This window comes from Methyloglobulus sp. (assembly GCF_964779595.1).
Genome location: NZ_CBAROL010000008.1, coordinates 1 through 82021 on the forward strand (window position 1 = coordinate 1; position 82021 = coordinate 82021).

77 protein-coding genes, 1 tRNA gene and 2 pseudogenes are annotated in these 82021 nt (G+C 44.8%); 38 read left to right on the top strand and 42 right to left on the bottom strand.

The window, feature by feature from the left end; translation table 11 throughout:
• Window positions 1-472, bottom strand: a pseudogene (locus tag AC1YY3_RS04715) (formate dehydrogenase); the annotation flags it as partial.
• Between the two features lie 2 nt (window positions 473-474).
• Window positions 475-957: a formate dehydrogenase subunit gamma gene (locus AC1YY3_RS04720; RefSeq protein WP_481823576.1), complete on the bottom strand. Its 483-nt coding sequence runs from the start codon at window positions 955-957 to the stop codon at window positions 475-477.
• Between the two features lie 323 nt (window positions 958-1280).
• Between AC1YY3_RS04720 and AC1YY3_RS04725 the strand changes: the two genes are divergently transcribed.
• The 4 genes from AC1YY3_RS04725 (at window position 1281) to AC1YY3_RS04740 (ending at window position 3869) form a co-directional block, all read left to right on the top strand.
• Window positions 1281-2159: a substrate-binding domain-containing protein gene (locus AC1YY3_RS04725; RefSeq protein ID WP_481823584.1), complete on the top strand. Its 879-nt coding sequence runs from the start codon at window positions 1281-1283 to the stop codon at window positions 2157-2159.
• A 65-nt stretch (window positions 2160-2224) separates the two neighbouring features.
• Window positions 2225-2698 (top strand): nuclear transport factor 2 family protein, encoded by a 474-nt coding sequence (locus AC1YY3_RS04730; protein WP_481823575.1) that lies wholly within the window; start codon window positions 2225-2227, stop codon window positions 2696-2698.
• A gap of 332 nt (window positions 2699-3030) precedes the next feature.
• Entirely contained in the window at window positions 3031-3420 is a 390-nt protein-coding gene (locus AC1YY3_RS04735) for a hypothetical protein (RefSeq protein WP_481823574.1), read from the top strand.
• Between the two features lie 17 nt (window positions 3421-3437).
• Window positions 3438-3869: a hypothetical protein gene (locus tag AC1YY3_RS04740; protein ID WP_481823573.1), complete on the top strand. Its 432-nt coding sequence runs from the start codon at window positions 3438-3440 to the stop codon at window positions 3867-3869.
• Window positions 3870-3951: 82 nt separating this feature from the next.
• Here the strand turns inward: AC1YY3_RS04740 and AC1YY3_RS04745 are convergent, their stop codons facing one another.
• Window positions 3952-4143, bottom strand: coding sequence for a DUF2970 domain-containing protein (locus tag AC1YY3_RS04745; RefSeq protein ID WP_481823572.1), 192 nt, complete (start codon window positions 4141-4143; stop codon window positions 3952-3954).
• 93 nt (window positions 4144-4236) lie between these two features.
• Here AC1YY3_RS04745 and metH point away from each other — a divergent pair, with 93 nt between their 5' ends.
• Both metH and AC1YY3_RS04755 read left to right on the top strand, forming a co-directional pair.
• Window positions 4237-7917, top strand: a complete 3681-nt coding sequence (gene metH / locus AC1YY3_RS04750) for a methionine synthase (RefSeq protein ID WP_481823571.1) — start codon at window positions 4237-4239, stop codon at window positions 7915-7917.
• 41 nt (window positions 7918-7958) lie between these two features.
• Window positions 7959-8996: a phosphotransferase enzyme family protein gene (locus AC1YY3_RS04755; protein ID WP_481823570.1), complete on the top strand. Its 1038-nt coding sequence runs from the start codon at window positions 7959-7961 to the stop codon at window positions 8994-8996.
• Between the two features lie 129 nt (window positions 8997-9125).
• Here the strand turns inward: AC1YY3_RS04755 and AC1YY3_RS04760 are convergent, their stop codons facing one another.
• From AC1YY3_RS04760 to gnd, 8 genes are all read right to left on the bottom strand, one after another.
• A complete protein-coding gene (locus AC1YY3_RS04760) occupies window positions 9126-9602 on the bottom strand; it encodes a response regulator (RefSeq protein ID WP_481823569.1) in 477 nt (158 codons plus the stop codon).
• Between the two features lie 473 nt (window positions 9603-10075).
• On the bottom strand, window positions 10076-10846 hold the full coding sequence (locus AC1YY3_RS04765; protein WP_481823568.1) for a DUF5765 domain-containing protein: 771 nt from the start codon (window positions 10844-10846) through the stop codon (window positions 10076-10078).
• A gap of 290 nt (window positions 10847-11136) precedes the next feature.
• Window positions 11137-11820, bottom strand: coding sequence for a 6-phosphogluconolactonase (gene pgl / locus AC1YY3_RS04770; protein ID WP_481823567.1), 684 nt, complete (start codon window positions 11818-11820; stop codon window positions 11137-11139).
• Window positions 11810-13312 carry a glucose-6-phosphate dehydrogenase gene (gene zwf, locus AC1YY3_RS04775; RefSeq protein ID WP_481823566.1) on the bottom strand — a complete coding sequence of 501 codons (1503 nt, stop codon included), beginning with the start codon at window positions 13310-13312 and terminating at the stop codon, window positions 11810-11812. Before zwf ends, pgl begins: the two co-directional genes overlap by 11 nt.
• 210 nt (window positions 13313-13522) lie before the next feature.
• The gene (locus AC1YY3_RS04780; RefSeq protein WP_481823565.1) at window positions 13523-13816 is read right to left on the bottom strand and encodes a hypothetical protein; all 294 of its coding nucleotides are present in this window, start codon (window positions 13814-13816) and stop codon (window positions 13523-13525) included.
• 743 nt (window positions 13817-14559) lie between these two features.
• Window positions 14560-14802, bottom strand: coding sequence for a DUF2442 domain-containing protein (locus tag AC1YY3_RS04785; RefSeq protein WP_481823564.1), 243 nt, complete (start codon window positions 14800-14802; stop codon window positions 14560-14562).
• A gap of 11 nt (window positions 14803-14813) precedes the next feature.
• Window positions 14814-15080, bottom strand: coding sequence for a DUF4160 domain-containing protein (locus tag AC1YY3_RS04790; RefSeq protein WP_481823563.1), 267 nt, complete (start codon window positions 15078-15080; stop codon window positions 14814-14816).
• 29 nt (window positions 15081-15109) lie between these two features.
• Complete coding sequence (gnd, locus tag AC1YY3_RS04795) at window positions 15110-16555, bottom strand: decarboxylating NADP(+)-dependent phosphogluconate dehydrogenase (RefSeq protein WP_481823562.1); 1446 nt, start codon at window positions 16553-16555, stop codon at window positions 15110-15112.
• Between the two features lie 372 nt (window positions 16556-16927).
• Here gnd and AC1YY3_RS04800 point away from each other — a divergent pair, with 372 nt between their 5' ends.
• Window positions 16928-17236, top strand: coding sequence for a hypothetical protein (locus AC1YY3_RS04800; protein ID WP_481823561.1), 309 nt, complete (start codon window positions 16928-16930; stop codon window positions 17234-17236).
• Window positions 17237-17398: 162 nt separating this feature from the next.
• On the opposite strand, the gene AC1YY3_RS04805 is transcribed toward AC1YY3_RS04800, so the two are convergent.
• The 3 genes from AC1YY3_RS04805 to speA all read right to left on the bottom strand — a co-directional run bounded on the left by AC1YY3_RS04805 (window position 17399) and on the right by speA (window position 19865).
• Window positions 17399-17638, bottom strand: a complete 240-nt coding sequence (locus AC1YY3_RS04805) for a hypothetical protein (protein WP_482194342.1) — start codon at window positions 17636-17638, stop codon at window positions 17399-17401.
• 25 nt (window positions 17639-17663) lie between these two features.
• Window positions 17664-17909, bottom strand: coding sequence for a hypothetical protein (locus tag AC1YY3_RS04810; protein WP_481823559.1), 246 nt, complete (start codon window positions 17907-17909; stop codon window positions 17664-17666).
• 114 nt (window positions 17910-18023) lie between these two features.
• Entirely contained in the window at window positions 18024-19865 is a 1842-nt protein-coding gene (gene speA, locus AC1YY3_RS04815) for a biosynthetic arginine decarboxylase (RefSeq protein ID WP_482194343.1), read from the bottom strand.
• A 201-nt stretch (window positions 19866-20066) separates the two neighbouring features.
• Here speA and speE point away from each other — a divergent pair, with 201 nt between their 5' ends.
• From speE to AC1YY3_RS04850, 7 genes are all read left to right on the top strand, one after another.
• Window positions 20067-20915: a polyamine aminopropyltransferase gene (gene speE, locus AC1YY3_RS04820; protein WP_481823557.1), complete on the top strand. Its 849-nt coding sequence runs from the start codon at window positions 20067-20069 to the stop codon at window positions 20913-20915.
• A 27-nt stretch (window positions 20916-20942) separates the two neighbouring features.
• Window positions 20943-22406, top strand: coding sequence for a flavin-containing monooxygenase (locus AC1YY3_RS04825; protein WP_481823556.1), 1464 nt, complete (start codon window positions 20943-20945; stop codon window positions 22404-22406).
• Window positions 22407-22580: 174 nt separating this feature from the next.
• The gene (locus AC1YY3_RS04830) at window positions 22581-22772 is read left to right on the top strand and encodes a type II toxin-antitoxin system VapB family antitoxin (protein ID WP_481823555.1); all 192 of its coding nucleotides are present in this window, start codon (window positions 22581-22583) and stop codon (window positions 22770-22772) included.
• Complete coding sequence (gene vapC, locus AC1YY3_RS04835) at window positions 22772-23167, top strand: type II toxin-antitoxin system VapC family toxin (RefSeq protein ID WP_481823554.1); 396 nt, start codon at window positions 22772-22774, stop codon at window positions 23165-23167. The genes AC1YY3_RS04830 and vapC overlap by 1 nt, the downstream gene beginning before the upstream one ends.
• A gap of 45 nt (window positions 23168-23212) precedes the next feature.
• The gene (gene ubiK / locus AC1YY3_RS04840; protein ID WP_481823553.1) at window positions 23213-23473 is read left to right on the top strand and encodes a ubiquinone biosynthesis accessory factor UbiK; all 261 of its coding nucleotides are present in this window, start codon (window positions 23213-23215) and stop codon (window positions 23471-23473) included.
• Between the two features lie 20 nt (window positions 23474-23493).
• A complete protein-coding gene (locus tag AC1YY3_RS04845) occupies window positions 23494-23991 on the top strand; it encodes a DUF6714 family protein (protein WP_481823552.1) in 498 nt (165 codons plus the stop codon).
• 77 nt (window positions 23992-24068) lie between these two features.
• The gene (locus AC1YY3_RS04850; protein ID WP_481823551.1) at window positions 24069-25577 is read left to right on the top strand and encodes a YifB family Mg chelatase-like AAA ATPase; all 1509 of its coding nucleotides are present in this window, start codon (window positions 24069-24071) and stop codon (window positions 25575-25577) included.
• A 26-nt stretch (window positions 25578-25603) separates the two neighbouring features.
• Here the strand turns inward: AC1YY3_RS04850 and AC1YY3_RS04855 are convergent, their stop codons facing one another.
• On the bottom strand, window positions 25604-26002 hold the full coding sequence (locus AC1YY3_RS04855; RefSeq protein ID WP_481823550.1) for a hypothetical protein: 399 nt from the start codon (window positions 26000-26002) through the stop codon (window positions 25604-25606).
• 222 nt (window positions 26003-26224) lie between these two features.
• On the opposite strand from AC1YY3_RS04855, the gene rep reads away from it, so the two are divergent.
• Window positions 26225-28246, top strand: a complete 2022-nt coding sequence (gene rep, locus AC1YY3_RS04860) for a DNA helicase Rep (RefSeq protein WP_481823549.1) — start codon at window positions 26225-26227, stop codon at window positions 28244-28246.
• A 48-nt stretch (window positions 28247-28294) separates the two neighbouring features.
• Window positions 28295-28371: transfer RNA gene (locus AC1YY3_RS04865), tRNA-Arg, on the top strand.
• Window positions 28372-28543: 172 nt separating this feature from the next.
• Here AC1YY3_RS04865 and AC1YY3_RS04870 read toward each other — a convergent pair.
• Window positions 28544-32173: an AAA domain-containing protein gene (locus AC1YY3_RS04870; protein ID WP_482194344.1), complete on the bottom strand. Its 3630-nt coding sequence runs from the start codon at window positions 32171-32173 to the stop codon at window positions 28544-28546.
• Between the two features lie 2 nt (window positions 32174-32175).
• Window positions 32176-32694: a hypothetical protein gene (locus AC1YY3_RS04875; protein ID WP_482194345.1), complete on the bottom strand. Its 519-nt coding sequence runs from the start codon at window positions 32692-32694 to the stop codon at window positions 32176-32178.
• Between the two features lie 253 nt (window positions 32695-32947).
• On the opposite strand from AC1YY3_RS04875, the gene AC1YY3_RS04880 reads away from it, so the two are divergent.
• Both AC1YY3_RS04880 and AC1YY3_RS04885 read left to right on the top strand, forming a co-directional pair.
• Window positions 32948-33178: a DUF433 domain-containing protein gene (locus AC1YY3_RS04880; protein WP_481823546.1), complete on the top strand. Its 231-nt coding sequence runs from the start codon at window positions 32948-32950 to the stop codon at window positions 33176-33178.
• Window positions 33175-33507 carry a DUF5615 family PIN-like protein gene (locus tag AC1YY3_RS04885; RefSeq protein ID WP_481823545.1) on the top strand — a complete coding sequence of 111 codons (333 nt, stop codon included), beginning with the start codon at window positions 33175-33177 and terminating at the stop codon, window positions 33505-33507. Before AC1YY3_RS04880 ends, AC1YY3_RS04885 begins: the two co-directional genes overlap by 4 nt.
• Window positions 33508-33733: 226 nt before the next feature.
• On the opposite strand, the gene AC1YY3_RS04890 is transcribed toward AC1YY3_RS04885, so the two are convergent.
• Window positions 33734-36277, bottom strand: coding sequence for a hypothetical protein (locus AC1YY3_RS04890; protein ID WP_481823544.1), 2544 nt, complete (start codon window positions 36275-36277; stop codon window positions 33734-33736).
• A gap of 289 nt (window positions 36278-36566) precedes the next feature.
• Here AC1YY3_RS04890 and hrpA point away from each other — a divergent pair, with 289 nt between their 5' ends.
• The 3 genes from hrpA to AC1YY3_RS04905 all read left to right on the top strand — a co-directional run bounded on the left by hrpA (window position 36567) and on the right by AC1YY3_RS04905 (window position 42431).
• Window positions 36567-40475 carry an ATP-dependent RNA helicase HrpA gene (gene hrpA / locus AC1YY3_RS04895; RefSeq protein ID WP_481823543.1) on the top strand — a complete coding sequence of 1303 codons (3909 nt, stop codon included), beginning with the start codon at window positions 36567-36569 and terminating at the stop codon, window positions 40473-40475.
• 587 nt (window positions 40476-41062) lie between these two features.
• Window positions 41063-41335, top strand: coding sequence for a SemiSWEET transporter (locus AC1YY3_RS04900; protein WP_481823542.1), 273 nt, complete (start codon window positions 41063-41065; stop codon window positions 41333-41335).
• A 91-nt stretch (window positions 41336-41426) separates the two neighbouring features.
• A complete protein-coding gene (locus AC1YY3_RS04905) occupies window positions 41427-42431 on the top strand; it encodes a class 1 fructose-bisphosphatase (RefSeq protein ID WP_481823541.1) in 1005 nt (334 codons plus the stop codon).
• Between the two features lie 130 nt (window positions 42432-42561).
• Here the strand turns inward: AC1YY3_RS04905 and AC1YY3_RS04910 are convergent, their stop codons facing one another.
• The gene (locus AC1YY3_RS04910) at window positions 42562-43269 is read right to left on the bottom strand and encodes a ComF family protein (protein WP_481823540.1); all 708 of its coding nucleotides are present in this window, start codon (window positions 43267-43269) and stop codon (window positions 42562-42564) included.
• 70 nt (window positions 43270-43339) lie between these two features.
• Here AC1YY3_RS04910 and bioB point away from each other — a divergent pair, with 70 nt between their 5' ends.
• From bioB to AC1YY3_RS04960, 10 genes are all read left to right on the top strand, one after another.
• The gene (bioB, locus tag AC1YY3_RS04915; RefSeq protein ID WP_481823539.1) at window positions 43340-44296 is read left to right on the top strand and encodes a biotin synthase BioB; all 957 of its coding nucleotides are present in this window, start codon (window positions 43340-43342) and stop codon (window positions 44294-44296) included.
• 71 nt (window positions 44297-44367) lie between these two features.
• The gene (locus tag AC1YY3_RS04920; RefSeq protein WP_482194346.1) at window positions 44368-45339 is read left to right on the top strand and encodes a DUF3644 domain-containing protein; all 972 of its coding nucleotides are present in this window, start codon (window positions 44368-44370) and stop codon (window positions 45337-45339) included.
• A 71-nt stretch (window positions 45340-45410) separates the two neighbouring features.
• On the top strand, window positions 45411-46622 hold the full coding sequence (gene bioF, locus AC1YY3_RS04925) for an 8-amino-7-oxononanoate synthase (RefSeq protein WP_481823583.1): 1212 nt from the start codon (window positions 45411-45413) through the stop codon (window positions 46620-46622).
• On the top strand, window positions 46619-47386 hold the full coding sequence (gene bioH / locus AC1YY3_RS04930) for a pimeloyl-ACP methyl ester esterase BioH (protein WP_481823537.1): 768 nt from the start codon (window positions 46619-46621) through the stop codon (window positions 47384-47386). The genes bioF and bioH overlap by 4 nt, the downstream gene beginning before the upstream one ends.
• Before the next feature lie 78 nt (window positions 47387-47464).
• Entirely contained in the window at window positions 47465-48250 is a 786-nt protein-coding gene (gene bioC, locus AC1YY3_RS04935) for a malonyl-ACP O-methyltransferase BioC (RefSeq protein ID WP_481823536.1), read from the top strand.
• A 6-nt stretch (window positions 48251-48256) separates the two neighbouring features.
• Window positions 48257-48931, top strand: coding sequence for a dethiobiotin synthase (gene bioD, locus AC1YY3_RS04940; RefSeq protein ID WP_481823535.1), 675 nt, complete (start codon window positions 48257-48259; stop codon window positions 48929-48931).
• 304 nt (window positions 48932-49235) lie between these two features.
• A complete protein-coding gene (gene coxB / locus AC1YY3_RS04945) occupies window positions 49236-51548 on the top strand; it encodes a cytochrome c oxidase subunit II (protein ID WP_481823534.1) in 2313 nt (770 codons plus the stop codon).
• 84 nt (window positions 51549-51632) lie between these two features.
• Window positions 51633-53282: a cytochrome c oxidase subunit I gene (gene ctaD, locus AC1YY3_RS04950; RefSeq protein WP_481823533.1), complete on the top strand. Its 1650-nt coding sequence runs from the start codon at window positions 51633-51635 to the stop codon at window positions 53280-53282.
• Window positions 53283-53438: 156 nt separating this feature from the next.
• Entirely contained in the window at window positions 53439-53990 is a 552-nt protein-coding gene (locus AC1YY3_RS04955) for a cytochrome c oxidase assembly protein (protein ID WP_481823532.1), read from the top strand.
• 11 nt (window positions 53991-54001) lie between these two features.
• Window positions 54002-54892, top strand: a complete 891-nt coding sequence (locus AC1YY3_RS04960; protein WP_481823531.1) for a cytochrome c oxidase subunit 3 — start codon at window positions 54002-54004, stop codon at window positions 54890-54892.
• 291 nt (window positions 54893-55183) lie between these two features.
• On the opposite strand, the gene AC1YY3_RS04965 is transcribed toward AC1YY3_RS04960, so the two are convergent.
• The 4 genes from AC1YY3_RS04965 to AC1YY3_RS04980 are packed head-to-tail and all read right to left on the bottom strand — an operon-like array spanning window position 55184 to window position 57276.
• Entirely contained in the window at window positions 55184-56161 is a 978-nt protein-coding gene (locus AC1YY3_RS04965) for a peptidylprolyl isomerase (protein WP_481823530.1), read from the bottom strand.
• Window positions 56161-56439 (bottom strand): BolA family protein, encoded by a 279-nt coding sequence (locus tag AC1YY3_RS04970; RefSeq protein WP_481823529.1) that lies wholly within the window; start codon window positions 56437-56439, stop codon window positions 56161-56163. Before AC1YY3_RS04970 ends, AC1YY3_RS04965 begins: the two co-directional genes overlap by 1 nt.
• Entirely contained in the window at window positions 56436-56738 is a 303-nt protein-coding gene (locus AC1YY3_RS04975; RefSeq protein WP_481823528.1) for a YciI family protein, read from the bottom strand. The genes AC1YY3_RS04970 and AC1YY3_RS04975 overlap by 4 nt, the downstream gene beginning before the upstream one ends.
• 1 nt (window position 56739) lies before the next feature.
• Window positions 56740-57276, bottom strand: a complete 537-nt coding sequence (locus AC1YY3_RS04980; RefSeq protein ID WP_481823527.1) for a septation protein A — start codon at window positions 57274-57276, stop codon at window positions 56740-56742.
• A gap of 344 nt (window positions 57277-57620) precedes the next feature.
• On the opposite strand from AC1YY3_RS04980, the gene AC1YY3_RS04985 reads away from it, so the two are divergent.
• Window positions 57621-57920: a DUF1244 domain-containing protein gene (locus AC1YY3_RS04985; RefSeq protein WP_481823526.1), complete on the top strand. Its 300-nt coding sequence runs from the start codon at window positions 57621-57623 to the stop codon at window positions 57918-57920.
• 102 nt (window positions 57921-58022) lie between these two features.
• On the opposite strand, the gene AC1YY3_RS04990 is transcribed toward AC1YY3_RS04985, so the two are convergent.
• Together AC1YY3_RS04990 and AC1YY3_RS04995 are read right to left on the bottom strand one after the other, a co-directional pair.
• Window positions 58023-58796, bottom strand: a complete 774-nt coding sequence (locus AC1YY3_RS04990; RefSeq protein ID WP_481823525.1) for a general secretion pathway protein GspB — start codon at window positions 58794-58796, stop codon at window positions 58023-58025.
• A gap of 6 nt (window positions 58797-58802) precedes the next feature.
• Window positions 58803-60515 (bottom strand): ExeA family protein, encoded by a 1713-nt coding sequence (locus AC1YY3_RS04995; protein ID WP_481823524.1) that lies wholly within the window; start codon window positions 60513-60515, stop codon window positions 58803-58805.
• A 126-nt stretch (window positions 60516-60641) separates the two neighbouring features.
• On the opposite strand from AC1YY3_RS04995, the gene AC1YY3_RS05000 reads away from it, so the two are divergent.
• The gene (locus tag AC1YY3_RS05000; protein WP_481823523.1) at window positions 60642-61532 is read left to right on the top strand and encodes a DUF3014 domain-containing protein; all 891 of its coding nucleotides are present in this window, start codon (window positions 60642-60644) and stop codon (window positions 61530-61532) included.
• A 9-nt stretch (window positions 61533-61541) separates the two neighbouring features.
• On the opposite strand, the gene AC1YY3_RS05005 is transcribed toward AC1YY3_RS05000, so the two are convergent.
• From AC1YY3_RS05005 to dcd, 5 genes are all read right to left on the bottom strand, one after another.
• The gene (locus tag AC1YY3_RS05005; protein WP_482194347.1) at window positions 61542-61742 is read right to left on the bottom strand and encodes a hypothetical protein; all 201 of its coding nucleotides are present in this window, start codon (window positions 61740-61742) and stop codon (window positions 61542-61544) included.
• 28 nt (window positions 61743-61770) lie between these two features.
• Window positions 61771-63024: a sialidase family protein gene (locus tag AC1YY3_RS05010; RefSeq protein WP_481823522.1), complete on the bottom strand. Its 1254-nt coding sequence runs from the start codon at window positions 63022-63024 to the stop codon at window positions 61771-61773.
• A 248-nt stretch (window positions 63025-63272) separates the two neighbouring features.
• The gene (locus tag AC1YY3_RS05015) at window positions 63273-64346 is read right to left on the bottom strand and encodes a transporter (RefSeq protein WP_482194348.1); all 1074 of its coding nucleotides are present in this window, start codon (window positions 64344-64346) and stop codon (window positions 63273-63275) included.
• Between the two features lie 587 nt (window positions 64347-64933).
• Window positions 64934-65548, bottom strand: a complete 615-nt coding sequence (locus tag AC1YY3_RS05020; RefSeq protein WP_481824076.1) for a CPBP family intramembrane glutamic endopeptidase — start codon at window positions 65546-65548, stop codon at window positions 64934-64936.
• A 225-nt stretch (window positions 65549-65773) separates the two neighbouring features.
• Window positions 65774-66340, bottom strand: a complete 567-nt coding sequence (gene dcd / locus AC1YY3_RS05025) for a dCTP deaminase (RefSeq protein WP_481824077.1) — start codon at window positions 66338-66340, stop codon at window positions 65774-65776.
• Window positions 66341-66406: 66 nt separating this feature from the next.
• Here dcd and AC1YY3_RS05030 point away from each other — a divergent pair, with 66 nt between their 5' ends.
• Window positions 66407-66625 carry a hypothetical protein gene (locus AC1YY3_RS05030; protein ID WP_481824078.1) on the top strand — a complete coding sequence of 73 codons (219 nt, stop codon included), beginning with the start codon at window positions 66407-66409 and terminating at the stop codon, window positions 66623-66625.
• Window positions 66626-66785: 160 nt separating this feature from the next.
• Here AC1YY3_RS05030 and AC1YY3_RS05035 read toward each other — a convergent pair whose 3' ends face one another.
• From AC1YY3_RS05035 to apbC, 5 genes are all read right to left on the bottom strand, one after another.
• Entirely contained in the window at window positions 66786-67517 is a 732-nt protein-coding gene (locus AC1YY3_RS05035; protein ID WP_481824079.1) for a helix-turn-helix domain-containing protein, read from the bottom strand.
• Window positions 67510-68550 carry a Dam family site-specific DNA-(adenine-N6)-methyltransferase gene (locus tag AC1YY3_RS05040; protein WP_481824080.1) on the bottom strand — a complete coding sequence of 347 codons (1041 nt, stop codon included), beginning with the start codon at window positions 68548-68550 and terminating at the stop codon, window positions 67510-67512. Before AC1YY3_RS05040 ends, AC1YY3_RS05035 begins: the two co-directional genes overlap by 8 nt.
• Window positions 68551-68930: 380 nt before the next feature.
• Entirely contained in the window at window positions 68931-69146 is a 216-nt protein-coding gene (locus AC1YY3_RS05045) for a hypothetical protein (RefSeq protein ID WP_481824081.1), read from the bottom strand.
• Window positions 69140-69670: an REP-associated tyrosine transposase gene (locus tag AC1YY3_RS05050; protein ID WP_481824082.1), complete on the bottom strand. Its 531-nt coding sequence runs from the start codon at window positions 69668-69670 to the stop codon at window positions 69140-69142. Before AC1YY3_RS05050 ends, AC1YY3_RS05045 begins: the two co-directional genes overlap by 7 nt.
• Window positions 69671-69745: 75 nt before the next feature.
• Complete coding sequence (gene apbC, locus AC1YY3_RS05055) at window positions 69746-70837, bottom strand: iron-sulfur cluster carrier protein ApbC (protein ID WP_481824083.1); 1092 nt, start codon at window positions 70835-70837, stop codon at window positions 69746-69748.
• A 362-nt stretch (window positions 70838-71199) separates the two neighbouring features.
• Between apbC and metG the strand changes: the two genes are divergently transcribed.
• Window positions 71200-73242 carry a methionine--tRNA ligase gene (metG, locus tag AC1YY3_RS05060; RefSeq protein WP_481824084.1) on the top strand — a complete coding sequence of 681 codons (2043 nt, stop codon included), beginning with the start codon at window positions 71200-71202 and terminating at the stop codon, window positions 73240-73242.
• 137 nt (window positions 73243-73379) lie between these two features.
• Here metG and ftsX read toward each other — a convergent pair whose 3' ends face one another.
• The 5 genes from ftsX to AC1YY3_RS05085 are packed head-to-tail and all read right to left on the bottom strand — an operon-like array spanning window position 73380 to window position 78296.
• Complete coding sequence (gene ftsX, locus AC1YY3_RS05065; protein WP_481824085.1) at window positions 73380-74387, bottom strand: permease-like cell division protein FtsX; 1008 nt, start codon at window positions 74385-74387, stop codon at window positions 73380-73382.
• Between the two features lie 3 nt (window positions 74388-74390).
• Window positions 74391-75047, bottom strand: a complete 657-nt coding sequence (gene ftsE / locus AC1YY3_RS05070; RefSeq protein ID WP_481824086.1) for a cell division ATP-binding protein FtsE — start codon at window positions 75045-75047, stop codon at window positions 74391-74393.
• Between the two features lie 8 nt (window positions 75048-75055).
• Complete coding sequence (gene ftsY, locus AC1YY3_RS05075; RefSeq protein ID WP_481824087.1) at window positions 75056-76990, bottom strand: signal recognition particle-docking protein FtsY; 1935 nt, start codon at window positions 76988-76990, stop codon at window positions 75056-75058.
• Between the two features lie 9 nt (window positions 76991-76999).
• Entirely contained in the window at window positions 77000-77593 is a 594-nt protein-coding gene (locus tag AC1YY3_RS05080) for a hypothetical protein (protein ID WP_481824088.1), read from the bottom strand.
• Window positions 77586-78296 (bottom strand): SURF1 family protein, encoded by a 711-nt coding sequence (locus tag AC1YY3_RS05085; protein WP_481824089.1) that lies wholly within the window; start codon window positions 78294-78296, stop codon window positions 77586-77588. Before AC1YY3_RS05085 ends, AC1YY3_RS05080 begins: the two co-directional genes overlap by 8 nt.
• Window positions 78297-78361: 65 nt before the next feature.
• Between AC1YY3_RS05085 and AC1YY3_RS05090 the strand changes: the two genes are divergently transcribed.
• Window positions 78362-78595, top strand: coding sequence for a hypothetical protein (locus tag AC1YY3_RS05090; RefSeq protein ID WP_481824090.1), 234 nt, complete (start codon window positions 78362-78364; stop codon window positions 78593-78595).
• Between the two features lie 447 nt (window positions 78596-79042).
• Here AC1YY3_RS05090 and AC1YY3_RS05095 read toward each other — a convergent pair whose 3' ends face one another.
• Together AC1YY3_RS05095 and AC1YY3_RS05100 are read right to left on the bottom strand one after the other, a co-directional pair.
• Window positions 79043-79525 (bottom strand): cytochrome P460 family protein, encoded by a 483-nt coding sequence (locus AC1YY3_RS05095; protein ID WP_481824091.1) that lies wholly within the window; start codon window positions 79523-79525, stop codon window positions 79043-79045.
• A 182-nt stretch (window positions 79526-79707) separates the two neighbouring features.
• Window positions 79708-80343: a helix-turn-helix transcriptional regulator gene (locus AC1YY3_RS05100; protein WP_481824092.1), complete on the bottom strand. Its 636-nt coding sequence runs from the start codon at window positions 80341-80343 to the stop codon at window positions 79708-79710.
• A 212-nt stretch (window positions 80344-80555) separates the two neighbouring features.
• Here AC1YY3_RS05100 and AC1YY3_RS05105 point away from each other — a divergent pair, with 212 nt between their 5' ends.
• A complete protein-coding gene (locus tag AC1YY3_RS05105) occupies window positions 80556-80924 on the top strand; it encodes a group I truncated hemoglobin (RefSeq protein ID WP_481824093.1) in 369 nt (122 codons plus the stop codon).
• Between the two features lie 595 nt (window positions 80925-81519).
• A pseudogene (locus AC1YY3_RS05110) lies at window positions 81520-82021 on the top strand (hypothetical protein); the annotation flags it as partial.

Genomic DNA, 82021 nt, shown 5'->3' on the forward strand with positions numbered 1-82021 from the left:
AAGCCGCACCGCCGCGTCCCCGCAAGCCAGAATCTGTGACATGTTTTACAATGTCCGCACCGGACATGCCCAACGCATTCTTCAATCCGCGATAACCGTCGTGTGCCAGGTAATCATCAGGGCTTATTGGATCAGTGATACCGACACGGGCAAACGTCAGGCGTTCCTGCTTCTTCAGATAAGGGATGTCTTCTGTCAAGCCTAAGGCCAACGGATGTGCGCCACCCGTCAGGAAATTGGCATCAAATAAATCTGCCACATCGTTGGCTTGCACAGACCCGTAAGCGATGCGACCTTTGTCTGTGCCGACTTCCACCAACGGTTCTAACCAGAACAGCCCTCTTGAGCCGTTGCGGATTAAATTGATAGCGACACTACGGTTTTTGGCTTCTTCAATAATCTTGGCGGCGACCTTATCCGCGCCTAAACATAAGGCTGCAGAGTCACAAGGCACATAGACGGTAATTGGCATAATTACGCACCTACCTGCTTAATAGTGTTGTCAAAGGATTCGGCAGATACCCTGCCATAAACTTCATTGCCAATTTGCATGGAAGGCGAGCAGGCGCATAAGCCTAAGCAATACACCGGCTCCAGCGAAAAAGCGGCGTCTTTCGTGGTTTCATGATAATCAATGCCAAGCCTTGACTTGACATGCTCTTCTAACGCCTTGGAACCCATCGCCTGGCAAGATTCAGCACGGCACAAATGGATGGTCTGTTTGCCCGGCGGGGTATCACGAAAATAATGGTAAAAACTGATGCAACCATGCACTTCGGCTCGGCTTAGGTTCAGGGCATCGGCAATGGCCGGAACAATATCGGCAGGGACATAGCCTAATTCGTCTTGGATGCCATGCAAAATGGGCAATAACGCGCCAGGTTTATCCTTAAGATTGGTGATGATTGCTTGTACATTGGCTTGCACTTTGGGGTTTATGGGGCTTGATCCGGTCATACGTTTCTCGTTAAGGCAATGCCGTTATTCCTGATAATGGCAGTCTGACTTTATAAAGCTAAATGATGGACTCAGTTTAACACATCAATTAAATAGTGTAAAAAACACATAAATAAACATAAAAAAATAATTTATGTGACCTTTAATTTAATAGTAAATTCATGCTATACGTAAAAATCACATTGTTATGTACAAAATAACTGATAATTAGTGACTTTTTTCGTTAAGTCCTTATCCGCATCGGCGCATTGCAGTTCATTATCAACACCGCTATATTGACCGTCCTAATGTAAAAGCTTAAGAGACCATTCCCCTTGACTGAAATGATGACTGTGCATGAGATCGCAGATTACCTGCGAGTTAAGGAACGCAAGATTTATGACCTGATCACGCAAAAACAGATACCCTGTACCCGTGTTACCGGAAAGTGGCTGTTTTCCAGGCACTTGATCGACCTTTGGTTGATGAACAACAGCGAAACCAGCTTGCAGGACTTGCGCTTTAAAATCATCCCTGAAATCGTAGTCGGTAGCCACGACCCGTTGCTGGAGTGGGCTTTACGTGAAAGCGTTTCGGCGATGGCGATGCAAACGACGGGTAGTCTGGAAGGGCTTAGTCGTTTTTCCGCAGGCGAGGCGATGGTTTGTGCCATGCATGTCCTGGATGTCGGGACGGGCGAATACAATATTCCGGTGGTCGAACAAACCTTGCAGGATAACGATATTGTGGTGCTGGAATGGGCTTGGCGAAGGCAAGGTTTGATAGTCGCCAAAAATAATCCACTGGCGATAAAGAACCTTGCTGATTTAGTAGATAAACGACCCCGATTGATAACACGGCAAGCCGGTTCTGGTAGTCGTATCTTGCTGGATCATCTGCTGGAAAAATCAGGTTTCGCTGAAAACAAGCTGAATATAATTGACACACTGGCTCGTACTGAGATGGAAGTGGGACTGGCGATTTCAGGGGGCAGGGCGGATGTTGGCATGGCGGTGTCGTCAGTTGCAAAGCAATTGCATCTTGGTTTCATGCCCTTAGCCAAAGAGCGGTTTGATCTGGTCATACGGCGGTTCGATTATTTTGAGCAGCCTATCCAAAAATTGTTGGCGTTCTGCCAAACAGCGGCATTTAACGACAAAGCCAAGGAATTCGGCGATTATGACATTAGCGGTTTGGGGCGGGTTGTTTACAATAAGCGTTAGGCTGAAGTGATTGTTATAGATATTGTTGATATTATTAAGAACGAACTAACTTTGTGGCAATTAAAATGAATGACAGTATCCGCCAACCTATCCCGCCATTCACCCAAGAAACCGCTACCCAGAAAGTACGCGCGGCTGAAAATGCCTGGAATACCCGAAATTCAGAGAACATAGCACTGGCGTATACAATCGACAGTTTGTGGCGTAATCGGGCAGATTTTCTGCAAGGTCGTACGGCAATTGAGGAATTCCTGGCGCAAAAATGGGCAAAGGAACGGGATTACCGCTTGATAAAAGAGTTATGGGCATTCCATGATGCACGGATTGCCGTCCGCTTTGCTTATGAATGGCATGATGATTCGGGTTCGTGGTTTCGTTCCTATGGCAATGAAAACTGGGAATTCGATATAAATGGCTTGATGAAACGGCGCATCGCCAGCATTAATGACCTGCCGATAAGTGAGGCAGAACGTAAATTTCACTGGCCGTTGGGCATAAGACCAGATAATCATCCTGGATTATCCGACATAGGATTGTGATTTAGCTTTGTGCTTATATTAGGTTAAACACATTCCAAGAATGTTGTTTTATAATGTATGTAACTAATTGAATAATAATTATAAATGTAGATTTGTTGTAATTATTGTCCGGTTTTTTAAAGGTTGTTTATACGTTGACACAATCCTGAAGACAAAACCTATTGTTGGGTACTATGTCCCGAATTAGGATTTTCAACAAGAGTTCACTAAATTAGTTGGTTTAATGGGTTTGAACATTTATAAGAAAAATAAATTTAAAACTCGATAGCGAATGCAGTATCGTTTAAAATCTAGTCTTTAATAATAAGAACGATTGATGAGGAGCTGGAAAGATGATCAAAAGATACCTGGTAGCGTTACCGGTAGCGGCAGTTTTTTTTGCACTTTCAGCGAATGCTGATGTCGTATTAAAAGATAATTCAGAAATTCTGGGCAAGTGGAAAGTGACTGCCGAGTCACCGAAATTAGACGGCGAGAAAAAAAAGGTTATAGTGGAGTGGGACTTCCAGGAAGGTGGCGTTCTCATGAGTAAGGCGACAGATGTGGGCGGGAGAACGTTGGAGATGAATATACCGGTTCAGTATAAGGTCGAAGACGGCGTGATAAAAAAACAGGTAGCTCCAGGACGAGAAAAACTTGAGTCTTGTAAGGTTATTGAGAAAAATGGCTCAGAAATGATCTTGAAATGTCCGTTTCTTTATTACTTTTTAACTAAATTATAATAACAAAGGGTGCAACGATGATTGGTGGAATATTAGGTATTCTTGTGCTTGTTTGGGTTTACCAAACAGCCACAAAAGCGAACGTAAGTAATGTGGTAATGTGGGTGATGATTTGTGCTGTGGTTTATATGGCATCACAGTTCTTATTGATTGGAGGCAGTAATTACCTTATCGAATCGATGAGAGCAAGTGAGGGCGGTGAGGCTTATGAGCGTGATGTCCTGAGTATTGGTGACAGGAAAAATGTGGGCGGCTTTCAAGGCTCAAAAGGAACGTTCTCGTCGGTGTTTTTTGAATTGTTTCCACCCCTTGCAGGCTTCTTATTGGTTGCATTTGTCCGCACCAAGTTTGTCCTAAAAGAGTCACTGACTAAATCTAATTTATTTAGCGGTTTTGGCGATATGCTCAAGAGCATTAAAGATAGCTTTAAAAATCCTGATAACAAATAAGCCGTATAGCAAAATGAAAAGCCCAGGCAATGCTTGGGCTTTTTTGTGTTTGAAATAAAGGAAATATTTAGTATTGTTTAGCCTAATCACCCAAAACCCTGGAAACCACAAAAATCAGGGTAGCGACAAATAAGACAGTAAAAATCAAGCCACCAACCACATAAGTCGTAAGCGAACCTTGCTCGAAGTCCAATTTCCGATTCTTGTCGCTCTGGACACCCACAAAAGCTGCTAAAATACTCATGATCGTTTGAATAATAGTTGGTTTTGACACGATAATCTCCTAGGGAAGCACTTAAAAAATAATAGAGCTTGATCGCTTTTAAAGCAATAACAATCAAGTCACACACTCCGGCAATAAATCTAAATGAGCAAATCAGCACTTCTTAAGCAAGCATTATCCCAAAGAATCCTGTTTCTTGACGGCGCAATGGGTACGATGATCCAGGGTTATAAACTGGAAGAAAAGGATTTTCGAGGTGACCGCTTTGCCCAGTGGGAAGTTGATCTTAAGGGCAATAACGACTTATTGTCGATAACCCAGCCAGATATTATCAAAGCCATTCATAGTGCTTATTTTGAGGCGGGTTCGGATATTGTTGAAACTAATACCTTCAATTCTACCAGTGTTTCTATGGCAGATTACCGCATGGAAGCACTCGCTTACGAACTTAATGTTGAATCGGCACGCGTTGCCAAGCAAGCTGCCGATGAATACACGGCAAAAACACCGGAAAAACCGCGCTTTGTCGCTGGTGTTCTTGGTCCGACCGCACGTACCGCGTCAATGTCGCCCGATGTCAATGATCCTGGTTTTCGCAATATATCATTTGACGAACTGGTTGATGCCTACACAGAAGCCACGCGTGGATTGATAGACGGCGGTGCGGATATTATCCTGATTGAAACCATCTTCGATACCCTGAATGCCAAAGCCGCTATTTTTGCGGTTGATGGGTACTTTGAAACCATTGGTTACAAACTACCGGTGATGATTTCCGGTACGATTACCGACGCATCGGGAAGAACCCTATCAGGACAAACCGTTGGTGCCTTCTGGCATTCTTTAAAACATATTGAACCGATTTCTTTCGGTTTTAATTGTGCTTTAGGCGCAACCGAGTTACGGCAATATATTGCTGAATTATCGTCTATTGCTGACACTCACGTTTCGGCTCATCCCAACGCCGGATTACCCAATGAATTCGGCGAATATGATGAAACACCCGAGCAAATGGCACAAGAACTGGCAGATTGGGCGCAGAGCGGTTACCTGAATATTATCGGCGGTTGTTGTGGCACGTCACCTGCGACGATTAAAGCCATTAGTGATGCGGTGCAGAACCATGCGCCCCGAATCATTCCTGAAATTGAAAAACAATGCCGCTTATCAGGACTAGAGCCAATGTTGATAGGTGCAGATAGTCTGTTTGTAAATGTCGGCGAACGCACCAACGTCACCGGTTCAGCTGCATTTAAACGACTGATTATCGAAGGTAATTTTGAAGTCGCGCTGGATGTTGCCAAACAACAGGTCGAAAACGGCGCACAAATCATCGACATCAACATGGACGAAGGCATGTTGGAGTCCAAAGAAGCGATGGTGCGCTTCTTGATGCTGATTGCATCCGAACCGGACATTGCCAAAGTACCGATTATGCTGGACTCTTCCAAATGGGATATTTTGGAAGCTGGGCTTAAATGTATCCAAGGTAAAGGCGTAGTCAATTCTATCTCACTAAAAGAAGGCGAAGAAGCGTTTATTAAACATGCCAAGTTGGTGCGTCGTTATGGCGCGGCAGTTATCGTCATGGCGTTTGATGAAGAAGGTCAAGCCGATACCAAAGCCCGAAAAGTCGAAATTTGCCAACGCGCTTATAAAATTCTCGTCGAACAAGTTGGTTTTCCGCCCGAAGATATTATTTTTGACCCCAATATTTTCGCTATTGCCACGGGCATCGACGAACATAACAACTACGGTTTGGACTTTATCGAAGCCACCAGCGAGATTAAGCAAACCCTGCCTTACGCATTAATTTCCGGCGGCGTGTCTAACGTGTCGTTCTCGTTTCGCGGCAATAATCCGGTGCGTGAAGCGATTCATGCGGTGTTTTTGTACCACGCTATTCAGGCAGGTATGTCGATGGGTATCGTCAACGCCGGACAATTGGCTATATACGAAGACATTCCCCGCGACTTGCGCGATGCAGTTGAAGCCGTGGTCTTAAACACCCACGACGGTAGTGGCACGGACAAATTACTGGAATTGGCGGCGAAATACCGTGGCGATGGCAGTAGCAGCGAAGTCAAACAGGAAAATTTGGAATGGCGCGAGTGGCCAGTAAGTAAACGCCTGGAACATGCGCTGGTCAAAGGCATTACCGATTACATTGACGAAGACACCGAGCAAGCGCGATTAGAAGCCGAACGTCCACTGCATGTCATAGAAGGCGCATTGATGGACGGCATGAACGTGGTCGGCGACCTGTTTGGTGCGGGTAAAATGTTCTTACCGCAAGTAGTGAAATCCGCGCGGGTCATGAAAAAAGCCGTGGCGTACTTGATGCCATTTATGGAAGCCGACAAATCTGCCGAAGACCGTCAGACCAATGGCAAAATCCTTATGGCTACCGTTAAAGGTGACGTGCATGATATCGGTAAAAATATTGTCGGTGTCGTGTTGCAATGCAATAACTACGAAGTTATCGACTTGGGCGTGATGGTGCCCGCCGAAAAAATCCTGCAAACCGCACGCTTGGAAAATGTCGATATTATCGGCTTAAGCGGGTTGATTACCCCGTCACTGGATGAAATGGTGCATGTCGCCAAAGAAATGCAGCGCCAAGGCTTTACTATTCCTCTGATGATTGGCGGTGCAACCACTTCCCGCGCCCATACTGCCGTCAAGATTGAACCGCACTATAAAGGTGCGACGGTTTATGTGACAGATGCCTCTCGCGGAGTCGGTGTAGCCAGTAACCTGTTAAGCGCCGAGCTAAAAGATGAATTTGTCCAGAGCACACGCGAAGAATACGCAGAAGTCAGGGAACGTCATAAAGGCCGCGAAGCGAAAACTAAACAGCATACTCTTGACGCTGCACGGCAAAACAAATTCAACTGGGGCGGTTACGAGCCGGTTAAGCCTAAGTTTTTAGGCACAAAAGTTATCGACAATATTTCCTTGGGTGTGTTGGTTGAATACATTGACTGGACACCATTTTTCCAGACTTGGGAAATGGCGGGAAGTTATCCTAAAATTCTCGATGATAAAGTCGTCGGTATGGAAGCTAGGACGCTGTTCGATGATGCCAATAAAATGTTAAAAGAGATCGTAAGCGAGAATTGGTTGACTGCAAAAGCAACCATTGGCTTCTTTCCGGCAGCCAGTAACGATGATGATGTCATCTTATTTACCGATGAAACGCGAACCAAAGAACGCGAAACCTTGCATCATTTGCGTCAGCAAAACATGAAAGCACCAGGTCGTCCCAATTATTGCTTGTCCGATTTTATAGCGCCAGCAGATTCCGGTAAGCATGATTATATTGGTGCATTTGCCGTGACGACAGGGATAGGCATAGAAGCCAAACTTGAAGAGTTTGAACGCGATCATGACGATTATAGTTCTATTATGCTTAAAGCCTTAGCAGACCGCTTGGCGGAAGCCTTGGCAGAATATATGCACCAAGTCGTCAGAAAAGACTTCTGGGGTTATGCAGAAGACGAAACGCATGATAACGACCAGCTAATCAACGAAGCCTATCAGGGTATACGACCTGCGCCAGGTTATCCGGCGTGTCCAGACCATACCGAAAAAGCCAAGCTGTTTGAACTGCTTAATGCAACTGCAACTACCGGCATAGCACTGACCGAGAGTTTTGCCATGTACCCTGCTTCGGCGGTAAGTGGTTGGTATTTTTCCCACCCCGAAGCGCAGTATTTTAATGTCGGTAAAATCGATATGGATCAGCTTCAAGACTATGCAAGACGCAAAGGTATGGCGGAAGAAGTAGCCGCCCGTTGGTTAGCAGCGCATTTGCATCATTAAGGAAACCCGAGCTTTTTAAGCATCGTGCAGAGATTCAGTAATTGATAAATAGTGTTGCTCAACAATTTTCTACGTCGATTATACGGATTGAGTCTTTAGGTAATGGGTTGATTAATGACACCTATTTGGTTAGCACAGAAGCAAAGCCGTTCGTTTTACAACGTATAAACAAACAGGTATTTCCTCAACCTGAGCAGATCATGGCTAACTTGATGGTGCTTAATCAGCACGTTGAGCAGATTAGCGACGAGAAAATAACCCTAACAATCCCTCAGCTTCTACCAACTTTAGCTAACAATAGCTTTTTTTGTGTTGAGCAAGATGATGTTTGGCGGGCATTAAGCTATATCGACAATACCGAAAGCCTGGAAACCATCAGCAATCACACACAAGTAGGGCAGGTGGGCTATGCGCTGGGGCAATTCCATCGCCTTACTTACGGCTTGGATTCTGCAAAATTGCACGATACCTTACCAGGCTTCCATATTACACCTGGCTATTTGCAGCATTACCAACAAGTAAAAACCAGCACTAAAATATCTGAAGACAACTGCTGTGCAGACTTTATTGCGCGTTATCAGCCTATTGCAGGTGATCTGGAAACAGCAAAAGCGCAAGGTTTGCTAATGGAAAGAGTCATTCACGGCGATCCCAAACTGAATAACTTCCTGTTCGATAAAACCAGCCAGCATGTTGTCAGCTTGATTGATCTGGATACCGTCAAACCTGGATTAATTCATTATGATTTAGGTGATTGTATGCGGTCGTGCTGTCACAATACCTCAACAGATAGGTTTGATCTTGAACTATGTCAGGTATTGTTAACCCGCTATCTAAGCGAGATGGGCGAGCTATTTTCAGCATACGATTACCAATTCGTCTATCCCGCTATTCGCCTGCTCCCGTTCGAGTTAGGGCTGCGGTTTTATACCGATTATCTCGAAGGCAATCGCTATTTTAAAGTGGTCGATTCTGATGAAAATTTACGTCGTGCAACTGGGCAATTTCGCTTATGTGCAAATATCATAACGCAGGAAAGAAAAATTAAAACGCTTATAAATCAAATGGCTTTGATGTAATACAATGAAATAGAGGGTAATGACCGTTGTTCCTCGATTCCGTTTTACGTCATCGAGGCTACGTGCTAATCAGGGAAAGTTTGGATTTGTTTTGGTAGCTTAATGGGTATTCACAACTGAAAAATAAGCTTAATTGAAGTTCTCGTCAGCCGTTTTCTTATATTCTAGCCAGACCAGCACACGGGTGACGAGTTCTTTAAACGATTCTTGCTGTACAGGTTTTGTTACGTAGGTTGTGCTACCGGCTATAATGCCCTTAACCTCTTCCAAAGGTGAGGTGAGTCCTGATACCATAATAATAGGCGTATTTTTATAGGCTGGATTTTCTCGCAAACGGGTACAGGCTTCGTAACCATCAATCCCAGGCATCATCGCATCCATAAAAATAAGGTCATATTGTGTTGCTTCGGCTTTTTCAATAGCACTTTCACCGCTTTCTGCTAAGTCAATTACACCTATTTTGGGTTGCATGGAAAGACTGAATGCCAATAATTTTAGAAACGCGGCATTATCATCAACAATCAATGCGCGATAGCCAGCATTTTGTGATGCGGATTCTACTGTTTTAACATTGCTTTCAGATGGTAGGTCATTGTGTTCGCTCATCATTTTCTCCATAAGTTAGAGCTTCGAACTCTGAATTCAAAAAAGGCATTTTATGAAAATTTGCATAGTCATAGCACCAACATTCATAAAGGTACTTGGTGATTCTTTAGCGTGTTGTACTTTTCATTACAGGATTGCAACGGTAACCCCAGTGACGCATGGTACTCTATATTACGCTTAAAATAATGAGAGATGTATCACAAAATACAACAAAAATGCTGCGGAAAATAAGCTACGGTTTTATGTTAGCTTATAAATGCAAATTAGCAAAGGTGAGCTGAATGTTCTGCGTAGCGTAGCAACAGCTAGAGGGATTCCCACTTAAGGCAATGTAATGTAGGTCTAATGAGCTAATGTGGGGAGTATAGACCAGTTATCAGGCTTAGATATAGGTGAAACGCTCAAACAGAGAAACCATTGCCACCAGGCAGTTACGTGGACTTGCTACGTTGTAACTGCCTGATGGTTTGATTTTATCGAGTGACTACTACTGGCTCAGCTGGTGAGGCGCAGCGATTATAAAACGGCCAATTTCTTACGTGCAGGTACTTCCGTACAGGTGATTTAATCACCGATACGCATAACGCAATCGAAAATAAACACCAAACCGCCGCAAATTCATTCGGATCATTCGTGGTGACGCTGGAAATCCACGGCCCCATCAGGTAATGGAACGCCACAAATCGGTACGAGCCATAGATTATCGGCATGATAAAACATACTAGGATATAGCTAAGAACGTGCAATCCCCAATGGAAATTAAACAGCCACTCGATAGGGTCTGATACCAAGCCATTTAACGGCATTTGCCAGGCAATATGCCATGCACCATGCACTGAACATACCGCTGGACCGCAAAAGCCTTCTATGCCGATATTACATTTTCCTGCCCAATCAAACGGATACATTTTAAATAGCAAAAATATTGAGCCGACTGTGCAGAGGGTATAGACGACAGTTTGGATCTTGACTTTGATTTCCGGAGGGACGAAGTACAACGCCACCATATTGACAAAAAACGGCTGAAACGCGACGTGCAAATACCCTAGCATCGTGAGTATCTGGTTATTGGGGTTGTCACATAAATCAATGTAAATGTAAGTCACTGCCTGTAATAGCTCCATTAACGCGAAATACGTTAACGGAATCCACAGTTCCTTCGATTCCCCTTTTTTTGCGATGTAAACTGCGGTACCTAGACCTATGGCAGCCAACACGCCCGACGCTTCTCCACTCCAACACATAAAACTGACCTTCGTTAATTAATGAAACACAACATCCTATCGACTCTGTATTCACTGAAAAAACAGTGAAAGTACGGTCTACTCGAACAAACCAAAAAGCGGGTAATTGTATTACAGAGAAGGGTGTAGAGAAAGGGTTATTGAGTTAGTTGTTTGGAGTTGATTAAGAATGGGCTTAAATGTTGATGTTATGTCCTTTGACAAGCTCAGGACGAACGGTTCGTGTTGATTCTGTTCGCGGTGAGCTTGCACCACTGGCACTTCCTTCGGTCGTCGAACCATGAACGAAATCAACTCCCTTGATAAGCATCTCGGTCAATATAAATATCAATATTATCCGATAAGATGCTAGCTATGGGCAGATCATGACCAGACCGCCACAGCTTAACGGCTTCTTGCTTATTCGATCCGGTAATCAGAAAAATCACCTGCCGTGCATTACCCAATGCCTTTGCGCTGATCGAAACCCTCTCCGGTGGCGGCTTTGGTGAATTATAAACAGCATGTACCAGCTCTTCTGCATCATGCTTATGACCAGGAAACAGGCTTGCAGTATGTCCGTCTTCACCCATGCCCAGCAATACTAAATCAAAAGGCAGGGCAGCTTTTATGGTTTGCTGGTAAAGGGTCGTGGCTTGTTCAGCGCCCAATTCGGCAGGAATGGTGAATATCTGTGCTTTGGGAATAACGACTTTGCTTATAAAAGCTTGCTCTGCCATAACGCTATTTCTGTCTTTATGGTCTATCGGCAAGCAGCGCTCATCACCGTAATAGATATGCCATTTCGACCAATCAGCATCCGATAGCGCCAATAAACGATACACTTTTTCCGGCGTAGTCCCGCCCGCCAGCACCAGTTTGAATTGCCCACGTTCAGCAATGGCTGATTTCGCAGTATCAAGAATGCGCTGATACGCAGCTAAAGCGACATCATCCGCAGTTTCCAGCGTGTGCCAATGCGTACTAGCCTTCATACTTACAAGGCTCCGGTGTTAAGGAGCTGCGCCAGGACTGGCTTTCTTTCTCGAACAGGCGGCGGCTGTCTTCGGGGCCCCAGGAACCGGCGGGATACGTCGCAATATAATCACGTTCAATCGCCCAGGTTTGCAAGATAGGGTCTACGATACGCCAGGCGTATTCAACTTCATCAAAACGCAGGAACAACGAGCGGTCACCTTTCAATACGTCCAGCAACAAGTCTTCATACGCATCAATGGATTTTTCATTCTGGTTGCGGAAACTCGCATCCAGGCTGCTGGTTCGTGTACTCATTTCCAGACCAGGTTCTTTTACCGTCATTTCAATGCGGATACACTCCTCCGGCTGAATGCCCAACAGCACCCAGTTTGGGTTCATGCACTGCACGTGAGTATCGCGGAAAAATTGCAGCGGCGGATGGCGGAAACAGATGGAAATAGACGATTGCGCTTTCGCCATGCGTTTGCCGGTACGCAGGTAAAACGGCACACCACGCCAACGCCAGTTGTCGATATACAGCTTCATAGCGGCGTAAGTTTCCGTTGTGCTGTTGGCGGGAATGTTGTCTTCTTGCAGATAGCCGTTAACCTTCTTGCCACCGACACTGCCCTTGGCATACTGGGCGCGGAACGAATGCCCATGCACGGCTTCTTTCGGTATCGGACGGATGGATTTCAGCACCTTCACTTTTTCATCACGCAAGGATTCTGCTTCCATGGAGACGGGCGGCTCCATCGCCACCAAGGTTAGCATTTGCAGCAAATGGCTTTGCAGCATGTCACGCATGGCACCTGCGCTGTTGTAATATTCGCCACGGCCTTCAATGCCGATTTCCTCGGAATGGGTAATTTGCACATGGTCTATGTAATTGCGGTTCCACAACGGTTCCAACATGACGTTAGCAAACCGGAACACCAGCACGTTTTGCACCATGCCTTTGCCCAGGTAATGATCGATGCGGTAAATCTGCTCCTCGGTCAAATACTGGCTGATGCGCTTTTGCAAAGCCTGTGCGCTGTCCAGGTCGTAGCCGAACGGTTTTTCGATAATCACCCGCCGCCAACCGTATTCTTCCTCGAACAAATGGTTAACGCTCAACAACTCCATCACCTGGGCAAAGTCGGCAGGGCTGATGGACAGGTAAAACGCGATATTCTTGGAAAATGCCTGCTCAGGGCTGTTGATGAGTTCCGCCAAGGCAGCGTAAGCTTCGGCTTCATGCAGATCACCTCGGTGATAATAAAAGCGTTCAGCAAAGCGTTTGAACACATGCTCGTTAAAATCGTTTTTGACCTTCTGCTCGATCATGTCCCTGAGTTCCTTCAACCAGGTAGCCTGATCCCACGGTCTGCGTCCAATGGCGATAATCCGCGTACCTTCCGGCAATTGATTGGCCGCATCCAGATGATACAACGCGGGCATGAGTTTGATACGGGACAAGTTGCCCGTAGAGCCATAGATAACGTAAGTGCAGGGTTCGGCGTTCATGTTTTCGAAAGGGTTATGTTTAAATGAATTTTGTTATGCACCTCTACAATTAAATTTCCGTAGGTTGGGATGAGGTACGAACCCCAACATTGAGCTAGCTTATTTGTTGGAGTTCACAAGTTCACTCCAACAGGCTGTGCATCCATACGCCGGAAGGGGCATGTTGCCCCATCCGAACGGTTTCAAAGTGGTTCAAAAATAATAACCTCACTAATAAAACGTATGTAACGGGGTTTCAAACCCCGTCCCGCGTAAGTAAAAGCGTTCACTAAAGCGCTTGAACACATGCTCGCTCATATCGCTTTTTACTTTCTGCTCGATCATGTCCCTGAGTTCTTTCAACCAGGTTTTCTGATCCCACGGCCTGCGGCCTATCGCAACAATACGGGTGCCTTCCGGCAACTGGTTCGCTGCATCCAGGTGATACAGCGCGGGCATGAGTTTGATGCGGGACAAGTTGCCTGTCGCGCCATAGATTACGTAGGTACAGGGTTCAGCATTCATAAATAAAAAGATCCAAGGTTCAAAAAAGCATTTTTACATTCTGTATCATTTGAATGAATTCGTAGTTTCGAATCGTAGGGCGGATTAGACGCACAAAACACCTGCGTTTCAGGTAAGTAAAGATTTTCCGTGCGCCGTAATCCGCCATTTTGATGATGCCCATTCGGCGGATTACGCCGCGCCCAAAGCTCAATCAAAACCGATAGATTGTGAATGTTGCGCGGCTAATCCGCCCTACATTTTATCCGCCTTACGGCCTTTTACATTTAATCAACGTAGGGTTTCAGACTAATAAGCAGCCTAACTGCGCCGAATAACAACAGAAATTTGAGTGGCAACATTGCATAGTTAAGAAAAAAGTCGAAGGCATACTTTCTACTGCCCACTGGTAGAAAGCTAATTGTAAAACGAAGTGCTAAGTAAACGACGTAAGCAGATACACCAATGCCGAAGAGCTTTATGCTTGATTCTGAGTGAAGGCGATTTGCTAGGTTCGTACGCCACATGAAAGCAATAACAGCAAGCGCAGGTAACACCCATTGTAAGGTTACTGAAATCAGTGTGATACGTAGCATATACACTTCCCTATGATAATATGAGTACATGTAACCAGGTAGGAATCGATCAAAATCATGTAAAGGAAAATACCAATTGACTAGTATGGTGAAGCCTAGGAAGATAATAAATTTTCGCATAATTAGTCAAGTCAAGCAGGGCGCATGCTGTTCGTACCCACAGGGAACTTAGGCAGAATTTCTTTTACATTTTTCATAGACAAACTCAGGATCAAGGTCGGCTCCAGATTCCCATTCGATGGTATCAAAGGCAACGGCAACTTTTTTGAATGAAGCATCATCTTTAATCCGCGTGAAAATCCCAAAATCTAAGTAGGGCTTCATATCCAATACACCAGTTTCATCGTTATTAAAAGTAATATAAAGCAGGTAATCATCTTGGGGAACAACGGCTTTCACTGATGGATACATAAGGCCTCCTATTACTGTAATGGTTGGATTTTAAAAGGTTCTTCGCCGTTCATAACCAAATCCCAATCGGCCATAAGCTCTTCTTGATGCAATTCAGCCCATGCTAAGACGAGCTTTGCCTGTTTCCGCGGCAAATTCCCGTCAATCATTTCACAGGTAAGTATATTGACCCTAGCTTTGTATTCAGCATAGTACACATGAAAGTGCGGCGGTGGATGTTCACCCGGCGCAAAGTACATGCGGATGATAATGCCATAAAACATCGATATGGTAGGCAAAATATTCTCCTATCGCTCGAACTGCCTACCTATGCATTATAAGTTGACGAAGCCGTCTTCCCCCCATGCCCCGTCCAATCGGTATGGAAAAACTCGCCCCGTGGCCTGTCTGTACGCTCGTAAGTGTGTGCGCCGAAGTAATCCCGTTGCGCTTGCAATAAATTGGCGGGTAGCCGCTCGGTGCGGTAGCCGTCGAAATAAGCCAAAGCAGAGGAAAATGCAGGTGTCGGTATACCCATTTCAATGCCTAAAATAACGGCTTTGCGCCAGCCTTTTTCGGCATGTCTCATGGTGTCGATAAAAAAATCGGCCAATAACAGGTTTTCAAGGTCGGGGTTGGTATGGTAAGCCTGTTTAATGTCATTCAAGAACTGGCTGCGGATAATACAGCCGCCGCGCCACATTAATGCGATTTCGCCGTAGTTGAGGTCGAAGTTATATTCTGTTGAAGCCTCGCGCAGTAAGCGGAAGCCTTGGGCGTAAGAAATAATCTTGGCAGCGTATAAAGCATCACGGATGGCATTAATCATGGCTTGTTTATCGCCAGTGAACGTTTGCTTGGGTCTAGCAAGGAATTCGGCTGCTTTGATACGTTCGGATTTTTGCGCCGATAAACAACGGGCAAATACGGCTTCACCAATTAATGTTAGCGGAATACCCAAATCCAGGGCGTTGATGCCCGTCCATTTGCCCGTGCCTTTTTGTCCGGCGGTATCAAGAATTTTATGCAGTAATGGCGAGCCGTCTTCGTCTTTATAAGCCAAAATCGCTGCGGTAATTTCGACCAAATAAGAACTGAGTTCGCCTTTATTCCATTCGTCAAAAATAGTGTGCATTTCGTCTGCACTTAAGCCCAAGCCTTCCGACAACAATTGGTAGGCTTCACAGATGATTTGCATATCGCCGTATTCGATGCCGTTATGTACCATTTTTACATAGTGGCCTGCGCCGTTATCGCCCACCCATTCGCAACACGGGTCGCCGTCAACTTTGGCGCTAATGGCCTGAAAGATAGGCTTCACATAAGGCCATGCCTCTTTATTGCCGCCTGGCATAATGGAAGGGCCGTTCCGTGCGCCTTCTTCACCACCGGATACGCCTGTGCCAATGTAACGGAGGCTTTTTTCTTTAAGTGCAACAGTCCGACGATTGGTGTCGGTGTACAGGGAATTACCGCCATCAACAATAATATCGCCGGCAGACAATAATGGCACCAGCTTGTCGATGTATTGATCGACCACGTCGCCAGCCTTTACCATCAACATCACGATGCGTGGTGACTTTAAACTATCGACTAGTTCTTGCAAGGAATGTGCGCCGATGACTTGTGTGCCATTGGCAGGACCTGCCAGGAACTCATCCGTGGTGGCGCTCGTGCGATTATGGACTGCCACTTTATAGCCGTGGTCGTTCATGTTAAGGACTAGGTTTTGTCCCATGACCGCCAAGCCAATTAATGCTATGTCTGCTTTCATTTTATCTTCCAAAGATTATTATAGTGTGATGTGCAAAGTTTGTAGCACCTGATTTGAGGAATGTTCGGTCAAGCTTCCTTAAACAAGTTCAGACGAAAAGTGGCAAGCTAATTCCGATTAACTAATAGGCTACCAATGAATTGTTTAAAAATCAATTTATTACGAAATAACCGTTAATAAACGTATTGTCTGTAATAGCAGCACCAAAATGTAGCAAGCTGCACCATTACTTGCGCTGTTTTTGATCCAAATCAATGTGCGTTTTGCTATGGGTGCGAGAATGAATTCGCCTGATGAAAGGCAAACCGTTCCTGATAACCCATACAATGGGTGCGGGGATGAATTCACGCATACCTTATAAGGTCAAAACACATGAAAAATATGATATTAGCCGTATTGCTTATTTCTGCTTTACCTACTATTGCTACAGCGGAAATGAAAATGCAGAATAGCAATCCAAACGCTGCACCAAAAGCAGAGCCTACGCTGGGGCATCACATGCAGAACAGCAATCCAAACCCAGAATCAGAAGCTGCGCCAGCGCAGAAACCGGAGCATGTTATGCAAAACAGCAATCCGTCGCCCGATCCCGTGCCTGAACACACGATGAGGAATACCAATCCAAAAAAGTTCGTTAGTTCGAATGCCCAATCGCTGGAAGAAAAGCACTCTGGTAACTAGGTGCATAGAGAATAGCGAATTGATTAGGCGTGTGGCAGAGATAATTCGTTGATTGAATAAAGGGGCAAATAGCCCCTTTATGGTTTTTTGGTCGAAGCTGGTTGTTTGGTATTAGACGATCTATTTTATTGCTGGAAGCCTTGCTTTCACTGACTAACAACATTAGCACAAGACAACCAACAAAATAATCCCCAAAATCAAACCGACAACGAGTTCGCCAGTGGAATAATCACAGCCACCGCTACCGATATTGACGTGGGAGGCGCGGTCATTATCCAAACCTGCCAGCATCATACCGTCGAATTCATCGGCGACTTGTTCTTGTGACGATGCTAGCATGATCTGTGTACGGGCATCGTTGAGTTTGGATTCGGCAATTTTTAAAGCATCACTAAACGGCATGATGGTTTGGCGTTTTGTAGTACACTCAGGCATCATTTGTTGGTGCAAGCACCAAGGTGTGGGCTTGGTTGATGGTTTCGGCTGCGGTGATTTGATTCCTTAATTGGATAAATTCTTCCTGTTGGCTGGGGTCGCTAGGGCAGGTGGCTTTGATTAGTGCCAGGGTTTCTTTAGACGGCATCAGGTTTGCGTGGGCGGTACTCGCCATGCCGATGATGATAGGTATCAGCACAGCGAACACCCAATAGTTACTGTTTTTTGTGATAGCCATCATTTATCCTCGTTTATTGTTGTTGTGGATGAACGCTTGATATTACCCAGATAAGATTAAAGTTAAATTTAGTTGCTATTGACCAATACGTTGAAGGCGTTGCTAAGTGTAGGATTACTTTGATAAATAAGTGTAAGACCTTAATCCTGCGATCAATTCTTTCTCGTAATCTTGCTGTTGTTGGTTGCTCAGTTGGCTATTTACCAGCTTTTTGCGGTAGGCAGTTTTCAGGTCTTCGCTGTTGATATGGACATAATCCAGCAGGTCGCTGACATGCTCGCCTTCCTGTAAGTCATAGAAGTGATAGCCTTTGTCGTCGAGTTCTATGTTGATGGAATGGGTGTCACCGAATAGGTTGTGCATATCGCCCAGTATTTCCTGGTAAGCACCCACCATAAAAAAACCGATGAGATAAGGTTGATTGCTGTCTATTTCATGTATAGCTAAGGTTTTTTCGATATTCTGGCCGTCAATATACTGGTCAATACGTCCGTCAGAATCACAAGTCAAATCCTGGATAACTGCACGTCGTGTTGGTTGTTCGTTCAGCCGATGGATGGGCATGATGGGGAAGATTTGGTCTATCCCCCAAATGTCCGGCATGGACTGGAACAAGGAAAAATTGCAGAAAATCTTGTCGGCCAGTTTTTCATTCAATTCTTTCAGGATGGCCGCTTCATTCTGGTTGTTCGGATTAAGCTGGTTTTTTATCTGTTGGCAACGCAGGGCGTAGTCATTTTCCGTTTTAGCCAAGTCGTTAATGCTGGCCTTACCGAGTGCGAATTGCTCTTGCCCGTCCTTAAAATTAAATTGCGTATCATGATAAGTTTCTACCAGATTAACGCCAAAGGGCAGGGGGGCAATGTCAGCTTGATTGCTGTAAACCGATTCAATATCGGTAACATTGGTAATCAATACGGCATGATGGGCAGTGATTGCGCGGCCTGATTCAGTGATAATGTCAGGTTGGGGCAGGTTTTTTTCAGCGCAAATCTCGGCAAAACTGCGGACGATGTTTTGTGCATACTCATCCAGGCTGTAATTGATGGAAGATTCTCGCCGTGACCGGCTGCCGTCATAATCCACCCCTAAGCCGCCACCCGCATCGACAATTTTTATTGGAGCGTCCAGCCGGTGCAGTTCAGCATAGAATTGTCCTGCTTCTTTCAAGGCAACCTTGATGTCACGGATATTGGCAATTTGCGAACCCATGTGAAAGTGCATTAATTGCAAGCAATCCAGCAAATTCGCTTGCTTTAGACGCTCAACCAGTTGCAGGACTTCATTGGCATGTAAGCCGAATTTGGATTTTTCGCCGCCGGTATTTTGCCATTTACCTGCGCTAATACTTGCAAGCCTGACGCGTACACCCACGCAAGGTTTAACGCCTAATTTAGTGGCTTCTTCCAGAATCATACCCAATTCAATCGGTTTTTCGATCACCAGATACACTCTCAGGCCGAGTTTCAGTCCAATCAGCGCCAACCGGATATAAGCCCTGTCCTTATAACCGTTGCAAACGATCACACCGCCTGGCTTGGATAAGGCCATAATCGCCAGCAATTCCGGCTTGCTACCTGCTTCCAGGCCAATGTTGTCTGCTGAAATAATGCCTTCAACAACCTTGCCTTGCTGGTTAACCTTAATCGGATAAACAGGCGTATAGCGGCCTTGGTATTGGTTATTGGCACAGGCTTTTGCAAAGGCATCATTCAAACGCTTTACCCGATCTTTAAGAATGTCGGTAAAACGTACCAGCACCGGTAAGGATAAATTCTTGTCGCTTAAAGATTGGGCGATTTCATATAAATCCAGTTCAGTCGCCTTATCTGCGCTAGGTTTTACCGAGACATTGCCTTTGGCATTGATGGAAAAATAACCGTCACCCCAAAAGTTGATCGCGTAGGTTTGGATAGATTGAAGAATAGTCCAGGTGTTAGCTGCGTTTTTGTCCAAAGTTGAACTCCGTGTGCTGTAAGTGCTTAAGGAAAGTCCTTCGACAAGCTCAGGACGAACGGAAACTGGTTGATTCCTTTTTGGTATGCCTGAACGGATTGATTCCGTTCGTGGTGAGCCTGTAGAACCATGAGCGGAATCAATCTGTTCAGGGTTTCCTTAATGCTATTATAATGGCTTTATTTGCAAGGACTTCCAAAAATGAATCCATCAGAATGGTTTACCGAAGAACATTCGGGCGCAGGCTCAGCATTTTCGTTAAAAATCAAACGCAAACTACACGAAGAACAATCGCCATTTCAACGCCATGAAATCTACGAAACTGAAACTTTCGGCAACTTAATGGTGCTGGATGGTTGCACGATGGTGTCAACCCGCGACAATTTTCTCTACCACGAAATGATTAGCCATCCGGCCTTGTTTACCCATCCGAATCCCAAAAAAGTCTGGATTATTGGCGGCGGCGATTGCGGTACGTTGCGTGAAGTCTTAAAACATCCTACAGTCGAGCAAGTTGTACAGATTGATATTGATAAGCGCGTCACCCGCCTCGCCGAAATTTATTTTCCCGAATTGTGTGAATCCAACAACGATCCCAGGGCGGATTTGAAATTCATCGACGGCATCAAGTGGATTAAAGATGCCGCGCCAAATTCAGTGGATCTTATCATCGTCGATAGCACAGATCCAGTAGGCCCTGCGGAAGGCTTGTTTAATGAAGCCTTCTACCGTGGCTGTTTTGCTTGTTTAACCGAAAATGGCTTGTTGGTACAGCAAAGCGAGTCGCCCTTGCTGCATCTGGAACTCATCAAAGCCATGCGCGGTGCCATGCAAGCGGCAGGTTTTTCGGCATTGCAAACCTTGTATTTCCCACAATGTATTTACCCATCCGGCTGGTGGAGCGCTACCATTGCTGGTAAAGCGAGTTTGAATGGCTTTAGGGAGCAGGATTCAGCCAATAAAACATTTGAAACTGAATATTACAATGTGGATATACATAAAGGCGCTTTGGCGCAGCCGGAGTTTGTGAAGAGGGCGATTGATATTTGAACCGAAACTTAGCAACGATGTGAAGCCATGACTAAACCAACAATAACAACAACAATAGGCATCATAGGCGCTGGGGTCGCAGGTATTGGGGCTGCCCGATTATTGGGCCAAGCTGGGTTTGACTGTGAAGTCTTTGAAAAAGGCGATCAAGTGGGTGGTGTATGGACAACGGGATACCATACCTTTGGGCTGCAAACGCCCAAGTCATTGTACGAAGTCCCTGATTACCCGATTCCTGAACAGTATCCGCGTGTACCCAGTGGCGCAGAACTTCAGGCTTATTTTGAAAACTATGCCAAAGACTACAAGGTTTTTGAAAAGATTCGTTTTAATACCGAAATTACCCAGTTGGAACAACTCAAAAACGGAAGTTGGCTAGTCCACTACACCGATCAAAAATCAGGCTTGGTAGAGAAAAAGCCGTTTGATTTTGTGGTTGTGGCAAGCGGCATTTATTTTGATCCTTATATCCCAAAATTTCCTGGGCAAAAAAAATTTACCGGGCAGATACTCCATTCGTCCGAATATCGCACCCCCTCATCAGTCACTGGCCGAAAGGTCGTCGTGGTCGGTTTTGGCAAAAGTGCTTTGGATGTGGCGGGCGACATCGCCAAATTTGCCAAAGAAGTCACCCTGGTTTATCGGAAAGCCCATTGGCCGATACCGATGGATGTCCTAGATATTCTGGATGTTCGAAGGATATATCTAACCCGATTAGCTTGTGCGTTGTTGCCGCTTTATCAACGACCTGGCAAATGGGTCAAAGCGTTGCACAAAGGCTTGCCTTGGTTGGTATCCGGCTTTTGGCGATTGACAGAAAATATCATCAAATTCCAGTATCCGCTCAAGGCATGTGGTGTTTTGCCGGACGAACCCTTTGAAATCGATATTTTTAACCTCGATTTTCTGCCGCGCAAAGAAGTTTACCAATTGATGAAACAAGGTAAAATCAAAACTCAGCGCACCCAAGTAAAAGCCTTCACCAGAACTGGATTGGAACTTGAAAATGGCGATCAAATCGATTGTGATGTCGTTATTTTTGGTACGGGTTACAAATCCAACTATTCATTTCTCCCCGAAACTTTCAAAAAGACTCAGGAAGCCGACGGTGTTTATCTGTACCGGCACATCATCCATCCCGATTTAACCAACATGGCTTTTATTGGCAGGGCGGCAACATTTTCAAATTCGCTGACGTCACACTTGGCATCCGCGTGGTTGGTGCATTTGCTCAAAGGAAAATTCCAATTGCCTGATCGTGAACTTATGTTGGCAGAAATAGAGGCCATCAAACAGTGGAAGCACAGCTTTATGCCAGCGATTTCAAGTCGGGCAACGGTTATAAAGCTGCACATGGTGCACTTCCACGATGAATTGTTAAGAGATATGGCGGTCAACCCATACCGTAAGAAAAATTGGTTTTTCGAGTGGTTCAGTGATTACCGGCCTGCTGATTATAGGGATGTCTTGAGGGAGATTAATAAATCATAACGAACAGCACGGTAGGTTGGGCTGAATGAAATGAAGCCCACCAAAAACGAAACCTTGGGTGTTGGGCTTCGCTACCACCCTGCCCAGCCTACATATTATCTCAACAAAGAGGCAAACGCCCCTTGCTCAAAATGTGTATAATAAAAGCATATCATACACACTTCGAGAACACATATGCGTACCAATATCGTCATAGACAACACCTTAATGCAAGAAGCCTTAAAAGCGACTGGCCTTAAAACTAAAAAAGAAGCGGTTGAATTGGGTTTGAAAACCTTGATAACCCTCAGAAATCAAGCAGCGATAAAAGAACTGAAAGGTAAGCTCCATTGGGAAGGCAACCTGGATGAACGTAGAGCCGATTAATGATTCTGGTCGATAGCAGCGTCTGGATTGATTACTTTAATGGCGTAGATAAGCCGCACACCGCCAAACTGGATTCGCTTTTGGGCGTTGAGCTTATCGCCATCGGCGACATCATTCTCACCGAAATTTTACAAGGTTTCCAAAGCGATAAAGACTACAAAACGGCAAAAGCGGTGTTATTAAAATTGACGGTTTTCGACATGCTAGGACAAAGCAATGCCATTGCCGCAGCGGAAAATTACCGATTCCTAAGAAGAAAAGGCATCACTATCAGGAAGTCAGTGGACTGCATTGTCGCCACATTCTGCATCCAAAACAGCCACCAATTGCTTTTTTGCGACAAGGATTTTCAGCCATTTGTGGAGCATCTGGAACTTGGAGTTGTGGATGCATGACTTATAAGGTATTGTTTATTTTATTTTTATAATTCGAGGTTTTATATGTTTGACACCAAATCTATCGACGACATCGCTAACCGTTTAGCCAATGCCATTCCGCCAAGTTTCAATCACTTTAAAGAAGATGCGGAAAAGAATTTTCATGCCATTTTGCAAAGTGCCTTGGCGCGGCTTGATTTGGTAAGCCGCGAAGAATTCGAGGTTCAAAAAGCCGTGTTGGCAAAAACTCGCCAAAAACTCGAAGCCCTGGAACAGCGGGTTGCTGAAATTGAGCAGCAAGTGTTGAATAAAGCAGATTTATAACATTTGAAGTCAATAAGATAATGGCTAAAGCTAATTATCTCTCGGATTCAGAATCGCAAAATCTCTGCGTAGTTACATTTGATGTCTTTGCTATAGACGTACTGCAAATTCCGACGATTACACTTCGTGGCGGTAACGAACTTGACGAATATAAATCACCATCGCCGTTTGATTTATCGCTTGATAAAATCACGGATGCTTATTTAGAAGCTTACCCTTGGGGAATAAATTATCTTGATGCTCAGTCTTGGCGTCATTATTTACCATATTTAGTTGAGTATGCGTTGAGGCATTTGGATGAAGGAGGTTTCGTTGTAGAGTGTCTTATTTCGTCCTTACGCCCACCTGACCGCGAACCGCCCAGATTGGGTTCGCTTACTTCCAGACAGAAAATTACAATATCCCAGTTATTACATATTTTAGCTTTTGATCCAAGAAGCGCCCATCAAGAATTTGCTTGCCAAGTGCTAGAGGAATGGTGGATTCCCGATGCTCTCTATAGGAAATCTAATTCATGATAGATTGTCATAATGAGTAAGTTGCTTGGGTGGCGTGAAGTACATGCTGGTTTTAATTTTTATTCATACGAACTGACATGACCTTAGCCGTCATCTACAGTCGAGGCCGTTCCGGCATCGAAGCCCCATTAGTTACGGTAGAAGTTCATGTAGCTAACGGGCTTCCGGCCATGAACATAGTCGGGTTACCTGAAACCGCCGTCAAAGAAAGCAAAGACCGCGTTCGTGGTGCCATTTTAAACTCCCGCTTTGAGTTCCCTGCCCAACGTATCACCGTTAACCTCGCGCCAGCAGACTTACCCAAGGAAGGCGGACGTTTTGATCTCGCCATTGCTTTGGGTATTTTGGCAGCATCAGGGCAAATTCCTAACACCAACCTTGACCAGTACGAATGCGTTGGTGAGCTGTCTTTAGGCGGCGAATTACGTCCGATTAACGGCGTTTTGCCCATTGCCATAGAAGCCAGAAAAAACCATAGAAAGTTGATTTTGCCGAAAGAAAACGTGGCGGAAGCGGCGTTGGTAAAAGATATTGAGCTAATCCCTTCGGTGCATCTATTGGAAATATGCGCTCACCTCGCCGGACGGCAGCTTATTCAGTACGAATATTCCGAAATAGTGCAACCAAGCTCAGACCTTGAGATCGACTTTGCTGATGTGCATGGGCAGTATCACGTCAAACGGGCGTTTGAAGTGGCGGCGGCGGGAGCGCATAACCTGCTGATGCTCGGACCTCCTGGTACGGGTAAATCAATGTTAGCCGTAAGATTGCCCACAATTTTGCCACAATTAACGGAACGTCAGGCACAAGAAACCGCCGCGATTGCGTCTATTAGTGACCAAGGACTGAACGTGGCAAACTGGCTCAAACCGCCTTACCGTGCGCCGCACCATACCGCATCCGCCCCTGCATTGGTGGGAGGCGGAAGCAATCCCAAACCCGGTGAAATATCCCTTGCCCACAATGGCACGTTGTTTTTGGATGAGCTACCGGAATTCGACCGAAAAGTGCTGGAAGTACTGCGCGAACCACTGGAAACAGGACATATCACGATTTCCCGAGCCGCACGGCAAGTGGATTTTCCGGCCCGATTTCAATTAATTGCGGCGATGAATCCTTGCCCTTGTGGTTATCTGGGTGATGCTTCTGGTCGATGCCATTGTACGTCCGAGCAGGTCATCCGTTATCGTGCCAGAGTGTCAGGGCCATTGTTAGATCGTATCGACATGCACCTGGACGTGCCAAGAATTTCCCATGAAGTCCTGCGTAAAGGCTCACCGCAAGGTGAGGAAACCAGTGCCAGCATCAGGGCGCGCGTTGTGGCTGCTCGTAATCGGGCGTTAGCACGTAGCGGCAAAGCGAATTCCGCGTTAACGGCAAAAGAAGTCAAACAGCTTTGCTTATTAACCGAACAAGGCCATCAATTATTGGAGCAAGCGATGGAAAAATTTGGTTTGTCGCACCGTGCCTATCACCGTATTTTGAAGCTGGCGCGTACAATTGCCGATCTGGCTGAGTCAGAAAATATTGAAGTAAGCCATCTAAGTGAGGCAATTGGTTACCGAAAGCTGGACAGGCGCAGCTAATTAGCCTGTCCATTACACAATTCGGTTTATTTTATTTTTAACAATTCTTTTCCGTCACTGGAAAAATGGCAAATACCCGTAACAAAGTTATTGCAGTCTTCGGATTGTTCGATCTTCGCCCCTGTGGCACTAAGTTGGATGTCCAATACGCAATAACTAGCTTCACCTTCAGATTGTTTTTTTAGCCTAAACGTGTTTTCCCCTGTCTTTTTGGCCTCATCGGCAATATCAGCTGAACAGGCTTTACTGCCTTTTTCATCTGCGTTGGGTTCAAAGTCCACATCCGAACTAATGGTAACCTCTTCGCCCACTTGGGTTATTTTTAAATGATGGACGTGTTTGCCATCGCGTAGCACATAATGATCGGTGCTTGCCAAGACGCTGCCGGAAATTAATAGGGCGAAGCAAAATAAACTTTTTTTCATGGATCTTTCCTCGTGTTTGGATTTATGAATCATCAGGGTAAATAGCTTATTGTGGTACGATAACTAGCAATATTGAACGCCAGACAAAACCGCCTACAGGCTGTTATTGTAACCTAGAGTTAAGCCCGCACCCAAAACACTAGCGCAAGAAAATCAAGAACAGATCAACTCTTCTCAAATAAGCGGGGCTTTCAACTCAATCAACGAAAGCCAAAAGAATCAATGACCAAATTAAACCCCCAGCAGCAAGCCGCTGTTAAAGTTGTCGAGTCTCCTTTGTTGGTGTTAGCGGGAGCCGGTAGCGGCAAAACGCGGGTCATTACCGAGAAAATTGCTTATTTGGTCAAGCAAGGATTACCTGCCCGTCATATTGCCGCCGTAACTTTTACTAATAAAGCTGCGCGAGAAATGAAAAGCCGCGTTGCCAAGTTGCTCGATAAGCAGCAGGCTCGTGGTTTGCGAGTCTGTACATTTCATGCTCTGGGACTGGAGATTGTCCGTAAAGAACACCATATATTGGGCTACAAGGCTGGGCTGACCTTATACGATGAGGAAGACAAATTAAAGCTGCTGAAAAATCTAATCGCTCATAGCAACAGCGATTGCGAAGGTGACAAGGTGGAGCAATACGCTAGTCAAATCGGGCAATGGAAAAATGCTTTTGTTACCGTAAAGCAAGCTGAGTTGAATTCAATTGCAGACCAATCGGCAATCAGCCAACTTTATGCCGATTACACGCGCAGCTTAAAAGCCTATAATGCGGTCGATTTTGATGATTTGATTTTATTGCCTGTTTTGTTGTTTCAGCAGAATCCAGACATTTTAGAAAAATGGCAGAACACCATTCGCTATTTATTAGTGGATGAATACCAGGATACCAATATTACCCAGTACGAATTAGTCAAGGTGCTTGCCGGAAATCTGGGACGATTTACAGTAGTGGGTGATGACGACCAGTCGATTTACGCTTGGCGCGGCGCTCAACCGGAAAATTTAAGTCAGCTACAAAAAGATTATCCGCGCTTACAAGTGATTAAACTGGAACAGAATTACCGTTCTACTGGGCGAATACTTAAAGTGGCTAATCAGCTGATAGCCAATAACCCCCATACTTACGAAAAAAAGCTGTGGAGTGAGTTAGGTTACGGCGATCCACTGCGGGTGTTAAGCCATAAGGATGAGCTGACCGAAGCGCAGCAAATGGTTGCAGAATTGATTCATCATAAATTCAAGACGGGTGGCAGCTATCAGGATTATGCCATTTTATACCGTGGCAACCATCAGTCTAGGTTGTTTGAACGCGGACTGAGGGAAAACAATATCCCGTATTTTATTAGTGGCAGCACGTCGTTTTTCGCTTATTCCGAAATCAAGGACATGCTTGCTTATTTGCGGTTGCTGGTTAATCCCGATGACGATGCCGCTTTTTTGCGGATTATCAACACACCCAGGCGGGAACTAGGCCCGACGACTTTAGAAAAATTGGGCGCTTATGCCAATCATCGGCAAATCAGCCTGTTTGCCGCCAGTACCGAATTAGGCTTAAGCCAAACCGTGTCCAGTAAATCAATCGCTCGCTTAGAAAAATTTCACGATTGGATTATCGCTACCGCCGAACGCGTTGAGCGGGATGACACGTTTGCCGTCATCGAAAAAATGATTATCGAAATCGGCTATGAGCAATGGTTAAGGGAAAACAGCAAAACCAGCGAGTCGGCAGAGCGCAAAATGAGCAATGTGGCTGAATTAATCAACTGGCTTAAGCGCATTGCGGATAAAGACAGCAAGGAACAAAAGCCGTTAGCTGAAATTATCGCCAATATCATGTTGATGGATATTCTGGAACGCAATCAGGAAGAGGAAAGCGGCGATCAAGTGAGTTTGATGACCTTACATTCAGCTAAAGGCTTGGAATTCCAGCATGTATTTCTGGTAGGGATGGAAGAAAACATCCTGCCTCACCAAAACACAATTGAATCAGACGACGTTAACGGCACGAACGGCATAGAAGAAGAGCGTCGGCTGGCTTATGTAGGTATCACCCGCGCTCAACGCAGCTTAACATTTAGCTACTGCACTCACCGCAAGAAATATGGCGACATAATGGAATGCCAGCCCAGCCGTTTTCTGGGCGAATTGCCCGAAGATGACCTGGAATGGGTCAACAAAAAACAGCTGTCCTCGGAAGTAATAAAAGAGCGCGGCAAAGCCAATCTCGCCAACCTCAAAACAATGTTATCGTAATTACTGACCCAATCCGGTAAAATGTCCGGCTACATCCCATATCACCACGCGCCCGTAGCTCAGCTGGATAGAGCGCAGCCCTCCGGAGGCTGAGGTCAGAGGTTCGAATCCTCTCGGGCGCGCCACTTACTGCTTTCCGTGCTTCCACAAAGTCCAATAAGGTCTTTAAAAGTAAGCAAGCTGGCCTAATACACCTAAAGGCAGCAAATATTCTTCCCGCAATATTTCACCTGGATAGATTGGGCGCAAGCTATTTATTATCATTTCTCCTCGCGGTAATCCTCAGCATCAAAACCATTATTTTAATATTGTTAAATCAGCTAAAAGTTTTTTCTGTGTTTGTATTCTATTATCAAACCAGTCGTTACTCCAGATACGAACAATCCGCCAGCCTTTATTTTCTAGGATTTTTTGCCGCCATACATCATTTAATCTAGCCGTCCAGCTACTATGATATAGCCTACCATCACACTCTATTCCACACAGATATAGACTGTCGGTAGCATTTTTTTTGACACCTAAGTCAATGCGAAAGCCGCTTTCCCCAATTTGAAAATCCACGTGGAAACCGTTGTCTAGTAAAAAATCAGCAACATCTTCTTCAAACTGGGAGTCTGCTTCTCCGTGAATTGCCGATTTTTGAAACTTAGGATTTAAGCTTTGCAAAATTAGGTTAGATGCTTTGGCATCACCCGAACTAACGGCTCTTGCATAACACATGTATTTCCAAAACCAAAAATTTTCACTGTCATCGCGCTGTTTATCATTTGAAATGGCATCAATATTGAGCGATGAATAAATAATCATTCCTGATTTGGCGCGTGTAATAGCGACATTTAAGCGTTTTCTGCCTTTTTCTTTTTTTGTAATGGCACCAAAGTTTTTTCTTACGCCGTCGTAAGCCGTTGAAAAAATAATAATATCTCTTTCATCGCCTTGTACATGTTCAACGCTTCGCACAAAAAAGCCAATATCTTCGCCATCTTTTATCTTGTTCCGTTCGCGCTCTAAACGACTAGCAAATTCAAGATTAACTTGAGTTTCCTCAAATAACAAATCATCAATAATATCCTTTTGCTTTACGTTAAGAGTAATGACTCCCAAGGATAAAGAATCTTGTTGCTTCCATATATGCTTAATCCGCTTGATAACTGCCAATGCTTCCGCTTTATTTGTACCCGCTAAGGCTTGCCCATTCTCAACCCTATTTAATTCAATGGGGGATTTAATAATATCGGGCAATTTCTTATTGCCGGTTGCAGCAATTAATTTGCCGTCATAAAACGCATGGTTAGAAAAATCGATTAATTCTTTGAATTCAGATCGATAATGCACAAGCAACATAGCGCGGTTAGGATTGCCTGTTTGAACGGAATATTCAGCTGCTTCCAAAAAGCAATACTCGCCGTCAGCGGGTATGAGACGGTTGTTGTCAACTATAGGCTCATCACTTTCCTCGTCGTCTTGGCCATCATCGGCATTTGCATCATCACTCAATGACATAAAAAAATCGGAAGGCGGCATTTGCATCCTATCACCTGAAATAAAAACGCCCTTAGCACGATATAATAGTGGTAAAACATCAGCCATAAATATCTGCGAAGCTTCATCAATAACCACTAAATCATAAAGGTTGGCCTTTAAATCTAAAATCGAACTAACCGTCTCAGGGTTCGTCATCAATACCGGATAAATTTGATGTAGCTCTTCAAAACCCGACGTGTATAGTTTCCGCAGCGATGTTTTTGGAGCTGTCTTTGATTTCCTAAGCCGCAAAAACAGCTTATTATCCAGTACATTTTTTGCGCTAACCCTATTGTTGTACTGCGCTAAAATATGCTCAATATCCTCGTTACGCTTTTTCTCAACAACATTGGCAAGCTTGATTTTATGCTGTTCAACAGAAACGGTTGAAAAAGTCTTTTGGGAAGTTAGCTCATCTAGCCACGCTTGTAAGCAAAAGCATTCAATGATTTCAATCCAGTGCTGAATAATATCGGGGGAATTTTTTTGTAATAATTCAAATATAGGGAATTTTTTTAATTTCTCTTTTATGTGTACCACTTGTTCAATATAACCACAATATTTCTGCAATTCCTGATAATGTTGTATTGCTTCGCCGGCACGTACAGAAGCTAAAACGCTATCTATATAGCGTCCATCCAGCCAATTTTTTAATTTTTGGGTATCAAGAGAGAGTTGTGTAAATTGTTTGTGGTTTTGCCGATATTCGCCTTGTAAAAAGCTCGGATAATAAGCTTCTGCCAAACCATGTTCAACTAACCAAACAAGGCTAGACTTATAAAAATAAGTGCTTTTATCCTCTAACGCTTGAGCAAGTGAATCCAAGCGCTTAAGTAAGATGTTAACCTCGCCAACGTTAGTAGGTGGATTTTGCAAGAATTTCCAAGGATTATCTTGGTAATTACAGTTTTGATAAGTACCTACAAAAGAACTGGTTTCTTTGATGAGTTCATCAAGAATATTTCGATTAGCTGGCAATAAGTCAATTTTTACACAGTGTCGATAGCAACTTTGCAAGTGCTCGTAAACATTAATGCCGTTTTTGTTTATCCGGTGTAATCTCGCTTTTATATTCCCGTAAGTTGATCGTTGTCCTTTTTTATTGTCGGTAAAAAAATGATTCGATTTATCCAAAAATTCTTCGCAAGATTTTATGCTATCGCTAGTTGCCCTTCGTTGTATGTCAACCTGGGAAAAACCTCTTACCGCTAAAGAGTTTCCTTCGATTTCGCGGATTGATTTAATAATCCGCATCCTGTCTTTTTGCACATCTTCAATTAGCTGAAATGATTCGCCCAATCCGATAGCCGTTAAGCGTTTTTGTAAAACTTCCAATGCTGCTTTTTTTTGGCATACTACTAAAACTTTCTTTTGGTTAGCCAAGGCATCTGCAATCAAATTAACAATAACTTGGGATTTACCTGTGCCGGGCGGTCCTTGTAACACCATTAAGTCAAATTTTCGGGCATTCCAAAGTGCGGACTCTTGACTATGGTCTGAGTCTGTCACCAACCATTTATCATTTTCAGAGGGTGTAGGTGCAGGTATTTCCGATTTTAGCTTACGGGGGGTTAAAAAATAATCCAAGACTTTGCTATTATTTGAGTTTCCGCTAAATAGTTTTTCCAATTCGTCTAAATCAGCTAACAAGGCTTGCCCTTTAATCGGCATATAACCAATCACTGCACTTGATAGAACCTTGGCTTCCGTTAGCTTCTCTAGCGCGTCTTTATTAGGAAGAGGATTAATTTGGCTAGAGTCAAATTCACTGACACATTTTGGCAAAGCAGATAATGCGGCTTTGGTTTCGGATGTTATATTTTGCCAACATAATTCCTCGGCATTTTCCCACTTCAAATGAAGCCCTTTCTCATGGGCTAACCCTACTTGCAAGATGCGGTTTAATTGCGGTTCTATAACAATGTCGTCTTCATCCCTAACTCGATCAAAAATAATTGAGCGTGCAGTTAGTTTGCAGGATACCGCCCATAAGAATAACGGAGCTAAATAATATTTACTTGAATCTAATGGAATGACAACAAAGGGATAACCTAAATATAAACCGAGTTGCCCCGTGCTGTGAAAAAAATCATCGGCTTCGTTCTTAATTTTGGTGCATTTCGCCAGATTCTTTTTATGGGCATTGATTACTTCAATTTTTTTAGGTGTTGATGCCAATAGGTTCTTTAGAACATCTAGGGATGAGGTTGTGTTAAATTCAAAACCCATAGGCACAAGATCGTTTGATGAGTTTGATGGTAATTCAAATTCTGCCCTTGCTTTTACTAGCTCCGTCAAATCTTCACGATAAGCACTTTGTGTACGTTTAAGCAGTGGGTTGCGAGTAAGCAAACGCTTGATAAAGTGCTGTCGATGATCGTGTAAAATTTTGATGGCACTCATGATTATCTCAATAGGATAAAAGCCAAGACAGATAAAGCTGCTAACTGAAAAACGGCAAGCACTACCAGCCAGATAGAAAATTTCTTTTGTATTTTCAAAAAAATATCTTGTTTCTCTTCAATCAAATCAAACCGCCCTCCTTGAAATTTTTTGTTTTCGTGGGCATTTTGCAAAATTCTTTCGGCAAGGGCTTGAAGTTCTTTGGCTTGTTCCGATTTTGTGGTATTTGATTGATTTGTAAGAGTATCCCTTAGTTCGGATATGTTCTGCTCGATGTGGCGGCTAGAGTTTTGTTGGTTTTCGTGGGCATTTTGCAGGATTTTTTCGGCAAGGGCTTGAAGCTCTTTGGCTTGTTCCGATTTTGCGGAATTTAAGAGACTTTCAGAATCTTTGCTTTTTTCTAATAACATCCATAATAAGGCTGGAAAAAAATCGTGTTCCGTTGCCTGTCCTTGTTCTAGGTTTTTAACAGAGGGGAGTAGTTTTTCTTCAAGTTGTCGCAAGATTTTTTCTTTTTCCATGTGAAAGCCTATAAAATTGGTTGCCATAAAAGACAATTATTACAAACACTTAGGTGTAAGGTTATTGATGTTACGATAAAGTGGATTACAAAAAAATTTTAATTAGCCTGACACTTGGGCTTTAAGGCATATTAATAAGTTATTAGCACTTAGTATACTGTGATACAGCTAACCACATCAACCGCGAGGCACGGGAGTGCTGCAAAGGACATTGAGTTATAAGAAATTATACGCATTTACGGGATGAAGTTTTATGAACCCAAGCTACCAACATATTATTACCATTGAACCCAGCAAACGGGGTGGAAAGCCTTGCATCAGGGGCTTGCGTATCACTGTCGATGATATTCTTGATTATTTTGCGGCGGGCATGACCGAGCAAGAGATATTGGAGGACTTCGACTATTTGACCCACGAAGACATTCTGGCTTGCTTTGCTTTCGCAGCCGATAGGGAACGGCATACCCGTGAAATCAGCGGATGAAATTATTGTTTGATGAAAACCTTTCGCCTAAGCTTGTTCAAGCGTTAATTGATATTTTTCCCGATTCGGTGCATGTTGACAGTATAGGTTTTGGCGGCAGTTCTGACGAAGACGTTTGGGACTACGCAAAAGCCATCGGGTTTTCTTTGGTAAGCAAGGATGCCGACTTTTACGATAAAAGCATGTTGTACGGACACCCGCCTAAAGGGATATGGATCAAACGCCGAAATTGCGCCAATCGGCAAATTCAATTGCTTTTGCGTAACAAACTGGAAGCAATCAGTTCATTTATCCAGGACGATCAAGTATCGTTTATCGCTATCACATAACAATATTTAAAGATCAGCCCTTAACAAATAGGCTTTTTTGTCCAAAAACGAGGGCAGCCCCATTTTAAATGGGGTAACTTTGGGGGTATTATTACACTAAACAGGCTGTAAACATTGATTTTACTTTAGTAGTGAGTCCTCTCGAAGTCATTTTCTTCAAGTAGAAAGATCGATAACAAGACAAACTGAGTTTTACTCTGCCTGCTAATCGCTCTCCTAAGCAAAATTACTTTATCTTTTGCGCCTGAATGGTAAATACGTCTACTAGGCGAAATTTTGGTAATGCGTTCATAGCAAAACTGGTTACGGGTGTGTCTATACCAATGACGTAGCCAGTCAAGGTATCTTCCGTGAGTTTAAAACGGATCATGTGTCGATAGGATTCGGAACGTGCGCCGCCGCCTGCTTCATTAGTATGACCATGAAAAGCCAGTGATACAGCCAAATACCAGCCAAACCAGATACAGCTAAATATTGCACCTAACACAAATGCTGCCAGTAATCGCCAGCAATTGACAGCTATTGGATCGCCTAGGTGTGCTAACCATAACACGCAGATACCAATAATGACCCAAGCGGCAAAAAGCAGTGTACCGATTTTTTTCTGATCGGATAGAGAGAAATCTTTAATCAAAAATTCCTTAGTAAATAATTGTCCTGCCAAATAGGTGACGATTAAAGTAATGCTCGTAATGACTAGAATTGTTGTCCAGTCGCTGTATAACATCAAACAAACCGGCACACAGACTTGTAATAGTGCATGCCAGACACCGATGATAGCGAATTTGATTTTGCCTGATGGTGGTAGCAAATGTGCGCCTGCAAATGCGGCAAGTGCAACTAAACCGACTGTTGCAAATAGCCAAACAACAACCATTACTAAGTCGAAGGTCATTATTGAAGCCGAATAAGCACCGTAGCGAAGAAAGCCGAAAACGGCGTAAATGATGCCTAGAACATTGAAAACCCATAAGGGTACGGAAGCCCATGGTGGCTCACGGTTAAACCGAGCATAGCCGATTAAAATATTACTGTAACGACGGCTTAAACCGAATAAAACCATTGCGGCGACAAAGAACAAATCGATTAATGCGCCCGCTAAAAAAGAGTTGGGGAGTTCATCACGAGACCATTGGTTTAAAAAAAGCAAGGGTAAAAACCCAGCTAAAATCGGCAAAATATAAAGGCTAATTGTTCTGATCCACTCAGGATTGTAAGTGAGAGGGTCAGTTTTTTTGGTGCTGACTATTTTTTCAAAGTGGTCTGGTGTCTTCCAAAACCAATAACCCAACAATGCGCTGAACAATATTATGTATATTAAATCAAGGAAATAGGTGTTCGAGCAGCAGCTTTTGCCGAGAGTGATTGCGGTATCATCCAGAGCGACCTTAATGGTTGATAAAAAGTGCTGGCTTGAGTCGGTTGGCCTAAGATTATCGGGGAGCAGTTTAAATAACGACCAAGTACTTTGGGGTACAGTGACGGCAAAATAACTCAGATACGCAATGAATGCGCCTGCTAGCCAAATATAACCGCCTTGCCAAATGCTGACTGGATTAAGAATGGATTGGGTAATTAATCGGTGAGAATCCTTTCGAGACGGATAGATGGCTTGTTTTTGTACCTCATCAACATCCGTGTGGCTAGGGTGTAAAAAAGCACCACCACCACCAGCTACCACCGACGCATAATTTGTCGGCTTGCTATCATTTAGTGAATTGCCCCAATATCGTTCATAGTGGTGAATATCGCCAGAAATATCGAGTCGGCATTTGTTCTTAGGCAACGCGCCAGCTTTATCTTTTAAGAAACTGGCTTCTAAGCCAAGACGCGCAAAGGTTTTTGCAATAGCACCATCTGGTTCAGCCCAGCGACCAAAAACGGTACTGGGTTCTGGCGTGGTGACAATTAACTTACTCGGCACACGTTCACCCAAGGTTTCCAGCACATTATTTTGATTTTTTATGTCGAACAAATCGCCTTTTCTTACTAGCTCAGGGTCAAAAATGGACACAAAAAAAGCCTGTTGTCGCTTATCCAATTTGCCTTCTTGAGAATCAAGCCCCCAGAGCCACCAGTCAAAAGGCAATTGTAAGGCGACATAACTTGCTGTTTGCTTCCGCTCAAATCCTAACAAGCCAAGTTGCGGGTCTTTCGGGTCATTAAGTAAGGGATTGTGGGTGTCATCAGTAATTGGCTTACAGAACTGACGGTTAAAGCCATGTAAAGCATCATAATAATCGTGATTGGCAGGAACGCCGTATATAGGACGCTGATCGACAGCCTTGTTGGTACGGATAATATCCAAGGCAGCGCAATTGAAAGGGGTTTGGAAACGTTCTTTCAGAGAAGCAGTATCGGCAATATGGTAAGCTGCATCACCACCGACAAATAGAAATTCGCCGCGCGGCAAGTGCTGAGTACACGTAGAATCTTGGGCTAACGCAACGCTGTCTGCACCTAAGTTACTGTTTTTGTCTATCCAAAGCTCGCTCATACACAGATACGCGATGTTGTAGACGGCACTCATGCCATCTCCGGTATCTGCTATGTAATCAAACCAATAAGGATCTGTTGCATTGTTGTTGCTTCGTGGCGGTGTAATGGTAGCAGTATTCATCCAATCCTTAGGATCTTGCTTGTTGCCCATGAAGGTATAGGCGGCAATCCATTTCAAACCAGCGAGGAGTTCTCGCCCCATTAACCAGCTAACCGGGCGTTTAAAATTTTTTCTATTGCAGCCGTTGTCGTTGTTGTTATTATCGTTCATTGGACTGATCTCCTAGTTAGTGCTAATCAATAATGGCGCATACCTACAATTAATCTGTGTTCATTATCGCAAGAGAAATAGTTAATAAAAGTGAATATTTCACAAAGGTATTACATTTTTTTCGTTCTTACACTTCAACATGTATATATTGCCAAGGCTGCTCTGCGTCTTGCATCGTGGAGGCGATACTATTCGCGCTCTTAGTATTCTTCGTGGTGAAAACTTCCGCAAAAACGACCGTGCAGAGTGCAGCTAACGTATAATAACCCCATTTGATCCCGTTGTTGTAATGTCCACTCAAGAACGTCTAAAGCAACTGACACAGCAATTATCGCTATGCCTAAACCAAGATAGGCACGCCAACAAACGGCAGTTAGACCGGCTAAGTAGTGAAATCCAAAAAGGTAACAATCCTGTTGACCAGCTTGCAGCAATAGCTGGACGGATTGAACGCTCGGTGGCGACAAGAAACAGGCGGCTTACTAGCGTTCCTGCGCTTAATTTTCCAGATTTACCCGTCACGGGCAAGAAAGACGAGATTGCTGAACTGATAAAAAACCATCAAGTGGTTATTGTTTGTGGTGAGACGGGGTCAGGAAAAACTACCCAGTTGCCTAAGATTTGCTTATCTATCGGTCGTGGAACGGCGGGATTTATCGGTCATACCCAACCTCGACGTATCGCCGCCAGGACGGTAGCCGACCGGATTGCCGAAGAACTGGGCGAACCGTTGGGGAAGTCGGTAGGTTATAAAATCCGTTTTAATGACAAAACCCACGCCGATTCTTTAATCAAGCTGATGACCGACGGCATTCTGCTAGCAGAATCGCAAAATGATCCGTATCTAAACCAGTACGACACCATCATCATCGACGAAGCCCATGAGCGCAGCCTGAATATAGATTTTCTGCTGGGTTACATGAAATGGCTGCTGCCTAAACGGCCTGATTTAAAGCTGATAATTACCTCAGCAACGATTGATACCCAGCGGTTTTCCACGCATTTCGACAACGCGCCGATTATTGAAGTGTCTGGGCGGACTTATCCGGTGGACATGCGTTATCGGCCTATCGAGCAAAAGGACGAGGACGATGAAACCAGCGATGATTTACAAAATGCCATACTCGATGCCGTTGATGAACTGTACAGGGATTTACGTGGCGATATATTGATTTTTCTCAGCGGCGAGCGGGAAATCCGGGAAACGACCGACTCCCTCAAAAAACATCGCCCAACCTTATATGATATTTTGCCCTTATATTCCAAGTTAAGCGTCAGCGAGCAGGAGCGGGTGTTCAACCCCAAAGGTGGAAAAATCCGCATCGTCTTAGCCACGAACGTGGCAGAAACCTCGCTTACTGTTCCTGGTATCCGCTGCGTCATCGACACCGGTCACGCACGTATCAGCCGCTACAGCCATCGCAGTAAAATCCAGCGTTTGCCGATTGAACGAATATCTCAATCAAGCGCAAATCAAAGGGCAGGGCGGTGTGGTAGGGTTGCTGAAGGTATTTGTATCCGCTTGTATTCGCATGATAATTATCTGGCGAGACCGGAATTTACCGAGCCGGAAATCATGCGTACGAATTTATCTGCCGTCATTTTGCAGATGATTTCGTTAAATCTTGGCGATATAGAAGACTTTCCGTTTTTAGAGCCGCCAGAAGACAAGATGATTCGGGACGGCAAAACGGTTCTACATGAAGTCAATGCCTTGGATAAGGCGGGTAAACTCACCGAAATAGGCAAGCAGTTAGCCAAATTACCGACTGATCCCAAACTGGCGCGTATGCTACTCGCGGCTGCACACGAGCATTGTCTGACCGAAGTTGCGATTATCGTGTCGGTGTTAAGCGTGCAAGATCCGCGAGAGAAACCCGCCGATAAAATGCAGCAAGCCGATGCCAAACATGCCGTGTTTCGTCATCCTGAGTCTGATTTTTTAACGGTGTTAAATATTTGGAATACCTTTGAAGAACAGAAAAAACACCTGTCTAACAGCAAGTTACGTAAATATTGCAGCGATAACTTTCTGTCTTACATCAGGATGCGGGAGTGGTTCGACATTCATAGCCAGATTATGCAGGTCATTAAAGGCGATTTAAAACTGCACCCGAATACCGACGACGCAAGTTATGAAAAAATTCATCGCGCTTTGCTGACGGGATTGCTGTCCAATATCGGTTTTCGTCATGACCAGTATGAATATCTGGGCGCAAGAGGACTTAAATTTTTCATATTCCCAGGTTCTGGTCTGCATAAAATTAAACCGAAATGGATTATGGCGGCAGAACAAGTCGAAACCAGCAAGGTTTATGCGCGTAATGTCGCCCGAATTGAACCGGAATGGATAGAAGCCTGTGCCGGACATTTGGTGAAACATAATTATTTTGATCCGCATTGGGAAAAGAAAGCCGGACGTTGCGGCGTGTACCAGCGCACTCTGCTATATGGTTTGACCTTGCAAGCCGCCCGTAAAGTGCCTTACGAAAATGTGGATGCCAAATCTGCGCGGGAAATGTTCATCCAATCGGCCTTAGTCAGCCATGATTACCATAGCAATGCACCGTTTTTTGTAGCTAACCAAAAGTTATTGGAAGAAGTTGGTTATATCCAGCATAAAGGCCGACGTGTTGATTTGGTGGAAGACGAGTTATGGCTGTATTCCTTTTACGACCAGAAACTGCCGCCAGAAGTTGTCAACGGCATCACCCTAGATAAATGGCGTAAAACGGCAGAGCGGGAAAAACCGCGCATCCTGTTTTTGACGAAAGAAGATTTAACCCGTCAGCAGGATAATTACGTTAACGAATGGGACTACCCAGACAACAAGAAAATCGGCAATCTGACCATTAAATTACAGTACCGTTTTGAACCTGGGCATGATGAAGATGGCGTTACAGCAGTTATTCCCGTACATCAATTAAATCAACTAACGCAGTCGGCATTCGATTGGTTGGTGCCAGGTTTGCTGGAAGAAAAATGTATCGCGCTCGTCAAATCTTTGCCCAAACAGATCAGAAAACATTTCGTGCCAGTGCCGGAAACCGTTAAACGCTGCCTTGAAATCGAACCGGATTTTAAAGGCACTGTGCAAGAATGGCTGGGCAATCGTTTACGTAAGTTGACTGGGGAAGCCATTCCATTGAATGTATGGGAGTTAGAGGCTTTGCCAGACCATTTGCGGATGAATTTTCGGGTCATCGACGAGCAAGGCCAGATGTTGGATTATGGGCGCAACTTAAAGAAGCTACAGGAAAAATATACCGTAAAAGCAGTACAAAGTTTTGACCAGATTGCTGCCGACGAACTGAATTACACGGGTTGTATCCAATGGGCGTTTGAGGATTTGCCGGAAACGTATGCCTTTATTCAAGGTGGGCAGACTTTTGTCGGCTTTCCTGCCATTGTCGATGAAGGGAATGCGGTTGGTGTACGCATTTTTGACACGGATGCAAAAGCCGCAGCAACTCATCAGGAAGGATTAGTTCGTTTATTGCAATTGCAACTTCGTAAAGATTGTACTTACCTCCTGAAAACACTGCCACAATCGGCGGCTGCCGAATTGGCATATAATAGATTGGCGGCACATCCCATTATAAAATCCCATCAAGACATTCAAGCTAATGGGCAAACCTCTTTCAAAGACGATTTGCTGTATTCGATCCTCAATAGCGTGTTTCTTGATGGCAAAACCATCAGGACACAGGAAGCCTTTGAACAAACTTTGCGGGAACACAAGCCCCAATTAATAATGGCCGCCAACGACGTGGGCAAAACGGTGTTCGACATTATGGCGTTGTTTGGCGAGATAAAAATGATGCTTGGTCGCTTGAACAGCCAAGATGCACGGTTAAAAGACATCACCGAACAACTGGCTATGATGGTCTACGTGGGCTTTATCCGTAATACGCCTACCCAACAGATTAAGGCGATTCCACGTTATTTAAAGGCTATCAAGTACCGTCTCGATAAGCCCGACAATGAAGGGCAAAAAATCCAGGAAATTAGCCGTTATTCAACCAGATACTGGAAAGATGTCGAGAAAAAATCAAAAAAGGATCGCTTAATTCCAGAGCAAGACCCATTTCGTTGGATGTTGGAAGAGTTCAGGGTGTCGCTGTTTGCCCAGCAACTGAAAACAGCGTACCCGATTTCTGCTAAAAGGTTGGAAAAGGCTTGGGACGAGCGAAAATAAGACCCAAAATTTGGATTTATCCAATTTTGTAATCGAAAGACTACATGAAATAGAGCGATTCAAAATTATTTGTACACAGAAAGAATCAATGAGTTAGAGTCATTTATTAAAGCAGTGCTTTTTAAACACTTGCCTTATTTCAACATATTGATATTAAACAATAAATTGTAATTGTCTTGTTTATGGACAATTTAAGTTAAGGTCAGTAAAAACAACTTATAAGCCAGTGAAAAAACAACTTACCCACAAAGTTATCCACAGCTTTTGTGTATAACTGTGACGCAGTTCACAAATTTTTTTAAATCAGTCTGTTACAGAAGTGATGAGGTCAAAAGCAAAACAAAATTGATGATTTAATCACCAAGCAATTGCGATTTGATAAGAAATTATTAGGCTTGTGATTGTGTTCGTAATTCGACAAGACCCTACTGGGTTTGTTTAAGGACTGCGCCGAGATTCCTAAAATATACCGAGCCAATAACCCTGTATAATTTCCCCAAGAAATATCTTAAAAGCATGCGTTATGCTACGCACCAATAGACAAATTAAAAGCTTTTCAATACCACTGACTCGACAACACTAACACTATGATAATAAATCAAGAGCTTATTGGTTATGCGGCTGGCGTGTTGACGACGGCTTCGTTTTTGCCACAAGCCCTTATGACCATCAAAACCAAGGACACGTCATCGCTCTCGCTTGGCATGTACAGCTTGTTCACCCTGGGCGTTTTATGCTGGTTAATCTATGGTATTCAATTGGCAAATTATGCAATCATTTTTCCGAATGCAATAACCTTGGTTTTGGCGGCCTGTATACTTTCCTATAAGATTTATCACAGCTTTAGTAAAAAGCCCTAAGCTATCACACTGCTATCAAGTTAAACCTCTAAAGCTGTTGCGTAAGTACGCCAGTTAACAAATCCAAATCTGATACGGAGATAATTGCTTCATGACCAACAAAGTGACCTTAACCCAGTTCATCATCGAGCAACAGCGGGAATTTCCCGGCACTTCGGGATCGTTTACCGCATTACTGAATGACATCGCCACCGCCTGCAAAAAAATCTCCCACATCGTCAACCGAGGTGAATTGATTGGGGTGCTAGGTAGTGCTGAATCTGAGAATATCCAGGGTGAAGTCCAAAAAAAGCTCGACATCATCACCAATGACATCATGGTTAATGCCTTGAACTGGACGGGACATTTGGCCGGCATGGCATCGGAGGAAATCGACGATATTATCAAAATCCCCAACCATTACCCCAAAGGAAAATATCTGGTGCTGTTTGATCCCTTGGATGGCTCATCCAATATTGATGTCAATCTGGCGGTCGGCACCATCTTCTCCATCTTGCGCTGCCGTGAAGGCATTGATGCCGACTTACAGGATTTCCTCCGCAAAGGCGCTGAACAAGTGTGCGCGGGTTTTGTACTCTATGGTCCATCGACTATGATGGTACTGACGACCGGACTTGGCGTTAACGCATTTACCCTAGATCAAGACATCGGGGAATTTATCCTAACCCACAGGAACATGAGGATACCCGAAGAGACCGCTGAATTTGCCGTTAACATGACCAACCAGCGCTTTTGGGAGCCACCCGTTCAACGTTATATAGATGAATGTTTGCAAGGCACGGAAGGTTCGCTGGGGAAAAACTACAATATGCGCTGGATTGCTTCCTTGGTTGCAGAGGTTTACCGAATTCTAACGCGTGGCGGCATATTTATGTATCCCTTGGATTGCCGTAACCCGGCAAAACCCGCTAAGTTACGGCTGATGTATGAAGCCAATCCGATGGCGTTTATTATCGAACAAGCGGGTGGTGCCTGTTCTACCGGACGCGAACGCATACTGGATATTAAACCTACCGACATCCACCAGCGCGTGCCGCTTATTTTGGGGTCGAAGCATGAGGTTGAGAAGGTTGTTGCGTATCATTTGGAAGGCTAGAATGTATTTTATTAAATAATAATATTTATACATCAGTAAGTTATAAGCTTTGTGAGCAACGGCAATGGGTCTCAAAGAAAATTATGGGCAATTAATTGCTACGAGGCAGTGCTAAATTGTAGTTCTAGCATCAAGCCCTCGCACACACCCAAACATCAACTCGGCTTGCCCCAGCCTTCTTTAATTCAGTCGCCAGCGCATTCGCGGTAGAACCTGTGGTCATGACATCATCAATAATCGCAATATGTTGCGCTTGAATCGAGTTTTGCACCGAAAACGCACGGCGCAAATTCTGACGGCGTTTTTTGGCGGACAAGCCTGTTTGATGCGGTGTATCTTTATGCCGTCCACAACTGGCATAATCAACGGGAATTCCTAAAGATTTCGATACCGTTCGGGCAATTTCCAAGGCTTGGTTAAAGCCCCGTTCGTGATAACGGGCTTTGTGCAAAGGCACGGGAATGATGCAATCGGGTTTTTCTGCCGCTTTGCCTACATGGTCAGCCAACAAATTGCCGAGCAAACGGGCGTTTTTAAACTGTGCGCCAAATTTTAGTCCGGTAATCAAATGCCGGATTTCGTCTTGATGGATGAAGGGTGCGTGGGTTTCATCAAACGATGGTGTTTCGCTTAAGCAACGTCCGCAAAGGGTTGGGGCAACAATGGGTGAAGCAAATATTTCTGCACAGCGATAGCAGCACACATTATTTCGTGGCAGGCGGACATGGCAGGTTTCGCAGATGTCCAGTGAGTTAAACCCTGGGTTTCCGCACAAAATACAGGTGGGCGGGAGCAGAGCTTCCTGTATAATGTCGAGCCAATTGTAAACTTTTTCCATAGCACATGGTTGACAAGTCAAGTCGTTGCTTTTTACCCTCAGAACCTTATTGTAGTTGGAGATTAACCGAATGTCTGCAAACCCTGAACGTATTCGTCATAACTGGCACATAGATGAAGTCTTGGCGCTGTTTGCCATGCCGTTCAACGACCTTATCTATCAAGCGCAAACCGTCCATCGTCAGAATTTTGATCCCAACGAAGTCCAGGTCAGCAGCTTGTTGAGCATCAAGACCGGCGCGTGTTCGGAAGATTGCGGTTATTGTCCGCAAAGTGCGCGTTTTGATACCGGATTAAAATCAGAACCGTTGATGTGCGTTGAAGACGTGCTTGCCGCCGCCGAGCAAGCCAAAGCCCAGGGTGCATCACGCTTTTGCATGGGCGCGGCCTGGCGCGAACCAAAAGATAAGGATGTCGAAAAGGTCGTCGAGATGGTGCAAGGCGTGAAGGCGTTAGGTTTGGAAACCTGCGTGACATTGGGGATGCTCACCAATGAACAAACCGCCAAGTTGAAAGAAGGCGGTCTGGATTACTACAACCATAACCTCGACACCTCGGAAGAATACTACTCCGAAATCATCACCACCCGCACTTACCAAGACCGCTTGGACACGCTGGCACGGGTCAGGGGTGCTGGGATTAATGTCTGTTGCGGCGGCATCGTCGGCATGGGCGAAAGCGACAAAGACCGCGCTAACCTTCTGATCGAACTAGCCAATATGCCCAAGCATCCAGAAAGCGTTCCCGTCAATATGCTTGTCCAAGTGGAAGGTACGCCGCTTATGGGAACGGAAGAACTTGATCCGTTTATGTTCATCCGAACACTAGCTGTTGCAAGGATTATGATGCCAAAATCCCGTGTACGCCTGTCTGCTGGCCGCAACAATATGAGCGATGAGATGCAGGCTTTATGTTTTCTGGCTGGGGCTAATTCAATTTTTTATGGGGAGAAATTGCTGACGACCGATAACCCGCTGGCTAATCAAGATAAGGTTTTGTTTGAGCGGTTGGGGGTGAATGCAAGATAAATTATTTTTGAATTGAATATTACATTTTCGCGCAAAGTTCTCTTTTTATGAAATCGCGGTCTCGGTTAATGTTGGAAAAATCTATCGCTGCAATGCTTTCAGCGATAGAAATATACAACAAACCTGACTTTAAATATCGTGAAGAAACTTTTTCTGTTCTCTGTATAAATTCTTGGGAGTTATTGTTAAAGGCAAAAGTGTTGAACTTAGCCAGTAACAAACTGGCTTCCTTATATGCAATGGAGAATAAAACCCTTAAAGATGGGAAAAAGTCATCAATAAAGCGGCCTAAAAAAAACAGGTCTGGTAATCCTATGTCTGTTGGGTTATTCGAAGCGTACAGAATTATTGCCGAAGACTACGGGGTTAAAATAGATAAAGTTGTGAATGATAACTTAGTTGCTCTTACGGAAATAAGAGATAACTCTATTCACTTTGTAAATGAAGATTTTCTTTTGGCACTAAAAATACAGGAGCTTGGGAGCGCTTCCCTTCAGAATTATCTTCATCTGGTGTCTGCTTGGTTTGGAGATGTATTATCTGGGTACAATTTTTATTTAATGCCCCTTTCGTTCTTCAGAAACTTTGCTGATGCACCTGGTGTTTCCCTTAATTCTAGCGAAAAAAAAGTCTTGGAGTATATAAGAAAGTCTGAAGAACTCTATGATGATAGCGAGAATGTCGGGGACTATAACTTAACCTTAAGAATTGACGTAAAGTTTCAGAAAGTGAAAAGCACGTCTGGTATCCCTGTTCAAATTACTAATGATCCTCATGCTACAGCGGTTTTTCTATCGGAAGAGGATTTCACAGATAAGTATCCTTGGGATTACGATGTCTTAAGCACCCGTTTAACAAAGCGTTACTCCGATTTCAAGAAAAATGAAAAATATCACAAAATAAGGAAGCAACTAGAAAAAGATAATAATTTTGGATATCAGAGGCTGCTAAACCCTAAAAACCCAAGGGGTGGAAAGAAAACGTTTTACAATCCAAATATACAAAAAGAATTTGATAAACATTATACGAAATCGAGTGCGTAGTATCGTAGCGTTTTACGCACCAACTTTAAAGGTGCATAAAATGCCCCCTACAATTTTATGTATAAGAACCTATTTTGTTTGATTTATCCTTAAAACTAAACGAACTGTCGCAACAAGGCTTGTACCGTTCCAGACGCATCGTTGAATCCCCGCAAGGCATTAACCTGATTTGCGATGGCAACCCCGTCCTCAATTTTTGCAGTAACGATTACTTAGGTCTAGCTAACCATCCTGATGTCATAAACGCCTTCAAGAATGCGGCGGACAAATATGGTGTAGGCAGCGGTTCGGCGCATTTGATTTGCGGTCACAGCAGCGCCCATCATGCCTTGGAAGAAGAGTTGGCGGTATTTACCGGACGAGACCGGGCATTGCTGTTTTCCACGGGTTACATGGCGAACATGGGCGCGATTTCTGCCTTGGTCGGGCGTGGTGATACGGTGTTTGAAGACCGATTGAATCACGCTTCCCTGCTGGATGGCGGATTGTTGTCGGGTGCACGGTTTAAGCGTTATGCCCATGCGGATGTCGATCATTTGCAAAATCTATTGGGAAATAGCAAAGCCATTAAGAATTCTATTGATACCCCTCACCCTAACCGTCTCCCAAAGGGAGAGGGTATTTCCCGTAGTTTGATTGTGACCGACGGCGTATTCAGCATGGATGGCGACATCGCGCCTTTGCAAGCCTTATCGGTTGTCGCCAAACAGCATGATGCTTGGTTGATGGTGGATGATGCCCACGGTCTGGGAGTTTTAGGTGAAAATGGTGGCGGCATTTTGGAGCAAACGGGCTTAAAACAAGACGATGTGCAGGTGCTGGTAGGTACGTTAGGTAAGGCATTCGGTACGTTTGGCGCGTTTGTCGCGGGATCGGAAGAGCTGATAGAAACATTGGTGCAAACAGCCCGAACTTACATCTATACAACGGCTTTGCCTCCCGCAATTGCAGAAGCCACCCGTTCTAGTTTGAAAATTATCCAGACAGAAAGCTGGCGACGGGAAAAGCTCAGGTTTTTGACTGAGCGTTTCAGGGCAGGTGCTGGACAGTTGGGCTTGTCGTTGATGGCTTCCTCTTCACCGATCCAGCCCCTATTGATTGGTCAATCTGAACAAGCGGTTGCTGTAAGTCAAGCTCTGTTAAACCAAGGATTTCTGGTGAGTGCGATTAGACCGCCAACCGTCCCTGTCAATGCCGCAAGATTGCGCGTGACTTTTTCGGCAATGCACGAAGAACAGCAAATTGACCAATTGCTGGATGCGCTTGCCAAAGCCTTAGTATGACAAAAATACATACTGAAACCTTCGGGCAGGGCAAGCCAATTATACTCGTCCACGGTTGGGCAATGCACAGCGGGATTTGGCGTGCGTTTGCAAAAGAGCTGGCGAAACACTATCAAGTGACCTTGCTTGATTTGCCTGGGCATGGACGAAGTGGGGCGATGTCGCCATTCACCCTGGAAACGGTTAGCAAAGCCTTGGTTGATGCTGTCCCTAATGAGCCGTGTTGCTGGCTAGGCTGGTCGTTAGGTGCTGAAATGACGATAGAGATTGCTTATCGTTTTCCTGAACAGGTCAATCAATTGATTTTGCTTACTGGAACGCCATGTTTTGTAAGAAAAGACGCTTGGTCTGGAATGGATTACAACGTTCTCGATAATTTTGCAGAAAGCTTAAAACAAGCCCCACATGCAACATTGCTGCGGTTTTTATCATTATATATTAAAGGGTTAAATAAGCAGAAAGCGGCGTTGCAGGAATTAAAAACCTTGGTTTTTGAAAGCCCAGAACCTAATCAGCAAACTTTGCAAGAAGGTTTAACTATTTTGAAACAGGTGGATTTAAGGGATAGCTTTGCCCAGCTTAAAATTCCGGTTGCGGTTATTTTGGGACAACTCGATACTCTTATTCCTGTTTCCGTCGGCGCAAAGATGGAAGCATTATTACCCGGAATCGACCTAACGGTGATAGACAGAGCAGGGCATGTACCATTTTTGTCGCATCAAGAGGCGATGGTTAATGCCGTCTGCCGTTTTATGGATAAGTAATGGGGCGGAGTTGCAAACCTAGGGTTGCACTCCAAAATGTACGGCTATAACCCACCACCAAAATTTGTACGGAAAAAAGTGCTGCCAAAAACTAAGATAAAACAATCCTTTGCTGTTGCCTCATCATCGTATGACAGTGCCGCGCTGTTGCAAAGGAATGTCGGCATCAACTTATTGCAGCGCGTAGGAAATATCGGACAAGTTGATACAGTTGTCGATTTAGGTTGTGGTACGGGTTTTCTGGTTACTGAGATTTTGCGGCAAAAAATCTGTCTGCCGCAGCAGATAATAGCTTTGGACATTGCCTTGCCCATGTTACAAATAGCGCGTAATAAATTGAATAATAATAAAAATATTACTTATCTTTGTGCAGATGCAGAATATTTGCCGTTACAGCCACAGTCGGTGGATTTAGTTATTTCCAACTTAGCATTCCAATGGTGTGACAACCTAGAGAAAACTTTTGCTGATATCAAGCGAATTTTAAAGCCGGAAGGTCAGCTCTATTTCACCACTTTTGGAGCGCATACCTTGCGCGAGTTAAAAAGCGCGTGGCAACAAGTTGATGATTACAATCATGTGAATAGCTTTCACAACCCAGCGCAATTACAAAATTTTCTGCAACAAGCCGGTTTTCATGAATTTGAGCTAGAAATACGCTCATATACATCAACTTACGTATCAGTTTTGGATTTGATGGCAGAATTAAAACAGCTAGGCGCACACACGGTTATGGCAGGGTGTAATAAACAATTCACCAGTCGATCTGCTATGCAGCGCATGATAAGTGCCTATCAGCAGCAGGAAGAAAACGGCAGAATACCTGCGACTTTTGAGGTAATTATGGTTGCGGTTAGGGTGTAAACGGCTATGGAAAAAGGCTATTTTATTACCGGTATCGACACCAATGTCGGCAAAACCTGGGCAACTGTCGCCCTGATGAGGTACTTCAAAAGCCAAGGCAAATCGGTCATCGGCATGAAGCCTGTGGCTTCAGGTTGCAGTATCCAAGATGGGGTTTTGGTGAATGAAGACGCGCTTCTGCTACAGCAAAATGCAACAGTAAAGCTGGGTTATCAACACGTTAATCCCTACGCTTACGCACTTCCCGTTTCTCCACATATTGCTGGCAAAGATAATCCTGTCGAATTAGATGTTATCGTCAAGGCATTTAATGTCATTAAAGACCAAGCCCAGATTTTACTGGTTGAAGGTGCTGGCGGTTGGTATTCGCCGATCAATCAGCATCAAGACAACAGCGATCTTGCCATCGCATTAGCATTGCCAGTGCTTTTGGTCGTAGCAATTAAGTTAGGCTGCATCAATCATGCAAAACTCACGTATCAGGCTATGAACAGCGAAGCCGTAGTGAGTGCGGGTTGGATTGCGGTGCATACTGAACCTGACACATTAAATGCGGATGAGATTGTGGCTACACTTACGAGAACGCTGGATATGCCGCTGTTAGGTGTTTTGCCTTATACAAAAAATCCCGATTTTGATGGGTTAGCCAGGAATTATTACTTGCATTCAGTAAGCGATTGAGTCTGTAGTATTCTGGATCTTAAAATCCGAGTGATTGCTTTTTGTTCATAATCTATTTACAGATACGCAACTATCCGTGTGCAATGGCTATAAAGCGTTTGCTAGGCTAGCTTTTCGCTGGTTTTTTGCTGAAACTAAATGGTGCGACTTCTGGCGCAGAAAGGCTTGATAGGTTAGAATCTACCCAACTAATTGAATTGCTGGTTACTATCAAATTTGTGCATGGATGCTAATGAATACCGTGTTTTTTGAAGCCATGCAGACCATCCAAGAATTTATAATTTATTACAGAGGAGTTTTCTCAGTGAAGAAAACAAAGCAACTATTCGCAGGTCTGATCTTACTGGTTTCAGGTTTGGGGACTGTGCAAGCGGCTGAGGAGTGTCCGTCGAAGTTGATGGAGGGTAGCGTTTGCCTGCCTAAAGGCTTCCCCGTTGAACCCACGCCGGGCGGGTATACGCTCAATTTGACTGAGGGTCATACGCAGATCAGTCATGATGTTTATGATCTGCACATGCTGATCCTATGGATCTGCATATTCGTCGGTATCGGCGTGTTCGGCACCATGTTTTACTCCATCTACCATCATCGTAAATCCAAAGGTCACGTCGCCGAGCAGTTTCACGAAAATACCACTGTTGAAATCATCTGGACTATCATCCCCGCCTTGATCCTGCTGGCGATGGCAATTCCTGCCACCAAAACCATGATTGAAATGGATGGCGTGGAAGAATCTGATATGACCATCAAGGTCACTGGCTGGCAATGGAAATGGGAATACGAATATTTAGGTCACGACATTCGTTTCTTTAGCAGCTTGGATCATGCCAGTAATATGGCAAGACAATTAGATTCTACTACCGACCCACGCTCTGTTTCTCACTATTTACTGCGTGTTGATGAGCCATTAGTTATCCCTGTTAACAAAAAAATCCGTTTCGTTTTCACGGCGGCTGATGTGCTGCATTCCTGGTGGGTGCCTGATCTGGGTTGGAAAAAAGATGCCATCCCAGGGTTTATCAATGAAGCCTGGGCTTCAGTGGATGAGCCAGGCATTTACAGGGGGCAATGTACCGAACTTTGTGGTCGAGACCACGCCTTTATGCCCGTGGTCGTGATAGCGATGGAGCAAGAAGATTACGATGCCTGGGCAACCCAAAAACACGAGCAAGAATGCAAGGCAAAAAGCAGTGCCGATATGTCGCATGATGACTTAGTCGCCAAAGGTGCTGAAATCTATGAAAAAAATTGCAGCACTTGCCACATGCCTGATGGTGGCGGAATTGCTGGTGCGTTCCCAGCGTTAAGGGGTAGTGCTGTAGTCAATGGCGATATTAATGCCCAAGCTTCATTGGTGTTGAATGGTAAAAACGCCATGCCTGCCTTTGGTAAGCAACTTTCTGCAACAGAACTGGCTTCCGTTATTACTTACACGCGTAATGCTTTGGGCAATGCTAAAGGGGATGAAATCCAACCTAAAGCAATCAAGACTAAATTGCCGAAATCAGATGATGACGATGACGGTTGCGCGGCTAAACCTGCAAAAATTGATAAAGCTAACAAATCAGCAAATGTAGACGTAGCAGATAAAACGGAAGAATCTGCCAAGAAACCCGCAGAAAATCCAGTTGCAAGCAAACAATCGACTGCGAAAAAAGCAGTCGAAAAACATGAAGAGAGCATTCCCGCAACAAAACCAGCAAGTAAATCATTAAATAATGTTGTTGAGCCGGAAGTAACCAAACCATCGGTGAGCAAGCCAAATGTGACCGACAGCAAAGCCAGTTCTGATCATGTTAACCATACGGCATCGCGCCATGCAGACTTGATTACCGCAGGGCAAACGGTTTACGAAGCTAACTGTTCATCTTGCCATCAAAAAGACGGTGGCGGAATGCCGTCGGTGTTTCCTGCGTTAACTGGCAGTGCGGTTGTTAAAGGTGACATCAAAGCTCAAACCAATCTGGTCATGAATGGCAAAGGCAGTATGCCAGCGTTTGGTGGCAAGTTAACGCCAGCCCAATTAGCGCAAGTGATCACCTATACCCGAAATGCTTTGGGTAATGCCAATGGCGATGCGATAACCGCAGGCCAAATAGAAAAGTTGATGCACGGCAAAGACGAGCCAATTGCCGAAAGTTCCGCAGCACCTGAAAGCCCTGCAAACAAGGACGATGAAAAAGACTTGAAAGCGGAAGATACCAAACCAGTTGAAGATAAGATCGCAGAAAGTCCGCATAAAACCGAATCTGCTATCAGCGACAAAGCTGCTGAAACAGATGATAAAACCACTGTATCTGCTGAAAAAACCTTAGCCGAATTGGTAGCTCAAGGCGAGTTGGTCTACGAAAAAAGTTGCCAATCCTGCCATCAGCCCGAAGGCGTGGGTATGCCGCCTGTGTTCCCTGCCTTAAAAGGCAGTGCGGTAGTAACTGGTGTAATTGATACACAAATTGAACTGATGCTTAAAGGTAAAGGCATGATGCCCGCGTTTGGCAGCACTTTGAGTGCGGAAGACTTTGCGTCAGTACTCGCATTTACCCGCAACAAGCTAAATGCGACGGGCGATTTTAAGCAGCCTTCTGAGATTGAAGCATTATTACAATCAGCCAACTAAGTGGCTCAGAACTGTACGATTTTTGTTTTGCTGCGCAGTGCTTATCACTAGCAGTGATTAATTTAGGATAAAAGAGGAAATGATATGTCTGCCGTTGTAGCTGAACATGATGAACACCACGAGCATGAACATGACGACCATGATCACGGCCCAGCAAAAGGGTGGCTAAGATGGATTATTACCACCAACCATAAAGACATCGGAACGCTGTACTTATGGTTTGCGCTGGTGATGTTTTTCGTGGGCGGGGTGATGGCGTTGATTATCCGTGCCGAACTGTTCCAGCCCGGCTTGTCGTTTGTTGAGCCGCAATTCTTCAATTCCATGACCACCATGCACGCACTGGTCATGATTTTCGGTGGCGTGATGCCAGCATTCGTTGGCTTGGCTAACTGGATGATTCCAATGATGATTGGTGCGCCAGATATGGCATTGCCACGCATGAACAACATGAGTTTCTGGATGTTGGTTGCCGGTATCGTGTTGCTGTCCAGCACCTTGTTTATGGAAGGTGGCGCACCGGCTGCTGGTTGGACTATGTACCCGCCTTTAGTATTGCAAACAGGCGCAGCGTTGCCTTTTGCCATCTTCTCTGTGCATTTGCTGGGGATTTCGTCCATCATGGGCGCAATAAATATAATTGCGACCATCTTCAATATGCGCGCCCCTGGCATGACCTTGATGCGGATGCCGATGTTCGTGTGGACTTGGGTAATTACTGCATTCCTGTTGATTGCCGTCATGCCGGTTTTTGCGGGTGCGGTCACGATGCTATTGACCGACAAGTTTTTTGAAACCAGCTTTTTTGATGCCGCAGGTGGTGGCGATCCAGTGCTGTACCAACATATCTTCTGGTTTTTTGGACATCCTGAAGTTTATATCCTGATTTTGCCGACTTTTGGCTTGGCCTCGACCATTATCCCTGTGTTCGCCAGAAAACCACTATTTGGTTATAGCTCAATGGTTTATGCGACAGCAGCGATTGCTTTCCTGTCGTTCATCGTCTGGGCGCATCACATGTTTACAGTCGGGATGCCGCTTGCTGGAGAGCTGTATTTCATGTATTCGACTATGATTATTGCCATTCCCACTGCCGTAAAAGTGTTCAACTGGACGGCGACCATGTGGAAGGGGGCGATGACGTTTGAAACCCCGATGCTGTTTTCCATTAGCTTTGTGGTGCTGTTTACGATGGGTGGCTTTACCGGCTTGATGATGGCGATTGCGCCTTCAGATTTGCAGTATCACGACACCTATTTTATCGTCGCCCACTTCCATTATGTCTTGGTGCCTTCTGCGATCTTTATGATTATGGCGGGTGGTTATTATTGGCTGCCCAAATGGACGGGCAATATGTACAACGAAAAAATCGGCCAGTTGCATTTCTGGTTGTCGGCTATTTCGGTCAATATTCTGTTTTTTCCACAACATTTTTTAGGTTTGGCGGGTATGCCACGGCGGATTCCCGATTATGCCGTGCAATTTACTGATTGGAATATGATCTCCAGTATCGGCGGCTTTATTTTTGGTTTCAGCCAATTGCTGTTCTTGTACATCGTTGTCGATACCATCCGTGGCGGCACGGGTGTAAAGGCGACCAATGAAGTCTGGGACGGCGCACTGCAATACGGCGGTGGTGGTACACAGGGCTTGGAATGGACTTTGCCATCTCCACCGCCTTATCATACGTTTACTGAGCCACCTGTTATTGTGCCGACTGAGTATCAGCATTAAGCAACTGAATAATAGCTTATAGATATTAATGAATTTAAAAACAAAAAATCGGCTAACCGCATCCATTTTAGGGTTACTGGCATTTAGTTTCTATTTGTTTGCAGTACCCTCAGCGGTTATAGAACATATTGTCAAAGCGATAAAAGCTGTTTTTTGATGGATGATTCCTTAAGCCTAAAGCAAAAAAATACCAAGATCGTTAAGATTTTGGTATTAGTTGTGATAGGTATGTTCGGTTTCGGTTATGCCTTGGTACCACTGTACGATGTTTTATGCGACTTGACCGGACTAAACGGTAAGGCAAAATCGCTGGCAGCTGAGGAAGTCCTTTACAAGGTTGATATGAGCAGGGAAATAAAGCTCGAATTGATTACATCGTTGAACGAATCAACGCCTATGGAATTTCGTGCTGAAACCAAGCAATTAAAAGTCCATCCAGGCGAATACCATACCGTGTATTTTTACGGTGAGAATATGACCGATAAGTTACTGCATGCACAGGCGATACCTAGCTTTACGCCGAGTATCGCTGCTAAATATTTTCATAAGGTAGTGTGTTTTTGCCTTGACCAGCAAACATTTAAACCGAAAGAATCAAAGCAGATGGCTATGCGTTTTGCGGTTAAGCCGGATTTGCCGGAAGACTTAAAAACCATCACGCTTTCATACACATTTTTTGATAACACCAAAGCCGCAGTGCAAAATTAGAAGAGGAAATTATGTCTACATCGCATGGTTATTACATTCCACATAAGGCAACTTGGCCGGTTATGGTTACCGCCGGTTTGTTTTGTATGTTGGCTGGTTTTGCTAGTTACTTAAATGGATCATCGTCTGGTGCGACCTTCATGCTTGTCGGTTTCGCAATATTCATCATCATGGTAGCAGGATGGTTTACCTTGCAAGCAAGCGAAAGCGAATCAGGCACTTACAATACCCAGGTTGGCATTTCCTTCCGTATGGGCATGATGTGGTTTATCTTCTCGGAAGTCATGTTTTTTGCCGTTTTCTTCGGTACGCTATGGTACACGCGCAACTTGTCCGTGCCTTGGTTGGGCGGTGAAGGTACGGGCGCGGCGACCAAAGCATTGCTTTGGCCTGATTACGAAACAGCTTGGCCGACAAACGGTCCTGCCCATTTGGGTGGCAAAATTGTTGATGGCAAAACCAGTGGTGAATTTGAACCAATGGGTGCTTTTGGTTTGCCTTTGTTAAATACCTTATTGCTACTATCTAGCGGTGTTACCTGCACCTGGGCGCATCACGGCTTATTGGCAAAAAACCGCGACCAACTCATCAAAGGCTTGATTGCTACCGTTACTTTAGGATTCTTGTTCGTCCTTTGCCAAGCAACTGAATACCACGAAGCTTATACCGATATGGGTTTGACCTTGGGTTCAGGCATATATGGATCGACGTTCTTCATGTTGACAGGATTCCACGGCTTTCATGTCTGCGTGGGTGCAATCATCCTAAGCGTGGTGTTGTTCCGTAGCTGGAAAGGTCATTTCAAACCGGAAAACCATTTCGCTTTTGAAGCTGCCGCTTGGTATTGGCACTTTGTTGACGTGGTGTGGTTGGGTTTGTTCATCTTTGTTTACATCATGTGACAAACAACGCTATAACCAAAAAAAGTGCTGCCGTTTCGACAGCACTTTTTTTATGTCTTACAAACGTTAACTGGTTGAAGATACTATCTTTTATGTGGAATCCCCGCACGGATTTAGGTGCTTGCAACGCAGCAATGTGATGATAATCGTGGAATGAGGATGATACATCAAATCGCTTATATGGCCTCATTCCTAGGGTAAACGGCTGTTCTACATCTAGTCTAGGAATAGCATCAATTTGTGTACTCACAAAAAAAGGCGGTCACCCGCCCTTTTTGTGGTTGAAAACCCTTACTTTTTAGCGGGGACTGCTTTTTCTGCTTCAGCAGGTTGTGCAACTTCTTTAGCTGGCTCTGCGGCTGCAGGTGTAGCTGTAGCGGCTGGAGCAGGAGTGGTTGCTGCTGGAGGCGGCGTAGCGGCTTTCGGTGCTTCGTCTTTCAGCGGGATCAAAATCTCAACTTTGGCTTGTTTACGCAAACCTTCTACCATGCTCTGTATTTTTTCACGTTGCAACATGGGTGTCAGTTGTTCTTTAACGGCTTCCAGAGGTGGTGCTGCTTGTTTTCTGGAATCTTCACTCAAAATAATGTGCCACCCGAATTGGGTTTTGACAGGTGCTTTGGTGTATTTGCCTTTTTCCAGTTTGGCAACGGCTTCAGAGAACGGTGCTACCATTTGGCTAGGATTAAACCAGCCTAAATCGCCGCCATTTTGGGATTCTTTGGCATCCAATGAATGCTTGTTTGCCAGTTTGGCAAATTTTCCGCCCTTATCCAGTTCGGCTATTAGTTTTTTGGCTTCATCTTCAGTCTTGACCAGGATGTGGCTCGCCTTGTATTCGGTGCCGTTTGCGCCGCCAACTTTGCTGTCATATTCTTTTTTGATGTCAGCATCGGTGATTGGGTTGGCTTTCAAGTAAGCTTGCAAGCTCGCTTGGGTCAAGATGGCTTTCCGTGCGGCATCCAGTTGGGCGACGACTTCAGGCGTTTGGTCCAGTTTTTTTAGCACGGCATCTTGCACTAAAATTTCGCGCTGAACCAATTCATCAACCAATTTTTCTTTTGGAAAAGCAGGGGCTTGACCGTGGCTACGCTGGGCGAGGTCTTTTTCCAGGTCTTCCAGCGTTTTTTTGCTGATGTATTGGCCGTTTACGCTGGCAATCGCATCTTCTTTTTTAACGGCTGGAGGTGTTACGTCAGTAGGCCTATGGTCGCACCCTGTAAGGGCGATAGCACTAACTAAAAATAATGGTGTAAGTTTGTTATACATTACGAATTTCCTTTGGTTTCTTCTGAGGGTGAAAGAGCATTGATGCCTAAGGCATGAATTTCTTGTTTCATCATGTCGCCTAACGCTTTGTATATCAGTTGGTGGCGTTGCACCAGCGATTTTCCATCAAATGCGTCGGCAACAATTTTGACATGATAGTGACCGCCGCCGCTTTTAGCTCCGGCATGACCGGCATGTGTAGCACTGTGGTCGATAATTTCCAGGGTTTCTGGTTTAAACGCTTCATTCAACAGGCGTTTAATAGTTTCGGATGTCATTGGGGGAATACCTTTTTAAATGGTTTGACGGTTACGTTGGAATAAACTTTAGTTGCTACGTAAGGATCTGCATCAGCCCAGTGTTGTGCAGCTTGTAGGCTTTCAAATTCTGCGACGATAAGGCTGCCCGTAAAACCCGCCGTACCGGGGTTGTCGCTGTCGATAGCGGGGTGCGGTCCTGCCAATACCAACCGTCCGGCATCTTGCAGGTTGTGTAATCTTTTAATATGCGCGGGTCTCGCAACCATGCGTAATTCCAGGCTATTGGCGACATCTTCACTGATGATTGCGTATAACACCTTATTCCTCGGTTTCTGGGATGTACTTATATAAAAAAATCATCTGTAGCACGATGAACAAAACCATCAATCCCGGCACGCCGAAAGTTTTAAAGGTAACCCATTGGTCGGTTGTGTAATGGAACATCACGTAAACGTTGATAAAGCCGACGGTGATAAAAAAACAACCCCACATCAGGTTTAAGCGCCGCCAAACAAAATCAGGCAAGGTCAAGCTTTTGGACATCATGCGTTCAACAAAGGGTTTTTTGCCGATAAATTGGCTACCAATAAAGGCAAGTCCGAACAACCATTCGATTATGGATAGCTTCCATTTGATGAATTGTTCGTCATGTAGCAATATTGTTGCACCACCCATTACGATGATTAAACCCAACGTAATCCATTGCATAGTTTCGACTTTACGGTATCTAAACCAGTTATAAGCCACCTGTAAGATAGTTGCTACAATGACGACGGCAGTTGCTACGTAAATGTCATACAGCTTGAAGGCTATAAAAAATAGAAGAATCGGAAAGAATTCAAAAAGCTGTTTCATGAAGGTGGTGGTGTACGTATGGTTGTTACAGGTTAGTGCAATCGGATCAGGGCTATACGGTTAGTGGCTCTTACATTCCATCGGATTGCTATTTCCCTGAAAATTTATGCTGAATGTTCGACTAGCTAATTTGTGTTGGCGATGTGAGTGCCATTTTTCATAAAAGTTCAAGATGACTTACCATTTGGGTTCTTGCGACTTTTTAGGAAATCATTGATGAATGAGTTGACTTACATTTTAAACTTTACCGCTTTTGCTTACCCTATTGTAAGGCTAATGCCCTTCAATGTACATGTTTTGATTGTGGATTCTGCTAAAATGATGTTTCAATTTGGAGATAGATAGTGGACGATAACACAAAAACCCAGCTCGAAGCAGCAGCTTTCAGGCGCTTAGTTCATCACTTGCAAACACATACCGACGTTCAGAATATTGACTTGATGATCCTGGCTGATTTTTGCCGTAATTGTCTGGCGAAGTGGTATACCGCAGCGGCTCAAGACCAAAATGTGACCCTGGATTACGAACAAGCCAGGGAAATAATCTACGGTATCCCGTATAAAGAATGGCAAGCCAAATACCAGAGTGCGGCTACACCGGAGCAATTGGCGGCGTTAGAAAGCAAAAAAAAGTCGAAAGTATAGGTTAACAATCAAACTAACTTTGATGCTTGTTTCAACCCTTGTCAGGCAAGATAGCGGGATGGCTAAGGGTAAAGACCTTCATCAGCAAATGGGTTTGATTTGTTAAGGTCTTTCAACCTTGAAAGTATCACCACCGTATTGCAATATAATGCTGTTAGGTAAAATTTCTTTGAGTGTCACTGAGCCTTTGATGAGTTGTCCTGTCCGGTATTTAACCATGTCGATTATCACAAAACGCTCTTGCGGTTGATTGGCGTAGCTGAATACATTGATACTTAGCTTAGGTAAGCTATTGCGGACTTCGTAAGGCAGATCATCTAAGGCAAGTATGGCTTTTTTTGATGACGATACGGCTGGCTTTTCCGGCATTGTGTCGAAAGGTTCAGGTCGAATTGTTGGCGGTGTTGCAATCCGTTTAGGCGGTTCTTTTTTAGTCACTAACGGTTTCTTTTCTGGAATTTGTTTAATGGGCTGCTGGATTTCGACCATTTTTTTTGCTGCTATCAATTGGGCGATAGAAGGTGAGGGCGATTGTGGTGCTATTTGTTTTGGTAATGATGGATTAGGTTGTTGGGCAATCTTGTTTTGCGTAGCAACGGCTTGCGCTAAAGGTGGTTTTGTTGATGTTGCTGGCAAAAGCGGTTTTTCTGGATTAACAGCAAGCTTTTGTGCCGATTCTGTAGGGATTTTCTGAGTGAAATGCCAGAATAAATATGCGATAACCAGCAGATTGCCGATAACCAGCGCAGCTATCCACTTAGCTGATTTCTGTTTGGGTGGCGGCGGATTGATGAGTATTCTGTCCGTAACGGTGTCCGGTTGGGTGGCTTGCCGTTGCTGTTCGGATTTACGTAGGGCATCGAGGATATATGACATCGTACATCAGTCCTGTTTCAAATGTGGCGAACCCTGTGCGCCGGTTGCATTGTCAAGATGAAAAATCGTTTGTGTACCCACTTTGCCATCCTGCTTTAAGTGGCGCGACCGTTGGAAGCTTATAACACGTGCTTTCAACTCGGCATCAAAAAATTCGGGGCGACTGACTTTTTCATCTATGCCGTCAATTTCCGTCATTTGTTGGCGCAACCAAGCGACGTTCTCGGATGATTGTCCTGGAAATAGCATTTTCATTGCAGGTTTTGGCGATTGCCAGAGCAATACGTAATAACCATCCCAAAAACTCAGCACATCTGCCAAGGGAAACGTCACATAGTGGTCGAAGGTGAGGGTGGGTTGTCCGTCTTTTATTGCCGTCAATAACGCATAGCGTTTTATCCCTGGAGATAACGAAAACTCCAACACGACCGGACGATTGTATGCCAGCAGGTCTTTCCAATTACCGTTGTCAAATAGGCAGTTCAAGCCTGTTTTTTTGGCATAATCACAGTCTACTTGTTGGTTGGCTGGGATTTCTTTTTCCCACAGTTTAAGCGCGTTGCTTATTCCCACATCCAAGGTAAGCCCTGGATTATCTAACCATGAGCTAAAGGGCTTTGTGCCAGCAACAGGTTCAAGTTTGGCAACTACCGGTGCTACCTTAATCGGTGTAAGTGGTTTAATGGCAACTTTCACAGGAAATTTTCCCGATAAGATCGTTTTAGATTTGGGCAGCGTTGGGTCGTTTACTGGGTAGTTGCGGTAATAAAACCCAGCAACGAGACAGCTTAACACCAACATCGCCAATAAAGGCTTTACCCATGATGGCGTGTCATTGGTAAACGCCAAGGTTTCTTTAGCGGCGCGTTTGATAATGGGTGGCGTAATGACGCGGGTATCGCTTGAGTAAGCCCCCAATAAGGCACAATGACAAATAATATTGATGATCCGTGGAATGCCCTTGGAAAATTGAAATATTTTGGTGATTGCACTTTTCTTGAATAGGTCGGGATCGCCTTTGCACACCATCAAGCGATGACGAATATAGGTGCGAGTTTCCGCCAACGATAAGGGCAGCAGATGATAACGGGCAGTAATACGTTGATTTAATTGACGTAACTCGCGGCGGGTTAATAAGTCTTTTAGCTCTGGTTGACCGACGAGGATGATTTGCAGTAATTTTGTTTTAGTGGTTTCAAGGTTGGTCAACAGACGGACTTGTTCTAAAACCTCCAGACTCAGGTTTTGGGCTTCATCAATAACCAAAACAGTACGTCTACCTTTAGCGTGAGCAGCGAGCAGATGCTGGTTTAACGCATCAATCAGGTTTTTTAATGTATGCCGATCTTTGTCGTAGGATATCCGTAATTCATCGCAGATCGTCGCCAATAACTCGATGGCATTGAGTTTGGGGTTTAAGATAAGGGCAATATCAATGTTTTCTGGCAGTTGCTGCAACAAACAATGGCATAATGTTGTCTTACCCGTACCGACTTCGCCAGTCAACGCGACAAAGCCGCCACCGTGATTGATGCCGTACAGCAGGTGCGCCAAACCCTCCTGATGACGGGTACTCATGAACATGAAATGCGGGTCTGGCGCTATGGAAAACGGCAGCTCGCTAAAATGAAAGTATTCGTTGTACAAAGCGCAAGTATTGGGTGAAATAAATTTGTTTAATAAAGCATTAACCGCAACGTGTGCGAAAATTACTATCAAGGCTCAAGGCTCAAGGCTCAAGGCTCAAGGCTCAAGGCTTATGATAAAAGTCTGCTGTTTTGAGCCTTGAGTCTTGCGCCTGATGCACAATTGTAACCCACAACAGAAAGAAGGTCTCAATACTAGATGAGTCGTTACGATAGAAATAGAAACAAAAAATCCAATAACACGATTTTTATTTTAGCCGTCCTGATTTCCTTGGCTGTTGGCATCAGTGGTACGTATTATGTTATGGAAAACTTTAAGCAGCTTAAGCAAGCAGAAACACGCGTTACTGATAAAGTGCCGACAAATGAAATCGCAACATCAGTACAATTCCCAGAAGAACAGCCGCTTGCAGAAGAGGGCGAGCTTGAATTTTTACCTCCCACAGAACCAGAAACTGTGGTTAGCCATGACAATCAAACTCCAACCCAGCCATCAGATCTGCCAGATTTATTAAGTAGCGATGATATGGTGAGGCAAGCATTAATCAAGATTGCACCTGGGCTTGCACCGTGGCTTAATACAGATCAGTTAATTAGAAAGCACATACTGATAGTCAATGATTTTGCCCAGGGGATTCGCATTACCAAACACATGAGTTTTCTTCGGATGGCGGAGCCGTTTTCTGTAGAACAGAGCAGAAATGGGCTTAATATATCGCCCAAAAGTTATCAACGTTACAATAATATCGCACAAACATTTCAGGCTATTAATGCAAAATCCGCCGTAGGGCTTTACCAAAAATTTAGACCATTAATGTTGCAGGTGTTTGCCGAATTCAGCTATCCAAAAGACATTACACTAGAAAGCATCATCAATAAAGCGGCAGGTGAAATTCTTGCTGCTCCTGCACTTGAAGGGCAAATTGTCTTGGTAAGACCGTCTGTTTTCTATAAGTTTGCCGATACCAAACTGGAAACACTCAGTCCCGTTCAAAAACAGATGATCCGTATGGGGGCTGTGAACACACGCATAATTCAAGCTAAATGCCGTGAATTTTTGGTGGAGTTGGCGAAATCAGACCTCAAATAGTGACCTCGATTACGCAAACTTCATCGGAGCAAAATGTTTTTCAGTTAAGGAACGCTGAACGAGTCCTTTGACAAGCTCAGATACCGTCTTTCCAGAGGAATGGCAAGTAAAGTTAAATTGCATAATTCGGATCAAAGGGCGAACGGTGATATGTTGATACCGTTCATGGTGGGTTTGCACCACAGGCACTTCCTTCGGTCGTCGAACCATGATCGGAATCAACGTGTTCAGAGATTCCTTAATTCAGGGGAATTAACCGATAACCTTCCAATTTGCTATTCCAAGACACAAACACACCTTGCTTGTTGCTAAGTAAAAACGGGAAATCTGCATCCGCACTGTTTGTTGCAATGGCTTTGGGCGGCAACCAAGTCACGCCGCCATCGTTGGAATGCATTACCTTAAGCTGGATTTGCTTGCCATCAAATTCTGTCCAGGTCAGGATAATATGTTTGCCTTGCGCCAAAATATCGGGATGGCTAGGTAGGGTTTTCGACTCCCCGAAAGCCAACGGGGTTGAAAAATGCCGCCCTTCATCATCCGAATACGCATAAAACAAACCTTGTCGGACTTTGCCTTGGGTAAACCAGGCGATATGGTATCGGCTATCAGCACTTATGGAAATTGCCGGGCCGTGTTCAGGGCAACCTTCGATAACCCAATCGTCGAACGTGACGCGCCAAGTTTGTGGCTCTTTGCTATTGGCTTGTGTCCGCAACATGCCATGATCGCGTATGCCAACCGGATAAATAAAGCGCGTAAACAACACGGCTTGATTATTCTTGTCAAACGCCGTAGCGATTCGGCAACAATCGCATAAGGTATCGGACAGTTTTTGCGCGGACGCACTCAGCCCACTGTTTCCGTCTATGGTCGTGTAATAAATGGCGTTTCCAGATTGCCGCCAGTCGGTGCGGTTACGTTCGTCGTGCCAAAACACATGGACTTTCCCCGCACGATCAACCCCAAATCGACCCTGAAACGTATTGGCATCAGCAGCTTTGTCGCTCAGTGGCATTGGTGTGGAAAAACTCTGGCCGTTATCTTTAGAAACGCTATAAAAGATAGCGACAGGCTGGGTGCTTTCTGCCGCATAAATTACGTAGATGATGCCATTACGGTCAATAACAATGCCCGGCCTGTTCTCGCCGCTTACCTTAATGGCTTGCGATTCATTATTGATAAGCACGGGCGGGGAGAAGGGTTTCCCCAAGTCACTCGAAACATCGGCATAAACATGGAGCTTTTCTGGCACGACCCGCCATAAGCGGCCATCAGGGGCAAAAGCAGCCGAAACGAACAAGCCGCCGCCGTCGGGATAATGGCTGTAATTGGCTGTTCCAGCACTCAAATGCACTTGGTTTGAATGGCTGCATGAAACCAACGATAATGCTGCCCCTGCCATTAGTAAAGATTTCAAGAGTTGGCTGCCGTATCGGTAAGCTCCATTTTTTACATCTTTAATAGAAGGACGAACGGCTGTTTTTTTCATGGGGTAAAACTTTAGATGGTAATGGGTTAAACCTGTATTTTTTAATAAACTTGTCGGTTTAATGTCTGTGAGTCGCATGTATTATTGGAGTGACAAACCTAGGTTTGTCACTCCGCCCCCTATCAAGTTACAGGATTAACCCATTATACTTTAGATGTGGATTTCAATTATTTAATTTGATGGGGGGTTACCGTTCGTTCTTCGATTAGTCCGTTGGAGACTTATCGAAAAAAATAATCCAGAAATCCCTAAAAAACCATCACAAACCGATAAGTTATCCGATAATCAGGATCGGTCTGATAACCGTTGGTATCTTTGACGATAGGTGCGCCAATAGATAAGGCCGTATTCCAGTTGTTACCACCGGAATAGCGTATGCCTGGAGAAATAAATACCGTGTTGCCGCCCGAATTAGGATTGCGTTCGCCAGCAATTTTTTCGTAATCTTGCCATTCACCGTTAAGTTCCAGCACTGCCGTCCACGGGGCATTGTTGCTGGACGAAAACAAGTTATTCCGCGCCGGTGCGCCAAACGCATAAGACAGCGCAAAGTTATAGCCAAAAAGATCGCCAAGATCGGTGGCTTGCGAACCTTTGGTTGATACAGTGTAGAGCACGCTGGTATCAAAAGAGAACTGCCCCATTGCACGGGTAAATGAAAGCCCAAATGAAGGGCTCCATGCACCGCCACCGGGTTGGTGATGGGCTTCAAATGCACCACTGCCATGATGCCCTTCTTCGGCCTCAGCGGGTTCTTCATCATGGTGTTCAGCCGGTGGATTGGTTGGGATACTGGTTTCTCCCGTCGGGGCTTTCAGCCCGACAACCAAAGATGCGTGGTTTAAGTTGTCGTCACTATGGTAAAACCGATATTGCCCAAAGAAGGAAACATCCCCAAAGCCACTTGGGTCGCCTTGTTTAAGCACTTCACCGCCGTCTTCATCCGGTGAACGGACTCCAGAGCGCAACACATACGGAATCCTAAGGCCCAAAGTCAAGTCATCAGTAACACCATAAGCCGCAAATATAGAAGGCTGCAAAAAGGTTTCAACATCATGGACATCACCATCGGCATCGGTCTTCGCGTTGTTTTTCAACGCTAAAAGCCGCGAATCGGAAATACTATCAAAATTGATAAACTGGGTGATTATCCCGCTCGCCCACATGTTTTTCGGGAGAGTCACCCCCGTTTGGGTGATAATCGGCGATGCCGTGCCGATGCCAAAGCCCAAAGAGCCGTGGTCGGCTGAAACGGCAGCACTGTATACCGTCAATACGGACATTGCTGCCATTAACAAAAGTAATTTATTCGATATATTCATGATTGACCCTACATAGATACTTAAAATTGCTTAGAAATAGAAAAGGCGGAACTTAATCATCACACTGCTACCAAGGCAATCCCAGTTTATTTTAGACGCGCCATAGTACTAGACAAGGCTTTCGCAAGCAAAACAAACATCAATTTCGGGTAATGCTGCACAGGGTGAACTCAAAATCCGACCCAACATAAAGTCATGCATTATGTATGCCATGTAAATTTAACATTTACGAGCGGACTTCTGATTATTGCACCGTATTGGGGCAGCTACTTATGTTTATGTAATCAATTGATAAATAATAATAATCCTGATTTTTTCCTAGCATTTAATTAATTTGCCTTACAAATAAAAAACCTACAGGATAATGGGCTTATTACTGATAATGCTTTCTAAATTTATTCCTAAACCAAAAAGTGTGTGATATGGCACAGTTTAATAAAATTGCACTGCCTCTGTAACCCGCATTAGATAAGGCTTACAGAAAAAACTGTGTGATATGACACAGTAAGTGTGTCATATCACACAGTTTTTATTGAGTGGCTATTGTTGTAGCTTATAAGAAAAAGTTGAAGGTACAGTTTTCGATTTCAATGATCGTTTAACTGATTTTGTGCCGCCAAACTTGCCCGATAACTCCGCATCAGGGCCATAAATGCCAGAAAATCATACAAACCGTGGATAAGGATGGGCGTTAATAAGTTTCTATCCCCGCCAATATCCAAGGCAAGCCCTAAATAAATACCGACCACTGTCGCCAATATGAAATATAACGGTGTAATGGCATGTACCATCCCAAAGAGGATATTGCTTCCAATCAACCCAGCAATGATTCCCCAAGATGATTCCATCCAGGGCTGGATTACTCCACGAAACAGGATTTCTTCGGAGATACTAGCGATTGCCGCCAACACGAATAAATCTGCCCAATGATGGCGATGCAATGCTGGCCCCAAGGTTTCCATAAGAAAACGCCGGATTGTGACGACGGATTCTGAGCTGAGTTGTTCCAGCAATAAAAACAGCAAAAATAGCGGTATCGTACCTAATATTCCATATAAGATGGCAATTTCGGAATAATGCAAATCAACAAACGGGTTGATGTTGCTCATCCAACCCAACACTATCGCAACCAGGATTAGCGCGGCTTCAAACAGGCAGGCACTTTTGAAAAATCGCTCGGAGTTGAATGGGGAGTTATTCATGGGAATCTCAAAAAATTCAAAAAGCCCCTTCTCCCTTGAGGAACGACCACCAGGGATAGTGGAAGTGCGGCAGGAGGTATGGAACTTGCGCCGTTAAGGTTGGGATGAGGGGGGATATAAAGTTGATCATATTCTTTTCACCCAACCCTCTAGGGCAATTTCTCCTGCATTGCCCAACTAACCTACGTCCATGTAGGGATCCAGCAGGAGAGGATATTATTAGGTTTAAGCTTTCGGCAAAGTCACGCCCGTCTGCCCATGATACTTACCGCCCCGGTCTTTGTAAGACGTTTCGCACACTTCATCGCTGCCAAAAAACAGCATTTGGGCAACGCCTTCATTGGCATAGATTTTTGCCGGCAATGTGGTGGTATTGGAAAACTCCAGGGTGACGTGGCCTTCCCATTCGGGTTCCAGCGGGGTCACGTTCACGATAATCCCGCAGCGGGCATAAGTCGATTTGCCCAGGCAGACCGTCAACACATCGCGTGGGATGCGGAAAAACTCCACCGTCCGCGCCAAGGCGAAGGAATTCGGTGGAATGATGCACACATCGGCTTTGACATCCACAAAACTGTTCGGATCGAAATTTTTGGGATCAACCACCGCAGAATTGATGTTGGTGAAAATCTTGAATTCATCCGAACAGCGCACGTCATAACCATAACTCGACGTACCGTAAGAGATGACCCGCCCCTTTTCGGAATCGCGTATTTGTCCCGACTCGAACGGCTCGATCATGCCATGTTGTTGCGCCATCCGGCGTATCCATTTGTCTGATTTGATGCTCATGAGGTTAGGTGAAGTGTATTTTGTGTTGTTTTTAATTTAAGTGTCGCTACCGCGACGGTTATTTTAATGCCAGTTCCCGCACTGGCAGGCGGAATACTTTTCTTTGTACGGACAAAGAAAAGTATCCAAAAGAAATCCGCCCGATGCCGCTCGCTTCCTGCGCTTCTCGCATTTACCGGGGTTTGCCAGAAAGGACATCCCTGTCCTTCTGGCAAAGTGCGGCATCCCTGCCGCACCCCTTTCGGGCTATTCCCGATAAATGCTCCGATGCTCGGCGCGGCATAAGGGAATGGGCGATTTTCATAGCATCTCGAAGCCCATCACATTAGGCGGGTTACGCCGCGCGTGAACACCAGTAGTAGTTTAAGCAAAGTGGATTTGCGCGGCTAACCGCGCCCTACGATTAATCCGCCGTACGAGGTACAGCAGAGGCTGAGAAACATATTTAAGTACGTTTACACCGAACCTCTTTTTCAATAATTTCTTTTACAAACAACGGAATTTCTTTCTCAAGCGAGTGTGCTTCTGCCTTTAATTTTTCGTAAATATCAATTTCATCACCTTGCCAAATAAGATCGAGACGGCGAATCTGACGCATGGCAATGTGATTGTAATTTTCTGGGTATGCCCAATAGCATGTTAGGCAGATTGTTCTTTCTTTGACATCGTTCCAATTTTCACAATGTTCACAAGACCATGACTTTGCACGGTTTGCAGAACCGGAAAGCAGCATAAAATCTTCTGGATCGAGTTCCCCGCCTTCTCCGTTACCGTCGACTTCATAGGGGACTCGATGGTCGATTTGCAATTCCTTCTCATCTATCTCTTCGAGATAGATGAAGCATTTTGCACCATACTTTTCAATTAAAGCTTCCTTGATTTTCTTTGATAAACCAGTTCTGCCTGATAGTTTTGTGAATTTCCTCTCCGCTACATCGCCAAAAAGGTAAGCCGCAATTTTTCGCCCATCAGAACCTGTGACTCGGAAAGTTTCAATCGCTATGCCATGTTCGCGCACATCTCGGACGGCTCTAGGCGGATGGTTGTAACCGTATGTTTCTTTCAACTCCTCAGTCGTGATAAAACCATGCTTCAAAATATGGTCAATAACGGTTTTCGGACGTTTCGCAGTAACGGAATGACAAAGATCAATGAAGTCCTTTGGGAGATCAGACATAATGACCCCTAGGCTCAAATAATGAACACTGCTGTGTTTGGGGCAGGTAATATTCTGTTGATTTACAAGCAAGTTTGTCGGTCAACGTACGAGAAAGATATAGGGATTCATAAGTCACTTCATCACGCCCAAGTAAAGTTGCCTGGCTAGAACGCCCCGCATCCAATTCAACACGCGTAAGTTCAAGCGAAGAGGGAAGTAGCTCCCCAAATGTTTTACTTCCCCTACGACCATCGTAGCTGACGATATACGCAATTCCCCTTAAATTAAGCCACTCAAGAACAGAGACAAAATCGTCATGATTTATGCCAGAAAAATAACGGGAATCCCGATCTCCACACACACCCTGATAGGGCGGATCCATGTAAACGAGATCGGTGTTTTGGGCTTTGTCCAAAATTTCCCTGTAATCAAGAGACGAAAACTCTGTTTTACCCTTTAACAAAGCGGAAACACCAAAAATATTTTTACGCATGGTTTTCGGTTGAGTGCCATAACGTCTCTTATCTGGGCTTTGGTTGAATATTCCGTCAGAATTATATCTGACTGAGCCTTTGACGCATCTTGCTAATAGATAAAGAAAAAGGCGTGGGTCTTGTGTGCGGTTGAAGGCTTCTCGAATCTTGTAATAGTGCTCGATTGAATCGCTATGTTGTTCATTCCAAACGCCTTCATAAAACATTGCCGTTTCAATCGGAGATTCGACTATCAATTGCAACAATTCAGCCAATGGCTTATTAAGATCGTTAATCAGATAAGATTTTGCCATCTTGTGAGCGGCAGCGGCAATGCTAATTGCGGCTGAACCCGCAAAAGGTTCAATAAGAGTATCAATAGCTTTGGGGAGATGGCGCAAAATAACGGAAGCCAAATTCCGTTTACTACCTTGATATTGAATAGGGTGTGGGAGGCTTTTCATTTTACCTATATAACTCTGGCAACCTAAAAGAAATCTAAAAATAATAGTTAAATCAAAAGATGAATGTGTTTTATGAACTACAATTAAAATGCATTGGTGGAGACACCGATCCATAACGCCTACAACTTACCTAACGGTCAGTTGCATTCTCTTGGTGGACTCCGCCGATGAGGCTTGACCGGAACAGTCTCTGGCTCTCTCGGTGGAGTCTTGCAAGGACTACGTGGTTTATTAGCCATGATATTTCTCCTAATAAATAGCAGAAAGAGTCCACCACTCCGAAGATACCCATTACCTTCGGGCGGGTATCAAAGGATTTTGGGTAAAGGAGTGTCGAAAGTAAAAAGACCGATGTCTCCACCAGCGCATTTTCATTAGAAACACAAAATATAGCAACTCTTCGGATATTATTATACTACATATTGATTTTTGTATCATTTCTTTGTAATCAGGTACAAAAATTATACAACTCGTTTCATATTCGCCACCTCCCGTTATGCTGCGCCGAGCATCGGGGCATTTAGGGAATAGCCCGTTAGGGGTGCGGCAGGGATGCCGCACGTTACCGGAGGGACAGGGAAGTCCCTTCCGGCAACCCCCGGTAAATGCGAGAAGCGCAGGAACCAAGCGGCACCGGGCGGATTTCTTTTATGTTCCCACGCTCTGCGTGGGAATGCAGCCCCAGACGCTCCAGCGTCCCGTCTCACCATGCGTCAATCTCCAGCAACCCAGTTTGCCCGACATAATGACTGGCACTCGAATAACGCCAATGTTCCGGCATGTTGACGTAACCGCGCTTTACCGGATTGGCATGGATGTAGTCTAGCTTCTCCCGCATAATCGCCTCGCTAAAAATGAGTTCGGCATGAACACCCTCTTGCCAAAACTGGTATTCCCGATCTTGTTTGTGGGCTAGTTTGGCATAGCGCAAGCGCTTCAACAACATTTCTGCGTTCCGTTGCTTAAGCGTGTCGATTATTTTACGGGCAGTGAATGATTTAAAACCGCTAACGCATTGGTTTAAGTTTGCAGCCTGGGCGATAAAATGGTAATGGTTTTCCAGGACGACGTAACCGTAGAGCTTTAAGCCTTGGTTTTCCCGTTGGTATCGCCAGCAGTTCAATAAGATTTCAACGGTTTCGGGGCGGGTAAAAACGGGCATCCATTCGACAACGGTGCGGGTTAAAAAGTGGAGCTTATCCGGTTCTGTTATGGTATAGCGGCTTCTACCCATGTTGTTGGTTCATTGTTAAACGGGACGCTGGAGCGTCGCAAACTGCATTCCCACGCGGAGCGTGGGAACGATAAGTTAAGTATTTTGAATCACAATATTCGGAAACCGCGTACTAAAATCCTTCGCCTTCAACGCCAATTTTGCCGTCGCCTTACGGGCAATGGCTTTGTACATCTGCGCGGCTGGGCTGTTGGGATCAACGGCAACCGTTGGCTGGCCGGAATCGGCCTGGATGCGGATGTTAATATCCAAGGGCAGTGCGCCCAGAAAATCGACATGGTTGGTTTCCGCCATCACCACGCCACCGCCCGTGCCAAAGATGGGCTCGCTATGTCCGCAGTTGCTGCAGATGTGCATGCTCATGTTTTCCACTATGCCCAGTACGGGGACATTCACTTTTTGGAACATACCCAAGCCGCGCTGGGCATCAATCAAGGCGATGTCTTGCGGCGTGGTCACGATTATCGCACCGCTGACGGGAATCTGCTGTGATAAGGTCAACTGTATGTCGCCGGTGCCGGGCGGCAGGTCTACGATCAAGTAATCAACATTGTCCCAGTTAGTGTCCCTGAGCAATTGTTGCAAGGCGTTGGTGACCATCGGGCCGCGCCAGATCATGGCCTGGCCTGCATCCACTAAGTAGCCGATGGACATAGTTTGGATGTTGTAGGCAATCTTGGGCAGCATGGTCTTGTTGTCGCGGCTTTCGGGATAACCGGACAGGCCAAGCATGGTGGGAATGCTGGGGCCGTAAATATCCGCATCCAGGATGCCGACAGTTGCGCCTTCCGCAGATAACGCCAGCGCCAGATTGACGGCGGTGGTGGATTTACCAACCCCGCCCTTGCCCGAAGCCACCGCGATGATGTTTTTGATGTTGGGTTGGGGCTTTAGGGCTTGTTGGACGGCGTGTGAGATTATTTTGCTGGTTACTTCAACCGTAATGCCGCCAATGCCCACCAGCGTTTTTAGTTGCTGATCGACAATTGATTTCAATTCTGCGTGATAGCTTAAGGCCGGATAGCCGAGTTCTATTTTGACAGCAACGGCGTTGTTTTCGATGGCAATCGACTTTACGGATTTCGCAGAAACCAGATCAAGACCGTGGTTGGGGTCGATTATGGTTTTAAGCACATTTTCTATGTCGGTTTTAGAAATGTCGGTCATTAGGTTGAAGTTCCTGGGGTTATGCTCAAGTATTGTTAAGTTATGGTGCAAGCCCCCTCTCCCTGAGGGAGAGGGTCGGGGTGAGGGGGGGATTAAAAATAGAATAAGTCATTTTAATTCCCCCTCATCCTAACCTTCTCCCTCTAGGGAGAAGGAACTAGCCCGTTTTACTCAACGGCATTTGGTTTTTTATGCTTGGGTTAATGTATTGCCGCACAAAAGAGTCAATTTATAAAAATGACCTTGTACGTAGCATTTTACAGCAAATTACCTGCCCTTGCTCCACAGCTTCCCAATATCCCAAGAAGCCTCCATTTATGCCATAATGCGCCATTGTTTTTGACCAGTTTACTAACCCCATCATGTCCAATAGAAAAATCCTTGTCACCAGTGCCTTGCCTTACGCCAACGGCCCAATCCATATCGGTCATTTAGTCGAATACATACAGACAGACATCTGGGTACGTTTCCAAAAACAACGCGGCAACCTGTGTTATTACGTGTGTGCGGATGATACCCACGGCACGCCGATTATGTTGAGGGCGGATATGGAGGGCATTACGCCAGAAACACTGATTGCCAAAGTCAGCAAGGAACATCAGGCGGATTTCGATGAATTCGGCGTGGCTTTCGACAACTACCACAGCACCCATTCGGAAGAAAACAAAACGCTTTCGTCGTTAATCTATGAGCGGTTAAGGGATGCCGGACATATTAACTCACGCAGCATAACCCAGGGTTATGATCCGGTTAAAAAGATGTTCTTGTCCGACCGCTTTATCAAGGGTGATTGCCCTAAATGCGGTGCAGTTGATCAATATGGAGACGGCTGTGAAGTGTGTGGTTCGACGTATTCTCCTACCGATCTAAAGAATGCCGTGTCGGCTATTTCAGGCGCAAAACCTGTTCCAAAAGATTCCGTGCATTACTTTTTCAATCTGGAAAATTTCAATGACATGCTACGCGAGTGGACGACTGCCGGACATTTGCAGCCCGAAATAAGCAATAAACTGGCAGAGTGGCTGGACGGCGGTTTGAAACAATGGGATATAAGCCGCGATGCGCCGTATTTCGGTTTTGAAATACCCGATGCGCCCGGCAAGTATTTTTATGTCTGGCTGGATGCGCCGATTGGATATATGGCGAGTTTCAAAAATCTCTGCGATAAGCAAGGCATTGATTTTGATGAATTCTGGCATAAAGACAGCACAACCGAGTTGTACCATTTTATAGGCAAAGACATCATCTATTTTCATGCCTTGTTCTGGCCGGCCATGTTAGCTGGAGCGCAGTTCAGGACACCTAGCGCCATTTTCGCGCACGGTTTTTTAACGGTGAATGGCGAGAAGATGTCCAAATCCCGTGGTACTTTTATCAAGGCCAGGACGTATCTCGACCACCTAAACCCAGAATACCTGCGCTATTATTTCGCCGCCAAACTCAGCGCGGGGGTGGATGACATTGACCTTAACTTCGACGATTTCAGCCAGCGGGTGAATTCCGATTTGGTCGGCAAAGTCGTCAACATCGCCAGCCGGTGTAGCGGTTTTATTAGCAAACGCTTTGCCAATCGCTTATCTGATAATTGCTCGGAACCTGAATTGTTTGCCGACTTTGTCAACGCCAACGATACCATTGCCGAGTTGTACGAAACCCGTGAATTCGCCAAAGCCATGCGTGAAATCATGGCACTGGCAGATAAGGCCAATGCTTATATCGACGATAAAAAACCTTGGTTGCTTGCTAAAGAAGACGGCAAAGACCAGGAATTACACGATGTCTGCTCGATGGGGCTTAACCTGTTCCGCGTACTTGCTGCTTATCTCAAACCTGTACTGCCTACCTTGGTTAAGGAAGCCGAACAGTTTTTGGCTATCGAAAGCCAAAACTGGGTTGCTGGATTGCAGCCATTAAAAGGCCACACCATCAATGAATTCAAACCGCTGATGACGCGGGTTGAAGCCGACAAAATCGCGGCAATCATTGAAGACTCAAAAGAAAATTTGGAAAAAACCGTCGATGCTGTCAAGGCAAATTCCAAGGTCGAACCCAAAGCCAAACAATTTGAACCCATCGCCGACACCATCCAAATCGACGACTTCGCCAAGCTGGATTTACGCATCGCCCTTATCATCAAGGCGGAAGCCGTGCCAGAAGCCGATAAGCTATTGAAATTGACCGTCGATATCGGAGATGAAACCCGTACCGTGTTTGCCGGTATCAAATCCGCTTATAAACCGGAAGAATTGGAAGGACGGTTAACCTTGGTTCTTGCTAATCTCGCCCCCCGTAAAATGAAGTTTGGTCTATCCGAAGGTATGGTGCTGGCGGCAGGGCCGGGCGGGAAGGATATTTTTGTGTTGAGTCCTGATAGTGGCGCGGTTGCTGGGATGCGGGTTAAATAGCACTGTAATACCAATCCCAAAAAGCTGTTATGAATCCCCTCATCCTTACCTTATCCCTTTGGAGAAGGTAAGGATGAGAACTTATTGGGATTGGTAAAAGATACGCACTGCGTAAGTTCTACAGTAAGGATGCTGACTTATTCAGGTCGTAATTGTTTGACTTGAATATAAAGCACTAGCCAGGAACCGAACACGGCGAGAGTTGATGATATCGTGAGTAAGATAAAGGTTTCGCCGTAGCTAAAGAACAGCAAATGAAATGCGCCTGCGTATAAACCGGAAAGATTTTCGACGGATTGTCTTAAAATCAGCATGATAAAGGTCACAATAAACCACGCGCTGACCCCAGAAAGAAAACCTATCCAAAATCCGGTATATAAAAACGGTCTTTGGATAAAGCTGTTGGTCGCGCCGACCAGTTTGGCGATGATGATTTCCTGCCGTCGGTTGTGGATTTCCAGGCGAATGGTGTTCCCCGCAATAAAGAACACCGCCAAGCCCAATAAGACAGCCAACAGGATTGCGCCTAGGCGCGCGGTAGACACTATCGACTGCAAGCGCTCAACCCAGGCCATGTCCATTTGGGCGAAATCAACTTCGGTGGATTTTTTGAAATCCTCGAATAGCTGGGTCAAGGCTTCTTTGTCTACTAACGCATCCTTGGGCAAGACTTCGATTACAATCGGCAATGGGTTTTTTTCCAGCACGTCAATGGCATCACCAAAGCCGCTAAAGCCCTTGAATTCCGCCATCGCCTGTTTCTTGGTGATGACTTTTACGTGTTGGACATTTGGGTTTTTGCGGATTTTGTCGGCGTATTTGTTGGCGTGGGCTTCTGAGATTTCGTCCCGTAGAAATAAGGAGATTTGGTTGCTGGCTTCCAATCCGGTGGTCAATTGCTGCAAATTGACCACTACCAAGTAGAAGCCGCTTGCCAGTGCAATGGCAAGTGCTAACACGCCTATCGTCATTGTCGAAGTGAAGGGTGTTGAAAACAAACGTCCAAGGCTGGAAAACAAGGATTGTGCATGTTGGTCACGATAGGCTTTCAGGCGGTCAGTAAAGCTCCCACCTGCTTTAGTATTTTGCTGTATATCCGGTTTAAGTGGCTTGGGTTTGTGCGGATATTTATCGATCTGTTTCATGAGTTAACTCGCCACCAACTGCCCATGATCCAAGCGCAACACACGATGGTTCATTTTTTGGATCAAGGAAATATCGTGGGATGCAATCAGAATAGTTACGCCAACATTTTGAAATTGCTCAAATAATGCCATGATTTCCGCAGACAATTCAGGATCGAGATTACCCGTGGGTTCGTCGGCAATAATCATCGGCGGCTTGTTGACGACCGCCCTGGCAATACCGACACGCTGTTGTTCCCCGCCCGACAAAGCCAGCGGAAATTTTTTCTCCTTGCCCAATAAGCCGACCTTATCCAATGCCGCACGTACCCGACGTGAAACTTCTTGATGCCCGTAACCTGCTATCACCAAAGGCAAGGCGACGTTGTCGAACACCGTCCTGTCTTGTAATAATTTGTAATCCTGGTAGATAAAGCCCATTTTCCTACGGATATAAGGCACATGGCGTTCCTTGATAGCGCTCAATTTTTGCCCGTCCAACACAATATCGCCGCGCGTTGCGCGCTCCATTACCGCAATCAATTTCAACACGGTACTTTTGCCTGCACCGGAATGCCCGGTAAGGAACGCGATTTCGCCTTGTTTAAGGTGAAAGCTGACGTTCTTTAGGACATCGCCTGTTTCGGCGTAGCGCTTGTAGACGTTTTCAAACTTGAGCATGGCAGGGCTTAGTCTTTAACGAACAAGGCATCAACAAAGGTTTCGGCATTAAAATCTTGCAAATCATCAATGCCCTCACCCACGCCGATGAAGCGGATGGGGATACCTGTCTGCTTGGCTAAGGCAAAAATCACCCCGCCTTTTGCGGTGCCATCCAACTTGGTCAGAACTAAACCAGTTAAACCTATCGCTTCATTAAATAATTTGGCTTGTGATAAGGCATTTTGTCCCGTGCCTGAATCCAATACCAAGATGACTTCATGAGGAGCGGTTTCGTCCAATTTTGACATAATGCGTTTAACTTTTTTCAATTCTTCCATCAAGTTAGCTTTGGTATGCAAGCGTCCTGCGGTGTCTGCAATCAGAACATCGACACCTTTAGATTGTGCGGATTGTATGCCATCATAAATTACGGAGGCAGAATCTGCCCCAGTATGCTGCGCGACAACGTGAATATTATTACGCTGTCCCCAGACTTGCAACTGCTCAACTGCCGCTGCCCTAAAAGTATCACCCGCCGCTAACATGACGCTATGGCCTTGTGCGCTCAAGCGTTTGGCGAGCTTGCCAATGGTCGTAGTTTTACCCACGCCGTTCACACCGATAACCAATATGACAAAGGGCTTATCCTGTTTGGGGATTTGTAACGGCTTACTACAGGGCGCAAGAATACTGAGCAATTCTTGCTTCAAAGCCAATGTTAATGCGTTGCTATCGGCAAGTTGTTTCCGTTCAAGGCTTTGGGTAAGGCGATTGATGACTTTCGAGGTAACATCAACACCCACATCGGCCATCAGTAAGCTGGCTTCGATTTCTTCCAGTAGGTCTTCATTTATATCTTTCAGACCCAGTGGTAAATTAGCAAGAATACTGCCTAAGCCTGTTCGAGTGCGTGATAGCTGGGTTTTAAGGCGCTGATAAACGGATTCTGGCGCGGGTTCTATATAGGGTTCATCAAGCTCTATTGCTGCAACTTCCGGTGCAAGCACCTTCGGAGAAAGTGCCTCGGCTTCTGGTTTGGTCTCGATAACTGCTGGTTCGGGACGCGCTTTTTTAATAGATGGCTTAGACTCAACAAAACTATACCGACTATAAAAACTAATGGCAATCAGCGGTAACATCAGCAATGCAGCAAAGCTGGTATGGGCAACCACCACCCACAATGGCATGGCAAATCGATAGCCAATAACACCCAGTGCAACTTGCACAAATAGTAGAAAACTTAGCCATAATCCGGCTTTTCGTACCGATGTTGAATTTTTTGCGGCAGTAGCAACCAGCATTAGCCCATTTAGAAGGATGAAACAGGTCAATGCGCCTACTCGGTGCAACCAATTCACCGCAACTTGGGTGGCATAAGACATTTCACCCGCTTTTGCCATCAAGCCATTCAAAATGCCTTGATAATCTGCTTCCGGCCACCATTGTCCGTTACATTGCGGAAAGCCCGTACAAGCCAAAGTCGCATGATTAATGCTTATCCAGCTACCCAAGGCAATTTGCAAGAATAGCAACGTAATCGCAAATCGAGCAAACCATATCGGCCCTGTACGTTCGACAGAACGCGAAATATCCCGATCAGTCCGCAAATACAGCCAGAAAAATGCCCAGAAAACCGTCATTCCCAACAACAAATGCCCTGTCATCAGGATTGCTTGGTCGGGTGCTTTTAAAAGCCCAATTCCTAACGCCACCTGCAAGCCTAGCAAGCTTGCTAAACCCAATGCTGCCATCATTGCTGCGGCACGACAATGCGCTTGCCACCATGACATCAACAGTACCACCAAGGTAACTGCGGCAAGTGCATAAGCGATCTTAAAATGCAGTGCTTGCGGCGGAATAAGTCCAAACATAGACTCAGCCCCCATTACCCTAGCGAGAGATCCAGCAACAATGACGATCAGCGTTAAAACCAAGCCAAACAGAGTTATTTTTCTAAACATTTGTTTCCATTAACCAATTTGTGAAATTCGCAATAAGTGCATGAGATCACTTTTTACTTTGTAAGGGTCAAAACCCGGTTCGTACTGCATCATTAAATTACCCATTGGATCCATTAACAACAACAGTCCATCCGGTAGTCTGCCATTTCTGAGTTCGGCAATTTTATGTTGTAGTGCCGCACTAGGCTTAATTTTTAACAGCACTGTATCATCTTGCAACCATTGGTTTGCCAATTCTGGCGACACGTCTTTCAAAAAGATAACTGCTCGTCGGGTGCGGGTTAAATCTTTGTTCATCATCAAGCGTAGTTGCTTGGTTTTGTGAATGGCATCAAAACAGATGTTATTGCAATCAACTTGAGGAACTATATTCAACGTCACCCAATGACCTTTAAGTTCCGTAATATTATCGGTGGAAAAGGTATCTAATCCAATAAAATCACTAGGTTCGGTTGCTACGACAGGGCTAATAAGCTGCCCCTTATTGGTGTGACCTTCGATAAACGGGGCTTTCCCATCCAGCATCCACGCAATCATAAAAGGAATAATAGCCATTCCGAAGATCAGCAGGATATATAAACGGTTTTTTTGTTGATTAATCATGCGGTTTCTTAAAACCGTACTTCACAAAAAGCACGGTGAGCGTTAATGCCAATAAGAACCATTGTACCGCATACCCGATGTGTTTTTCAGGTGTCATGGTGTGCGGCGTTTGCCATTCGCGGGTAAAACTATTTGCCGATTGTTTATCCAGTTCAAGCTGAAAGTCGAATAAAGGATAAGCAAGCTGCTTGGCTAATACCTTATTATCAATAACTTGCACTAAAGCAGGCCATGTGTTACTTGGGATTTCAGCCCCTGCCAACATTAACCCGACACTAGGAAAACGATTAATTCGACCTGTAACAGTGATTTCCTTGGTATCGACATTTATTTCTGGCAAATCGCCCCGATTTTTACCCAAAGGCAGCCATCCTCGATTGACCAAAACCGCCTTGTTTTCATTTTTTAACAGAAAAGGAGTCAATACGAAATACCCCGCCTTACCCTTGCTAACTTGGTTGTCGAGCAAATATTGATGGCCGCTATCGTAATGTCCTAACGCTTTTATAGGCTTATACAAAAGTGCTTCCGCTGTGTCCGGTAGGGTTGTCGACAATACCAAGGTTTCTGTTGATTGCCGTTGCTCTTTTAAGCGGGTTAATACCCGTTTTTCTTCCGCACGATTAAGTTGCCAAATGCCGAGCGAAAGCAGAAGAGGCAGCAAACATAGATAAGCTATCAGTGGCGTTCTTCGGTATTTCATTAGCCAGTAAAAATATGGATTTGATCTGGCATGGTAACGTAGATTGGGTTAGGTACACATAGCGGATGTCTATAAGATTATCACCGGATTGTCCGTGCGCCGTAACCCAACACATCCCACCGACCGAAATGCCGTTTGTTGAGTTACGACGCGCCCAAGCCCACTACATCGCCCACATGGGGCGCGTCCAACCCAACAGCCTACGGACTAATGATAGCAACAATGGAGTGCAAAGCTTGCTTTGCCTGTGGTGGACAAGTGCAAAGCAAGCTTTGTACTCCAAATATGGCTTAACTTAACGGCATTGGCTACAAACCCTCTCAGCCGGACAGGGCATGTTACCCCGTCCGCAGGGTTTCATGTTGGCTAAGTTCAGTGATGCAGTTTAAGTTTCGCAAAAACGTTAGGAACGGGGTTACAAACCCCGTCCCGCGTGGAGGCTTAACTTAACGGCATTGGCTACAAACCCCGTCCCGCGTGGAAAAAAACGTCATGCCTAATTTGAGTAAATTCATTATTGTTCTCTATTTACTGTTAGTTTCTTGAAAATTTGAAAAAAGCCGCGCAACAACCCAGATTACATTTTGGCATTGAACTATAAACCTGTCATTGTACAAACTGATGCATAAGTTTTTGGACAGCAAATTTTTTACAGCTATCGTACCTTCAGCTTTTGTAAGTTTTCACGGCAAAGGTGGATGTAACGCTATGAAGCACTTATTGTTAACTTATTTGGCTGCATCCAATTATTCTCGAAGTGCAGAAAAAACATAATCTTTACCTTTTTGCGGTTCATGGCAGCCAAAGCAGGACTTGCCTCCGTCTTTTACTAGGCGTTCGGTTTTACTGTTGCCTGCAAAGCCTTCAAATCCCCAGCCGCCTGTCGATGGATATTTGACAGAATCCTTGTGCATCACGCCGACCAGCTTGCGTTCCCCTTCCTGTATGGTTTTGTCTTTTTCCTCATACTTTAAAAGATCAAACACCAATACGGAGCCGTCGCCATATTTACCGGTTTTTAAGCCATTCGCTGCCTTGCTATTGGCGTAAACGTGATGGATACCTTGAAAAGGATTTTCTAAGGCATGCCCTGGTTGGATAAGCATGGATTTGGTATGCAGCCAATTCCTGTAACCTTCAGGAAAAGCTACGCCATCGTTCCCTGCGTAGCTAAATGTAGTCATAACGCACAGTAATCCGGTAATGATGATTGATGATATTGTTGTCATAATGTTATCTCCGGTAGTAAAAAATATTAGCCATATAGTTTCGATGCAAAACTATGTTCGTATTTTTAACGGAATTGCCGGAACATGTCAATATAATATTTATTCGCTATTATAGGCTTCCTGAGTAGTGCCTTTATGAGGATTCAAATTAACTACGTATGCTGATATAAACAGTTGGAATACTATTTGTCGATAATTTTAAAGCAACATAAGCCATTACCTCGTGCCATACATTCCGTCAATTCAACATCTTTTTCAAGCAAGGCAGTCATGAGTGCGATGTCAAACTTACAGACTTCATTATGCTTTTGCGCCAAATCATGAAATATGCAGTTATAGGCTTTAATAGTTGTCGGATCATTGTCAACTGAATCGGTTTTGCTGTCGGTCTTAAAACCCATTTCGTCCATAATTTTTAACAATTCCAATCTGCGTTCAGCTGTCTGCTTTCCTGCAAATCGGTATAAATAGCTTTGCGACAGGCTATCACCCAGCTTATACATGTAGCGTTGAAAGGCTTCGTGGCCTATTTCGTTTTTCAGGTCAGTCAGCATGAGTTTAGAAAACCAGGCATATTGCTTAGGAAAACTGTTGATGCCGGCTTCGGTCAGGATATAACTCCGGACTGGACGACCTGCCGTTTTATTGAGTACACCCGCTTGCAGATAGCCTTCTAACTCCAGCACAGAAATATGCTGCTGCACCGCGTTGCGTGAAATATTTAAAGTTTTGGCAATTTCATCAATGCACAAGCCTTCTTTATGCTCGAGTAGCAGTTCTAAAATTTGGCGCTGACGCGAACCAATATGATCAGCCATAAATTCTCCCTTTGATGTCCCTTTTAGCATAGCAGGATGACAAAATACAGTCTGTGAAAAATTGCACATTATAAATTACTTATAACATATTAAAATTGTATTAATTATTTTTATTCGCTATTATATTATCGTGTTCAAATCGTTTGCTCACATCTTGGTTGTTGCTTTTGAAACAGCAATGATAAACCTACTTTACAAATCAGGGGATACTTATGAATGCACCACTTTATGAAAGAATTGGCGGCGAACCCGCCGTTAATGCAGCCGTTGAGATTTTTTACCGCAAAGTACTGAATGACCAACGAATTAGTCATTTTTTTGAAAAAACCGACATGGACAAGCAAATCGCCAAGCAAAAGGCGTTCTTTACTATGGCTTTCGGTGGCCCCAACAGCTATACAGGCCAGGATATGCGGAATGCCCATGCAGGTATGGTTAAAACTGGTTTGAATGAGGATCATTTTAATGCTGTCATGGAACACTTGGGTGCAACCCTAACTGAATTGAATGTGCCGGGAGACCTCATTGCAGAGGCCGCTGCCATCGCCGAAAGTACCCGGAATGACGTGTTGGGTAGATAAGCAAACGCTGAAAATCTTGGAAACGTAGCGTTAGCGGAGTGAAGATTTTTAGTCCCCAGAAGCGATAGGGCTGTGTGTTTTCACGAAGCGTTGTTTGCGAAGTGAAAATGCACAGCATTCCGACATCGCGTCGGGTCATTGCACAACGATGTTTCATACCCCTTGTCGGGTATGAAGCAAGAGTAGCAGGACGGCTGGGGCAGCCGAAGGCATTAGCGGTCGCGTTAAGTTTTTGCCGCTTGTTTGGACAGGAAGTCCTCAAAACAAGCTTTCGCAAAAATAGCGACTCTTCGAGTGTTGTTGCTATAGAGTTAACTGGGCTTCCGGTTTTGCTTCATAGCACAGCACCTTTACGTGTAGTTAATGGCTGTAGGCTGGGCGAAAAACCCAGTAATCATCACAAAAATTGGGTTCGTCATGCGAGTCCAGCCACAGACATAATCGATTCTTTCATCAATCTGCTTGATTTAAAAGATAATAACTCACTAATATTTAGTGAAATAGTTGCTTTCCAGCCCACCTAAATATTCTAGTTTATCTTTACTCCGATTCGGAGAGTGAAAGTAATTTAATAATCTTTTGCTATACTTCAGCGATGCTAGAAAATACCACAAAGCCCTTAAAACTTGCCCTGTATGGTATGGATAGCCGTGCCGTAAAGGTTATGATGAAATTTTTGCATGGATCCTGCAAAGGCGCGGCAATTGTAGTTAATTCGGCAGATGATATTGATATTTATGATGCGGATGTGCCGGTTTCAAAAAATTTATTAGACAAGTGCTTACAAGAATGTTTGCTAAAGCCTTTGATCGTTTTATCCGCTCAGGATTTTATGCGCGAAGGGGTTTTGTATGTAAAAAAGCCGATTGAAACCAACGATATGCTTATGGTTTTGGATCAAGCCAAAATATTGGCAGCCGAGTTTGCTATGAAAGCAGACGAATCAGGAATGCCTCTGGCATTGAAACCTGCGTCTTGGATGCCATGCAAAATGGGCAATAACGCGCCAGGTTTATCCTTAAGATTGGTGATGATTGCTTGTACAGTGGCTTGCACTTTGGGGTTTATGGGGCTTGATCCGGTCATACGTTTCTCGT

Excerpts from the sequence above, each read along its gene's own strand:
- AC1YY3_RS04725 (WP_481823584.1), top strand. The coding sequence starts at position 1,281 with ATGATGACTGTGCATGAGATCGCAGATTACCTGCGAGTTAAGGAACGC.
- AC1YY3_RS04825 (WP_481823556.1), top strand. The coding sequence starts at position 20,943 with ATGACTAAACCAACAATAACAACAACAATAGGCATCATAGGCGCTGGG.
- AC1YY3_RS04955 (WP_481823532.1), top strand. The coding sequence starts at position 53,439 with ATGGATGATTCCTTAAGCCTAAAGCAAAAAAATACCAAGATCGTTAAG.
- speE (WP_481823557.1), top strand. The coding sequence starts at position 20,067 with ATGAATCCATCAGAATGGTTTACCGAAGAACATTCGGGCGCAGGCTCA.
- bioH (WP_481823537.1), top strand. The coding sequence starts at position 46,619 with ATGACAAAAATACATACTGAAACCTTCGGGCAGGGCAAGCCAATTATA.
- AC1YY3_RS05100 (WP_481824092.1), bottom strand. The coding sequence starts at position 80,343 with ATGGCTGATCATATTGGTTCGCGTCAGCGCCAAATTTTAGAACTGCTA.
- AC1YY3_RS04720 (WP_481823576.1), bottom strand. The coding sequence starts at position 957 with ATGACCGGATCAAGCCCCATAAACCCCAAAGTGCAAGCCAATGTACAA.
- AC1YY3_RS05000 (WP_481823523.1), top strand. The coding sequence starts at position 60,642 with ATGAGTCGTTACGATAGAAATAGAAACAAAAAATCCAATAACACGATT.
- bioD (WP_481823535.1), top strand. The coding sequence starts at position 48,257 with ATGGAAAAAGGCTATTTTATTACCGGTATCGACACCAATGTCGGCAAA.
- apbC (WP_481824083.1), bottom strand. The coding sequence starts at position 70,837 with ATGACCGACATTTCTAAAACCGACATAGAAAATGTGCTTAAAACCATA.
- AC1YY3_RS04905 (WP_481823541.1), top strand. The coding sequence starts at position 41,427 with ATGACCAACAAAGTGACCTTAACCCAGTTCATCATCGAGCAACAGCGG.
- AC1YY3_RS04850 (WP_481823551.1), top strand. The coding sequence starts at position 24,069 with ATGACCTTAGCCGTCATCTACAGTCGAGGCCGTTCCGGCATCGAAGCC.
- ftsE (WP_481824086.1), bottom strand. The coding sequence starts at position 75,047 with ATGCTCAAGTTTGAAAACGTCTACAAGCGCTACGCCGAAACAGGCGAT.
- AC1YY3_RS04845 (WP_481823552.1), top strand. The coding sequence starts at position 23,494 with ATGGCTAAAGCTAATTATCTCTCGGATTCAGAATCGCAAAATCTCTGC.
- AC1YY3_RS05040 (WP_481824080.1), bottom strand. The coding sequence starts at position 68,550 with ATGGATCGGTGTCTCCACCAATGCATTTTAATTGTAGTTCATAAAACA.
- AC1YY3_RS04970 (WP_481823529.1), bottom strand. The coding sequence starts at position 56,439 with ATGACATCCGAAACTATTAAACGCCTGTTGAATGAAGCGTTTAAACCA.
- zwf (WP_481823566.1), bottom strand. The coding sequence starts at position 13,312 with ATGAACGCCGAACCCTGCACTTACGTTATCTATGGCTCTACGGGCAAC.
- dcd (WP_481824077.1), bottom strand. The coding sequence starts at position 66,340 with ATGAGCATCAAATCAGACAAATGGATACGCCGGATGGCGCAACAACAT.
- ftsY (WP_481824087.1), bottom strand. The coding sequence starts at position 76,990 with ATGTTTAGAAAAATAACTCTGTTTGGCTTGGTTTTAACGCTGATCGTC.
- AC1YY3_RS05095 (WP_481824091.1), bottom strand. The coding sequence starts at position 79,525 with ATGACAACAATATCATCAATCATCATTACCGGATTACTGTGCGTTATG.
- AC1YY3_RS04735 (WP_481823574.1), top strand. The coding sequence starts at position 3,031 with ATGATCAAAAGATACCTGGTAGCGTTACCGGTAGCGGCAGTTTTTTTT.
- AC1YY3_RS05010 (WP_481823522.1), bottom strand. The coding sequence starts at position 63,024 with ATGAAAAAAACAGCCGTTCGTCCTTCTATTAAAGATGTAAAAAATGGA.
- AC1YY3_RS05105 (WP_481824093.1), top strand. The coding sequence starts at position 80,556 with ATGAATGCACCACTTTATGAAAGAATTGGCGGCGAACCCGCCGTTAAT.
- gnd (WP_481823562.1), bottom strand. The coding sequence starts at position 16,555 with ATGAAAGCAGACATAGCATTAATTGGCTTGGCGGTCATGGGACAAAAC.
- AC1YY3_RS05090 (WP_481824090.1), top strand. The coding sequence starts at position 78,362 with ATGTCTATAAGATTATCACCGGATTGTCCGTGCGCCGTAACCCAACAC.
- AC1YY3_RS04870 (WP_482194344.1), bottom strand. The coding sequence starts at position 32,173 with ATGAGTGCCATCAAAATTTTACACGATCATCGACAGCACTTTATCAAG.
- AC1YY3_RS04880 (WP_481823546.1), top strand. The coding sequence starts at position 32,948 with ATGAACCCAAGCTACCAACATATTATTACCATTGAACCCAGCAAACGG.
- bioB (WP_481823539.1), top strand. The coding sequence starts at position 43,340 with ATGTCTGCAAACCCTGAACGTATTCGTCATAACTGGCACATAGATGAA.
- ftsX (WP_481824085.1), bottom strand. The coding sequence starts at position 74,387 with ATGAAACAGATCGATAAATATCCGCACAAACCCAAGCCACTTAAACCG.
- AC1YY3_RS05005 (WP_482194347.1), bottom strand. The coding sequence starts at position 61,742 with ATGGTTCGACGACCGAAGGAAGTGCCTGTGGTGCAAACCCACCATGAA.
- AC1YY3_RS04780 (WP_481823565.1), bottom strand. The coding sequence starts at position 13,816 with ATGAATGCTGAACCCTGTACCTACGTAATCTATGGCGCGACAGGCAAC.
- AC1YY3_RS05015 (WP_482194348.1), bottom strand. The coding sequence starts at position 64,346 with ATGAATATATCGAATAAATTACTTTTGTTAATGGCAGCAATGTCCGTA.
- AC1YY3_RS05020 (WP_481824076.1), bottom strand. The coding sequence starts at position 65,548 with ATGAATAACTCCCCATTCAACTCCGAGCGATTTTTCAAAAGTGCCTGC.
- AC1YY3_RS04885 (WP_481823545.1), top strand. The coding sequence starts at position 33,175 with ATGAAATTATTGTTTGATGAAAACCTTTCGCCTAAGCTTGTTCAAGCG.
- AC1YY3_RS04785 (WP_481823564.1), bottom strand. The coding sequence starts at position 14,802 with ATGTATCCATCAGTGAAAGCCGTTGTTCCCCAAGATGATTACCTGCTT.
- ubiK (WP_481823553.1), top strand. The coding sequence starts at position 23,213 with ATGTTTGACACCAAATCTATCGACGACATCGCTAACCGTTTAGCCAAT.
- AC1YY3_RS04760 (WP_481823569.1), bottom strand. The coding sequence starts at position 9,602 with ATGAGCGAACACAATGACCTACCATCTGAAAGCAATGTTAAAACAGTA.
- AC1YY3_RS04875 (WP_482194345.1), bottom strand. The coding sequence starts at position 32,694 with ATGGAAAAAGAAAAAATCTTGCGACAACTTGAAGAAAAACTACTCCCC.
- AC1YY3_RS04855 (WP_481823550.1), bottom strand. The coding sequence starts at position 26,002 with ATGAAAAAAAGTTTATTTTGCTTCGCCCTATTAATTTCCGGCAGCGTC.
- AC1YY3_RS05050 (WP_481824082.1), bottom strand. The coding sequence starts at position 69,670 with ATGGGTAGAAGCCGCTATACCATAACAGAACCGGATAAGCTCCACTTT.
- AC1YY3_RS05085 (WP_481824089.1), bottom strand. The coding sequence starts at position 78,296 with ATGAAATACCGAAGAACGCCACTGATAGCTTATCTATGTTTGCTGCCT.
- AC1YY3_RS04900 (WP_481823542.1), top strand. The coding sequence starts at position 41,063 with ATGATAATAAATCAAGAGCTTATTGGTTATGCGGCTGGCGTGTTGACG.
- AC1YY3_RS04910 (WP_481823540.1), bottom strand. The coding sequence starts at position 43,269 with ATGGAAAAAGTTTACAATTGGCTCGACATTATACAGGAAGCTCTGCTC.
- AC1YY3_RS04805 (WP_482194342.1), bottom strand. The coding sequence starts at position 17,638 with ATGCCGTTTAGTGATGCTTTAAAAATTGCCGAATCCAAACTCAACGAT.
- rep (WP_481823549.1), top strand. The coding sequence starts at position 26,225 with ATGACCAAATTAAACCCCCAGCAGCAAGCCGCTGTTAAAGTTGTCGAG.
- metH (WP_481823571.1), top strand. The coding sequence starts at position 4,237 with ATGAGCAAATCAGCACTTCTTAAGCAAGCATTATCCCAAAGAATCCTG.
- AC1YY3_RS04980 (WP_481823527.1), bottom strand. The coding sequence starts at position 57,276 with ATGAAACAGCTTTTTGAATTCTTTCCGATTCTTCTATTTTTTATAGCC.
- hrpA (WP_481823543.1), top strand. The coding sequence starts at position 36,567 with ATGTCCACTCAAGAACGTCTAAAGCAACTGACACAGCAATTATCGCTA.
- AC1YY3_RS04990 (WP_481823525.1), bottom strand. The coding sequence starts at position 58,796 with ATGTCATATATCCTCGATGCCCTACGTAAATCCGAACAGCAACGGCAA.
- AC1YY3_RS04810 (WP_481823559.1), bottom strand. The coding sequence starts at position 17,909 with ATGGCTATCACAAAAAACAGTAACTATTGGGTGTTCGCTGTGCTGATA.
- AC1YY3_RS04830 (WP_481823555.1), top strand. The coding sequence starts at position 22,581 with ATGCGTACCAATATCGTCATAGACAACACCTTAATGCAAGAAGCCTTA.
- AC1YY3_RS04730 (WP_481823575.1), top strand. The coding sequence starts at position 2,225 with ATGAATGACAGTATCCGCCAACCTATCCCGCCATTCACCCAAGAAACC.
- AC1YY3_RS04890 (WP_481823544.1), bottom strand. The coding sequence starts at position 36,277 with ATGAACGATAATAACAACAACGACAACGGCTGCAATAGAAAAAATTTT.
- AC1YY3_RS04960 (WP_481823531.1), top strand. The coding sequence starts at position 54,002 with ATGTCTACATCGCATGGTTATTACATTCCACATAAGGCAACTTGGCCG.
- AC1YY3_RS04965 (WP_481823530.1), bottom strand. The coding sequence starts at position 56,161 with ATGTATAACAAACTTACACCATTATTTTTAGTTAGTGCTATCGCCCTT.
- AC1YY3_RS05035 (WP_481824079.1), bottom strand. The coding sequence starts at position 67,517 with ATGTCTGATCTCCCAAAGGACTTCATTGATCTTTGTCATTCCGTTACT.
- AC1YY3_RS04740 (WP_481823573.1), top strand. The coding sequence starts at position 3,438 with ATGATTGGTGGAATATTAGGTATTCTTGTGCTTGTTTGGGTTTACCAA.
- pgl (WP_481823567.1), bottom strand. The coding sequence starts at position 11,820 with ATGAAGGCTAGTACGCATTGGCACACGCTGGAAACTGCGGATGATGTC.
- ctaD (WP_481823533.1), top strand. The coding sequence starts at position 51,633 with ATGTCTGCCGTTGTAGCTGAACATGATGAACACCACGAGCATGAACAT.
- AC1YY3_RS05080 (WP_481824088.1), bottom strand. The coding sequence starts at position 77,593 with ATGATTAATCAACAAAAAAACCGTTTATATATCCTGCTGATCTTCGGA.
- AC1YY3_RS05030 (WP_481824078.1), top strand. The coding sequence starts at position 66,407 with ATGCCAGTTCCCGCACTGGCAGGCGGAATACTTTTCTTTGTACGGACA.
- metG (WP_481824084.1), top strand. The coding sequence starts at position 71,200 with ATGTCCAATAGAAAAATCCTTGTCACCAGTGCCTTGCCTTACGCCAAC.
- AC1YY3_RS04765 (WP_481823568.1), bottom strand. The coding sequence starts at position 10,846 with ATGTGTTGGAGTGGAGAAGCGTCGGGCGTGTTGGCTGCCATAGGTCTA.
- AC1YY3_RS04800 (WP_481823561.1), top strand. The coding sequence starts at position 16,928 with ATGAAAAATATGATATTAGCCGTATTGCTTATTTCTGCTTTACCTACT.
- AC1YY3_RS05045 (WP_481824081.1), bottom strand. The coding sequence starts at position 69,146 with ATGGTGAGACGGGACGCTGGAGCGTCTGGGGCTGCATTCCCACGCAGA.
- vapC (WP_481823554.1), top strand. The coding sequence starts at position 22,772 with ATGATTCTGGTCGATAGCAGCGTCTGGATTGATTACTTTAATGGCGTA.